Annotated in this window: 68 protein-coding genes; 26 read left to right on the forward strand and 42 right to left on the reverse strand. The window is 38.2% G+C overall.

Annotated features, from left to right (window positions below; genetic code table 11):
- Nucleotides 1-112 precede the first annotated feature (112 nt).
- Nucleotides 113-1,188 (reverse strand): IS3-like element ISAbe6 family transposase gene (locus AAV97_RS06620; protein WP_155769248.1). Its coding sequence is split into 2 segments (ribosomal slippage): nt 113-936 and nt 936-1,188, totalling 1,077 coding nucleotides; the frame shifts between segments, so codons are not numbered across the junction.
- Between the two features lie 334 nt (nt 1,189-1,522).
- On the opposite strand from AAV97_RS06620, the gene mutS reads away from it, so the two are divergent.
- The 4 genes from mutS (at nt 1,523) to AAV97_RS06645 (ending at nt 6,377) form a co-directional block, all read left to right on the forward strand.
- Nucleotides 1,523-4,177: a DNA mismatch repair protein MutS gene (mutS, locus tag AAV97_RS06630; protein ID WP_046760158.1), complete on the forward strand. Its 2,655-nt coding sequence runs from the start codon at nt 1,523-1,525 to the stop codon at nt 4,175-4,177.
- A gap of 141 nt (nt 4,178-4,318) precedes the next feature.
- On the forward strand, nt 4,319-4,855 hold the full coding sequence (locus AAV97_RS06635; protein WP_042066225.1) for a GNAT family N-acetyltransferase: 537 nt from the start codon (nt 4,319-4,321) through the stop codon (nt 4,853-4,855).
- A 338-nt stretch (nt 4,856-5,193) separates the two neighbouring features.
- Nucleotides 5,194-5,517 (forward strand): ferredoxin FdxA, encoded by a 324-nt coding sequence (gene fdxA, locus AAV97_RS06640; RefSeq protein WP_004831407.1) that lies wholly within the window; start codon nt 5,194-5,196, stop codon nt 5,515-5,517.
- A 140-nt stretch (nt 5,518-5,657) separates the two neighbouring features.
- On the forward strand, nt 5,658-6,377 hold the full coding sequence (locus AAV97_RS06645; RefSeq protein WP_004831408.1) for a D-Ala-D-Ala carboxypeptidase family metallohydrolase: 720 nt from the start codon (nt 5,658-5,660) through the stop codon (nt 6,375-6,377).
- Between the two features lie 418 nt (nt 6,378-6,795).
- Here the strand turns inward: AAV97_RS06645 and AAV97_RS06650 are convergent, their stop codons facing one another.
- Together AAV97_RS06650 and AAV97_RS06655 are read right to left on the reverse strand one after the other, a co-directional pair.
- Nucleotides 6,796-8,328, reverse strand: a complete 1,533-nt coding sequence (locus AAV97_RS06650; protein ID WP_004831410.1) for a pyridoxal phosphate-dependent decarboxylase family protein — start codon at nt 8,326-8,328, stop codon at nt 6,796-6,798.
- A 3-nt stretch (nt 8,329-8,331) separates the two neighbouring features.
- Nucleotides 8,332-9,705 (reverse strand): diaminobutyrate--2-oxoglutarate transaminase, encoded by a 1,374-nt coding sequence (locus AAV97_RS06655; protein WP_004831411.1) that lies wholly within the window; start codon nt 9,703-9,705, stop codon nt 8,332-8,334.
- Nucleotides 9,706-10,207: 502 nt separating this feature from the next.
- Between AAV97_RS06655 and AAV97_RS06660 the strand changes: the two genes are divergently transcribed.
- The 3 genes from AAV97_RS06660 (at nt 10,208) to AAV97_RS06670 (ending at nt 14,245) form a co-directional block, all read left to right on the forward strand.
- The gene (locus AAV97_RS06660) at nt 10,208-10,912 is read left to right on the forward strand and encodes an SIMPL domain-containing protein (protein ID WP_004831412.1); all 705 of its coding nucleotides are present in this window, start codon (nt 10,208-10,210) and stop codon (nt 10,910-10,912) included.
- A 218-nt stretch (nt 10,913-11,130) separates the two neighbouring features.
- Nucleotides 11,131-13,335, forward strand: a complete 2,205-nt coding sequence (locus AAV97_RS06665; RefSeq protein ID WP_046760160.1) for a TonB-dependent receptor family protein — start codon at nt 11,131-11,133, stop codon at nt 13,333-13,335.
- A 142-nt stretch (nt 13,336-13,477) separates the two neighbouring features.
- Nucleotides 13,478-14,245: a sulfite exporter TauE/SafE family protein gene (locus tag AAV97_RS06670; RefSeq protein ID WP_046760161.1), complete on the forward strand. Its 768-nt coding sequence runs from the start codon at nt 13,478-13,480 to the stop codon at nt 14,243-14,245.
- Nucleotides 14,246-14,271: 26 nt separating this feature from the next.
- Here the strand turns inward: AAV97_RS06670 and AAV97_RS06675 are convergent, their stop codons facing one another.
- From AAV97_RS06675 to AAV97_RS06690, 4 genes are all read right to left on the reverse strand, one after another.
- Nucleotides 14,272-14,700 carry a hypothetical protein gene (locus AAV97_RS06675; protein WP_005029923.1) on the reverse strand — a complete coding sequence of 143 codons (429 nt, stop codon included), beginning with the start codon at nt 14,698-14,700 and terminating at the stop codon, nt 14,272-14,274.
- A 36-nt stretch (nt 14,701-14,736) separates the two neighbouring features.
- Nucleotides 14,737-15,378: an SMI1/KNR4 family protein gene (locus tag AAV97_RS06680; protein ID WP_046760162.1), complete on the reverse strand. Its 642-nt coding sequence runs from the start codon at nt 15,376-15,378 to the stop codon at nt 14,737-14,739.
- A 97-nt stretch (nt 15,379-15,475) separates the two neighbouring features.
- Entirely contained in the window at nt 15,476-16,570 is a 1,095-nt protein-coding gene (locus AAV97_RS06685; protein ID WP_046760163.1) for a fatty acid desaturase family protein, read from the reverse strand.
- A 12-nt stretch (nt 16,571-16,582) separates the two neighbouring features.
- The gene (locus tag AAV97_RS06690; RefSeq protein WP_046760164.1) at nt 16,583-17,650 is read right to left on the reverse strand and encodes a ferredoxin reductase; all 1,068 of its coding nucleotides are present in this window, start codon (nt 17,648-17,650) and stop codon (nt 16,583-16,585) included.
- A gap of 140 nt (nt 17,651-17,790) precedes the next feature.
- On the opposite strand from AAV97_RS06690, the gene fabR reads away from it, so the two are divergent.
- From fabR to AAV97_RS06705, 3 genes are all read left to right on the forward strand, one after another.
- Nucleotides 17,791-18,486 carry an HTH-type transcriptional repressor FabR gene (fabR, locus tag AAV97_RS06695; RefSeq protein WP_005029927.1) on the forward strand — a complete coding sequence of 232 codons (696 nt, stop codon included), beginning with the start codon at nt 17,791-17,793 and terminating at the stop codon, nt 18,484-18,486.
- A 43-nt stretch (nt 18,487-18,529) separates the two neighbouring features.
- Nucleotides 18,530-19,354 (forward strand): 4-hydroxy-tetrahydrodipicolinate reductase, encoded by an 825-nt coding sequence (gene dapB, locus AAV97_RS06700; RefSeq protein ID WP_046760165.1) that lies wholly within the window; start codon nt 18,530-18,532, stop codon nt 19,352-19,354.
- Between the two features lie 261 nt (nt 19,355-19,615).
- Nucleotides 19,616-20,632 carry an AI-2E family transporter gene (locus AAV97_RS06705; protein WP_004831423.1) on the forward strand — a complete coding sequence of 339 codons (1,017 nt, stop codon included), beginning with the start codon at nt 19,616-19,618 and terminating at the stop codon, nt 20,630-20,632.
- Between the two features lie 87 nt (nt 20,633-20,719).
- On the opposite strand, the gene AAV97_RS06710 is transcribed toward AAV97_RS06705, so the two are convergent.
- From AAV97_RS06710 to AAV97_RS06720, 3 genes are all read right to left on the reverse strand, one after another.
- Entirely contained in the window at nt 20,720-22,414 is a 1,695-nt protein-coding gene (locus AAV97_RS06710; RefSeq protein ID WP_046760166.1) for an AMP-binding protein, read from the reverse strand.
- An 806-nt stretch (nt 22,415-23,220) separates the two neighbouring features.
- Nucleotides 23,221-26,058 (reverse strand): RNA polymerase-associated protein RapA, encoded by a 2,838-nt coding sequence (gene rapA / locus AAV97_RS06715; protein ID WP_046760167.1) that lies wholly within the window; start codon nt 26,056-26,058, stop codon nt 23,221-23,223.
- Nucleotides 26,059-26,197: 139 nt separating this feature from the next.
- On the reverse strand, nt 26,198-26,842 hold the full coding sequence (locus AAV97_RS06720) for an RluA family pseudouridine synthase (RefSeq protein WP_035300534.1): 645 nt from the start codon (nt 26,840-26,842) through the stop codon (nt 26,198-26,200).
- Nucleotides 26,843-27,149: 307 nt separating this feature from the next.
- On the opposite strand from AAV97_RS06720, the gene AAV97_RS06725 reads away from it, so the two are divergent.
- The 3 genes from AAV97_RS06725 (at nt 27,150) to AAV97_RS06735 (ending at nt 29,138) form a co-directional block, all read left to right on the forward strand.
- Nucleotides 27,150-27,851, forward strand: coding sequence for a hypothetical protein (locus tag AAV97_RS06725; protein WP_046760168.1), 702 nt, complete (start codon nt 27,150-27,152; stop codon nt 27,849-27,851).
- Nucleotides 27,852-28,135: 284 nt separating this feature from the next.
- A complete protein-coding gene (locus tag AAV97_RS06730; RefSeq protein WP_046760169.1) occupies nt 28,136-28,708 on the forward strand; it encodes an SRPBCC domain-containing protein in 573 nt (190 codons plus the stop codon).
- Between the two features lies 1 nt (nt 28,709).
- A complete protein-coding gene (locus AAV97_RS06735) occupies nt 28,710-29,138 on the forward strand; it encodes a MerR family transcriptional regulator (protein ID WP_046760170.1) in 429 nt (142 codons plus the stop codon).
- A 1,092-nt stretch (nt 29,139-30,230) separates the two neighbouring features.
- Here the strand turns inward: AAV97_RS06735 and AAV97_RS06740 are convergent.
- Nucleotides 30,231-30,800, reverse strand: a complete 570-nt coding sequence (locus AAV97_RS06740) for a TetR/AcrR family transcriptional regulator (protein ID WP_046760171.1) — start codon at nt 30,798-30,800, stop codon at nt 30,231-30,233.
- A gap of 259 nt (nt 30,801-31,059) precedes the next feature.
- Between AAV97_RS06740 and AAV97_RS06745 the strand changes: the two genes are divergently transcribed.
- Complete coding sequence (locus AAV97_RS06745; protein WP_046760194.1) at nt 31,060-31,908, forward strand: hypothetical protein; 849 nt, start codon at nt 31,060-31,062, stop codon at nt 31,906-31,908.
- Between the two features lie 347 nt (nt 31,909-32,255).
- Here the strand turns inward: AAV97_RS06745 and AAV97_RS06750 are convergent, their stop codons facing one another.
- On the reverse strand, nt 32,256-32,897 hold the full coding sequence (locus AAV97_RS06750) for a cation transporter (RefSeq protein WP_042090219.1): 642 nt from the start codon (nt 32,895-32,897) through the stop codon (nt 32,256-32,258).
- Between the two features lie 173 nt (nt 32,898-33,070).
- On the opposite strand from AAV97_RS06750, the gene AAV97_RS06755 reads away from it, so the two are divergent.
- Nucleotides 33,071-33,475 carry a MerR family DNA-binding protein gene (locus AAV97_RS06755; RefSeq protein ID WP_046760172.1) on the forward strand — a complete coding sequence of 135 codons (405 nt, stop codon included), beginning with the start codon at nt 33,071-33,073 and terminating at the stop codon, nt 33,473-33,475.
- 65 nt (nt 33,476-33,540) lie between these two features.
- On the opposite strand, the gene arsB is transcribed toward AAV97_RS06755, so the two are convergent.
- The gene (gene arsB / locus AAV97_RS06760) at nt 33,541-34,569 is read right to left on the reverse strand and encodes an ACR3 family arsenite efflux transporter (protein ID WP_171249356.1); all 1,029 of its coding nucleotides are present in this window, start codon (nt 34,567-34,569) and stop codon (nt 33,541-33,543) included.
- Nucleotides 34,570-34,602: 33 nt separating this feature from the next.
- Nucleotides 34,603-34,926 carry an ArsR/SmtB family transcription factor gene (locus AAV97_RS06765; protein WP_004831439.1) on the reverse strand — a complete coding sequence of 108 codons (324 nt, stop codon included), beginning with the start codon at nt 34,924-34,926 and terminating at the stop codon, nt 34,603-34,605.
- Nucleotides 34,927-35,028: 102 nt separating this feature from the next.
- On the opposite strand from AAV97_RS06765, the gene arsC reads away from it, so the two are divergent.
- The 3 genes from arsC (at nt 35,029) to AAV97_RS06780 (ending at nt 37,283) form a co-directional block, all read left to right on the forward strand.
- The gene (gene arsC / locus AAV97_RS06770; protein ID WP_046760174.1) at nt 35,029-35,457 is read left to right on the forward strand and encodes an arsenate reductase (glutaredoxin); all 429 of its coding nucleotides are present in this window, start codon (nt 35,029-35,031) and stop codon (nt 35,455-35,457) included.
- A 164-nt stretch (nt 35,458-35,621) separates the two neighbouring features.
- Nucleotides 35,622-37,022 (forward strand): tRNA 5-hydroxyuridine modification protein YegQ, encoded by a 1,401-nt coding sequence (gene yegQ, locus AAV97_RS06775; protein WP_004831441.1) that lies wholly within the window; start codon nt 35,622-35,624, stop codon nt 37,020-37,022.
- A gap of 9 nt (nt 37,023-37,031) precedes the next feature.
- Nucleotides 37,032-37,283: a YfhL family 4Fe-4S dicluster ferredoxin gene (locus AAV97_RS06780; protein ID WP_046760175.1), complete on the forward strand. Its 252-nt coding sequence runs from the start codon at nt 37,032-37,034 to the stop codon at nt 37,281-37,283.
- Between the two features lie 185 nt (nt 37,284-37,468).
- Here the strand turns inward: AAV97_RS06780 and AAV97_RS06785 are convergent, their stop codons facing one another.
- Nucleotides 37,469-38,353 carry a LysR substrate-binding domain-containing protein gene (locus tag AAV97_RS06785; RefSeq protein ID WP_046760176.1) on the reverse strand — a complete coding sequence of 295 codons (885 nt, stop codon included), beginning with the start codon at nt 38,351-38,353 and terminating at the stop codon, nt 37,469-37,471.
- Between the two features lie 114 nt (nt 38,354-38,467).
- Between AAV97_RS06785 and AAV97_RS06790 the strand changes: the two genes are divergently transcribed.
- Complete coding sequence (locus AAV97_RS06790) at nt 38,468-39,136, forward strand: FMN-dependent NADH-azoreductase (protein ID WP_004831446.1); 669 nt, start codon at nt 38,468-38,470, stop codon at nt 39,134-39,136.
- 142 nt (nt 39,137-39,278) lie between these two features.
- On the opposite strand, the gene ahpF is transcribed toward AAV97_RS06790, so the two are convergent.
- Nucleotides 39,279-40,844 (reverse strand): alkyl hydroperoxide reductase subunit F, encoded by a 1,566-nt coding sequence (ahpF, locus tag AAV97_RS06795; protein ID WP_046760177.1) that lies wholly within the window; start codon nt 40,842-40,844, stop codon nt 39,279-39,281.
- Between the two features lie 406 nt (nt 40,845-41,250).
- Here ahpF and AAV97_RS06800 point away from each other — a divergent pair, with 406 nt between their 5' ends.
- The gene (locus AAV97_RS06800) at nt 41,251-41,871 is read left to right on the forward strand and encodes a DsbA family oxidoreductase (RefSeq protein WP_004831448.1); all 621 of its coding nucleotides are present in this window, start codon (nt 41,251-41,253) and stop codon (nt 41,869-41,871) included.
- Between the two features lie 90 nt (nt 41,872-41,961).
- On the opposite strand, the gene AAV97_RS06805 is transcribed toward AAV97_RS06800, so the two are convergent.
- The 7 genes from AAV97_RS06805 to cxpE form a co-directional block, all read right to left on the reverse strand.
- Nucleotides 41,962-42,879, reverse strand: coding sequence for a hypothetical protein (locus tag AAV97_RS06805; protein WP_052945860.1), 918 nt, complete (start codon nt 42,877-42,879; stop codon nt 41,962-41,964).
- 48 nt (nt 42,880-42,927) lie between these two features.
- Complete coding sequence (locus tag AAV97_RS06810; protein ID WP_100886276.1) at nt 42,928-44,037, reverse strand: toxic anion resistance protein; 1,110 nt, start codon at nt 44,035-44,037, stop codon at nt 42,928-42,930.
- Between the two features lie 54 nt (nt 44,038-44,091).
- The gene (locus tag AAV97_RS06815; protein WP_046760178.1) at nt 44,092-44,874 is read right to left on the reverse strand and encodes a hypothetical protein; all 783 of its coding nucleotides are present in this window, start codon (nt 44,872-44,874) and stop codon (nt 44,092-44,094) included.
- A gap of 168 nt (nt 44,875-45,042) precedes the next feature.
- Complete coding sequence (locus tag AAV97_RS06820; protein WP_046760179.1) at nt 45,043-47,481, reverse strand: CSLREA domain-containing protein; 2,439 nt, start codon at nt 47,479-47,481, stop codon at nt 45,043-45,045.
- Between the two features lie 10 nt (nt 47,482-47,491).
- Nucleotides 47,492-49,300: a rhombotarget A gene (gene rbtA, locus AAV97_RS06825; RefSeq protein WP_009584874.1), complete on the reverse strand. Its 1,809-nt coding sequence runs from the start codon at nt 49,298-49,300 to the stop codon at nt 47,492-47,494.
- Nucleotides 49,301-49,476: 176 nt separating this feature from the next.
- The gene (gene hda, locus AAV97_RS06830) at nt 49,477-50,184 is read right to left on the reverse strand and encodes a DnaA regulatory inactivator Hda (protein WP_004831456.1); all 708 of its coding nucleotides are present in this window, start codon (nt 50,182-50,184) and stop codon (nt 49,477-49,479) included.
- A 15-nt stretch (nt 50,185-50,199) separates the two neighbouring features.
- Entirely contained in the window at nt 50,200-51,402 is a 1,203-nt protein-coding gene (cxpE, locus tag AAV97_RS06835; protein ID WP_046760180.1) for a chloramphenicol efflux transporter CxpE, read from the reverse strand.
- A gap of 135 nt (nt 51,403-51,537) precedes the next feature.
- Between cxpE and purM the strand changes: the two genes are divergently transcribed.
- Both purM and purN read left to right on the forward strand, forming a co-directional pair.
- A complete protein-coding gene (purM, locus tag AAV97_RS06840) occupies nt 51,538-52,608 on the forward strand; it encodes a phosphoribosylformylglycinamidine cyclo-ligase (protein ID WP_004831458.1) in 1,071 nt (356 codons plus the stop codon).
- An 8-nt stretch (nt 52,609-52,616) separates the two neighbouring features.
- Nucleotides 52,617-53,249, forward strand: coding sequence for a phosphoribosylglycinamide formyltransferase (gene purN / locus AAV97_RS06845; protein WP_005029963.1), 633 nt, complete (start codon nt 52,617-52,619; stop codon nt 53,247-53,249).
- Nucleotides 53,250-53,403: 154 nt separating this feature from the next.
- Here the strand turns inward: purN and AAV97_RS06850 are convergent, their stop codons facing one another.
- Both AAV97_RS06850 and sppA read right to left on the reverse strand, forming a co-directional pair.
- Nucleotides 53,404-54,201 carry an alpha/beta hydrolase gene (locus AAV97_RS06850; protein ID WP_042090280.1) on the reverse strand — a complete coding sequence of 266 codons (798 nt, stop codon included), beginning with the start codon at nt 54,199-54,201 and terminating at the stop codon, nt 53,404-53,406.
- 381 nt (nt 54,202-54,582) lie between these two features.
- Nucleotides 54,583-55,614: a signal peptide peptidase SppA gene (sppA, locus tag AAV97_RS06855; protein WP_004831461.1), complete on the reverse strand. Its 1,032-nt coding sequence runs from the start codon at nt 55,612-55,614 to the stop codon at nt 54,583-54,585.
- Between the two features lie 195 nt (nt 55,615-55,809).
- Here sppA and AAV97_RS06860 point away from each other — a divergent pair, with 195 nt between their 5' ends.
- Entirely contained in the window at nt 55,810-56,769 is a 960-nt protein-coding gene (locus AAV97_RS06860) for a lysophospholipid acyltransferase family protein (RefSeq protein WP_046760181.1), read from the forward strand.
- On the opposite strand, the gene AAV97_RS06865 is transcribed toward AAV97_RS06860, so the two are convergent.
- The 3 genes from AAV97_RS06865 to AAV97_RS06875 form a co-directional block, all read right to left on the reverse strand.
- Nucleotides 56,740-59,196 (reverse strand): DNA internalization-related competence protein ComEC/Rec2, encoded by a 2,457-nt coding sequence (locus AAV97_RS06865; RefSeq protein WP_046760182.1) that lies wholly within the window; start codon nt 59,194-59,196, stop codon nt 56,740-56,742. The genes AAV97_RS06860 and AAV97_RS06865 overlap by 30 nt on opposite strands.
- A gap of 117 nt (nt 59,197-59,313) precedes the next feature.
- On the reverse strand, nt 59,314-60,009 hold the full coding sequence (gene lolD / locus AAV97_RS06870; protein WP_004831464.1) for a lipoprotein-releasing ABC transporter ATP-binding protein LolD: 696 nt from the start codon (nt 60,007-60,009) through the stop codon (nt 59,314-59,316).
- Nucleotides 60,002-61,237 carry a lipoprotein-releasing ABC transporter permease subunit gene (locus AAV97_RS06875; protein WP_004831465.1) on the reverse strand — a complete coding sequence of 412 codons (1,236 nt, stop codon included), beginning with the start codon at nt 61,235-61,237 and terminating at the stop codon, nt 60,002-60,004. The genes lolD and AAV97_RS06875 overlap by 8 nt, the downstream gene beginning before the upstream one ends.
- Before the next feature lie 22 nt (nt 61,238-61,259).
- Between AAV97_RS06875 and AAV97_RS06880 the strand changes: the two genes are divergently transcribed.
- Together AAV97_RS06880 and AAV97_RS06885 are read left to right on the forward strand one after the other, a co-directional pair.
- Nucleotides 61,260-61,835 carry a PilZ domain-containing protein gene (locus AAV97_RS06880; RefSeq protein WP_005029975.1) on the forward strand — a complete coding sequence of 192 codons (576 nt, stop codon included), beginning with the start codon at nt 61,260-61,262 and terminating at the stop codon, nt 61,833-61,835.
- Between the two features lie 22 nt (nt 61,836-61,857).
- Entirely contained in the window at nt 61,858-62,481 is a 624-nt protein-coding gene (locus AAV97_RS06885) for a LysE family translocator (RefSeq protein ID WP_042090236.1), read from the forward strand.
- A gap of 369 nt (nt 62,482-62,850) precedes the next feature.
- Here AAV97_RS06885 and AAV97_RS06890 read toward each other — a convergent pair whose 3' ends face one another.
- On the reverse strand, nt 62,851-63,687 hold the full coding sequence (locus AAV97_RS06890; protein ID WP_046760183.1) for an SDR family oxidoreductase: 837 nt from the start codon (nt 63,685-63,687) through the stop codon (nt 62,851-62,853).
- Between the two features lie 80 nt (nt 63,688-63,767).
- Complete coding sequence (locus AAV97_RS06895; RefSeq protein WP_046760184.1) at nt 63,768-65,270, reverse strand: flavin-containing monooxygenase; 1,503 nt, start codon at nt 65,268-65,270, stop codon at nt 63,768-63,770.
- Between the two features lie 109 nt (nt 65,271-65,379).
- Between AAV97_RS06895 and AAV97_RS06900 the strand changes: the two genes are divergently transcribed.
- Complete coding sequence (locus AAV97_RS06900) at nt 65,380-66,015, forward strand: TetR/AcrR family transcriptional regulator (RefSeq protein ID WP_009584837.1); 636 nt, start codon at nt 65,380-65,382, stop codon at nt 66,013-66,015.
- Between the two features lie 111 nt (nt 66,016-66,126).
- On the opposite strand, the gene AAV97_RS06905 is transcribed toward AAV97_RS06900, so the two are convergent.
- The 12 genes from AAV97_RS06905 to AAV97_RS06960 all read right to left on the reverse strand — a co-directional run bounded on the left by AAV97_RS06905 (nt 66,127) and on the right by AAV97_RS06960 (nt 80,782).
- A complete protein-coding gene (locus AAV97_RS06905) occupies nt 66,127-66,642 on the reverse strand; it encodes a hypothetical protein (RefSeq protein WP_009584909.1) in 516 nt (171 codons plus the stop codon).
- Between the two features lie 120 nt (nt 66,643-66,762).
- Nucleotides 66,763-67,221: a lysozyme inhibitor LprI family protein gene (locus tag AAV97_RS06910; protein ID WP_046760185.1), complete on the reverse strand. Its 459-nt coding sequence runs from the start codon at nt 67,219-67,221 to the stop codon at nt 66,763-66,765.
- A 327-nt stretch (nt 67,222-67,548) separates the two neighbouring features.
- Nucleotides 67,549-68,820 carry a Glu/Leu/Phe/Val family dehydrogenase gene (locus AAV97_RS06915; RefSeq protein WP_046760186.1) on the reverse strand — a complete coding sequence of 424 codons (1,272 nt, stop codon included), beginning with the start codon at nt 68,818-68,820 and terminating at the stop codon, nt 67,549-67,551.
- A gap of 36 nt (nt 68,821-68,856) precedes the next feature.
- On the reverse strand, nt 68,857-69,777 hold the full coding sequence (gene hutG / locus AAV97_RS06920; protein WP_004831476.1) for a formimidoylglutamase: 921 nt from the start codon (nt 69,775-69,777) through the stop codon (nt 68,857-68,859).
- A 33-nt stretch (nt 69,778-69,810) separates the two neighbouring features.
- Entirely contained in the window at nt 69,811-71,016 is a 1,206-nt protein-coding gene (gene hutI, locus AAV97_RS06925; RefSeq protein WP_046760187.1) for an imidazolonepropionase, read from the reverse strand.
- A 51-nt stretch (nt 71,017-71,067) separates the two neighbouring features.
- The gene (locus tag AAV97_RS06930) at nt 71,068-72,480 is read right to left on the reverse strand and encodes an amino acid permease (RefSeq protein ID WP_042090248.1); all 1,413 of its coding nucleotides are present in this window, start codon (nt 72,478-72,480) and stop codon (nt 71,068-71,070) included.
- Nucleotides 72,481-72,544: 64 nt separating this feature from the next.
- Nucleotides 72,545-74,083 (reverse strand): histidine ammonia-lyase, encoded by a 1,539-nt coding sequence (gene hutH / locus AAV97_RS06935; protein ID WP_046760188.1) that lies wholly within the window; start codon nt 74,081-74,083, stop codon nt 72,545-72,547.
- Between the two features lie 89 nt (nt 74,084-74,172).
- Nucleotides 74,173-75,849, reverse strand: coding sequence for a urocanate hydratase (gene hutU / locus AAV97_RS06940; protein WP_005030003.1), 1,677 nt, complete (start codon nt 75,847-75,849; stop codon nt 74,173-74,175).
- Nucleotides 75,850-76,087: 238 nt separating this feature from the next.
- Complete coding sequence (locus AAV97_RS06945) at nt 76,088-76,669, reverse strand: HutD family protein (RefSeq protein WP_046760189.1); 582 nt, start codon at nt 76,667-76,669, stop codon at nt 76,088-76,090.
- Nucleotides 76,666-77,418, reverse strand: a complete 753-nt coding sequence (gene hutC / locus AAV97_RS06950) for a histidine utilization repressor (RefSeq protein ID WP_046760190.1) — start codon at nt 77,416-77,418, stop codon at nt 76,666-76,668. The genes AAV97_RS06945 and hutC overlap by 4 nt, the downstream gene beginning before the upstream one ends.
- A gap of 328 nt (nt 77,419-77,746) precedes the next feature.
- Entirely contained in the window at nt 77,747-79,432 is a 1,686-nt protein-coding gene (locus tag AAV97_RS06955; RefSeq protein WP_046760191.1) for a ShlB/FhaC/HecB family hemolysin secretion/activation protein, read from the reverse strand.
- A 3-nt stretch (nt 79,433-79,435) separates the two neighbouring features.
- The gene (locus AAV97_RS06960) at nt 79,436-80,782 is read right to left on the reverse strand and encodes a YDG domain-containing protein (RefSeq protein WP_228136522.1); all 1,347 of its coding nucleotides are present in this window, start codon (nt 80,780-80,782) and stop codon (nt 79,436-79,438) included.
- Nucleotides 80,783-80,860 lie beyond the last annotated feature (78 nt).

The raw sequence follows: 80,860 nt of genomic DNA on the forward strand, positions 1-80,860 counted from the left end.
CTAATAAATCATTATTCTTATCATATGCTGCATACAATAATTCAGAAATAATATTCGTCGGGTAATACTCCCATTTTTAATTGAGTTTATAAGTAGAAAGGCAAAGTCCTTATCATTGTTTAAATTTAGGTGGTTTACCATCAACTGACATATGTGGTCGTTCGTGATTATAAAAGTGTTGCCATATCGTTGTATAGTCTTCAACTTCTTCAAGCTCTCGAAATAAATATTGATTCAAACATTCATATCTAACCGTCCTGTTGAAGCGTTCAACATAAGCATTCTGTTGTGTAGGTCCTTGTTGGGTAAATACATTCTCAATTCCATGTTGAGTACACCACGCTTGCATTAAATCACTAACATACTCGGGTCCATTATCACTACGGATACGTTTTGGCTTACCTCGCCATGCAATTAATTGATCCAATCCCCTCAGCACTCGTTGAGCTGGCAAAGAAAAATCAATCAATATATCCAGTGACTCACGGTTATAATCATCAATAACATTGTGAATTCGGTAACTGCGACCATCACTCAGTTGGTCATGCATAAAGTCCATTGACCACGATTCATTTGGTGTTGATGGTACTGTAAGCGGTTCAGGCTTTATTCGCTGAATGCGTTTGTTGGGTTTAATTCGTAGGTTAAGCTCAAGCTCCTTATAAATTCGATAAACACGTTTGTGGTTCCATGAGTAGCCTTTGACATTACGTAGGTACAAGAAGCAAAGCTGAAAGCCCCAAGTCTTATTCTCGTTGGTGAGCTTCAGTAGCCAGTCTGCAATCATCTTATTTTGCTCATCTAATTGAGCTTTATAACGATAACAGGTTTGACTAAGTTGAAAGATGAAGTAAGCTTTACTCACTGAAATCTTAAATTGTTCAACGGCTCGCTGAGCAAGAGATTTACGTTGTACAGGCTTTATAACTTCTTTGACAGTGCATCCTGAAGAATATCTGCTTTAAGGCGTTCGTCAGCATACATACGTTTCAGACGAGCATTTTCAGTCTCTAATTCTTTAAGTCGTGTCATCATTGAAATATCCATACCTCCATATTTCGCTTTCCATTTATAAAATGTAGCGGAACTCATACCATGTTCACGGCATAAGTTAGGCACAGGTGTTCCTGATTCAGCTTGTTTTAAAATACTCATGATTAAGCTATCTGAATATTTAGATGTTTTCATAAAAAATCTCCTTGAACAGGATTATTCGATTTTCTACTTTTGAGTTCAATTATTTTGAGGGGGGATTACCGCGCCATCTTTCTTTTTGCTGTTTATTTCCTCACTCATCTCAGGATTATTTTTTATTAATCCTCCTCAATTTGCTAAGATGGAGCTTAGAGAAATTGAGCTAATCGTCTCCCCTTTGTTGATTTAATTTCAACAATCACAAGTACACTTCAAGGTATACTTCTGCTTTGATTAGTTCACATTCACTCAGAAAAATTGGATTCGGTTAGACGGCCAGGCTTTTTTAGATTTATATTTTTTGCTTAAATTCAGGGATTTCATGTACATGAATAACACAGAAATAACGGCTGACTTATCTTCTCACACGCCAATGATGCAGCAATATTTAAAAGTAAAAATGCAACATCCACATTCATTAATGTTCTATCGCATGGGCGACTTTTACGAACTGTTCTTTGATGATGCAAAAAAAGCTGCCAAACTGCTTGGAATCACGCTTACGCACCGTGGGAAAGCCAACGGCGAACCTATTCCAATGGCGGGTGTACCTTATCATGCAGCTGAAGGCTACTTGGCTCGTCTAGTCAAAAAAGGCGAAGCGGTGGTGATCTGTGAGCAAATTGGTGAAGTCACAGGAAAAGGACCTGTTGAACGCGGCGTAGTCAGAATCATTACACCAGGAACGTTAACTGATGATGCCTTATTGACGGCAACACAATCCTCCAATCTTGTTGCCTTATGCTTTCAGCAAAATCAAATCGGTATCGCCTTACTTGACCTAAGTGCAGGTATTTTTAAAGTACAGCAGCAAGATTTTAAATCTGAAAATTTAGCGATTGAACTGGCACGATTAATGCCAAGTGAAATTCTAGTCGATGAAGACATTGTCGACCCGAATATTATTGAGCAAATAAAAAAACAAATTGAGTGTCCAATCACCAAACGCCCTAATGTTGATTTTAATTTAAATAATGCACAAAAAACCTTATGTGATCAGTTTGCCGTTTCCACACTTTCTGGCTTTGGGATTGATCATTTACCGCTGGCTAAAGCAGCAGCCGCTGCCTTGCTTCATTATGCGAAAGAAACTCAAAAAACGGCATTACCGCATATTCGTTCAATTAAGTTAGAACAAAGTTCTGATTTCATTGCGCTCGATCCTGTCACACGTCGTAATTTAGAAATTATTGATCCACTCTTTGAACATGGAACATCATTATTTAGTTTGATCAATGATTGCCAAACTGCAATGGGCAGCCGATTGCTTGCACGTACGCTAATGCAACCCATACGCGATACACAAATACTCGATGAGCGTCTAGACGCTACAGATACATTGCTCAAAGGTTATCATGAAGCGCCTGTACGTTTAGTGCTTAAAGAAATTGGAGATATTGAGCGTGTTTTAAGTCGAGTCGCTCTTGGAAGTGCTCGTCCACGTGATTTGGTACAACTGCGTCAGGCATGCGCCCAAATCCCATTTTTAAGGCATGCTCTGCAACCCATTCTCAATACTCAACAATCTAAATTAATTGGACAATTAAATGAAGAATTGGGTGATTTTAATGGATTACACCAACGTTTAATGTCAGCCATTGTTGAACATCCACCCGTTTTATTGCGTGATGGCAATGTCATTGCAGAAGGCTTTGATACTGAATTAGATGAACTTCGTAAAATCCGTGATCATGCAGGGCAATTTTTAATTGATTTGGAAATTAAGGAACGTGAATCAACAGGAATCAACACCTTAAAAATTGGCTATAACCGTGTGAGTGGCTACTATATTGAACTCACCCGTGCTCAGGCAGAACAAGCACCTGAACATTATATACGTCGCCAAACCTTGAAAAATGCTGAGCGTTACATTACCCCAGAGTTAAAATCCTTTGAAGACAAAGTGCTTTCCAGTGAATCTCGAGCATTGGCTAGAGAAAAGCTACTCTTTGAAATGTTGTTAGATGAATTAAGAGCAGACATTGCCAATTTGCAAATGATGAGTGCATCCATTGCACATATTGACCTATTGGCTAACTTTGCGCATCAAGCACGTTTAAACAATTGGAATCGACCAGAATATAGCCCCGATATCGGCATTAAAATTACTGCTGGTCGTCATCCCGTGGTCGAATCATTAAGTAAAGCACCATTTACGCCAAATGATACCCAGCTTGATTTTAATCATCGTATGGCGATCATTACTGGACCGAATATGGGGGGTAAATCGACCTTTATGCGTCAAACCGCATTGATCAGTCTACTTGCTTACTGTGGCAGTTTCGTTCCTGCAAAAGCTGCAAAACTAGGTCCTATAGATCGTATCTTTACCCGTATTGGTTCTGCAGATGATTTGTCTACAGGTAAATCTACCTTCATGGTTGAAATGACTGAGACCTCTCAAATTTTGCACCATGCCACCAATCAGTCTTTAGTGCTGATGGATGAGGTTGGTCGGGGTACAAGTACTTATGATGGTTTGTCACTGGCTTGGGCATGTGTACTCGACTTAACTAAACGCATCAAATGCTTATGTTTATTCGCAACCCATTATTTTGAATTAACCGAATTATCAAAAGAAGTCGCAATTGATAATTATCACGTCACTGCTAAAGAATTGAATGGTAATTTGATTTTATTGCATAAAGTACAGCAAGGTCCTGCCAGTCAAAGCCATGGTTTACAAGTTGCAAAACTTGCAGGGATTCCTGCTGGGGTGATTAAAGAAGCACAAAAACGCTTAAAAATTTTAGAGAAGCAACAACAGCAACAATTGCAATCCGTTGTACAAAATGATCTATTTGCCAATGTTGACCAACCTGAACCTGAAACACAGGAGCAGATTATTGAAATTGAAAAAGTCATTGAAATTATTAAACCTTCTCCAGTGCTCGATACTTTGGCAAATATCGACCTAGATGATTTAACTCCTCGCCAAGCACTTGAACAATTGTATGCACTGAAAGCTGCTTTAAAGTCATAGACCAATATCCCAGGACCTGTTTATTGTTTAAGCGGGTTCTGGAAAAATCTATTACAAGTAAACCGATTATCTAAATTCAAAAACATAAAGGTTTGATGTATAAAAAGTCATTAAAACCGATTTGAGGGCTGTAAAATTAAGATTTCCTTTAGACCATTACAATACGCTGAGATTGATTTAATTTGGCAACAGATTGATCGAAAAGAGTTAATCACACATATATATCTACAACACAGCCAACAACTTCAGCGTATTGACTGCTTTTATGATGTTCAGTGTTGGGATCAGTATCATCTAGAAAATGACCCACCTTTAATCAAACATCTTTGCCAACAAGGTGCAATTTGCATAGGTGGCTTTACTCCGTCAAATCAACTCATCGCAGTTCAGGTCGTATCAAATCAAAAAATTACTGATTATCCTCAAGCGAAGCTACTGCAATATTTTTATGTAGATGCCCATCATCAAAGTCATGGCATTGGCAGTCAGTTAATGCAAACAGCCATCACATCAGCAAAAAAATTAGGTGCAAAACAACTCTATATTTCAGCAACCCCCACTCAACGCACAGTCGATTTTTATCTCAAGCAAGGCGCAAAGCTTTTAGAAAAGCCTGATCATCAACTCTGGTCTTTAGAACCTGAGGATATCCATTTAATCTACAATCTCAGCGAATAGTCCGTATAGAGAAATATAGTCAACGATCATTCAGTCTAAACAAACAGCAGGTTCGGTTTATTTTTCAAGCAATAAAATAATTTTTGTGTTTTTTCAATATTACAGTTATGCCCTATTTTTAATATGCTTAGCATTTTTTTAACTATACTTTCTCTATAATTATTACTCATACCCACATAAATGAGAAATACATCACAAAATAAACCTTCTTACTATAAAAAAATTGATTCAGCAGGTTCTTCTATATTAAATATCAATAAAAGCAATTGTTACTTTGTCGCGTTTTCCCTAAAATACACCATTATTAATTAGAACCATATTTTTAGGTAGCTGACGCCATGACCTTTGTTGTCACTGAAAATTGTATTAAGTGTAAATATCAAGACTGCGTAGAAGTATGTCCAGTAGACTGTTTTTATGAAGGTCCTAATTTCCTTGTGATTAGCCCAGACGAATGTATTGACTGTGCATTATGTGAACCTGAGTGCCCTGCAAATGCAATTTTCTCAGAAGATGAATTACCTGAAGGTCAAGAAGTGTTTATTGAATTAAACGCTGAACTTGCACAAAAATGGCCGAACATTACCCAAATTGGTGATCAACCCGAAGATCGTGAAGAATGGAATGGTAAGCCAGACAAATTACAGTATTTAGAAAAATAAGTATTGTTCTAAAAGATCAGCTTAGGCTGATCTTTTTTGCATTTAAATATGTAATTTATACATTTATTTGCAATTTATTCATAATACCCAACCTAAACTAGACTAGAATACTCCGTTACTTGCTTTAGCTAATATTGAGAATGAAATTTATTTTGAAAGGTCTACTTGCTGTCGGTGTTACTACAATGATTCTGGCCGGATGTACATCTTCCCCTCAAAAGAATCCAACAATTAGCACACCACATGGTCAACGTATTTATATTCCTGAAGAAAAAATTACGATTGAACGACCAATCCCACAAAAGACCATGCCCGCCTCTTATCGTCAATGGTTAATGTATGGTGACAACCAGTCTCGTGCGCGTGGTTATGAACGTTTTCTTGAACAAAACAATGCAGGAAATATTATTCCAAGTTTTGAATTATTTAAAACTGCACGGGATTGGGAAAAATGCGGTAAATCAGAATATATGATTCCAAGTCGAGAGCTATGGAATAATCAATTACCGACATTGAAAGTGTTCAAATATCTAGTTGCATCCAAAGTTTTAACAGACTTTACGGTTACTTCAGTTTATCGTGACCTACCATTGAATCAATGTGCGGGTGGCGCTGGCTCTTCACGTCATTTATTTAATTCAGCCATCGATTTTCGTATAGGTCCTGAAAACCCTCAACCTGAAGATTATGCTTATATTGAACACACCAAGTTTAAACTGTGTCAATTTTGGTCACAGTACGGTCAAAGCTTAAATATGGGCTTAGGTCTATACGCTTCAGGGCAAATCCATATTGATACTCAAGGTTATCGTACTTGGGGACCTGACTTGACCCGTAATAGCTCAATGTGTAATTTTTAAGTCAAGATTCAATTTAAAAAGAGATCGATAAGATCTCTTTTTTTATGACCAGGTATTTGATCATAAATGAAGCTTATGTTTCTGTATGAACTTTAAAAACTAGGTGATCAATTCGTTTTTTGTGCTTTTAGGTTCTAGATGGTTACCCTACCGTGGGGTGACATGGATGTCGCTGTTGGGTGGAGGTATTTAAACTTTGAATGCAAGCTGTGGCATTGCAAGCTTCTTTACAAGCAAATAATTTATTCTTACAGGGAATTGATTTAATTAAAAGAGATTATATTCTTGCGTCTGAGTTTTTGACAGGTTGACTATATTTTAGACCAAAACACCTTTAAATAAAAACGCCCAATGAAATTCATCGGGCGTTTTTTGAAATAAACAAAGTCTATTTCATTTCAATCAACATAGTTTAAACCTAGTCAATTGCAGGCGTATATGTACCATCAGCGATTGCTGCTTTGATACGATCTGCTTCTTCCAATACCAAAGCAAGAAGATTCTTCACGTTATCTAAAGTTGCAACTGGGCTTAAAGTGGTCATTTTCAAAGATTGAACCTGCCCCACTTTAGTCACACCAATATTGGCTTCACCACGTGCAAATAATTCATCTGCAACGTTTTGATTCAATGTATCCAGTAATTCCACAGGGTAATTCTCTGGAACGACACGGAACAACACCGATGCAAATTGTGGATCAACCAGCATTTCCAAACCAGCAGTAGCATTGATGTAATCTGCCACTTCGCGAGTAAGTTTAACGCCATGATCAATCATTGAACCATAAAGCTCTTCACCTAGGTTTTCGATGGTCATCCACAATTTTAACGCATCGAAACGACGCGTTGTTTGTAGAGACTTCGAAACAAGGTTTGGTACGCCATGTTCTTCATCATAAGCCGAATTTAAATATTCAGCTTCATAATGCATGAAACGATAGTTCGCTTCATCTTTCAACAAGAACGCACCACATGAAATACTTTGGAAATAGTGCTTATGGAAATCCAAGGTGATTGAATCAGACAATTCAATACCATCAAGCATTGATCGATAGTCATTTGATAAGATCAGTGCACCACCCCATGCTGCGTCGATATGCATCCACGCGCCATATTTATTGGTGATTTCACGGATTTTTTTCAATGGATCAATCGCACCAGCGTCGGTTGTCCCAGCAGTCGCAACAACACAAGCAACAATTTTGCCTTCAGCCTGTAAATGCGCCATGGTTTTTTCTAGCGCATCGACATCCATCTGTGCATTTTCATTGACAGGTACAGTCACAACTGACTGAAAGCCCATGCCCATCATCGCCATATTCTTTTGAACAGAGAAATGCGCATTTTCAGAGCAAATCACTTTGACATTACGCATCGCTTCGTTTGGAACACCGTCACGTTGAACAGACCAAGGACGACCATCCTCATCTTTCCAATTCTTGGCAATGCACCAGTCACGCGCCAACAGTACACCCATCAAATTAGACTGTGTACCGCCAGAAGTGAACACCCCTGCTTGACCTGCACCATAACCTACTTTTTGACGCAACCAATCGATTAATTGAACTTCCATCAATGAACCTGCTGGGCTTTGATCCCAAGAGTCCATTGACTGGTTTGTGGCATTAATCAACACTTCAGCAATTTGACTGGTCACCATTGTTGGGCAGTGCAAATGCGCTAAAGAATGTGGGTGATGTACTTTTAAACTTTTATTAAGGAAAAGCTCAACCATACGCTCAAGCGACTGGTGAAGCCCTAAACCTTGTTTAGACGGTGCAAAAGAAATCGCTTCACGAAGTTCTTTGATACTTCCGCCTGTGTACATTTTATCGTTTTGCAACCATGCTGCGACTGCTTTAGTCGCCTCAGCCATTGCTGACTCATAGTCAGCAATAGATTGAGCATCATTGCAGAGTAACGCTTTACGATGTTCTGCAAAATCTACCATGAATTAAGCGCCTCGAACTGCAACAAGAGCTTCTGCAACAGCTTTCTTAAAGCGTGCAATTGCATCTTCACACTCTTCTTGAGTAATGATCAACGGACAAAGTAGACGAATCACGGTACCACTGCGACCACCTTTTTCTAACAATAGCTTATTGTTAAAACATGCTGTTTGAATTGCAGCTGCCAATTGTGAATCAGCAGGAAGCGAACCCATATGATCTGCTTGCTTACGCTCATCCACAATTTCAACACCGATCATCAAACCGCGACCACGAACATTACCAATACATGGGAATTCTTGAGCTAATTTTTTCAATTCAGCTTGTAAGAAATCACCACGTTCTTGTGCATTTTTCGCCAGATTTTGCTCTTTGATTGTTTTAATCGTTGCAAGACCAGTACCCATAGCAAGTTGGTTACCACGGAAAGTCCCCGTGTGACCTGCTGGCTGCCAAGCATCAAACTTACGTTTAATCCCTAATACAGCCAATGGTAGGCTACCACCGACTGCTTTTGACATCACCACAACATCAGGTTCAATACCTGCATGTTCAAAGGCAAACATTTTACCTGAACGTGCAAAGCCTGCTTGAACTTCGTCTAAAATCAACACGATATTATGACGTTCAGTCACTTCACGGATTTTTTGCAACCATTTTGCAGGTGCAGACACAACACCACCTTCACCTTGAATCGCTTCAAGGATTACAGCAGCAGGTTTGGTCACACCACTTTCTACATCTTCAATGAAGTTTTCGAAATAATAGGTAAGGGCATCTACACCTGCTTCACCGCCAATCCCCAATGGGCAACGGTATTCATGCGGATATGGCATAAATTGTACGCCTGGCATTAAACCATTCACCGCATTTTTAGCAGATAAGTTACCTGTCATCGCTAGTGCACCATGTGTCATACCATGGTAACCACCAGAGAAACTGATCACAGTACTACGACCAGTATATGTTTTTGCCAACTTAATCGCTGCTTCTGTACCATCTGCACCAGATGGACCACAGAACTGTAGACAATACTCTTCTTTTCCACCTGGGAGTTGTTCAAGTAGTGCTTCAGTAAAAGCATCTTTTAAAGGCGTTGTTAAATCTAAAGTATGTAAAGGTAAACCACTTGCTAAAGTGTCTTGAATACTTTTAATCACCGCAGGATGGTTATGGCCTAAAGCCAATGTTCCTGCCCCAGCTAAACAATCGAGGTACTTTGTACCTTCAACATCGGTAACCCAACAACCATGTGCTTCCGCTATCGCTAACGGTAATTTACGTGGATAACTACGAACATTCGATTCCATCTGACTTTGGCGAGTCAAGTAGTATTCGTTTGTGGAAGTGGCAGCAGGATTTACAGAAGTAACGCTCATATCGAATTACCATCTCTGATATGGGTTGAAAGAAATAAGTCGGGTGACTTGTGGTCCTTTGACTCGGTGCTTTATAGAAATCTAGTTAGAGAGCTTTTAATATTCATAACTAGGAGCGCGATAATACAGTTTTTTACAAGAAAATAAATAACTTTTATGTACTTATCTACTCTCCATTTATCGAAAAAAACATTTAGCTCAATCCAGTTCAAGTATTATTATCATACTATGTGACAAAGCAAAGAAAAGTAGACAATTAAAATCACTTTACCTATAAGACACGATCTTATACAAATCCAATAGTCTATAAGTGCGTAAATAATTCATTTTAAAAAATTTTTAAATAAAACATTATTGCAATTTCTATGTAAATTATTACAAATGCACCACAAAATCCGCCATAGTTTTTCCACAAACTACCATTATCATCAAAAACAGATTCAATTTATACAATATATCTTTTGGTCATAAAATTTAATCAAACAATTTTTAAGGATGACTTATGCGTTACTTAGCCTTAACCACTTTACTTCTGGGAACTACACTGAGCACAATGACAATGGCAGCTGATAATGATCCGCTAAACTACAACATCGTAAATGTTCAAGCAGATGCGACACGTCAAGTGTCTAATGATGAAATGCATGCCGTACTGTTTATTGAAAAGACCAACAAACAGCCTGCCGAGCTTTCCGCACAAATCACTCAATTAATGAATCAAGCCATTGCGATCTCTAAAAAATATCCACAAGTTAAAGTCGAAACAGGTTCACAAACCACCTATCCTGTATATGACAATGACAATCAAAAGTTAAAAGATTGGCGTGGTCGTGCTGAAATCCAAATTGAAAGTAAAGACTTTAAAGCAGCAAGCCAACTAATCAATGAATTGCAAAACAGCTTCCAAACCCAGTCAATTAATTTCACAGTGTCTGATGAACAACGTAAAAAAGTTGAAAATGAATTAATGGTTGAAGCTTCGAAAAACTTCCAACAACGTGCGCAAATTTTAACGCAAGCATGGAACAAATCGTCTTATAACTTGGTGAATATCAACATCAATACCAGCAACTCTTATCCACAACCGATTTATGCCGCACGTGCATCTATGGCTAAGTTTGAAGCTGCCGATGCTGGTGGACAAAATATGGCTGCTGGTGAGTCGAAGATCACAGTAAATGCCAATGGTTCTATCCAGTTTAAATAATCTCGTTGATTTAACTTTAAATCAGATTCATAGAAAAATCAGATTTATAGAAACCGTGCTTAGGCACGGTTTTTTAAGTCTTTATGCCTAACAATTTGATTGTTTATTACAAATTCCACTTATTTTAACCAAACCATAGTTTTAAATGATAATCATCATGATTTAAAAATAACATTGAACAGATTAAGATACGCACAATTCCAAATTTTTAAGCGCATATGAATAATTCGATTCACAACACACGCTGTCACTCAGCGTTCAAACCAAGCCCTCTGAGTCTTGCGATTGCAGTTTCATTCAGTTTTATATCCGTAGCATCTTATGCAGAGGATATCCAAGAAGATACGCCTAAAGCCCTTAAAACAATTACCGTCCAAGCTGAAGGAAATTGGCTTGAAGAGGCCAATGCTGAAAAAGTACATAAACATGCTGGTGCACGTAGTATTGTTGATCGTAAAAAAATGGATGAATCTGCGGTGACCTCCATTCGTGATGCACTCAAGCAAGTTCCTGGTGTACAAGTTCAAGACAGTAATGGTACTGGTGGTAGTGATGTATCACTCAATTTAGGTGTACGCGGTCTCACCTCTCGTCTCTCGCCACGCTCTACAGTTTTGATGGATGGTGTTCCATTATCTTTTGCACCTTATGGACAACCACAATTATCTATGGCACCTGTGTCAATGGGTAATATTGAATCTATTGATGTCGTGCGTGGTGCAGGTACAGTTCGCTTCGGACCTCAAAATGTCGGAGGCATCATCAACTTCAATACGCGTGCAATTCCTGAAAAATTATCAGGTTCTGTTGGCTTAACAACTGAGTTTGCTACAGGGACTGACCAACTGAAGTACAGCCCAAACCTATTTGTTGGCGGAACAATGGAGAATGGTTTAGGGCTTGCCTTACTCTATTCTGGAACCAAAGGGAATGGTTATCGTGAAGCCAATAATGACATTGATATTGATGATGTGATGTTGAAATCTTCATATCAGTTTAATGACCAAGATGCTTTGGCGGTCAATCTGCATCATTATGAAGGTCGCGGTGAAATGCCTGAGGGTTTAACCACCGCTGACTATGCAAAAAATCCTTACCAATCCAATCAATTTCGAAATTATTTTGCAGGTCGACGTTCTGATGTTTCTGTGAAATATAGCCATAAAGACGAACTGAATAATTTTGAAGTGTTAGGCTATTACGTCGATTCTTTCCGTACCAGTGATCTAGAGTCTGCCATTGAAGGTACTGCAAATAGTCGAATTAGCAACTCTCCACGTGATTATAAATACTTTGGAATTGAGCCACGTTATTCACGTGCCTATAGCTTGGGTAATATGAATAATGAGGTGACTGTAGGCTATCGTTATTTACAAGAAGACAGTTCTGAATTTTCAGGTCGTACAACACCATATAACACGGCAACAGGTATACCAGGCGAACGTTTAGCCAATACAATCAGTGAAGGTGGAACCAAAGCCCATGCACTCTATATAGATAACCGTTTTGGATTAGGCGCATTCACCATTACCCCGGGTGTACGTTTTGAATCGATTAAAACACATAATGATTATAGCGCTTATCAAAGTGGAAAATTCATCAATACAGTACATCCAAATATCAAATCGGATGAATTTCTACCAAGCTTAGCATTGCAATACAATTTCAATGATCAATGGAATATCTTTGCCAATGCAGCTGTTTCCTTTGGTCCTCAACAATATAATCAGTTAGCAAAAGTTGATGCAGGACAAGCCGTTACGACACTAGATGGATTACACCCTGAAAAATCTAATAACTATGAAATTGGTACCAAATACCTTGGCAATGGTTTAAACGCAGAACTCACTGTATTCTACTTGGACTTTGACAAAGAACTGATATTAGAACGTCCTGATAATATTGGTACAGGAATCTGGACCAATCTAGGTGCAACCAGTCATAAAGGTATAGAGTTGGGCTTAAATTACGATTTTGGGCATCTCTATGACATGCTTGAAGGTCTGAAAGTCTATAGTAATTATACCTTTACCAAAGCTGTCTCAGAGGCTGGCAAATTTGAAGGCAAAGATCTCCCTTACTATTCACGTCATGTAGGGAATTTAGGTCTGGGCTATACATTTGAAAAATGGTCAGTCAATGCTGATATGTTTGCTCAATCTAAACAACATGCACCTGGCTCAGGTAATATTTATCAAACTGTAGAAAGTTCAGATGGTCGTATCGGGAACATACCTGGATATTCGACTTTTGCTGTGCGTACAGGCTATGATTTTGGTGAAGATTTTTATGGTTTAAAAATCGCAGCTGGTATTAAAAATGTATTTGATAAAGAATATTTTACTCGTTCCTCTGATTCAACAGGTGGAAAGTATGTAGGGCAACCACGCACTTTCTATTTGCAAACCTCAGTTAATTTCTAATCAGGTTGGCAAATCAGTTTAGAATTTCAAATTGTTTTTAATTTAAGCACAAATCTCAAAACATGAGATTTGTGCTTTTTTAATTACTTTTATTCGAATATCTTTTATGATTGTTTTCTTAAAATAAGTTAGAACTTCTGTAATGGAATACGAAACAATACTGCTGAGTTTGGGGTTCTTTGCGTTTTGCGCGGGTTTAATTGATGCTGCCGTGGGTGGTGGTGGATTAGTACTCCTACCTGCGTTAATGCATGCTTTTCCGACGCGAAGTTTAGCCACTGTTTTTGGAACCAATAAAATTATTGCTATGGCAGGTACAGTGTCATCTGCATTTGCTTACTTTAAGAAAGTGACTATCAACTGGAAACTTATCTTACCGACCATGTTGGCAGCATTTATATTTTCATTCTTCGGTGCGATGTCTGTTTCCTTAATTCCAAAAGAATTGATGCGCTATATCGTATTCTTTTTGCTTATCTTGATTGCAATCTACACTTTTGCCAAAAAAGATTTAGGTAAGATACACACAGTTTTACAAACTGGAAAAAAAGAAATTGCACTTGGTCTATTTTTTGGTGCATTGATTGGTTTTTATGATGGAATTTTTGGACCAGGTACAGGTAGCTTCTTGCTGTTTTTGTTTGTTAAAGTATTTGCTTTTGATTTTCTAAATGCCTCAGCTTCTGCAAAATTGGTCAATGTTGCCACCAATATTTCCGCAATGTTTTTCTTTATTCCCGCAGGGCATATTTTATGGGTGGCAGGAATTATTTTAGCCGTTTGTAATGTACTCGGCTCTCTCGCAGGAACCGCCCTCGCCTTTAAATATGGGAGTGGTTTTATTCGAATTTTCTTTCTGATTCTTTTGATCTTTCTAATTGGACGTATGGGATATGATTTATTTTTCTAATCCAAATCAACCCTTCATATCTGCGTTTAGATCGGTTCCCGATGTAAAATAATAGCGTTATAGCCATAATCTAAACTTGAACACTCGACATCAAGCCTATCCCCCCTTTGAGGGTTTTGTTCAAAGGCGACACTCCATAAAAAATTTGGATCTTGTTCAAAGATATAACAAAGTTCAATACAAGAGATATGATTAAATGCATGATATCGGATTGAGTTTAATTCACCATTGCTTAAATCCAAGGCAGAAAATTGCTGAATATACTGTTCTCCAAATTGCACCAAATCTGTAACCAAAGGTTCAGCAAGTTTTAAAAAGTCAAACTGTTGCTCAGGAAATATCTCGGCATATTCATTTGGAATCAATACATCAACCCATTGATTTTCAATGCTGGCAAACCAATGCTGGAATTCAGACACATACTGGAAATCTTGAAGTTTAGGAAATTTAATCATTCACCTCTCACACAGTGCTTACAACACAATTAAAACTTACTCAAAATCAGGGCGTGCCCATCGTTCACTCATATGCCAATTAATGATATCAATCGTTGGATCAGTTTCTAGAAATTCATTTTCATCTTCTAATGCCTCTTCATTCAACTGATATAAGTCAGCTTGTAAATCCTGACAAAACTGTTGGAGTAAGTCATCAATCGAATTGGCAACCAAAATCCCCACGTTATAATCATGATCAATAAAAATGACCTGCCCACTGACACCTAAAGCTGTCGGTGCTAAGTCCAAATATAAACCAGTTCTTCCACCGTCATGTGCAAACTGAATCCAATCTCGATGATAAGCATTACTTGGGTTAATTTGCGGATCGGCATGTTCTAACACAAAAAGCTCATCCACAAGATCTGCAAGCTCTAGTCGTCTATTTTCAATTGTGGCAAGAGATAAAAACGCCATACCATAAAACAAATTTCCAAGGTTCTCTTCTTCATTCATACCATTATGCCAACGGTAGAGTGCTTTAAAATCTTCTGGCAATGTTCTTGAAATCTGATGTTCAAAGCCTTCAATCTCGACACTGTTTGCCGCAGGATTCAATGACTGCTTGGCAATTTGTGGCGCATGCTGTTCTAACCAGCTTTGTATATCTTCTAATTGTTTGTGAATCATTTTCATTATTCGCGGAAATAACCTTTGACTAGAGTTTACTCAAAAAAATCAAACAATGACAATAAAAAAGCCACTCAAAAGTGGCTTCATATTAAAGCATTCATTATTTTTTAAATGGAAAAGCATATTTCACGATACGTCCGAGTACCTGACCATACTGCTTAAACAAACTGGCATTGTTGTAGTTCAAACCATATTTTTTACATACGGCTTCCACTTTAGGTGCCATTTTACGATAACGGCGCGCAGGTACTTCTGGAAATAAATGATGCTCAATCTGATGGCTCAAATGCCCTGTTAAAATATGGAATGCTTCAGACCCTGTGAGATTTGAAGAACCCCGAATCTGACGCATATACCAATGACCACGGCTTTCATCCTGTAAAACAGTCTTAGGAAAAACTTCAACATCTTTGGTAAAGTGACCACAAAAAATGATACTAAATGTCCAAATATTACGAATACCATTTGCCACTAAATTACCAGTAAATACTGGCAAAGCAGCTGGACCAGCAATCAAAGGAAAAAATAGGTAATCTTTAAAAAACTGCTTACCGATTTTTTTCTGTGTTGGTTTCCATTCTTCTTTAAATTGCGCCCATGTTTTTCGCTTATAGATTAGTCTTCCCATTTCAAGGTTTTGGATCGCAACCCCCCACTGAAACAATAAGCAGAAAGGAATTGCGTATAAAGGCTGAAGCAGAAAACCCGGCTTCCAACGTTGTTCTGGAAACAGGCGTAGCAAGCCATAACCAATGTCATCATCCATGCCTTTAATATTGGTATAGGTATGATGTTTATAGTTATGGGTTTGACGCCAATTGTCAGACGTCCCCACAATATCCCATTCGTAAGTTGTTCCTTTAAAACGTGGATCATTCATCCAATCATATTGCCCATGCATGACATTATGACCAAGTTCCATATTTTCCATGATCTTTGCAAAGCTGAGTAAACCTGTCCCTAATAACCACGCGGGTGGAAACCAACCTGCAAACAAACAGGCACGTCCTAAAATACTGCTATAGCGAATAGCGGCATATACTTTTTTAATGTATTTGGCATCTTTCTCGCCAATATCATCCAGGACTTCTTGCTTAATCGCATCCAACTCTCGTGCAAGTTCATCCAACTCAGTCTGACTCAGTTCACGATTTTTGGTATTTTTAAAATATTGAATTTTAACTGGCATATTCATGGTAAAACTCGCTTAAATATCAATCACTAAATCAGTCTGAGCTGTATTTACACAGATTCTCAGTAAATTATTTGGTTCCGCATTCTCTTGACCATTTACCAAGTTTTGCGTTGCGCCCTGCACTTTATTGCATGCACATTTATTGCAGATTCCCATTCGACAGCCATGCTCTGGTTTAACATTTTGCTGTTCTAGACCGACTAAAATTGCCTGCCCTTTTGGAATTGCTATCACTTTATTGGATTTGGTTAAAGTAACATTTACAAAGCCTGTATCATCTGATTTTACAGGGCTTAAACTAAATGCCTCACTTCTAAATTGTTTGGCATTTTCAAATAACTGTTCTGCTGTTGCGACAAAACCTGATGGTCCACAGGCATAGACTGTACTCAGTTCTAAGTTTTTAATCAGGTAGAGATACTCTGTATTCAAACGTGTATCCGCTGGTGCTTCTTGTGTATAAAATACATCGAATTTAAATTGCGGATATTGCTGTGACAATTGTTCAAAATATTGCTGAAACACCACATCACTTTGCTTTTTAACCCAATACAGTAGATGTACAGGCTGTTGATCCATTTGATGTTTGGATAATAAAGCCTGAATCAAACTGTACATCGGTGTGATGCCACTACCCGCTGCCAATAAAATCAGTGGATGTACCGTTTCAGGAAGCAGCATATCGCCATAAGGTTGACCAAACTCAATGATGTCACCGATTTGGATATGATCAATCAACCATTGACTAACAACACCTTTTTCAACTTTTTTTACAGTAAGCAAGACATGTTGTTGATCCAGTTGTGTCAGACTATATGTACGCTCATAGCGTCGACCATTGACTTCAACCACGACTGGATGATGTTGACCTGCCTGCCCCACTTTAAAATGACGATTCGTTTTAATTTTTAGACTTACAGTGTCTGCAGCTGATTGTTTCTTTTCAACAATTTCCCCTAAAGCTTGTTGAACAGACCACAAAGGATTAATTTTTTGTAGCCAAAAATTGGCAGTATCATTCCCCAATACCATATCAAATATAGACGTTACAGGAGATTTTTGCTTTTCAATAGCGTGCATGTTGAGCTCACCATCTGAGTGAATTTTAATTATTATACACATGTATATATATTTGTATATATAACTGTATTGTATCTAGACATTTCACTTATGTAATCGCAACCGCTATAATGAAAAATATTTTAAAGATTTGATAATTTATGAATCCAACGTCAGCATTACCTCAGAACGCCTCTTCTGTTCAAGATCAAATTCATGAGCTTGAAAAAGTTTCTGTACGTACCGTTGGACGCAAAGCAACCATTACCAAAGAAGAATTATTCCAAGCAGCATTAAATTTAATTGGTCCACAAAAAAGTATTTCTTCACTGAGCTTAAGAGAAGTTGCTCGTGAAGCCGGGATTGCGCCGAATAGCTTTTATCGACACTTTAAAGACATCGATGAATTGGCGATTGAATTAATTGATCGTTCAGGTGTGGTATTGCGTCAAATTTTGCATGAAGCACGCATCAAGGCCGTAAGACAAAGCAGTATTATTCGTAGTTCTGTAGAAGTTTTTATTGAACAATTAGATGCCGATGAAGGTAATCTAAGCTTATTACTGCGTGAAGGCTATACTGGATCAAAACAATATAAATTGGCTGTTGAAAAACAGTTAAATTACTTTCAACAAGAATTACAGGAAGACTTGATTCGAATTGAGCGAATTAATCACAGTAAACTGACTCATCCTGATTTAGTGGCTAAAGCCATTACACAGTTGGTCTTTAATATGGGTGCGAATGTGATTGATTTGCCAGCCGCTGAACGCAAGGAAGTTGCGGAGCAAACCATGATTATGATTCGGATGTTACTTGAAGGCTCTCGTCATCTGGATGAAGCACAAATTAAATAATCCCTTTACTTCAACGACCTCATACCATTATAAGCATCCAATAATGAGCAAAAATCAACAGAATATCCGCGTAGGTATACTTGGTGTGACAGGTAGAATGGGACAAATGCTTGTTCAAGCATCTATTCAAGCTGGATTACACATTACGGTTGCGACAGGCAGAGCCGGAAGTCCATGTATTGGTCAAGAACTCGGTACATATTTCAATCGAGATTCCTTAGATGTCATCATTTCTGAAGACTTAGCAGCAGTTATTCAAAATTGTGATGTGGTGATTGATTTCACCACAGCTGAAGCTTTGTCTCATCACCTTGAAACCTGTCAACAAGCAAACAAACCAATCATTATTGGTATTACAGGTCTATCTGAAGCATTGAATCAGCGTATTGTAGAAGCAGCTCAAACAATCACTGTTGTACATTCAGGTAATTATTCCATAGGCGTCAATTTATCAGTCGACTTGGTACGTGTAGCAGCACAATTACTCGGGCGTGATTTTGAAGCTGAGATAATTGAAGCCCACCACCGCCATAAAATAGATGCCCCATCAGGGACAGCCTTGATGTACGCTGATGCAATTTCCGAAGTAAGGCAGACATCTCTCTCTGATTTAGCCGTTTATCAACGCTCGGGCAATCAAGCTGAACGAGATCCACAAAGTATTGGATTACAAGCAATTCGGGGAGGAGATATCGTGGGTGAACACAGCACGATTTTTTTTGGTCATGGTGAGCAAGTTGAAATCAAACATATTGCAACCAATCGTATGAATTTTGCTACGGGCGCTGTTCGCGCAGCAGTGTGGAGCATGACTCAACCATCTGGTTTATATGATATGCAAGATATCATCAATTTTCATCCAGATTAGCATTTCAATGCCAACTCACTTTTAATTTCCATCTAGGGCTTCCCTCAAGAACTCAAGCCATTTAAATCTTTATGCCTGAATAACTTTAATTACTTAGCAATGATGAAAGAATATATTTCATTCAATATTGATGCAAAATATTTCACATAGAATTAAGATTCATATATAAAAATAGTTGTTGTCGTCCAAAGCTAGAGCGGTTTAAATTTAGTTGCGGTTTTTATGACCCATACATCAATTGTATAATTGAGCCAAATTCACATGAAAATGTTAAATGATCGTCAAAGCATTATTGCAAGTTATTTGCTTATGCTGATCTTTTTGTCTTTACTCATTCCACTACATTTACTCGCATCTTTTTTTGCAGGATTTGTTGTTTTTGAAATCATTAACAGTCTAGGCACGGTCACGGAAAAATATATTGATGGTCAACGAGCACGACTGACCATCAGTATTGTACTCGCGATCATTATTATTTCTCTGATTGTATTGAGCATCACCGGTCTTATCAGTTTTGTGCAACATGATTTGCAAGGTGCTGGAATCCATGCCATTAGCGATCAAGTAGATCAAACACTACAAAAACTACAACTTGAAGTTGCCCAGTATTTCCCAAGTTTTATTCCCTATTCTTTAACTGAATTAAAAGACCAAACCTTTGATCTAATTAAAGATAATTTATCAACTTTAAAAAATACTGGAACTGGTTTTTTACATAACTTAGCCACGATGCTCATCGGGATGATTGTCGGAATACTGGTTTCATTAAATCGCCTACATCCGCAACCAGACCAACCTGCATTTAAACGAGCCATGATCACTCGGATTGAAAATCTTTCCAGCTCTTTTAAGAATGTAGTTTTTGCTCAATTTAAAATCTCATTGATTAATACTTTCTTATTTTTGCTGTTCTCACACCTACTGCTCCCTGCTTTTGGTGTACAGTTGCCCTTTGCCAATACCTTAGTGATTCTGACATTTATTTTTGGGCTTATTCCAATCGTTGGGAACTTACTCTCCAATACGATTATTGTGATTGCAGGCTTGACCATTTCAGTATCTACAGCCGGTATTGCACTGCTCTATTTGATCTTTATTCATAAACTTGAATATTTTATCAATGCAAAAATTATTGGAACCAAAATCCATGCAGCATCGTGGGAAGTATTATTAGCAATGCTGGTTTTTGAATCTCTTTTCGGACTTGCAGGCTTAATTATTGCACCTGTTTTCTATGCTTATCTCAAACTTGAGCTTAAACAAGCTGAAATGATTTAAGTGGAATGCAAAGTAAAACCTCATTCATTCAAAAAAAGACGCTTTAAAGCGTCTTTTTTCAGGTTTGATTTGGTCGTTTTCAAGCAACTATTCCCAAACAATCTCTTGCTTTTGTTGCGCCCAATTATCCAGAAATGGTGCATAACGGCTTTCAATCTTATTACGTTTAATCTTCATTGTAGGTGTGAGCAAATCATTTTCCATAGTCCATGGCTCATTGACAATCACAAAGAAACTCAGCTTTTCATGTGGCTCAAGCTCTTCGTTGATTGTCGTCCTTAAAGTTTTGAGCGTATTTTCAATATCATCTTTTTGTCCATTCTGCTTTAAATGAAGCCTTATATCCTCTGCCAACATGATAAAAGCAACAGGCTGTGGTTGGCTCGAACCACCCACACATACAGACTCAATTAAAGCATTGTTCCCCAATTTCTGTTCTGTCGGAACAGGCATGACATATTTTCCTTTAGAGGTTTTAAAAATGTCTTTAATCCGTCCTGTGATTTTTAAACGCCCTTGTTGATCAATTTCGCCCAAATCTCCCGTACGTAAAAATCCATCTGCAGTGATATCTTCTGCTGTCTTTTCTGGATTTTTATAATACCCCAACATGGTTCCTGGGCTTTTTACTAAAATTTCGCCATTTTCATCGATTTTACATTCTACCTTCGGTTGCACATGCCCAACATAGCCCATAGCAAACTGTCTTACTCGTGTGACATGCGAATAGCCACAGTTTTCAGTCATTCCATAGACTTCGAGCAATTCCAAGCCTAAATTCCTGTACCACATTAAGATATCAATTGGTAAAGGTGCTGCTGCTGTAAAAGCATAACGCACATGATTTAATCCCAATTTAGTTAATAATTTCTTTTTGAGTAAATTGCCTACAAGCGGAATTTTGAACAAAACTTTTTGGACATGTAGAGGAATTTTTTCATTAATTCCTAAATAAAATTTTGTCCAAAGCCGTGGAACTGAAAAGAATAAGGTAGGTTTAGCACGATTTAAATCTTCTATAAACGTTTCTAGTGAATTTGCAAAATAAACAGTGAATCCACACACCATCAGCGAGGTTTCAATAAAAATACGTTCAGCCACATGAGCCAGTGGTAAATAAGATAATGCTCGGTCATTCTCATTAACTTGATAGATGGTTTTAAGTTCCCGTGCACCTGCCAAAATCGTTCCAAAGCTTTGCATTACCCCCTTGGGTGCACCAGTACTTCCCGAGGTATAGACGATGGTTGCCAATGTATTTTTATCTGGTAAAACTGGGTCTTGCAGCGGTTCAGTCGTCTGAACAATCTCATTCCATGAGGGTGCACTATACTCAGGTGATAAATTTAGAGTGATACATGGCAAATCTTGTGGAATGACGGGTTTGACTTCATTCCAACTGTCTGCTTTGCCGTCAAGCTTTCCAATAAACAATAATTTTGCTTCGCTGTGATTAAGTACATAGATCGCACCTTCAGCATTTAATGTCGGATAAAGCGGTACAGAGACATAGCCAGCCATCCAAATCGCTAAATCTGCCATGATCCAATTTGCGCTATTTTTTCCATAAATCGCAATCGCACTTTGTTCAGGTAATCCCAAGGATTGCAGGTAAGCAGCCATTCGTCGAACTTGTGATGCAACTTCAGACCATGTATAAGACACCACCTCCCCATTGGCAAGCGGCTGAACAAATGCCTGTTTTTGCGGTAGATGTTTTTCCCAGTGAAGTAAATAATGCACATGGGTATCATGAAACTCAACAAAATCCTTGTTTTCCATATCGTTTCTTCCATTTATTGTAAATTTTTATCTCTGGTAGAGGCTTTCAGCTTTAAATGTGATTGATGAATATGTGAAAAAAATATTGGATGAAAAAGTGACAATGTACAAACAAACTTCAATCCATATTCAATCCTTGAAACGGAAAGCACTTTATTTTAATAGCATAAAATGAATTGAGATGTATATATAAATTCGCTAATTATTTACGGTTGATACTGGCTCAATCATAGCCCCTTACTCAAACATGATATCTCACTGATAAAATATCAGGTGCTACAATTAAGCTAGCACATTGTGTTTTAATTTTTGGTCACAATCATACCAATCAATATGATTCACTTAATATAAATCAAATAAGCTTTGCTTTTTCTATCAGCCAATTTTACTTATCGTCGCTATCGCGGTTGGCGACATGGATGTCGCCGTCGGTCAAGGGCGATATGGATATCCCCTTTGACTGACGAAAGATTTTTGTTACTTTTCATCTCTGAAAAGTAAAGTATCGCCTACGCGAATCAATTTAAACTTTAGATGTAAAGCGTGGCATTGCAAACTTTATATCATCAAGCAATATATTGATTTTATCGGTCTAAAAATTATATTTACTGTATGATTTTTTAATAGACTCGCTATATTATGCAAGTTTTCTTTAATGGTATCACTCAAAAGAAAAACAGAATGTATTTACTTAAAACTTATTCGCCAGCAAACAATTCATCAATGCATTGATCCTATAAATCTCCATGAATAGATACAAAAAAGCTCCCGAAGGAGCTTTTTTAATACAACAATTAGAAATCGAATTAAGGTTTAACCACAACCAATACTTGAATGGCTTCTGGTGTTACGGACAAGCCATCCAATAAACCTAAACCTTCTTTCTGAAATTTCTGTAAACGTTGAATTTCATCAGTACGAATACTTGGATTAAATTGTTTTAAATAGCTCAAGCGATCAATTTCATATTGCCATTTACTACCGTAAATCTCTTTCGCTTGTTCTTTAAGTTGCGGTAATGCACCTTTTGCAATATCAAGCGCTTGAGCATAACGCTGCTCAATCACTTCACGACGAGCTTTAACCACTTGGCGACAGCTATTACTATCTAAATGATGCAAATACGGCTTAATGATTTCTGGATCAAGCTTCGCGGTAATGTCCTGACCTGTTTCAGTCAATAGAACACGAATCAATTGCGTCGGTAAACTTGATGGAAGATTCAAAGCTTTTGGTGCAATCACATCTACTTTAAACCAAACCTCTAACAAGATCGTCCCTTGTTTAAGCGCATTGGTTTTAAGAATTGCAACATTGGTACTGCCAAAAGATTGAGTACGAATGATTTCCATCACACTTTCAGTGAAAGGATGCTCAAGTGTTAAATATTGCGCATCTTCACGAATCTGTGCCTGATCACGATAGAATGTCGCAGTAATGCCTTCTTCATCAATATCCAAACCTTGCACTTGCATCTGGTCTGTCGGTTTAATGATGACAGTACCGTTACTTTGCTCATCGAAATCAATATTGGTCGATGCCATAAAACGCTTCATGAACATCGGCAATAAAGTGTTGTCATCATAGTCTTCTAATGCAGTGACAATCTCCTGCGCCACGATCGGACGGCATGAATTGTACTCTAACAGACGGTCACGACCATCTTGCAACTCTGCTTCAAGCGCTTGACGCTGTACATTGACCGCTTCAAGCAAGTCTTCGAAAGCCTGTCCTTTATCTGCCAATAAACATTCTTTTAAATCAACAATAAAGTTTTCTTGCAGCGTTTGCGCTGTTGGAGAAATATTACTGAAAATATTGAGTGCTTCATTATACCAACGGAACATACGCTCTTGTGCAGTACCAATCAGATAAGGCACATGAATCTGAATACGATTTTCTTGTCCAATACGATCCAAACGTCCAATACGCTGCTCTAATACATCAGGATTTGCAGGCAAGTCGAAAAGTACCAGATCCGAAGCAAACTGGAAATTACGTCCTTCCGAACCAATTTCAGAACACAGTAAAATCTGTGCACCATAAGAATCTTCAGCAAAGTAAGCCGCAGCTTGGTCACGTTCCAACAAGCTCATACCTTCATGGAACATTGCTGTACGAATCCCTGCATGGATACGTAACGCATTTTCAAGCGCTTCAACGACTGGACCACTACGTGCAATCAACAACACTTTTTTATGCTTTAAATCTGAACGCAAACGCTCCATGAGCCATGTCACACGTGGATCAGTTTCCATCCACGCGCCATCAAGCTGTCCTTCTTCCGGCCACATTTGCTCACGTAATTTACCATCTTTAGACCAGTTCTCTGGTGCAGGCAAAGCTGCTGGCTGGCAATCACGTCCAGGAAAACCTTGAATCGCTTCTCGTGTATTACGGAATAAAATACGACCTGTACCATGACGATCTAAAAGTTCATGAATGGCACGGAAACGGTGTTCAGGTTGATCTTCAATTGGATGACCCAATAGTTTTTCAACTGCTGCCAAATGTTCAGCTTCAAGAGGCAAATCAGACATCAATACTTCAGCGATTTTCGCAGTATGATGATATTGCTCTTCTTCATCCAAGAAGCGATCAAGTGAACTAAAACGTTGTGGATCAAGTAAACGTAAACGCGCAAAATGGCTTTCTACACCCAACTGCTCAGGTGTTGCAGTAAGAAGCAATACACCTTCTGTCTTTTCAGCAAGCTCTTCAACCAAATCGTAACGATCGTTGCCACCCTCTTCCTCACTCCACATCAAGTGATGAGCTTCATCGACAACCAGCAAATCAAAACCTGCTTCAATCGCTTGTTCACGCAAGTCATCATGGTCGATCATCAAGTCTACAGAAGCAATAATACATTGTTCAGTCAAGAATGGATTGAGTTCAGGATCGTGTTCTTTGATCGAAGCTGTACGAGTCAAATCAAACAGTGAGAAATTTAAATTGAAACGGCGACGCATCTCAATCATCCACTGATATTGCAGTGAATCTGGCACCAAAATCAAAATACGTTCAGAACGACCTGTTTTAAGCTGTTGATGAATGATCAATCCCGCTTCAATAGTTTTTCCTAGACCAACTTCATCAGCCAATAACACACGTGGGGCAAAGCGTTTACCCACTTCATGTGCAATATAGAGTTGGTGAGGAATCAATCCAACTCGTGCGCCAACCAAGCCACGTAAAGGAGAGGTTTGCATATTGGCTTGCATCTGCATTGCCTCAATACGCAAGTCATACCATTCCTTATAATCAATTTGGCTTGCGAGTAAGCGCTCTAAAGGTTTTGATAGTTGAATTTGCGCACCAATACGCGTTTCATTCAATGCCTTTTTCTCTTGCTCACCATTGTCTAAGGTACGAATCACGTTATAACGAATCACACCATTGCGATCATCAAAGGATTCGACAATCCATTTAATCCCTTCTTGATCTTGAACTTCATCATTAACATTGAAAACAATACGAGATAGAGGTGCATTATTACGTGCATAGACACGAGTTTCGTCACTTTTCGGAAAAAGAATACTGATTGAACGTTCATCGACATCAATCAATACACCTAAACCTAACTCAGTTTCTGTGTCCGATAACCAACGTTGACCTATAGCAAATTGTTGCAATTTTTCCACCTTTATCTCATGTTAGGGCTGAAACATGGTTGCTCAAATCAGGAGAATATTTGAACAAAGTTTACACCCATTACGCAATACTTTTTGACATAAAGCTCATTAAATTTTGAGCGACTTAATTTCAACTTAAAAATTTTGACTAAAACGGAACTGGACAATCAAATTGTACAAGCTCCTCTGTTTTAGGATGATGAAAACTGAGTTGTTGTGCATGTAGACATAATCTTGGCATAAGCTGCTGCTGTTCTACAGTTGCATATAAAGTATCACCAATAATGGGATGACCTAAATATTGCATATGTACACGTAACTGATGTGACCGTCCTGTAATCGGTGTTAATTGCACCCGAGTTACAGCCTGTTCTTGAATATGAAAATGCTCGATTACTTTCCAGTGTGTTAAAGCTGGCTTGTTATGTGCTGGATCTACAATATGTAAAGGAGGATGTTCGGGATCATACACCACAGGAACATCTACAGTACCCTCACCTGCTAAGGTTCCTGCAACAACGGCTTGATAAATTTTAGCGGTTTGGCGCTCTTGAAACTGCCGCGAAATGGTTTTCTGTCCCCATTTGCTTAACCCAAAAACTAAAATACCAGAAGTATCACGATCTAAACGATGAATGAGTAAAGTCTTGGCTTCGATTTCTAATAATCTATTGATCACACAATCTTGTAAATCTGCTGTTTTTCCAGGAACAGTGAGTATGCCTGCTGGCTTATCAATCACCATAAAATCATCATCACGATGTATCAGGTGTTCGGTTAGAAAATTACTCAAAGTTCAGTTCCAATGATCACGCAAACAAGCAGGCAATTCTAAGAATCTTGGACTAAAAATACAATCAAAATTATCTGATTTATTCGATTATTCTAAAGAAACAATAATAAATCGTACAATTATGCAAAAATCATCTGAAATTCTTTAAAGCAATCATGCATCAAGATACTTTTTGCCAATCTATTTGTCTCAAATACAGTAAAATCATTAAAAAAATAATTTTTAGCTTATTTTTTGGTAGCTTAAAATCTTAACACTGATTTTCTTAAATGCTATAAACAGAAGCATCGTTAGAAAAGAGTAAAGTATGAATAAATTCAATAATAAGTTTACATTGTCAATTTGCCTATTTTCTGCATTTGTAATGACAGGTTGTGCGACCTCTACCCTTCTAAAAAAAGATAATGGAGTTCGGACGCACAGTGTCAAACATGTTTTAACTTCGGACAATGTAGTCGCCTTTGGTAAACCCGCTTCTGGTCTTTCAGATCTCCCTGCTGACAGTATCGTCATTGCTGGGCAAAAAAATAATTATGTATTAACTCAAGGTGGTACACGATTTGCCAAAGTCATTACAGGGCTTGACCCAAAACTGACCCAAATTGATAGAGAACTTACCTTTTATTCAGCAAAGAATGATGGTGAGTTTGCAGGAACGCTTCCGTTGCGCTATATCAAACTTTCTGAAGATGTGACCAAGCAAGACCGTGAGTTTTTCATTGAAAATGGTGCGGAAGAATGTACAACCTCAAGTGACCAACGATTAAAAGCACAACGTTTCTGCTTTAATATTGCCTTGTCAGGTCGTATTTATCCACCTGCTTCAAACATTGCATCCCTAAAAGCATTAAGCAAACCCTATCAAGTCAGTATTTATACAACTGAACAGGTAACAGATTACTCAAAAGCAGGAAGTAAAACAGCAGATAAATTGGTGCTTTTCCCATTCGCAGTCGCTTTTGATGTCGTCACTTTACCGTTCCAAGCGATACATAAAATTTTTGATTGAACTTTATCATAAACCATAACTTTGATCGTGTTCTTGTAAGTGATAGGTCTGATAAAAAACTAAATTTTCGTTCTCAGTGAAAATTTAGTTTTTTGTGGCTGGCAAAATTCTATAAAAACCCCACTAAAATTTGAGCTTTACACATAGCAATCCAGATGCACTCCCCCCAATTTAATATATTTTTCAAAACGTGGCTGGCTCAAATAAACCAATTTAACACTTGAGCTTCGAGTCAACTCCAATCTTAGAATCAAATTTAACTCAATCAACAAAGAGGTTGTTTTATGCAGATTCTATATAGCAAAGGGTACATGCGATTAAGCATAAGTTTTATTTTATTGGCGCTGTTAATCACGACTTCCATCATGCCCACTAAACATGTTCGTATAGAAACCAAAATCGTGATCAATAAGCCCATTGAACAGGTGTGGGCACAATTTAAATGTGTTGATGCTTATTCAAAATGGAATACTTTATTCAATATAGAAAAATTCCCAACACAAATTGGACAACAGATCAAGGTTGATTTATATGATGAGAATGGAAAAGTAAAAATTCAAATGCAACCCGTTGTGCTCAGCTTAGAAAACTATCGTCTTGAATGGGAAGGAAAATTGTATATCAATGGATTGTTTAATGGTCGTCATCAATTCATTTTTCAGTCATTGGATGAGAATACAACTGTACTTATTCAAGCTGAAGATTTCAAAGGGCTACTTATTCCATTTTTAAATCGAGCGGTCATTCAACCAACATTACTCAATTTCAGAAAAATGAATGTATCATTTAAGACTTATGTTGAAACTTATAACTTAGATTCAAATCCATGTTCCGACACTTTTAACGAGAAAAAATAAAATGAATATTAGTCAATTTTCAAAAAAGCATGGCGTATCTCCAGATACGCTACGCTTCTACGAAGAATTAAAAATACTTGTCCCAGATCGTTTGAAAAATGGTTATAGAAACTATCAAGCGCATCATGAACAGCAGATCAAATCTATTATTGCGCTAAAAAGCATTGGTTTTAGCTTAATAGAAATCAAACATATCCTTGAGTTAAGTCAACAGCCTGCATCTGAAAACTGCAATATACTTTCCAACCAACTCATTGATGAAAAACAAGCTTTGATTCACCAACAAATACAATTGCTCGAATATGGAAAAAACACCTTGGATCATCTCAAACAATATATCAAGGAGAATAGCTTTACTGAAAATCAGCACAATATTGAAGAAATGATCGAAAACTTATATCAGTTGAGTAAACAGGCGAAAGCGCAATAATGTCATCATGTAAACACTTAACTTTTGCTAAAAACAAAGCATCAGTTAAAGATTGACTTTATTTATTGTCAAACCGCCTGATTATTCATACACATGATTTGATTTCAATCATACATAACCGATGTGCTTTATACTTTTATACAAATTATTAGAAGCTTTTAGAGATTCATTTATTTTTTACTTTTGAATAGTCGATGATCTTTCTATCATGAGATGAAATGGATGTTGTCATGTTAAGCGGGTGTATATGAGCAAAAACCAAGCACCGCTTTGGTTGCAGCGCAAGACTACCGTTAAACAAAAATTGCTTGAGCAAAGTAAAGCATCGCATCGTATCGCCTACGTAAAACGATTTAAACTTTAGATGCAAACGGTGGCAATGAAAGTTTTTATATGATTAAACAATAAATTCATCGCATTGATTCTATTGATTAAGAGAAATATATTTTACCCTATGAATTTCTTAACAGATTGAATATATGACTATCCATCTAGATTGAATGATGAAATCTACATAACAACCGCAACTCATCTCAGTTTTATTGAAAATTTGGATTCATGCTATTTGCAACAATTAATTACAACGCTTTGGATACTTTGCTTTGGCAAAAAATTAAATACGTTTCTATCCATTAAAGATAAATATTTGTTTCAATATGGATTAAAGTCAGTAAATAATTTTTGAAGAAGCATAAAATCAGAGACAAAACTGATTGAAATCGGATATATTTTCACCAAACCTGAGCCATTTGGTAAAAGTTTAAACAAATTCACAAAGTACCTGTTGTAAAAAACAACAGATTCTTTATAATTCACTCAAACAGACAAGTCTGTCTATTTAGCTGAAATAAAACCGAATGACATGTGCATTCAGAGGGTAAAAGAAATAAATATAAGAAGACGCTTAAGCATCTCATCATCTTAACGTTGATTGTGAATGCAATAAGCGTTAAGTACATAAGAAACTTATCAGCAAAGCGCGATAGCATAAAGTTATCGCGCTTTTTTATTTTAATATTCGACAGTGAAGCTTGAACATAAATTTATGCATAAGCTTCAATTCGACATAAACTGTCCTGCGAATATTCAATATTAAGAAGCGACTGCCAATTCCATTTGGATCAAAGTTTCTACTCTTTTCCAATAATCATCTAAACTCACTTGCTTGGGATCAATTTGCGCTTGAATTGTCATTCCATCAAGGATACTCGACAAAAAACTTGCCATTTGAACATCTTGTTTGATGCCTAAATGACGTAGAGCATGACTCAAATGCCCTTTTAACCATTCCTTATAATCAATCGCTGGTTGCAATGATGAAGGATATATTTTTGAAATTTCTTCAACCGCTTTTTGGAACATACAACCATTAAAATCTGCTGAATGAAACCAAGCGTTGTACCACACAAAAATAGCTTTGATATGAGATAAATAATCGTCAGGATCACACTCGGCTATAGCAGCACCTAGTGATTGTTGCAAATTATGATTTCTAGTCACTAAACACTCTTCAATCAATTTCGCTTTAGATGGGAAATACTTATAAAACGTCATTTTTGCAACGCCTGACTCACTAATAATCCGGTCTATACCAATAGAATTATAGCTATAAGAATTAAAGAGTTTCAGCGCTGTATTAATGATGTCCTCTTTTTTTGACATTTATTTTTACCCAACGTATAAAAATTTAAGATTAAAATTAAGGCATTAGCTTATAAGAGCAGCACATATATAGGCGTTACTTCACGATATGATAGGAATTATATCTTAAATTTGCAACAACATAGATTTTTTGCACAAAACAATCTTGAACAAAGGGCAAGTGTCTGAAATATAAAATATTAAAATTGAGTTAATACTAGCAAATTAATTTATTTTTGACTATGATAAAAACGGTAAAATTAAAATTTCAATGCAGCATATGAACATATTCTCTTTTACGCAATCAGAACATACTCGTCTTGAGTTGCTGCAGTTCATCCAAAATTCTTTAAAACCTGAAATATGGCAACAAAATACTCAAGCTGTAAATCATCTCAAGCGACTGACACAACAACATCCTCTATTTAAACATCCAATATTAGAGCAACTTCATCAATGCCAATTTAGTTTGGATCAATTAAAATTTATCCATATCAATTATTTTACTGCTATCGTTAAAAATTTTACTGATGCTTTAAGCATGGTAATCTACCAAGCGTACAAGTTGGAACAAAACTCAAATATCTTAGAAGAAAATAGAATCGCATCAAAAATTTATGCACGTTACTTGCTGTCGCTCAATTTAATTGATGAATTGGGTTTCAATACCCATCAACTTGAACAGAGTTCAGCTGCTAAATCTCATCTGGTGTATTTCTTAAAATTAATGCAGCAGTTAGACCTAGAACCATTGGATCAAAGTAAAACTCAAATCGAAGCATATGCACTCGCCGAGTATATACAAAAACATTTGTCCTCTTATGCTGACCTTCTGCTGATTTTGGCGTGCACAGAACTACAGGTGATCAAATTTAGTGAAGCATTGCGAAACAATATGGCGATTTATAATAGCATCTATATCGAGGGCTACTATGCATGTCATGGTCTGGCTGACCAGGAGGCTTCAACACTCGCCAATGATGACAATCATCAAGATGATATTTGGACATTGCTTGCACAATGCTACTCATCAGAAAATCAACAACATCTACAGCAAATTCAGTCTGAATATTTATCTCTGTGGAATAATTTTTGGAGCAAAATGAAAATTTGTACTGCAACAATTTAATGTTTTTTCATCAGCCAAATTTTATCTAACATGTTTAATTGGCATCATTTGCTGGCACTGCGATCATATTTTGCGGTATAGCGCCATGAATACCAACGATATTAAGGGTGAGCAGGATATTTCTTTAAAACGACAGCAGTAAAATCAAAGTGAAGCTTTATTAGCAAAACTTGCACTATTAGGATTGAGTAAAAATTGCTCAGTCGATATTCCCTCTGGATACGAACTCAACCAAAAACAAAAATCATCAATATTTTTCACTTCGATCCACGTTTCTCAATCAAGATGCGCTTTTCATACATATCCGAGTCGAAGGTCTTATATCCCCCATCCCCCTATACTTTAATTTAACGCGACTCTAAAGCTGGTTGTGAGGCAGTATGTTGTTTACGTTCTTGATTCGCTTTTTTAATCACCTGATATCCACCCGTTAACCCTAAAGTTGCCATAATCACTGCGACAATCAAATCAGGGAACATACTTCCCGTACCAAATACACCGATTGCAGCAAAAATTACCGCGACATTCCCAATCGCATCATTGCGGCTACACAACCAAACAGATTGCATGTTCGAGTCCCCATCCCTAAAGGCATAAAGTACAACAGCTGAAATCACATTGGCAATAAGTGCAAGGACACCAATAACGCCCATTGTGATTGCTTCGGGCGGAATCCCCTGTATATATGCATAAACAGTTTTTGCAATTACCACAAATCCAAAAATTGCCATGATTGCGCCTTTAAATAATGCAACCGTTGCCCGCCAATACAAACTTGCCCCTAAAACAGCTAAAGAAACTGCATAATTGACAGCATCACCAAAGAAGTCGAGTGAATCAGCCCATAGTGCTGAAGAGTGTGCATAAGCACCGCCTATAAGCTCGACAAAAAACATGGCAAGATTAATAAATAAAGCAATCCACAAAGCCGTTCTAAACTTACTATTCGGTTTTTGTGGTGCAGGTTCATGACTACATGTACATGCCATGACATATCTCCTGAGTGAAATATCAGTTGTTGATTTGTCTTTGCACAAGCAACCTCATGATCTTTTTTTTAATGCAATTGCAAGAGCGGTATAGACAATAATCAAATTAAGCTATACTGCTATTTAAAACTATGGAGTAAGTCCAAGGTCAAGCAAAAAATAGAGGAATAATCATGCAGCAGTATTTAATCAGTGATCTTGCAAAAAAAACTCAGCTTTCAACTGATACTGTACGTTTTTATGAAAAAAAACAGCTCATTCAGTCCAGCTATCGCGCAGAAAACAATTATAAATACTATGATGAAGATTGCTTAAAACGACTGATTTTTATCAAACGCTGTCGTTCATTGGACATGACCTTACATGAAATTACCCAACTTTTAGAACAAATTCAGCATCCTGAACAGGATTGTCAAGTGATCGATCAGTTGATCGAAGAACATATTCAACATGTCGAAACGCGTATTCATGAATTGCAAAATTTTAAATCTCAATTACAACAATTACGTCAGTCCTGTTCATTAAATACCACCATTGATCACTGTCAAATCATCAAAAAACTCGAAGCCTCTGAATAATTGATTTACTGCGATTATTCGCTCAGTCCTATGTTTCATTGAGTTCTGATTTATTGAGTTCTGGTTTATTGAATTTTTTGAAATACTGTTTTATGTAATTTCAACGATACCCCCACCAATAAAATCAGAACTGGAACTTCTACCAATGGACCAATGATCGTTGTAAAGGCAACAGGCGATGCCAAACCAAAGGTGGCAATCGCAACCGCTAGCGCTAATTCAAAATTATTGCCTGCAGCCGTAAATGAAATAGCCGTTGTTTTGGCATAATCATTTCCTATCCATTTACTCATAAAAAAGCTTAGGAAAAACATCAGTACAAAATACAGAACCAATGGAATCGCAATCCGCAATACATCTAAAGGAAGACTAATCACATCAGCCCCTTTTAAGCTGAACATTGCCACAATGGTAAACAATAATGCCAGTAAACTGATTGGGCTGATTTTAGGGATGAAAATATTTGTATACCAATCTACCCCCTTCATTTTGACCAGTATCACACGGCTCAAAAAACCCAAAAGAAATGGAATGCCCAAATAGACTAAAACAGCATGAGTAATGGTCCAAAAACCGACGTCAATGAATTTAGCTTCTACACCAAAATACGGAGGTAAAATACCTAGAAACAACCAAGCATAGCTACTAAAAAAGAGAATTTGAAAAATGCTATTGAAAGCAACCAAAGCCGCAACGTACTGATTGTCACCGCCAGCCAAATTATTCCATACCAACACCATGGCAATACAGCGCGCCAGTCCAATCAGGATCAAACCCGTCATATATTCAGGATACTGATGTAAAAAAATAATGGCTAAAACAAACATCAAACACGGTGCAATCAACCAATTTTGCAATAAAGATAAAAGCAGTGTTCGCTTGTCCTTAAATACCTGTGGTAGCGTTTTATAATCCACTTTGGCAAGTGGTGGGTACATCATTAAAATGAGACCCATCGCAATCGGAATATTGACTGAATCTAAACTTAAATGATTTAAATTTGTCGATACCTGCGGGAAAAATATGCCAATAGCAATTCCGAATGCCATAGCCATAAAAATCCATAATGTCAGATGTCGATCAAGAAAAGACATTTTCGAAGTCTGCTGGGAGAAACGCATCATGATTTACTCACAGCAATGACTAATATTCATCAGACCTGAATGTTTTTCTATCAGGTTGTGATTTGCCAAGGTAATAATATTTAATATTTCATTCGCCCAATCAGGAAGTTCAGGATTCAATCGGTAATACACCCATTGCCCTTTTCGTTGATCCAATACAATTGATAGATTTCTCAACAAAGCCAAGTGTCTTGAAATCTTAGGTTGACTTAAATTCAAGACCTCTGTGATTTCACATACACAAACACTGTCTTTTGCCACCAACATTTTTAAAATATCTAGACGTGTCGGGTCGGATAAGCATTTAAAGAAATCTGTTTGATGCATAACGATTGCTCAATTTATTCATTCACCATATTCTGTATTGCGAATATACGCATATCCATATATAAATACAAGATCACAAATCACTATGGCGCCATAAAATCTATGTCATCTCAAATTAAAATTTATCACAATCCTGACTGTGGGACTTCCCGCAATACTCTTGCACTGATTCGCAATGCGGGAATAGAGCCAGAAATCATTGAGTATTTAAATCATCCACCCAGCAAACAACAGTTAATTCAGCTCATCCAACAATCGGGTTTATCTATCAAAGATGTACTACGTAAAAATGTTGAAGTTTACACAGTTTTAAATTTAGAACGGCAACAATACAATGATGATCAGCTCATCGAACTCATGCTGCAACACCCTATTCTGATTAATCGTCCTTTCGTCGTCACTGAATTAGGTGTTCGTTTATGCCGTCCTTCTGAAATGGTTTTAGACATATTACCTGCCCCACAATTACATCCATTTTCTAAAGAAGATGGTGAAATTATTATCAATCAAGCATTAAAAAGAGTGAAATAATTCTTATCGACGTGCATAAAAGGAATATAAATTAAACATAAATGATTGAATTAATTTATTTTTAACTGTAAATCAACCTAATAATCCTGAGTGTTTTACTAGGTTGAATCTTATTTTTAAACCCTTACAATAAAACCATATTTTTAGTATGCCTTTAGATTTTTATGCGCATCTCTCACATTACAGAACTTCTCTCTCCAGCAGGTTCACTGAAAAATATGCGTTATGCATTTGCCTACGGTGCAGATGCTGTATATGCAGGTCAACCTCGCTATAGTTTAAGAGTTCGTAATAATGAATTTGATCATGCCAATTTAAAAATTGGAATTTCCGAAGCACATGCGTTGGGTAAAAAATTTTATGTTGTGGTCAATATCCAACCGCATAATGCTAAATTAAAAAACTTCATTCGCGACCTTACACCTGTCATTGAAATGCAACCAGACGCGCTCATCATGTCGGATCCAGGCTTGATTATGATGGTACGAGAGAACTTTCCACAGATGCCGATTCATCTATCTGTACAAGCAAATGCAGTCAATTGGGCAACAGTGAAGTTTTGGAAAAATATGGGACTCACTCGTGTGATTTTGTCACGTGAGTTATCTATCGAAGAAATTGAGGAAATTAAGCAGAATGTACCCGATATGGAAATTGAAGTTTTCGTACATGGTGCACTCTGTATGGCTTATTCCGGTCGTTGCTTACTTTCAGGCTATATGAATAAACGTGATGCAAATCAAGGCGCTTGCACCAATGCATGTCGCTGGGAGTACAATATTCACGAAGCAGCAGAAGATGCATCTGGGGATGTCATTCCAGTCCAATCACTGGAGACAGCATCAGTATGTTGCAACAATAAAGATGCCGACGAGCAACACGCCATACAACAACATCAATTTGGCGAGCCGGTTTTATTACAACGTCATGAAGAAGATATGTTTGCTGCTGAAGAAGATCAGCATGGCACCTACTTCATGAATTCTAAAGACTTACGTGCCGTTCAACATGTAGATCGCTTAACCAAGATGGGCATCCATTCTTTAAAAATTGAAGGACGCACCAAATCTTACTTTTATTGCGCAAGAACGGCGCAAATCTACCGTAAAGCGATTGATGATGCACAACTGGGTAAACCGTTTGACTGGGCTTTGATGACACAACTCGAAGGTTTAGCAAATCGTGGTTATACCGAAGGTTTTTTACGCAGACATGTGCATGCTGAATATCAAAATTATGAAACGGGCTCATCTCGTTTTGACCATCAACAATTTGTGGGCGAAGTGCTAGAAAGAAATGAGGATTACATCAAAATTGATGTAAAAAATCGCTTTGTAGTCGGAGACTCGCTGGAGCTGATGACAACATCGGGCAATATCACCTTTACGCTTAATCAGATATTGGACAAAAAGAGACAGCCTATTGTGGATGCAAAAGGATCTGGGCATATTGTCGAAATCCCAATCCCTGCGGATGTTGATATGCAATATGCTTTATTAATTAGAAACTTACCTAATTCAACTGCTGATATTTCAGCGTCATCATTGGCTTACCAAGCAGTATAGGATATCAAAATGGCTTTAATGATTACTGATAAATGCATCAATTGTGATATGTGTGTTGCAGAGTGTCCCAATCAAGCAATTTTTGAGGGTCAGGATATTTATGAAATCGATAGCGAACGTTGTACAGAATGCGTTGGATTTTATGATCGCCAAACTTGTGTAGATGTTTGTCCTATTGAATGCATCGTTCAAAATCCTGAGCAGATTGAAAGCCAAGCGCAATTGTTAAATCGTTTTCATTATCTAAGTTTCTTTGGATAGAAAGTTTTTTTAACAAGTGCTGATCTTGGAACGTATTTTGCTTTATCAATATATCAGCAAATAACAACAACAATAAACAACATGGAATTGGGCAGTGGCAGCGCAGCTCATTAACAGGGTAAAACAATAAAATTAAGGAGAAGCCAAAGTGTATTTGGGGAACACTTTGGCTTTTTCTTATTGAATTAGTCCAAATAATCTTGTGAAAATTTCTCTCTGCACCATCTTTTGACCTCTTCAACAACAAAATCTGCGTTAGGCAATGTCAATAAATAATAGTTCCATGCTGTTTCAATATGTTCAGAAACAATTTTCATACGTCCGAGTTTTAAGTCATTGGCAATTGCGGTACGGCTTAATAATGCTACGCCCTGCCCTGACAATACCGCCTGAATTGCATGGCTTTCCTGTGTATAAAACACTTGTGGTTGTCCTGCATGTATGTGCAGACCTTGTTTTTCAAACCATTTTTGCCAATTGACCAAATTAGGGCAGTATTCATCGCCCCAAGTAAAGTGAATCAATGGCACGCTCGCCCAATCCATTGATTCTATATCTAAAGAGGCATGTCCAACAGCAACATATTCATCCGTTGCAAGAAATTCAGCATTGACATGCTGATAGCCTCCAGAACCATAACGAATCGCTAAATCATATAGACCGGAAGCCATATTGACCAAATCATAACTTGCATGCACCCGAAACATAATATTGGGGAAACGCTGTTGCAATTCGGGCAAATGCGGAATGATCCATTCACTTGCAAATGATGGTGTCGTTGTGATAGTGAAAAGTCGTTGTTTATGCTGTTCAAGTTGATGTAAAGCAGATTGAATCTGTTCAAATCCAGTCCGCACATGCTTCAACAAATAATCCCCTTCAGGTGTCAGCGTAATTGATCTTGTGCGTCGTTCAAACAATTGTAAATTCAATTGCTGTTCTAGCTTTTTGATGCGATGGCTTAAAGCCGTTGGCGTTAAAAAGAGCTGATCTGCTGCTTTCTTAAAGCTCAGTTCTTCTGCGACATATTGAAAAGCCAACAATTGTTCGAGTGTATTATGTAAAGCCATGAAATCACATGCATGGATGAATTAAATTCATTTATAACATGTATTTTTATCGTTTGTCGTTTTTTTCAAATTAAATAAAAATCATAATGAATACATCAACAACAGCGTATTAATATGACGAATATACTTAAAATAGACACCAGTTTAAGAAGTGGTATTTCTGGAACACACCCACATGGTTCTTTAAGCAGACGTTTGACGGAATTATTTATTCAACAATGGCGTGAAAATGATTCATCTATTGATATTAAGTATCGTGATTTAGGACAAGATCCCATACCTTATATTGATGAAGAATGGATCATTTCAGAATTCGGCTATGCAGAATCCGAAGAAAAAGCACAACAACGCTTAAAACTCAGTGATGAACTGATTGAAGAAATACAATGGGCGGATGTAATTGTACTGGGCGTACCCATGTATAACTTTGGACCTCCTGCTCATCTAAAAGCCTATATTGATCATCTTGTGCGTATGAATAAAACCTATTCTTTTGATATCACCCAAGCACAGCCATATTCAGGTCTGATCGATGATCAAAAAAATCTGGTACTTCTTTCTGCTCGTGGTGGACATGATTTTGATTCAGCTGATGCGCCTTTTGCCAACCATGTAGAGCCTGCTATAAAAACTGCATTTAATTTTATCGGGATCAAAAAAATTCATGAAATCGCCATTGAACATCAGGAAACTGGCGGCACGTTGCTAGAAAACTCTATACTTGCTGCTGAAGAAAAAACCCGAACACTCGTTAGAAATCTACAGACAAAAACAACCCTATAAAGTCATTCAACATTTATGACAAAAAAGGAATTGAGCTGTTAGCAACTCAATTCCTATCAAGGGTAAAGCCATCAGTTTAACAGTGCTAAAGTCAGTATCATCGAGACTATGCTGACTTTACACTTCAACAGTGTTCAAGTCATTATTGACCTGAACGAATAATATAATCAAATGCAGATAAAGAAGCTTTTGCACCTTCACCAGCGGCAATGATGATTTGTTTATAAGGTACGGTTGTACAGTCACCTGCAGCAAAGACACCTTTCACATTGGTTTCATTGCGATCATTCACCACAATTTCATTTCGATTAGAAAGTTCTACAGCAGTTTCTTTTAGGAAATCTGTATTTGGTAATAAGCCAATTTGTACAAAGATTCCTGCAAGTTCAAGGGTATGAAGTTCATCAGTGGCACGATCTTTATATTTCAAGCCTGTCACGACAGAACCATCACCAATCACCTCCGTAGAAAGTGCATTCATGATCACTGTAGTATTTGGCAAGCTATTGAGCTTATCTTGAAGTACTTGGTCAGCACGTAGTTTAGTATCAAACTCGATCAAGGTAACATGCTCAACAATACCAGCAAGGTCAATCGCTGCTTCCACACCAGAGTTACCACCACCAATCACAGCAACTTTTTTACCTTTGAATAATGGACCATCACAATGTGGGCAGTATGCAACACCACGTGTTTTATACTCTTTCTCGCCAGGTACATTCATTTCTCTCCAACGTGCACCTGTTGACAAGATGACTGTTTTTGATTCAAGTTTTGCACCATTTTCCAGTTCAACTTTAACCAAACCATTGGTTGTTTGATCCGCACCTACAATGTTTTTTACTTTTTGTAAGTTCATAATGTCCACACCGTACTCACGTACATGTGCTTCCATATCAGAACCAAACTTTGGACCTTGAGTTTTCTGAACTGAAATAAAGTTTTCAATATCCATGGTATCCATAACCTGACCACCAAAGCGCTCAGAAACAATACCTGTACGAATCCCTTTACGTGCAGCATATACCGCAGATGTTGCACCAGCAGGTCCACCACCAATCACCAATACATCAAACGCGTCTTTAGCATTCAGCTTTTCAGCATCTTTAGCCGCAGCACCGCTGTCTAATTTCGCAACGATTTCTTCCAAAGTCATACGACCTTGACCAATATGTTCGCCATTTTGGAAAACCATCGGGACAGCTAAAATTTTGCGTTCTTCAACTTCATCTTGGAAGAATGCACCATCAATCATGGTTGCAGTCGTACCAGGGTTATTAATCGCAATTAAGTTCAATGCTTGAACAACATCTGGACAATTATGGCAACTTAAAGAAACAAACACATCAAAGTTTGCTGTAAGATTCAAGCCTTTCACTTGCGCCAAAACTTCATCAGAAACTTTTGGTGCATAACCAGAAACTTGTAACAAAGCCAAGATCAGTGAAGTGAACTCATGTCCCATTGGCAAACCAGCGAAGAATACACGTGGTTGCTCACCTACTTTTGCGATACCAAAGCTAGGTTTACGCTCATTTTGACCATCAAAACGTGCTGTGACTTGATCTGAAAGTGCCGCAATTTCTGTTACCAACTCTTTAATTTTATCTGATTTCTCAGAACCATTTAAAGAAGCAACAATTTCAATTGGGCTTTCAAGACGCTCTAACAAAGTTTTTAATTGAGCAGAAGTATTTGTATCTAACATGCTAACAATCTCCAAGGGAGTAAATTTCTTTCGTTGAATATATATTACGTCTATTTAAAAAATAGATAAAACAGTTTGTTTTCATTAAATCAATCGGTTTTTTAGTTTAACCTTTATCTGTTTAATATGCATCATTGCTTCCCCCCTTATCATACTTAAATTTTTAAATTCCTTTTCTATATCGGGGCATTGTCGATAAAATCAATCGAAATCATTGCAACCTCGAAACTTAAAATTAAATTAATTTTCAATAAAAATAATATTTCTTCGACCATCTTTCTACAAAAAAACGTGCGCGACGATTGCACAAAGTTTTAAGCTAAATTGATGTTGTCGTTTCTCCTATTAAGTACAACAACGTGTACTTAATCACAATTTCTAAATACATCAGTGATGAGGTAAAACAATGAAAATAGAGTTCGTATTCGATATCGTCTATCCAATGAGCTATGTTGCGTTTGAAAAACTTAAACAGCATTGGAATCAGCCTACGGCGAAAAAAATCGAATTATTACCTGTGCAAGTTTTACCAGAAATTCCGGAACAAGGCCTCGATATTTACCAATATTTGACTGAAAAATACGGAACTAAAGAGGCAAATCGTAAACTCGATATGGCAAAATTTGCTGCATATAGTCAAGACTTAACCGTTGATATTGAGCATATGAAACGTATGCCCAATAGTCGCTTGGCGCATCAGGCAATTTTAGCTTTGGATAATGTCTTTGATCAGTTTGCTTTAACCCAAGCTTTATTTCACGCTATTTTTGCGCATGGTAAAGACATTGCTAATCCTGAAGTGCTGAAACAAGTCATTGAAGGTATGGGGCTGGACGGCAATAAAGTACTACGTTCGATTCAGCATAAAGAAGTTGCGGATAAACAAGCTGAAATTACCCATTATGTACAGAGCTTTGGTAAGCACCCAACCCCTTACTATTTAGTTGATGGTGAAATTTGGGATAAAACTTTCGATACACTTGAACTCAAGGAACTCATTACCCAACGAGCAAAAGATGTAGCTTAGTTAATTCCAATCACACCATAAAAAGCACTTTTCATCAAAGTGAAAAGTGCCTTTTATTCACTTGAAATCCGGGCTATCACAGTTACAACATTAACTCATCCGATGACCGATCCGCTGTAAACGTTTGCTCATCCGATAAGCAATCAAATAGAAGAATAACCCTAACACTAAGCCAATTGCCCCAATTCCCCATAATATCTTTTCGACAATATTAGACCAAAAATTTGCACGATTCACTTGCGTTTCTACACCTTTGGCAAGTGGTGAAACCGCTTGATCAAATACTTGATGTTGAATCGTCCATAACTGTTCTGGCTTAAATCCATATTCTAAGAATTGAGGATCGCCTTGCTCTGCTTTGATGAGCTTTTCTGCATAGACTATTGCAACCACTTGATCTACAGGTTTGTGCATTAATGCGGTCTGTGCCAATAAATAATTTTGTACAGGCTCTGGCAATTCAGATTTATTGAGATATTGGTAAATATTACTGTGTTGAATATTTTGATCATAACGAACAAAAGCTTTGAGTTCTTTGTCACCCTCATCTTTTAGATCATATTGTACATAGGTCAAACCTGACCATATCACAATAAAAGCGATGAGCCATGCAACAAATTTGAGTATAAATGACTGAAAACGAACTAAGAAAAATCGTAACTTTTTAAGTAATTTAATGACAAAAAATGCCCCAATAAAAGAAACGATCAATTTTAAAATTAACCAACCCAACCATGAAAAAGCGTTCATCAAATAATCAGGTTGATAAATTGCGTCTCTTAATTGCTGATCAACCATATAAGGTAGATGCAATTGATGCACATGTTGAGCCACCCCAAACATGTTAAAGACCCATTCCTGCTGAAAAAATAAAGAAATCAAACTTGCTACACCAACAGCGGACAGTACCACTGCTGCTGCCGTAAGATTCCACTTACGGCGTTGCAACATTTTTAATCCATGTTCTATTTGCTGAATATCTACAGCATGTTGATTTTTTTCAGTCAAGTATTACACCTTTATTCAAGACATCAATGAGCACATTTAAGATTGATTTCAAGATTGCTGCGCAGTATTGTCCAAGACCAACTGCTGTAAGTTCGACTGCAAAGCTTTGATTCGGGTTGAAGCCTCTTCACGCTTTTGCATGCCCTCTTTTTGGATCTGAATCACATCATTCACTGTTTTAATGAGGGTATTTTGAACATGTTCAAGTGTTTCAATATCAATCACTGAACGTTGATTGGCTTTGGCTGTATCTACTGAATTCTGATGGAGCAAATCGGCATTGCGTTTTAACAGCTCATTGGTCGCGTCATCAATCGTATTGGCAAGTTGTACGCTGTTGCGTTGTTCATTTAAAGAAATCGCTAAACTAATTTGGTTTTTCCATGCTGGTAATGTGATGTTTTTAATGGCATAGAATTTATCAACCAACATCATATTATTTGACTGAATGATTCGAATCATTGGCAAAGTTTGCATTGCAGATTGTTGCAGAACTTGTAAATCACTGACTCTTTTTTCTAAATTATTGGCTAAATGATTGAGGTCATAAACACGTTGATTGGTTTTTTGATCTTGTTCTTGTGCAGATAAATAGGCAATCTCTTGTTGTACTTCCTCTTGCTTAATCCGCCCAGCTGCAATATAAATCCCCAATTGACGATATTCTTCCTGTACACCGTTAAACATACGGTCCAAGGTATCTACACGTGCTTTTAAACCCGTTTGCGAAGTTTCAATTTCTTTAACCAGTGAATCAATTTGTTCTTTGGTGGTATTAAAATGTTGGTCAAAACTTTGTTTTGCGCCTTTAAACTTATTTAAAAGACTGCCAATAAATCCTGAACTTTTTGATTGGTTCAAAATACTCGATGTGTTGAGCTGTTGTGCAACTTGTACCACTTCATTCAACTTTTGCCCAGTCACATCGAGGTCTTTATTTTTAACCAGATTCAATAATTCATCAGTATAAGAGGAGGTCTTGCTTGCAATATTTTTTCCATACTCAGCAACTGCTGCATGGTTAATATTTGCCAAGTCTTTATGGGCATTAACAACCTCATTAAAATCCTCTGTATTTAAACCAATTTCTTTGAGATTCAATTGTTCAAATTTTTGGATTTCTAGTGGAGAATTTGATTCTGTTGTTTTTGCTGTCATAGAATCTGCTTGTGTTGTTAATGGTTGCTGATTCGAATCGCTCATAGATCTACCCTATTTATTTTCTAATGATTTCTTTAAAGATTGAATTAATTTATCACGACTTTTATCAAGTTCTTCAGTCGTCACCAAAGAATTTTGTGCACTGCTCTGTTTCACATGATACTGCCATGCAGGAATTAAGACGTGTTGCGCTTCATTAAAACGATCCAATAATGTTAAGGAAAGTTGTTGCGTTAACTGCATCTGTGCCAATGCAATATCATTACTGGCTTGTAAAGTCTGCAAAGTGTTGATCTTTTTTGACAAACGCTCGGAAAAATTATCCAAAGGATGACGTTGTTGCACAAACACAGGATATTCATCTAAAAATTCCTGTGCTGCACGAATATATTTTGCCATTTGCTCTCTTAGACCATTGGCTTGTTGAAAACGAGATTCTGACTTTTGAATTTCAACTTGCAATCGTTGGCTTAATTGTTTGGCTTCATCAATTGAGCTCTCTAAATCTCTTAAATACTTTACTTGACCAACACTAAACTCTAAATCTAAGCCCAACCATTTTTGTATGGCGTTGAATTTTCTTTGGTTCAACTTTTTCTTTGATGCTGATAACTGCTCAATAATTTGCGCAATAATTTGACTTAACTTTTGTGTCAAATTCGGATCAATACTTTTTAACAGTACCGACTGTGCTTGGATTAATTGATCCGCATACAAATTGAGTCGGGTTTGATTATCTAACAATGGAACGAGGTCATTACGTTTAATGGAAAGCAATTCATCAGCATTACAAGAAATCTGTTCAAGTGGAGTCAGTACAGTAAATTGTTTCATATCAGTTCAAAATGAATAATTTTTCAATGATTTAAGGGCAATCATCAGACTCACCCTGTCTAATTAAAACTTATAATACAAATTCAGCTTAAAGCCTAACTAAATAGCAAAAAATATACAGATATAAAAAAACCAGCTTCGAAAAGCTGGTTTTATAAACCTCAATTGTTATTTCGCTTGTTTATACATCTGATAGCGACGATACCCGACCAATCCAAACAAACCAAATAAACTCACCCATCCAAACGCCCCACCACCACTGACACGTGGACTGCCTGGTGCTGTTCCTGAGTTTTGCAATTTCACTGTCGCTGAATTTGAAATTTTCCCATCAGCATCATACACATAGTAAGTAAAATTATAACTGAATGGATCAAGTGTACTTCTGAGTTGGATATGAACCTTACCGCTATAACAGGTATATTTACCGTCATCGCCAGGACATGGTCCACTACGGTCTGATGTAATCACTACAGGGTCAATGGTATTTGCAATTCGAATAGGCAGCTCAATCCCTTCTGGATTGACATAGAATTTTGGTTTATTCGGTTTTGCTGTTAAGGCTGCAACATTTCCATCACCGTCATCATTGGCATATTGCAGTAAATCAACATCCAATGGTTTGGTTGAACCATATTCAATATTCAATGTTGCGTCTTTAGCGATTGGTGCAATATTGGTAAAGCTTCCAATGATATATGCAGAAGATTTTATGCTTGGATCTGCAATTAATTGCAACTGATAACTACAGAATTCATTATCACCTGATGGTGTAACATTATCATTGATACGCCATAACATGATTCTCTTCAGATTTGGATTCCATTCACATTTAAAGTTTGGATCTTCTTTGCCTACAAATACCTTTTTATCATTCAATGTGCCCACACCAAGCGCTTTTACAGTTACTGTATAGTTATCCGTATTTAAATGTTTTACCAGACGTGTATCTTGACCATTTGCATCTTTTGTTACGATCTCGGCAGGCAGATTCGCGGCAAAAGGATCCACAAATATTGTCCGATATTTCTGCTCAGATTTGGTGTATTTGATTAAGTTACTGTACGTCTCAGACTGTATTTTATAAAAAGGAATATAATCTTTATTGGTCGCTGGATCTTCCAATAACTTATTATAATTATCCAGTACAGTTTGATAAGAGTTCAACATTTCTACGACAGAACTATTGGTTGCGCTAAGATTATTTGCCGTTAAGCGTAAAACTTCAGTTGAGCCAATATCACAAGAGTTGGCAACATCATTTTCACCATTCGAATTTTCTGCAATGACACGAGTTACACCACGCTGATCTTTACCACTACAGCCTGTATAACCGATATCCACCAGATCTTTGTCTGTCCCTAAGTTTTTAGGAAAATACATTGGCATAAAACCAGTAGATTCACTAGGTGGCTCAAGCTCATTTAAAAGTGTTGAGAAGTTAATATTGCTGACATCAAAGGTATTGTCTTTGTCGTCTTTCCTGACTTCTTCTGCAACTTCGCATTGATCATTTCCAGCGGACATTGTCAAAGCATTATAGTTCAATACAACACCTGATTTTTCAACCTTGCTGACATCACCATCTGCATAACGACAAGACTTGCCAGTATTGTAGGCCAATATATTATTACTTAATGCTTTTATTCCATTAAAACCATATAACAATGTTGACCATGCTGTATTTCTAACAATGGTATTGCTCACTAAACTTAATGCAGAATTATCACTCAAATTCACCTTTCCTTGCGGGGTCGTTTGCGTGAATTGAATAATGCTGCCTTGATTTGAATTTGCTATGTTGTTGCTAATGGTATTGGCGGTAAATGTAACCGAAGGTTGTCCACAAAAGCTAAACATACTTAGGCTATTTTCAGATCCATTTCTCAGAAAACTTGCATAGTTTATTCCAATGGTACGTGTCGTAAATCCCAAATTATCTGAGCACGTCATCCCAAGTACACTGCCTTGGTCCGCACTATTTCCATCAAAAACGCCATAATTTATATTGAGTGAACTGGTCACATCATTTAAATAAATCGCACCACCAACTTTTGCCTTGGAATTCAGGACAGTGACATTATTTAAAGTCAGTGCTCCACCTGCATAAATTGCCCCACCAACGCTGTAATTACTGTCACCTAAACTTGAACCATCTTTTAAAATTAAATCATTGAGCACTAAGCCTGGTTTATTTTCATAGATGGTATTAAAAATACGTGAATTGCCTTGACCAGAAATTGTGGTTTTGATTGGCGTTGCCGCAGGAAATTGGTTGGTGAGTACATCAGGGCGACTGTAGTCTCCTGGTTCTTTCCCAACGATAGAGACATCAGAATTTGGTCTTAACTCTTTGTTTAACTTATACTCACCTGCTTCTAACTGAATCACGTTCGGCACTGTTGAATATATTTGCCCAGCACTACAGCCACCATAAGCTTTGTGTATGGCAGCAGCGTGTAATGCTTCTCTCAAAGAACACTTGTCAGGATTTGTCCCATCTTCATCATCAAAAGTCGTGACATAAATCGTTTTATCTTCTGCCGCCATTAATGACATGGTCGACAATATAACAAGTGTCAGAAATCCTTTTTTATAGTTTTTCATCGTCAATCCCTTACTTATTTTTTAAACGTCTATAACCAGCTAATCCAATAAGACCTACGATAGAGAAAAACCCTAAACTTCCGCCAGATGTTTTGACTTTATAATCTTTAAAATCATCAGGTTTTCTTTGTACAACTCGTGCAGGTATCGTGATATAAGGGTTATCTGATTTATTAAAACTTGTTGTGGATGTCACTACACTAATTTTAAATTCATCTGAACCTTGCCAATTCCCATTCGGGGTATAAACCAGATCACCCGCTTGATCAATCACTAAGCTACCCTTAGACGGTGTATTGGTTTGCACTGTTTTAAGACAACCGATTTGCCATGGTTTACCATTGTCATCCACATCTCGATTGAAGATCTGTTTACATTTTTCAGGGCTCACCAACTCCCCATCTTGCAACTGATCAGCAATGGAAAATTTAGCTTTTTCACCATACAGAATGTCTTGTCCAACGAGAGAGATATTACTCGTGTCAATCACCAATTCAACTGAACCACGATCACACAATTCAGCATTTATGTCTCTATTCTTGCCACGCTGGTCAGTTGCTGAGCATGACAATATTTTATCTTGTGCTGCAGGTCCATGATTAATAATCAACGAGTCTTCTGCTGAATTATAGCTCGGTAAAATTCTTGGTAAAAAATATCCTAAGGCAATCGTAGGAGACTCTGCAAAAGGACATAAAATACCATTGCTACTATAGTCACATTTACCTTCAGTTGTTGCGCCTGCAATCAGTTGAGCATTCCCCATTGCAGTCGATTTAAACCCAGCACAGCCTGATGAGTAGAGGTTATTACTGATTTGCTCAGCTTCTCCACCAGCCACCACAGTACAATCTTGTGCACCATTTTGCGCAATAATACTATTGGCAACATAACCCTTCTTCTGCGGTGCATTCACAATCAAACCCATACTATTTAAAATCATGGTGATGTTATTAACTTGCATCGCATCATAAATTTTAATCACATAGCCTTTATTGTTAAAAATCGTGCTGTTTACGACTCCAAACAAAACAGAAGCACCTATCGCTTTTAATGCATCTTCTGAAAATTGATTTTGTGTTTCAAAATTTGAACTGCTACTGTTGCTTGTTTCATTGTCTCGAATCAATGATTGAGAAATAACAAATGATGGCAGCTCAGTATAAATGACGCCTCCCTCTGCTGCCTTATTGCCTTTAATTAAAGTTTTTGACAATACCACAGAACTGAGCGCGGTATTTGCGCTATATATACCCGCATTATAAATTGCGCCACCTTGTCGGGCAGAACCATCTAAAAGCTGACCGTTACTGATACCCAACGATTCTTTGTTATAAATCAAACCACCTTGATCCGCACAATTCGACTGCCCGCATCCTTTTAAAGTGATCTCATCAAAAGCAACACTAAGCATTGCAGGAGGAGTGGTTGCGTTTGGATCAATTGCTTTTTCAATTCGAAATAAACGGTCTTTACCTACCATTTTAATGATGGCATTTCTTCGTCCAACAATAGACTCAGTATCATTAACATTGGTTTGATAATCGGAGCCAAATGCCACATCTTTTAAAATATGTATTTGGCTATTCAGTGAATATTCTTTATTTGCCTGCAACATGATTTTTGCTGTTGCATCTTTACCACCACATCCGTTATAGCCAGCTTCAGGCATGCCCTGATTGACGTATTCAACTGCTTCCCTTAATGAACACTGATCGTCTGCTTTTACAATATCATCTGTTGTAGTGACAGTAATATTTGCACTGAATGCATGACCAGTAATACATAATAATCCTAAGCCTATGCCCCGTTTGAGCATTATAGTCTCCTTGATTTCTTTTAATTATTTCTTATTAGCCAGCATAATGCTTTGCTATCAGTCCTTTTTGCGTACTTTGTCACAGCTAATAAAAATTCTCAAGAATTTTTATTTATACGCTGTCGATCACATATCAGATTAAAGATAGATCAAAAATCACTATAAAATACAAATAATTATTGTCTATACTCATCAATCAATGCATAGAGTTGCCTTAGTGTCGCATGAGATAATTTAGTTTTCTCACCCTTCAATAATTTTTCTAGTTGATCAACAGATTGCAGTAGTGTACTCGTTTGATGTGGTCCATGTAATAGCAAATATTCCGTTATTTGCGGGTCAAAATGTACACCCCGACGTTCCAGAACAGAATGTAATAATGCATGACGATCTGCATAAGACTGCCCACTCGGTACTTTTACACTTACTGCTTGGGTTAAACGTGATTGTAAATCAGGAAGTTCGAGCTTTAATTCAATCGGCGCAAATCTCGATGAGAATACCAACTGCCCGCCATCTTCATTATTATTATTGATTAAATGGAAAACTGCTTTTTGCCAATGTGGCACACCACTGATCGCCTCAATATCATCTAAGGCAACCAGATCATAACTTTCAAGGGAAGTAATTGCTTCTATGGGAGCGTCCAACAACTCCAGTAAAGATACTTTTATTGCAGACTTACCAATTTCTAAATAAGAATCACAAATTGCAGAGAGTAAATGGCTTTTTCCAGTTCCAGCACCACCATAGATATAGAAACGATTCATCAAGCCCGCATGAAGCTGACGCACAGCATCAATTACAGGTCCCCAACCCGGTCCAGAAAAATCACTAATTCTGGCATCCAGTTGTGGTTCTATATCCAACTGTAATTGACGCATATATTCAAATCATTCCTAAAGTGGATTTTGATCAGTTTTAATCGATTCATCAGTATCTTGCGTGTTTTTTACTTCAATATCAAGATCAACTTGATCGCTTTCAACCGAAATTGTCTCAGAACTTCCAGTATTTTGTATGGTGACCAGTGTACTTTCTGACTTATAGAATTGACTGCTTTGATATAACTCTTTGAGATGTTTCAGTAAAACGACGATCACCGCAGCAACAGGAAGCGCAATCAACATCCCAACAAAGCCGCCTAATTGCGCACCAGCAAGTACCGCAAAAACCACAGCGACTGGTGATAAACCAATTTTATCCCCAAGAAGGAAAGGTTGCAGAATGTATCCTTCGATCAATTGCCCAACACCAAATACCGCTAAAACCATCAATAAATGTTTTACATCAAGACCAAATTGGAAGAAACAGGCAATAATGGCGGCAATAATACCTACACCAAAACCCAAATACGGAATAATGCTGCATAGACCTGCAATCATCCCAATAATCAATCCGACTTCCAATCCAACCAACTGTAAGCCAACGGCATATACGATGCCCAACAAGACCATGACTAAAAATTGACCTTTGACAAAAGCTCCCAAAACACTATGACATTCAGCAACGATGTTTAGAACGCTGTTTTCATATTGGCGCGGAATAAATCCCTTCATGCTTTCTAACATGCGGTTCCAATCGAGCAAGAAATAAAATGCGATAATTGGAATTAAAACAATCGTACCGCCAATCGAAATAAAACTTAATCCAGACTGCGCGATTTTTAACGCCATCGATTGAATACTGTCTGCACTATAGTTGGTTTGTACATAGTCCATGACCACTTTAGAAATCTGGTCTGTATCAAGCTCCATGTGCTCTACATTAAAATTATTGGATAACCACGGTAAAAAAGTCGCATTCACCCAATGAATTCCAGCAGGAATACTGTCGCGCGCATAGATTAATTGTTTCCAAACCAAAGGCACCACAAACCAAATTGCCCAAGTCAGCAATACACCTATTCCGATAAATACCACTGAAATAGACAGCCAGCGTGGTAAAAATTTAGTCAGCTTTTCAACTACTGGGCTAAACAGATAAGCGACCAGAAATGCAGCGACAAATGGAATCACGACTGGTTTCAGTAAGTACAAAATCCATAGAACAAAAGCGATTGCAGCAAGAATAAAAATTCGTTTTAAAGTCCGATCATGCATCGAATCACGCCTTTTTCAAATTTAATCATTATTGAGAGTAAAATATTTTAATAAAGATAACATTTTGGCGCATAAATAACATAAGAGTTTCGTATATTCAGGTATAATCCTCGCGCGAATGCGGAGACTTCAATTATGAGCAACTCAACTTCTACCCCAAACACTGGTTTAAGCTATAAAGACGCTGGTGTCGATATTGAAGCGGGCGACGCACTTGTCGATCGAATCAAATCAGTCGCTAAACGCACAACACGCCCTGAAGTAATGGGTGGTTTAGGCGGCTTCGGTGCACTTTGCAAAATTCCTAAAGGTTATGAAGAACCAGTTCTTGTATCAGGTACAGATGGTGTCGGTACAAAACTACGTTTAGCATTAAACTTAAACCGTCATGACACAATTGGTCAAGACTTGGTTGCAATGTGTGTAAACGACCTTTTAGTGTGTGGTGCAGAACCTTTATTCTTCCTTGATTATTATGCAACAGGTCATCTCAATGTTGATGTTGCTGCAAATGTAGTGACTGGTATTGGTCAAGGCTGTGAACTTGCAGGCTGTGCTTTAGTCGGCGGTGAAACTGCTGAAATGCCAGGAATGTATGAAGGCGAAGACTATGATCTTGCAGGTTTTTCTGTAGGTGTTGTTGAAGCAAGCAAAATTATTGATGGCTCTAAAGTTAAAGCGGGTGACGTTTTGATTGGTTTAGCATCTTCTGGTGCGCACTCAAATGGTTACTCTTTGCTTCGTAAAATTCTGGATGTGAAAAACGTTGATTTAACACAAATCATTGATGGTCGCCCACTTGCAGATGTTGCAATGGAACCAACGCGTATTTATGTTAAGCCAGTTCTTGAACTTTGCAAGCAAGTTGATGTACATGCCATGGCTCATATTACCGGTGGTGGCTTACCGGGTAACTTACCACGTGTACTTCCAAACGGTGCTCAGGCTGTAATCAATGAGTCTTCATGGGAATGGCCTGAACTGTTCAAACTTTTACAACGTGAAGGTGGTGTTGAACAATTTGAGATGTACCGCACTTTCAACTGTGGCGTGGGCATGGTGATTGCCGTTGATGCGAATGATGCAGATAAAACCATTGAAGTGTTGACCGCTCAAGGCGAAAAAGCTTGGAAAATTGGTCATATTCAGGAAAATCCAGCTTCTGTTGAAGGCGCTGACGAAAAAATTCGTGTCATTTTTGCCTAAGTTTTCGCATGATTAAAATTGCTGTACTTGTTTCAGGCAGTGGAAGTAATCTACAAGCCTTGATTGATGCCAATCTTTCAGGGCAAATTGTCGGGGTAATTTCCAATAAACCTGAAGCATATGCTTTAGAGCGCGCGACAAAAGCAGGTATTGCGACTCGTGTAATTGAACATAAAAATTATCCTAATCGTGAAACATTTGATGATGTTATGCATCAGCAATTAAAAGATTGGGATGTTGATTTGGTCATTCTCGCGGGTTTTATGCGCATTTTGAGTGCTCCATTTGTAAATGCTTGGCAAGGTAAAATGGTGAATATCCACCCTTCTCTCTTACCAAACTATAAAGGTATGCATACCCATGAACGTGTTTTAAAAACTGGGGATGTGTGGCATGGTTGTACTGTGCATTATGTCACCGCTGAATTGGATGCAGGTCAGGCGTTAACACAAGGCATTTTAAAAGTTGATTTGCATGACAATGTACAATCTCTTGCAGCACGTGTACATGTTCTTGAACATTTAATTTATCCTCAAGCCGTTGAGTGGATCTGTAATGGCACCCTTCAACATTTGGATAATGGTCAAGTGTTATATAAAGGGCAAATGCTTGAAAAACCAATTCAGTTCTGTCAGTTTTAAACAACTTTTAGGTTGAAATATGCTCCAAAAATGCATCTTAGGATGCATTTTTTATTGCTCAACATCATTCAATTCAAAATTATAAATTTCCAAAACAAATTCAATACGCATGTAATCGTCTGTCTACAGAAAAATCTATATCCCCTTAAAGCAATTATTTTTTTCGTATCAATTGCTTGACGAGTTCAACTGTTTCAACTGGATGCTCCAAAGGAAACATATGTCCCCCTGATGTGACTGTAAAAGGAATATTAAATTTCTTTTTCACGATTTGAGGAAATTTACGTTTTAAAAATGGACTCTCTGAACCAATCACCAAATCTACAGGTATTTGCGGTTGTGGATGCGGCAACCACCAATAAGATGGACCACTTCTAAAAATTGCAACTTCCACATCTTTAGGAATGGTTAAAGTGACTCCACCTCGCACATGATCTTCCGTTAAGGCATGATCAATATATGCTTGAAAACAATCTCCATCAAAATGCTGATAAAAACCTTTGGGTCTCAGTAGCTCTGCTGCTTGTTGACGTGATTCCCAATGATCTCGTCGACGTAAGCTTAAATGCGCTGGGGTAATTTGATCGACTTTTTTTGGAAAAAAAGTTTTTGCAAGATTAAAAAATAAAGAGGCTTTCCCCATAATTAAAGGGGGATCTAGCAAAATCGCTTGCTCAAATAAATCTGGGCGCTTAAACGAAGCTAAAAATGTCGCAACAGAGCCTAAAGAATGCCCTAGCCCAATGACTTTACGACCATTGGATTGTTGCACAATGCTATCAATCACTTGATCAGCAAAGTTAGACCAATTGTTATCGATCGGATAACGTTGATCAGTTCCCAGTAAAGAGACATAAATGACATCATATTGATCTTTTAACAAATCAAACAGTTTTGTATATACCTTTGAAGGTACACCGTTGGCATGAGCAAAGTGAATAACAGGTTTCATCTGAGATAAGCGAGTCATGTGTTCCTTTTACATTCAAAAATCTAGGCAATTGAAAACACTGTATAGGATAACTTGGCTTGCGTTAAACACTTTTTTTAGACTGTTTAGATTATTCTTTTGAATTCAGTTTAAATCTATTGATAATAAATGAAGATAGGAAAACTTTGATTTTGCTTAATTTTCTTTCATTAACTGGTGGTGTTGATCATCGAGGGACTATTCAGTATTTGTATATTTTTAACTATTGATCAAACATGGTTGGTTTTTCTCTGATCGCATTAAATTTGTATAAACATGAAAGATTGGCTTTTTATAGTATGGTTTTCACGCTGTAAAGCGTGATCAATCACAGATCACGCTTTACATATCAAGTATTTAAAACTATTGCATTTTAACATCTTGGTTGGTACCCAGTTTTTGGTTAATTGCCTCACCGAGACCATGCCCCATTTCTGAACCCATACGTCCGATAATTGAATCAAATGGACTCCGTTCAACTGTGTAATTCACTGTTTTTTTGACTTTTAACTCACGTTTTAAACTTTCAATATTGCCGGCTTTATCGGCGATACCGAGTTTGATTGCTTGCTCACCTGTCCAGAATAAGCCAGAAAAAATTGCAGGGTCTTGCGACTTCAACTTGGCACCACGACCTTGTTTTACAGCATCAATAAAATGATCATGGACATTGTCTAATAATGCTTGAATATGTGCACGTTGTTCAGGGTTAATTGGCTTGGTCATACTCAAAATGTCTTTATTATTACCAGACGTCATCGTACGATCTTCAACGCCTAACTTCTGGGCTAAACCACTGACCCCATAGTTAGGCATAATGACACCAATAGAGCCAACCAAACTTGATGGATTTACCCAAATCTCATCAGCAGCAGAAGCAATATAGTAAGCACCTGAAGCCCCCATATCACCAATCACCGCATAGACTTTTTTATCAGGATTCTGCTTTTTAAGATACTGAATTTCCTGCCAAATATCATCAGATTGAACAGGAGACCCACCAGGTGAGTTCACATTCAATACCACAGCTTTTGCTGATTTTGCTTCAAATGCTTTCTTTAACGATTTGATCGTATCAGTACTATTAACACCCTGACTACTTGAGTCAATTGTGCCCACAATATTGACCACGCCTAAATGATTTTCAGAGGTCATTGAAGCATCATCCGCACTGGATAAAGAACAACTTTTTACTAATGCAACCAAAACAAAGAGAATGTAAAGAAAAGTCAGAATTTTGAAGAAAATTCCCCAACGTCGACTACGGCGCTGTTCCTCTACAGAGGCAAGAACTGCTTTTTCTAAGATCTTCCATTCCTGCCCTGTAGGTTGCTGACCTACATTCGAGTTTAAATTTGTATTGTCATTTTGAGGTTTAGGTGGCCAATCGGACATTTATACCATCCAAATTAATTATTCATGCTTCATTATATACACGGAATCCGTATAATCTATTTAATCATTACGATTTAACTTATAATATTTCGCTAAATCTTAAAATTAGGGCTTATTGATATAGTGTAGTGGCTTGCAAAAGCCTGCTAAAACCAAGTTTACCCTATTCACCTCAGTAATAAATTCTTGATCCAGATGACTGATAAACATAAAACCATAACCACGCGATTGCTCAATTTCTTCAGCCAGCTTCCTATTCCTGTGGCTCGTTTTATTGCCCGAATTTTAGCTGGATTAGTGAATTTGTTACGTATCACCAAGACATCTGAAACTATTCGTCTCAATGTCGAAATATGCTTTCCGGAATTAGACAAAGCGCAACGCGAAAGAATTACAGAACACGCCATTCGCAATGAATTACAGTCTTATATGGAGTTTTTTACCGTTTGGGGTGGATCAAATCAAAAAAATATTGATCGTATTCATCATATACAAGGTGAACATTATTTTCATGATGCCATTGCAGCAGGTAAAGGCTTAGTACTAATCGTGCCGCATTTTGGAACTTGGGAAGTTATGAATGCTTGGTTTGCACAATACACTCAAATGACCATCATGTATGAACCGATCAAAGATGTCAGTGCCGATAATTTTGTACGTGCTGCACGAAGTCGTGAAAATGCTACCCTTGTACCCACGGATGAATCAGGTGTGCGTCAAATTTTTAGAGCCTTGAAACAAGGTGGAACAACCGTAATTCTGCCTGATCATACCCCTCATCAGGGAGGTGAACTGATTGAGTACTTTGGTATTCCTCTTTCTTCAAGCAATTTAAGTGCTAAATTGATTCAAAAAACCAAAGCCAAAGCACTGTTCTTATATGCCATCAGAAATGACAATCAAGGTTTTGACATGGTCATTCAACCTATTGATGAAGAAATCTATCAAGTCGATGCCAACCAAGGCACACGAATGATTTATCAATTATTGGAACAGCTTATTTGCCGATATCCCGAACATTATCATTGGAGTTATAAACGCTTTAAGGCCCATCCACTGCTTAAACAGATTTATAATGTTCCAAATAAAGAAGCAATGGAAATGGCAAAGCTCATCCGCAATGGCTCAACTTTCAGCCCTGCCCAGCCATTTTAGCCTGTCACGAAAACTGTTTATTTTCATTTCTCCATGGCGATCAAGATCAATTTGAATAGTGCCCTGTTGACTGGTAGATTTTAGTGGAATATTCAAATGAGCCAGACGTTTTAATACGATCGGATGAGGGTGACCATAACGATTGTTGTATCCTGCCGATACGATAGCAAGTTTAGGCTGTAGTTGTTTTAAAAAGGCATAAGAAGAACTGTTCTGACTACCATGATGTCCCAATACAAGCACATCTACGTTCAACTCAGGATATTGTTGTAATAAATTAAACTCAGTTTCCCAACCTGCATCACCCATCAGCAAAAAGTTTTGATAGGACTTTGATTGTGGTACTTGAATATAGACCACACAGGACTGTTCATTTTTATTATATGCCACCTGACTGAGTTTATTCTGGGCAGGCGATAATATCGAAATACGAATCTCACCATATTGCCAGACTTGTCCTTGCTGACAATATTCAAATGAGTACGGTTTAAAACCTTCATGCTGTTCATTGGAAAAAACTTTATCAATCTTGATCTGCTTTGCAATCTGTGTAAATGCCCCACTATGATCTTGATCTAGATGGGTTAAAATCACTTGATCAAGCTGGCTAACCCCTTGTCGCATCAGATAAGGTAACATCACCTGTTGCCCGATGCTCAATTGAGTTTCATCCCATGAACCGCCAGTATCAATCAGCATGTTATGTTGGGGTAATCTGATAAGCACGGCCTGTCCCTGTCCAACATCTAGAACATTCAACTGAAAAATTGAAGCGCTTTGTTGAGGTAAAAATAACGGGCTTAAGCATAACAAAGCCCAAAATTTAGGAACTGTTCCTTGAGGAAGAAACACAATAAATATGGCAAATGCGATACATAAAATCTCGAGTTGGCTCAATGCCCACCAGCTCAACTCTCCCCCTAAAGATTGATCGAATAGTTCTAATACTGTGACCAAAATCGAAAGAAGCAGATCAGAAAACTGAAATATCCATAATCCAAGAGACTCAGAAAAAAAACTCAAAGAGGCTGCGATTATTTCAACAGGTACAATCAACGCCATCATTGGAATTGCAATCAAATTACTCAGGGGTGCAAGCCAAGAGAATTGTTGAAAGACCCATAAAACCAATGGCATGAGTGCAATAAAAATTTTCCATTGAGATTCGATCAAGAGATAAATAAAACGTTTGCTTTGTGTTTTCCATGTATCAATCTGTTGTTGATCTTGTTGCTGAATCGTTTGATAAATTCGAATCAAAATAAAACATGTTCCAAAAGACAAGGCAAATGCTGCTGAAAGAATACTAAAAGGATCGAACAATAATAAAATGCTGGCAGCCAACAATAGATGTTTAAGCGGTTGAATTTTTTGTTTTAACAAAATGATCAAACTTAAAATGATGATCGTCAGCATGGTTCGAAGTGCTGGAATTTCAAAACCGACAAAAGCGGTATAAAACACCACACAGATTAAAAATGGGTAAACCAGTAAATACGGTCGTGGCACTTTTAAAAAGATAGCGGGGAAAATTTGCTTGATGACTACATTGAATAAAAAGCAAAAAAGTGTCGCAAAAATCAATACATGAGGACCCGAGATTGCCAATAGATGGGAAATTCCCATTTTTTTAAATAAATCTTGGATCGCACTGGGTAATAAACTTTCATCTCCTGTTAATAGTGCCAGTAATAATCCTTTATGCTGTAAAGACGAATGAGCAATTAAGTTCCTAAAATCGAATCTTAATTTTTCTATTTTCAATTGTGCTTGTTTCCACCATGTGTGTTGATGGTCAACAAATGCAGCATACCCCATCTGTTTAACCTCATCAGAATCAATGAGATCAATTGACTTGGGTTGCAATATACCCAAAATATTTTCTTGAATACTCCATTTTTCTTTATCGAATGTGCCGTCTACCGCATAGCCGTGGATGGGCTTAATTTGTCCAGTCACCCGATAGTACTGCCCTAGTTGTAAAAGCTCTGCTTGGGATGGATTGGCATATAGTATGAGTTGTGTGGTCTGTTTAGGTGCTAAAAGCTGAACTTTTTGTTGAATCGTAGCAGTATTTGAAAATTTTTCGCTAGATGTCGACGTTTTCTGTCTAACTTTATTGATGTGAGCAATATAGATAATTTGATCAATTTGATAGTGTGGTGTATCTCTTAACGTCAGTCGCTGCGACAATGCACTATCTGCATAATGCCAGCCGAGTAAACCACTGACTAAAGTGATTAAAGCTGTTTGAAGAAGCTTAAAATATACAGAGGTAATGATTTTATAGTTGAAATAATGACCTACAATCAGCAGAAGATTTGCTCCGATACCTAAACAAAGTAACAGATTAATATGTTGCGGCAACGGATATCCCATCAATGAAACACCCAATATCCATCCGATCAAGAGGCAATATAGAGACATATAATTGTTCGATTTTATTGTTTTCAGTATGTTGGTGTTGATTAAGCCCAATTTTTGAACTTAATCATGGATGATCAATATACACTTAAGATTCAATCATGAAAATGACTAAAAGCTTTATTCACCAACCCAAATACCATCTTGCATATGCAAAATACGATCTGCAGATTTTGCCAATTGCTCATCATGGGTCACGATTAACATTGCCATATTGAATTCCTCTCGTAAATCACGCAGTAACTCAAAAATAGATTTTGCTGTTTTTCGATCAAGATTACCTGTTGGCTCGTCCGCAAGCATCAACTTCGGCTGGGTCACCAAGGCACGCGCCAAAGCCACACGTTGACGTTCACCACCGGATAGCTCCCCAGGTTGATGCGTTAATCGGTGTGATAGCCCAACCCTTTCAAGCAAATACTCAGCGCGAGCTTTGACCTGTTTAAACTCGGCATCCTTTCTTAACATCAACGGCATCGCAACATTTTCAAGCGCAGTAAATTCTGGCAATAAATGATGAAATTGATAAACAAAACCTAAGTTTTCGTTGCGCAGAAAACCACGCTCGGCTTCACCTAAGTTGTCAAAACGTTTGCCATTGAGGTTGACCATGCCCTGAGTTGGACGATCTAAGCCCCCTAAAATATGCAATAAGGTACTTTTACCAGAACCACTTGAACCAACGATAGAAACAAATTCACCTTGATGGACCTGTAGGGACAAGTCTTTAATCACATCTACATGTGATTTCCCATCTGTAAACGATCTATAAATATTTTCCGCTTCGAGTACCACGGGTTGTACTGCACTATTCATAACGAAGCGCCTCCGCAGGTTGAATTTTGGCAGCACGCAATGCTGGATAAATAGTGGCAATAAAGCTTAGACCCAGTGATAGCGTCACAATAATCACAACATCTTGCCATCTTAAATATGATGGTAAATAGTTAATGAAGTAAGCATCAAAAAGATGTAAGCCAAATGCTGTATTAAGCCAACCGATAAAATTACTAATACCTAAAGCTGAGATTACCCCTAAAATTGCTCCAGTAACTGTACCAACAACACCAATCACTGTTCCCTGAACCATAAAAATTCGAGTAATAGTTGCTGGTGAAGCCCCCAGTGTTCTAAGAATCGCAATATCAGATTTCTTATCAGTCACCACCATCACCAATGAAGAAACGATATTGAATGCAGCCACCAAGACAATCAGAAAGAGCAATAAACTGACCATTGCCTTTTCCATTTGAATTGCACTAAACAAATTCCCATGTGTATACGTCCAGTCAGAAGCATAAAAACCACTTGGCAAATCACGCACAATTTCATTGGCAACTTGAGGTGCTTGGAAAATATCATCAAGCTTCATTCGAATCCCTTGCGCACCATCTGGAAGACGTAGCAAAGTCGAAGCATCATTTAATGCGATGTAACCCAAGCTAGAATCAACCTCTGCACCAATACTAAAAATTCCTACAATTTTAAAACGCTTAAAACGCGGAACAACGCCTGCTGGAGAGGGTGTTGCTTCAGGTAAAACCAAGGTGACATTGTCATTCAGACTTAAACCAAGTGCATCTGTCATTTGTTTACCTAAAACAATGCCATATTCACCTTTTTTCAGTTGATCTATGCTGCCTTCCACCATATGATTTTGAATAATTGAAACCTTTTTCTCATACTGAGGTTCAATCCCAGTCACCATGATGCCTGCAACTTGCCCCTGAGCAGTGAGCATGCCTTGTAATTGGGTAAATGGCGCAACACCAGTCACGTGTTGATGTTTTTCAATTTTTTTCGCAAGAACTGGCCAGTCTGTTAAAATTTGTGTTGAAGAAACAGTAGCTTGAGGTATCATACCTAAGACACGGTTCTTAAGCTCTCGGTCAAAACCATTCATAACAGATAAAACTGTAATCAGTACAGCAACCCCTAGGGTTAGACCGATCATGGAAACCAGAGCGATAAAAGAAATAAAGTGATTACTACGCCGCGCGCGAGTGTATCTCAACCCTATATACAGCGAGATTGGTTTAAACATACCATCTAGTCCGAGGTGTTTTATGGAAGCGTTACAGCAGCAAAATGAAATGATTGAACGTCGTGTCATGTCTCGAATTGATGCTGCATTGAGAATCAACTATCAAATCATTTCTGAAGAAGTTGCGCTGAACGATCCATATGATCCTAATTTTGTATTACCGCGCTATTTTCTACTACTTGCAGAATTAGATCAATTTGATCATGCACTTCACTACGAATTAGAACAATTAAATGAAAAAGATCAACAAATTGCTCGAATCTTATCCTTATTCAACCAAAAGTTAAACCTTATTACAGGGTCTCTTTACGATTCTATTGTACAAACCATGTTACCAACGCCACAAAACGTGAATTTTTCAGAAAGTGGCTTTAGTTTTATTAGTCAGCAATATCTTAAACAGGGCAGTTATATTCATGTGACCTTAAGTCACCCTGAAAATTTCTTTCATATTGCTGCCACAGCACAAATTGCATATTCGGAAACCGTTGAAAATGAACAGTATCGTGTAGGTGCTTATTTCATTACCTTACATCCGCAAGATAAAGTCAAACTTGCTGAATGTATTCAACAAAATACGATTTCATCCAGTGATTAATCTTTAAAATCGAGATTTGAATATGGATACCTCATTATTTGCGTTTTCACTCATTGCTTTGGGTATGGCACTCACGCCAGGTCCAAATATGATTTATCTTATTTCAAGATCATTGTGTCAGGGTCGTACAGCAGGTTTGGTTTCCTTAGCAGGTACTGCCCTTGGTTTTGTGTTCTATATGTTTTGTGCAGCGTTTGGAATTACTGCCCTGTTGATGACGATTCCACTTGCCTATGACGTATTAAAAATAGTAGGCGCAATTTATCTGGTCTATTTGGGTTGGAAAGCCATCAGCTCACCACAATCGCCCTTTGAAATGCACCATGTGCAGTCTTATTCCAATTCAAAACTGTTTTTAATGGGTTTTCTGACCAATATACTGAATCCTAAAATTGCCATGATGTATTTGGCTTTACTTCCTCAATTTATCCAACCGCATGAAGGTGCTGTACTTGTACAGACCTTGAAATTAGGTTTTGTACAGATTACTGTAAGCTTACTCACCAATGCCTTTTTTATTTTCTCAGCCAGTTCATTTACACAATTTCTAAATCGCCATGTACTTTGGTTAAAAGCACAGAAATGGTTTATGGGAACTGTGTTTTTTGGCTTAGCCACACAAATCATCCTGAGCTCAAAAAAGTAAAACTGTTAAAGAGTCACAAGATACTAGAGTCAAGGCTATTGAAAACTTATCAAGCTATTGAAAACTTATAAGGTAGAATATAATTTTTCTTGATCAAATAAATACAATGCGATGAAGCTATTGCTTAATGATATAAAGCTTTCATTGACACACTTTATACCTAAAGTTTAAATAGATTTGCGTAAGTAATACCTCACTTTGTACAAGCACTGTTTTATTTAAGCGCACTCTTACGCTACAAACAAATTAGTGTTTTGTTTTGGCTCATACACTCACGCTCAAGATGGCGACACCCATGTCAACTCAAAATACAAAGACCACCTATGATTCAAAACTGCAAAAATAAATGAATCACTTAAGTTAAAACACTTATTTGGCTAACTTATGAATTCGCTTGGCATAACTCGAATGTGCAGAATGGTCAAGTTTAGTCAGTATTCCATCATCACCTAAAACACGGCGTGCCCCTCTTTGTAGCCATTGGGGCAATAAACCATAAGCGCCATGCACAGTTTGTAAATAATCAGGAACTGCAATGAATAAACGTGGCTTTATTAAAGCACTTACGACAGCATTGGCAACTTGCTGTGGGCTCACGGCTGGAATCGTTTTTGCCGCATTTTCAGTTCCCAAGGTCAGTTCAGTCAGCACCTTACTGGGAAGAATTGCAGTAAATTGAATATTTGAATCACGAAACTCGCCTGCAACTGCTTCAGTCAAACCAATCACCGCAAATTTGGTTCCAGAATAAATAGCTGAACCCGGTAAGGCAAAACGCCCTGCAAGTGACGCAATATTAACAATATGTCCTTGTTGTTGTTTGATCAGTTCAGGGAGGGCCAATTGCATTCCAATGACTACACCACGAAAATTAATATCAATTTGCGCATCTGCCAGTGCTGGATCTTCATCAATAAATGCCCCCATTGGCATAATGCCTGCATTATTCACCAATGAATAAAGACTGCCGTAATGTTGAATCGTGTTGTCAATGAATTGGGCAAATGATGTGCGATCTCGTACATCAACTTGAAAAGCTTTAGCACCAATACGTTTTGCCTCTTTTTCAGCAAGTGCCAAATCAAGATCACCAATACTGACTTTTGCACCCAGTGCGATCAAAGCTTCTGCTGTAGCCAAACCTATACCACGTGCTGCACCTGTAATCGCAATCACTTTGCCTTTTAATTGTTGTTTTTTAAACATGGATTTGTCCTTTATCTTATCAGCAACTTAAGTTGCTTATTTTAGTGAATTAGCACGCTATATCTTGATCTTGTAAAAAATCATGATGCTGATTTTGTCTCTGGTTTATAATCAACACGATATTCTCGGAGATTAAAACGTTTCATTTTTTCACGCAGCTTAAATGTGGTCCATGGCCAGACTGTACTGTTACGACCATTTCGATCAATGAAATAGCTCTGACATCCACCTTTATTCCAGACTGTGGTTTGTAATGCAGCTTGAACTTCCTCATTGAACATTTTGGTCTTTTCTGGATGAGGCTCGATGGTTTGAATCCCCAAACGGATCGCCTGCTTTAAAGCATCTATGATATAGCCCAATTGCGCTTCAATAATGATAAAAGCAGAAGAACTCACCGCGATATTCGGTCCAAACATTAAAAAACCATTCGGGCAGTTTTCTACCATTGTTCCCATATAACCTTCCGGACTACCTTGCCAAACATCCGACATCCGTTGTCCAAAACGGTTATATACCCGTTTGGCAATCGGTGGTTCAGCAATTTCAAAGCCTGTTCCAAGAATGATTACATCTGCTTCACAACTTTCACCATTTGAAGCAATTAAAGTATTGCCTTTAATTTTAGTTAAACCACTGGCAATGACCTCTACATTGTCTTGTGCCAATGCTGGATACCAATTGTTGGATTGTAAAATACGCTTACAGCCAATGATAAAATCAGGCGTGAGCTTTTGGCGTAATTGCGGATTTTTAATATGATAGTTCAAATGCCATCGTGCTAGTTTTTGAAATTGCTTCATGGCTGCTGGACTTTGAATTCCACCATTAATGGTTTCAAAAATTCCATACACAGATCCACGCATGAGTTGTTGCGTCATCGGCAATATCTTAAACATAGCACGTACTGGAGCCAGTAAAGGCATATCAGATTTTGGCAATACCCATTGTGCTGTACGCTGAAACACCGTTAATTGTTGCACCATCGGCTGTATTTGCGGTACAAACTGTAGTGCAGATGCCCCTGTTCCAATTACAGCAACTCGTTTTCCTGTTAAATCAATATCGTGACGCCACTGTGAAGAATGGAAAATCTCGCCTTTAAAATGTTCAATCCCTTTGACATTTGGTAATACAGGTTCATGCATAGGACCACAAGCAAGAATAGCAAATTGTGATCTCAATTCACCTTGATTGGTTTGGATGATCCAACAATCTTCTGCATCCGACCATTGTGCTTCAAGTGCCTCACGATTTAAGTGTACATGAGGCATGATCTTGTATTTATCTACGACATCAAACAAATACTGTTTAATTTCCTTTTGTTGAGCAAAAACTCGAGACCAAGCAGGGTTTTGTTCAAACGAATAGGAATACAATGCCGAAGGAACATCACAAGCACAGCCTGGATAAGTGTTTTCTCGCCATACACCGCCCATTTCTGCCGCTTTTTCCAACAAGATAAAATCTTCAATGCCCGCTTCTTTCAATTTGATCGCTGCACCCAGACCCGCAAAACCACCACCGACGATAATCACTCGATAAAAGATTTGATCCTTTGCATTATTTTTCTTTTGTTCCATATTAAAAATCGCTTAGAATGTGATCGACTGGAATAAAATGTCAAAAACGGAATGGCTTGTCAATTTCTATTGTTTAACAATATTAAAGATTATTTGGTAGTTTTTGCCTATGCGTGAACAATTCAGTTTAAGCCGTGCTGAACGGCAACGATTACAGTTACAAGCAGAAATTTTAGAAGCTGCTTTTTTAGAATTTTCTGAACGCGGCTATCATCAAACAGCCATTTCAGACATTGCCAAACGGCTCGGTATTGGACATGGGACCTTTTATCGTCATTTTGAAAATAAGCGCGATATTCTCCAGCATGTCATTTCAGACACGATGCAAAAAATCATGGCGTTGTTGACTGGTGAGAATGCGCCTCAAGCTGTAAAAAATATTGAGGAATATCGGGAACAGTGTCAGCGTATTTCTGAACGTTTAAGGGCTTTTGCTCAAGAAAACCCACTCACCTTAAAACTAGTATTGCTCGAAGCAACATCGATTGATGCTGAAATGACACAGTTTATTCAAAATTTAATGCACATGGCTGGCATGCTTACAGCTGATTATCTTGAACATGGTGTGGAACAAGGCTTTTTTAGAGAAAATCTAGATTGTGAAAATACAGGACATAACATCATCGGTATGATCATGAATGGTGCCTTACGCTTTTTAGCCAATCCTGATGACTTAATTGGTTTAGAAAATTATGGAAATTCAATTATTGATTTAATTATCGGAGGCGTTGCTAAGGCTTCCTGAATAGCAATATTAAAAAACATGTCCAAATTAGACATTGCTTGATACGAGTCTGACAGCGCACCATCATTGAATGTTGCTGTCAGATCTCTGTCCTCTGTCAGTATTTGAAGCTCATAAACCATCTTTAGTCTGTTTACAGCCAATCACCATAATATTGGTAATGATGTCACCTGGACCAGTTAATGCCGTAATATTACATAGATATTGAGCACGCTCTTGTACAGCGTTTTGATAGTATCCAGTAGGTCGATATTGGTTTTCATAAATCGCACCCACAACACCTTGCCCTCCAGTTTGTCCAACAACCCGCTGACCTGCATATTCAGAGCCAGTTTGCACAAACTGTTGTACCACATGTTGAGAAACAATAGAATTTTCCCACATTGCTGAACCGCCTAATTTGCTGGCAGGAACTCGGTAAGTCGGTGAACCAAAAATATCAATCGCTTTGTTTACATGTTGCCCAACCAATTTATCAGCAGCTTGTTTTACTGGATTCGGTGTAGTTACACAACCACTGAGTGACAACCCCAATGTCAATGCAGCCAAAAGACCGATCAGATTGGGTTTCAATCGACTCAGTAACTGTTGAGGAACATGGTTTAGCGTTTGTTGTTTTATCCACATAAGAATTTCCTTTTATTCGCTTTTGACTTTACCTTATTGATCTGTATTCAAGATCATCCAATGACTTTTCACAAAATATTGCTTCGTTTTAGATAGAATTTAAAAGTCAGAAGCTCAATTTTATGGATCTAAATAATATTCAGCTCTCACCTTACCTTGCTCTAACTCAATCGCTCGTTCAGTCACTCGTTCAAGAAATTGCTGATCACAGTCTAATCCAGTCATTTTTTTACTAGATGTCGTTGGCGCATTTTCATCATCAAATGCAGTCTGATTACACTGATTATCTTTAAAGGTATGAATTGCTTGCCACTCTTTTTGTGCATCTAACAATCTTTTTTGTTCATTGGCTGTAAGTGTTACCGACAGTTTTTGCTCAGCATTTTTTAACCTTTGATTCTGACCTTGGTACTCTGCACTGATACATTTTTGCTTGTTGGTTGCTGTTTTAGCAGCATGCGTACATTCATCATATGTTTTTGAGTATTGTAATGTCGGTGTAGCCGATAGTGCAGTTGCAACACTAGATAAACTCACCAATCCCCAAATATATAGCCATTTTGAAAAGATATTGTTCATACAATTCACTCATTGATCTAAAAATTTTATTGAAGACATTTAAATGTATTGTTCATAGATTGGTTTATTTATACGCTAAATTTTAATTCATGTGAAATTGAAACTATAAATGAGGCTATCAGCATTCAACAAAATTTAAAAAATTGAATCTTAGCTCAATATTTTTTGCGATGATTTGGATAATTTGCAGCCTTAAAAATGCGATTGTGTCTAACCCATCAGTTCAATAATTTTAGGGGCATTAAGACTATTCCTGATGGCTTTATCTTCTTCAAAAAAAGAACTTCCATGTAAATACATAAAAGTTCTTTTTGATTGTGAACATGATTAGCCAGGGAAAATACCACGTTCCATACGTGCTTTTAAGATCCGTTCACAACCCAAAATAAATGCTGCCGTTCTTAAACTGCATATTTTTTCATTTGAGGTATGCCATACATCATTAATCGCCTGAACCATTAACTTATCCAAACGTTGGTTAATTTCTTCTTCAGACCAAAAATAGCTCGACATATCTTGTACCCATTCAAAATAACTGACGGTGACACCACCAGCATTACAAATCACATCAGGTACAACCGTCACACCACGCTGAATTAAAATATCATCTGCTTCTGGATAAGTTGGACCATTTGCACCTTCTAAAACTAATTTTGCTGTTAATTTCTGTGCTCGCTCAACTGTGATTTGTCCTTCCAATGCAGCAGGAATTAAAATGTCCATCTCGACATCCCAAAAGTCCTCATCTGCAATGAACTGGCTATCGGTAAAATCTGCGACCCCTTGGTGAGTTTCCAAATGTTTTTTTAAACTTTCTAAATCAATACCTTCTGGGTTAAAAATGGTTCCGGTATGATCTTGGATTGCCACGATAAGTGATTGTGATTCTGCAAAAAGATAAGCTGCTTCACTACCCACATTACCAAAGCCTTGTACTGCAACTTTTGCACCTTTGAGTGGCAGCTTAATTTTTTCAGCGACCTCTCGACCAGTGACAAAGACACCACGACCTGTAGCTTTAATACGACCTAAAGATCCGCCCAAATGAATCGGCTTACCTGTCACAACGCCTGTGACAGTATGTCCCTGTCCAGATGAATAGGTATCCATAATCCAGCCCATTACATTGGGGTTAGTACCCACATCAGGTGCAGGAATATCTTTTTGTGGACCAATAATATGACTGATCTCACTGGTATAACGTCGAGTTAAACGTTCTAACTCACGCGGAGAAAGTTGGCGTGGGTCGACTCGAACACCACCTTTAGCACCACCAAAAGGTAGATTTAACACCGCAGTTTTAATGGTCATCCATGCTGAAAGTGCCATAACTTCATTTAAATCGACATCTGGATGATAGCGAATCCCCCCTTTTCCCGGTCCACGTGACAAATTATGTTGTACACGGTACCCCTCAAAATGCTGAATCGTTCCATCATCCATCACGATTGGTACATCAACAATCAACGCGCGTTTGGGACGTTTTAATGTATCAATATAACCCTTGAGATGTTCTAAATAAGGCGTCACCCGTTCGATTTGTTCAAGATAAGTCGACCATGGACCATGATTTTGAGCAATATAAGATAAATTCGACATGTATTTTTTGTCCTTTTAATGCGTTGTGTTCAGGCATCAATCAAAAAGATAATTAAAAATAATATAAGCCGCTAATTTGGCAGTTCTGTTGTCCAAATCAAATTTTGGATTACACTCAGCCACATCAAAAACTTTAATTTTTCCAGAATTTTTAATGGCTTGAAATAAAGGATCAAATACTGATAAATCAATTCCTTTCACCGCAGGAGCACTCACACCTGGTGCGATACTGGCACTAAAGACATCTAAATCAACCGTGACATAAAGCACATCAACCTTTTCAATAAATTGATTTATTTTCAGTGTGATTGCATCCAAATTGCTTTCTCGTAATGCTTGATCATAAATATAGCGACAATTCAAACGATCTGCTGTTTCAAACAACACTTGAGTATTTGCATGTTTGGCAACACCAATACATAAATAATGAAATTCTTGCTGATATTGCGCTAATAAATGGGCAGCATTTAAAAAAGGTGTTCCCGAGCTTACATGTTCAGCTTCACGCAAATCAAAATGTGCATCAAAGTTGATAATGCCAATTGTTTGATTGGGTTGATGCTTCTGTATATATTGAAATAATCCAGAAAAACTACCAAAAGCCACTTCATGTCCACCACCTAAAACGATGGGTTGGCTTCCAGAGGAAAGACAAACTTCAACCTGATCAGCCAATTCCGCCTGTGCCTTTTCAAGATCACCATCTACACACATTAATGTGCCCAAATCCGCGATTGAAAGCGCTTGATGTACGGGTAAATTTGCCAATTGGGCACGTATTGCATCAGGCGCATCTGCCGCACCCAAGCGACCTTTATTGCGCTTCACACCTTCATCTGAACTAAAGCCAATCAAGGCATAAGATGCATGAGCTTGAGTATTGATCACTTGATGGATACGCAAATGTGCTTCACCCTCACCATCGTTGCGTCCTTGCCATATAAATGAATGCTTCATAATAAATACAACTTTGTGAAAGTGAGCTTAGGGCTAAAATGAAACTTCTGTGCCATGTCGAATAATCCGCTTAGATAAATCACCACCCAGCCAGTAAACAATTTCAGAGGGATGCTCAATATCCCAAGCTATAAAATCGGCGAACTTACCTTTCTCTAAACTGCCGTGTGTGTCTTGCAAGCCGAGTGCAAAAGCGGCATTGATGGTAACTGCCGCCAAAGCTTGTTCAGGTGTCAATCGAAATAAAGTACTGCCCATATTCAGCATTAAACGTAGGGACAGTGTTGGAGAAGTTCCTGGGTTTAAATCACTCGATAGTGCAATACGCACACCATGTTTATGCAAGCTATCTAATGGTGGATACTGGGTTTCTCTCAGAAAATAAAATGCGCCAGGCAAGAGCACTGCAACAGTTCCCGAAGCGGCCATCGCTTTGGCATCATCTTCGGTCATAAACTCCAAATGATCAGCTGAAAGTGCGTGGTAACGTGCAGCAAGGCTTGAACCACCCAAAGATGAAAGCTGTTCAGCATGTAATTTCACAGGAAGATTTAAGTGCTGTGCAGTTTTAAAAACACGCTCAACTTGAGCAGGTGAAAATGCCAAATGCTCACAAAAGGCATCGACGGCATCAACCAAACCTTCCTGCGCTAATTTCGGCAACATCTCATTGCAAATGTACTCAATATAAGCATCACTTCGCCCCTGATACTCTGGAGCTAAGGCATGCGCAGCCAAACAAGTACTACGTACTGTCATTGGCAAAGCATCCGCGATTTGACGAATAACGCGAAGCATTTTTCGTTCATTTTCATAGTCCAGACCATAACCTGATTTAATTTCAATCGTGGTTACGCCATCTTTGAGCAAACACTGAACTCGTTTCAAGGCTGTATTTAAAAGCTGTGCTTCACTTGCTTCCCGCGTGGCACGAACCGTACTGGCTATTCCACCACCGCTGGCGGCTATTTCTGCATAACTTAGCCCTTGTAAACGTTTTTCAAACTCAACGCTGCGATTCCCCCCAAATACACTATGTGTATGGCAGTCAATCAGACCAGGGGTTACCCATGCAGCATTGAGATCAATTGTCTCAGCATAATCATCTACAGGAACATTCTTTTGAGGACCCATCCAGTGAATATGTGGTCCTAAAGTCACGATTGCAGCATTTTCAATTATGGAATAATGCCCATTTTGCATGGTAGCGATATGACAGTTTGTCCAAAGTTTTTTCATTCACATTTCCTCATACTACCTATGCAATGCCATGTATAAGCAGTTTCAGTATTAGCTTTCCATTTCAATGTTTTGTGCTAAGTTTGGTTTTTCTTTGGCGCCATTTTGCTTTGGTTTTACCCAGATTGTGTATGCAATCCAAAGAATCAACAGCCAACTTGCACCGACATAGATTGCGGGTCTCGAATCTGGAAAATATCCCATCATCAGTAAAATGAAGACCATGAATACAATCGCAAATGCAGGTGCATACGGCCAACCAATCACTGGAAAATCTAGAGCTTTAATTTCTGCTTTAGATAACTTGCGACGCATTGCAACTTGAGAAAGTAAGATCATCAACCATACCCAAACCGTCGCAAAGGTTGCAATCGACGCGATGATGATGAAGACATTTTCTGGAATCATATAGTTCAGTACCACACCGACAAGTAATACCCCTGCCATCACCACAACCGTCATCCAAGGCACACCATTTTTGGAAATTTTTTGAAAAACCTGAGGTGCTTGACCACGATTTGACATGCCAAACAGCATACGACCTGCACCAAACACATCACTGTTGATTGCAGAAATCGCAGCAGTAATCACCACTATATTTAAAATCGTTGCTGCTGATTGAATCCCTAGATTTTCAAAGATTTGGACAAATGGGCTGCCTTTGCTGCCAATTTGATTCCATGGGAAAATTGACATCAATACAAAAATAGTTAAAACATAAAATAATAAGATACGTACTGGGACAGCATTGATTGCACGTGGAATCGACTTTTTAGGATCTTCAGATTCACCTGCTGTGATTCCAATGATTTCAATACCACCAAATGCAAACACCACTACAGATAAACAAGCAATTAATCCTGCGATGCCATTGGGCATAAACCCCTCATGAACCCATAGATTTTGGATACCTGTGGTAAAACCGCTATGTTCAGCATGAAAACCATAGAACATCAGACCAAAACCACCAAGAATCATCGCAACAATTGCACTGACTTTAACGATGGATAACCAAAACTCAAGCTCACCAAAAACTTTGACATGAATCAGATTAATTGCACCTAAAAACATGATCAGTGACAGAATCCAGATCCAACGTGGTACATCGGGATACCAAAATCCCATATAGATGCCAAATGCAGTGACGTCTGCCAAAGCAACAATAATCATCTCAAAGACATAGGTCCAACCTGTGGTAAACCCTGCAAGCGGACCAATATAATTAGATGCATATTCACTAAATGAACCAGATACTGGATTATGTACTGCCATCTCACCCAATGCTCGCATCACGATATAGATCGCAATCCCGGCAACCATATATGCAAGCAGTACTGATGGACCAGCCATTTTAATGGCTGTTGCAGACCCATAGAACAATCCAGTTCCAATGGCTGAACCTAATGCTAAAAAACGGATATGACGGGTGTTTAACCCCCGCTGTAATGTGGAGTGCTGTGACATTATAATCTCCAATCCTTGAGGAAATTTAGATAGATGCGGCCACTCCATGTGGCCGTTTTATTGATCACACTTTAGACAAACTCGGTAATAGCTTTGGAATGATTAATTGGTTTAAGCAACCACTGGCAAGCAATTCACTCGCTTGTTCGATATCTGGAGCAAAGAAACGATCTTCACTGTAATAAGGCACTTGATCACGTAGCACTTTGCGTGCTTGCTCAAGTTTTGGTGAACTTTTTAATCCTTCACGGAAATCAAGTCCTTGACATGCACCTAACCATTCAACTGCTAAGATACCGCGAACATTGTCCGCCATATACCACAAGCGTTTACCAGCATTTGGTGCCATAGATACATGGTCTTCCTGATTGGCAGAGGTCGGTAAGCTATCAACACTTGCAGGATGTGCAAGTGCTTTGTTGTCACTTGCCAATGCAGCAGCAGTCACTTGTGCAATCATAAAGCCAGAGTTAACACCACCATTGGCAACTAAAAATGGTGGCAGTTGAGACATATGACGATCCATCATCATTGAAATGCGGCGTTCAGACAATGAACCAATTTCAGCTATTGCAAGGGCTAAATTATCAGCCGCCATTGCAACGGGTTCAGCGTGGAAATTGCCTCCCGAAATCACATCACCTTCTGCGGCAAATACCAAAGGATTATCGGATACAGCATTTGCTTCGATTTCGAGAACTTCTGCGGCTTGACGTATTTGAGTTAAACAAGCCCCCATTACTTGCGGTTGGCAACGTAATGAATACGGGTCTTGAACCTTGCTACAATCTTCATGTGAATGGGCAATTTCACTCGAATCAGTTAATAAGTCACGATAAGCTGCGGCAACATCAATTTGACCACGTTGACCACGGACTTCATGGATACGCGCATCAAATGGCGCACGTGAACCCAACATTGCTTCGACACTTAAACCACCACATACAATCGCTGCTGCAAATAGATCTTCTGCTTCAAATAAGCCTCTTAATGCATAAGCAGTCGAAACTTGTGTGCCATTTAACAACGCCAAACCTTCTTTGGCTGCTAAAGAAATCGGTTCTAAGCCTGCTTTTTTCAGTGCTTCAACCGCAGGTAACCACTCTCCTTTGTAACGTGCCTTACTTTCACCAAGTAAAACCAAAGACATGTGTGCCAATGGTGCCAAGTCACCTGAAGCGCCAACCGAACCTTTTAACGGAATATGTGGATATACTTCAGCATTGATCAAAGCCAGAATTGCATCGATCACCTTAGGACGAATACCTGAAAAACCACGTGCCAAGCTATTGGCTTTTAACAGCATGATTAAACGCACCATCGCATCATCTAAAGCTTCCCCCACACCCGCAGCATGAGAAAGTACTAAAGAACGCTGTAATTGTTCTAAGTCTTCAGGCGCAATTTTTGTTGAAGCAAGTAAGCCAAAACCTGTATTGATACCGTAAGCTGTACGCCCTTCATTGACAATTTTTTCGACACAAGCAACGCTCGCATTGATGCCTTCATAAGCACTGTCATCGAGTTTAACTTTGATTGGATTTAAATAAGCTTGACGGAGATCTGCAAGCGTAAGTTTGCCAGGTTGAATTAAAAGTTCCATTATTGACGTCCTGTTTTGCACTATATTGTTCGCTTACAATGCCTTTTGCTCAATTGCAAAAAGCATCGTAATCGGTATCCTTGTATTTTTTATTGCGTAATCATTGGCAAGTTCAAACCTTGCTCTTTCGCACAATCAATAGCAATCTCATAACCGGCATCTGCATGGCGCATCACTCCTGTTGCAGGGTCATTGGTCAGTACACGAGCAATACGTGCTGCTGCTTCATCCGTACCGTCACACACAATCACCACACCTGAATGTTGAGAGAATCCCATACCCACACCACCACCATGATGCAATGACACCCAAGTTGCGCCACCCGCAGTGTTTAACAATGCGTTGAGTAATGGCCAATCAGATACCGCATCTGAACCATCTTTCATGGCTTCAGTTTCACGGTTAGGACTAGACACTGAACCTGAGTCTAAGTGATCACGACCAATCACGATCGGTGCAGAAAGTTCTCCACTGCGAACCATTTCGTTAAATGCTAAACCCAATTTTGCACGTAAGCCCAAACCTACCCAACAGATACGTGCAGGCAAACCTTGGAAGCTAATACGTTCACGAGCCATATCTAACCAACGATGTAAATGCTCATCATCTGGAATCAATTCTTTGACTTTGGCATCTGTTTTATAGATATCTTCTGGATCACCTGAAAGTGCAGCCCAGCGGAAAGGACCAATACCACGACAGAATAGCGGACGGATATATGCTGGAACAAACCCAGGGAAATCGAAGGCATTTTCTACACCTTCATCTTGCGCCATTTGACGAATATTGTTGCCATAATCAAATGTAGGAACGCCCATTTTTTGGAAATCCAACATTGCTTGCACATGCTTCGCCATCGATTGTTTTGCCGCTTTTACGACAAACTCTGGTTCAGTCTGAGCACGTTGACGATACTCTTCCCATGTCCAACCAATCGGTAAATAACCATTTAATGGATCATGAGCGCTGGTTTGATCTGTCACCATGTCAGGATGCACACCACGACGAACCAATTCAGGTAAAATTTCAGCAGCATTACCATGTAATGCAATTGAAATTGCTTTACCTTCTTGCGTGTATTTTTGGATACGAGCTAAAGCGTCGTCCAAGTCGGTCGCTTGCTCATCAACATAACGTGTGCGCAAACGAAAATCGATGCTGGCTTGTTGACATTCGATATTCAGTGAACACGCTCCTGCCAATGTTGCAGCTAAAGGTTGTGCGCCGCCCATACCGCCTAAACCTGCAGTCAGTACCCAACGCCCTTTCAAATCGCCGTTGTAATGTTGGCGTCCAGCTTCAACAAAAGTCTCATATGTACCTTGTACAATGCCTTGACTACCAATATAAATCCAAGAACCAGCCGTCATTTGCCCATACATTGCTAAGCCTTTGGCATCCATTTCATTGAAATGCTTCCAATTTGCCCAATGAGGAACTAGGTTTGAGTTTGCAATCAATACACGTGGTGCATCTTGATGAGTTTTAAATACACCAACGGGTTTACCTGACTGTACCAATAGTGTTTCATCAATTTCTAAATTTTTAAGTGTTTCAACAATCTTGTCAAAACATTCCCAGTTGCGCGCGGCACGACCAATACCACCATACACAACCAATTCTTTCGGGTTCTCTGCGACATCAGGATCAAGATTGTTCATCAACATTCGAAGTGGAGCTTCAGTCAACCAGCTTTTTGTATTGAGCTTTGTACCACGAGGTGCGCGAATCTCTACATCACGAAATTTTGTTGTCGTTGTTGTCACAATAGGACTCCTTCCTTTGAGTTTAAAACAGTGAATGAAATCACTTTCACTGTATAGCAATGTATCAACTTGTATATACATCTATATACTACACAAATCTCTAAACTTGAAAAGATGATTTTTAAAATATTTTGCAAAAAAAGATTTAATTGACTGAATTTATTAAAAATTATTTTTTAATAAAAATAAAAACGCATACAACTTCAAGTTGAATGCGTTAAAACAACATCAATAAAATTTAAATTTTTGTGAGTTGTATTAGACAAGTTTGAGGCGAAAACTGTGGATTCAAAATCATTATTTTTGCTAAATTTTCATTTTGTATTTTTAGACAATTCTGATGCTGTAAATAAAAAATCTTTTCATCAATCGTGACTTCTAATGGTTTGATTGACTGATTAAAAACAAATATAAAATCTGAAAAAATGGGAATTTCCAATCGTTCTTGAGTAAAAATCCATTGATATTGTGCCGATATTTTTTGGGGATCGTAGATCAAATTAAAATCTCGAATTTGACCCGCCAATAATTCACAATACACCTCACTTTCACCATTAAACGAAACACTTTGAAGCGTATGCAAATATTTGAGTTCACTATCAATATTCAGTGAAATTCCTTGACCTTCCAATACTGTTAAAAACCGCTGCATTCCATTGAATTTAGAGAAGCTTCCAGCGCTTTTGATATCTGCCATCGAAATGCGCCACTCAAACTCATCCAAGCTTTCTCCTAAACTACGGGCAATTTCAAGCGTATAACCTTGACCGTTTTTCCAACGCATTTTTTTATAGTGCGGTATTTCTAACAGCTCGATCATTGAGTAAATTTACCCTCAAGATAATAACGGCTTCCCGGATAGATTAAACGGGCACTTGAAATCAACTGTTTATTTGACCATGTTCTACGACGAATCAGTAAACATGGTTCTGTTTTATTGATTTTCAACCACTTACATTCTTGTGCAGATGCCAAAATCGCAGTTACCACATGCTCACCTTCTGTAACAGGTGCTTTTGACATTAAATACGCATTCGGGGTAATCGCTTTGAAGTCTTGTGCAAGATAATCAGGAATCAGAATAGGATCAACCAAACGATCTTCAATTTGCACAGGTATGTCATTTTCATAATGTACAATGATAGAGTGGAATAACTTTTGCCCTTCTCGAATCTGCATCAAGCGACTTTGTTCTACATTGGCGTGTATTTGTTCGAGTACCAAGACTTCCGCATGGTGTTTATGATTTCTTGCAATAATTTCTTCGGCGATATTATTGACATGAAATAAAGCAGTACGCCCCTGACCTTCAGCAACAAAAGATCCAACACCTTGTATACGTACCAATAAACCTTCGCTGGTGAGTTCACGCAAGGCACGGTTCACAGTCATACGGCTACAACCGAGTAAATTGACCAATTCACTTTCAGAAGGAATTTTTTTATTGACTGTCCATGTTCCTTCATAAATTTTTTGTGAAATCATTTGTTTCACACGCAAATACAATGGAACAGGACTATCTTCTTCTAGTGATAAGTCTAAATCCTTGTGCTTTGACACTCTTGACATTGACTAAAACTCATACAAAATATATTAAATCATTGTATATGGTCACAACCTTGTTTGTATATACAAGCCTATACAAATAATTATGATAAAAATATCTATGTCTAAATGAAGATTATGATTTTTACATGTCATTGCTATCGCGTGGCAACATGGATGTCGTCCAATGAGGGGCTACAGAGGTACATGAGCAAAAAACAAAGCATTGCTTTGTTTGCAATGCCAGAGTGAGGCATCTTCTATGAAAAGAGGTCCAAACTTTAAATGTATCGTGTGGTATTCAAGCTTTATCGGCAAAGGAGGCTTTTGCCTCCTTATTTATCCAGTCAAATTAAAAAGTCTTTCTGAAACTCAACCAATATTGTTGATTATCTCGATCCTTGAGTTGTTCAGGTGTGCTTCCTATTGGAAATGCAACTTCGGCATTGGCTTGGATATTCCATAAACTGCTCCAGTTTAAGCCTAATCCAGCACTGCTGATTTGTACTTGATTGTCGCCTGTGACTCCTGCCCAACGTTGCGCATTTAAAGTTACTTCTGCTGTATCTACAAAAACTTTACCGGTAAGTTGATGTTTGGCATTTGCAAATAAGCTTTGTCGCAGTTCTGCTGTGGCTAAATATCCAGTCGAACCTGCGAATTGGCTAGATTCATAACCGCGAACATTAAATGGACCGCCTCCTAAATATTGTTCTGCACTATCTAGATTATAAGGGCTATATTGACCATAAATCCCCAAATAACCTTGTGTACCCTTGCCACCCAGATTTTGTAGACGTGAAAGATTGAGTGTTGCAGTGTAGTAATCTCCTGCTGTTTTTGCTGTTTGGCTATCTAAGGCAGCAGCATCATCATTTTTAAATTTCACACGACCATAACTCGTTGAAGCACCATATTGGGTTAAGCCTCCCCCCATGAATTGATCAAACTGAGAGCCATCCAATCGGGCAGTCACCACATCAATATTGCGATGTTTATCGTATTGGTTCAGTTGAATATCATCTTTCAGTTGTTTATGGTCATATTGTAAGCTCAGTAATACTTCTGCTGTATTGGTCAGTAAAGCAGGTTGGCTAATAAATACACTGCTTTGTGCTGCACTTCCTTCTGCCCCAATACTTTTTAAATCTTTACCCAGTTCGTAATCAAGATAGGAATAGCTTGCGCCTGCACGTGTCCCCATTCCTGTAAAGGTAAAGGCGTATCCGACACGCCCGTAGTTCATCCGTTTACCAGCAGTCATCAGATCTAAGCTCAGTTCATCCCCTAAACCAGCTAAATTATTGACGGAGATGCCGGCGGTACCTCGTACTCGACTGGTGTATTTATTTCCAAAGTTATCTGCACCGATATAACCATTGAGTAGGGGTGCATTTTGTACTTCTACATTGAGTTGGCTACTACCCACTGAGGTTCCTGGACTTAGGACATTGCGGGTGTTCACTCCTTTTAATCGATTGAGCAATTTAAGCTGTTGCTGCATTTGATCACTGTTGATTCGCTCGCCTTGTTTCAAGGGCGCGACTGTTTGTTCTATAAGCCAGTTTTGAGTTCGGCTTTGATTGTCAATTTGAGTTTTATCGTAATACGCTTCAAGTACATTGATTCGTACAATACCTTGACTTAAGTTTTGTTGTGGAAGATAAGCACGACTATAACCATAACCATGTTGTTGATAGTAAGTGCTAATCTTTTGTGCAACCTGCCAAAGTTGATTTAGTGTCAGTTGCTGACCTTCGGCATCAACAACCAGTTGATGAAGTTGTTGGGTGCTAAAACGGCTATTCCCGATAATTTCAATTTTTCGTACAGGAATTTGTACATCTGTTGCCGTAGGAGCGATTGGATTTGCGGTATTTTCAATCTGCACTGCAGGTTGTGGCTCAAGAGTTTGCCCTTGTTGCTGTTGTTGTAACAGCTGCCCAGCATTCGGGGCAGGTGCTGCATGGTTTGTGTTGCTGAAGAGCATGAAACAAGCACCTACAGATGCTGCTAATATATGTTGTTGTGATTTCATTATTTAGTGCTCCCCTGCCAAGATTTGAATGCCTGTGGTGTTCACACCACCTTGGCGTACGTCAAGATTGACGGTATTTAATGCATTTTGTGTTTCAGGCAAATAATGCGGTCGTTTGAATTGAATGGCCTGTAAGTAAGCCGCCGGTGTCAACATATAGATATCTGCTGTAGTTTTCGCGGTCGTATCCATCAATGTGTAATTTTGGGCATCTAAACCACCAAGACTTAAACCTGTAATCAATACATTTTTGCCTTGCCCTGTGGTCGCATTGTCAAATTGACCTGTTGCTGTTGCTACATTCAGATTATCCCCTGCATAGATGCCACTGAACTCGGCATGACTAAGATCTAAATCAGCAATTGTTAATCCATTATAGGTGCGGTTATTTGCGCGAATGCCTGTAATATATTGAATCTTAGCTTGACTAATATCAGCTGTAGTTTGTGCAGTGTTATTCACTAACTCGTAGTTATGTGCATCTGCACCACTTAGGCTAATTCCATGAATGCTTACTTGTTTGGCATTACCCACATTTTTATCACTGAATTGTCCTGTTGCTGATACAACTTTCAGTTCATCACCTGCGATCTGACCTGTAAATTGTGCTGCTGCTGTATTCAACGTTGCTTGTGTACTGGCATCATAAACACGATTATTTGCTGTGATTCCTGTGACTTGGTTAATTTTGGCTTTAGCAATATCCAATGCACCATCAACAAAGCTCAGATCATAGTTTTTATCGACACCATTGGCTTTGTTCGTATAACGACCTGCGTCTTTAGCCGTTACAGATGCCGTCACACCTGTCAATACTGAACTATCTTCACCATTGACCAAACCTGTTGCACTAAAGCCTGATGCTGTTTGGTTTTTGCCGTTATAGGTGGTATTTAAGCTATCCGCTGTCACCGTCGCTTTGGCTTTGGCAATATCTAAAGCCCCATCGACAAAGGTCAAATCGTAGTTTTTATCAACGCCATTGGCTTTATTCGTATAACGACCTGCATCTTTAGCCGTTACAGAGGCTGTGACACCTGTCAATACTGAACTATCTTCGCCATTGACCAAACCTGTTGCACTAAAACCTGACGCTGTTTGGTTTTTGCCGTTATAGGTGGTATTTAAACTATTCGCCGTTACAGTCACTTTGGCTTTGGCAATATCTAAAGCCCCATCGATAAAGTTCAAATCGTAGTTTTTATCAACACCATTGGCTTTGTTTGTATAACTGCCTGCGTCTTTAGCCGTTACAGAGGCTGTGACACCTGTAAATACAGAACTATCTTCGCCATTCACCAAACCAGTAGCACTAAAACATGATGCAGTTTGATTTTGTCCGTTATAAATAGTTTATACGCTATTCGCTGTCACCGTCGCTCTGGCTTTGGCAATATCCAAAGCGCCATCGACAAAGGTCAGATCGTA

The organism is Acinetobacter sp. Ag2, from assembly GCF_001005515.1.
GTDB classification, from domain to species: Bacteria; Pseudomonadota; Gammaproteobacteria; order Pseudomonadales; family Moraxellaceae; genus Acinetobacter; species Acinetobacter bereziniae.

Coding starts and splice junctions, on each gene's coding strand:
- mutS (WP_046760158.1), top strand. CDS start 1,523: ATGAATAACACAGAAATAACGGCTGACTTATCTTCTCACACGCCAATG.
- fdxA (WP_004831407.1), top strand. CDS start 5,194: ATGACCTTTGTTGTCACTGAAAATTGTATTAAGTGTAAATATCAAGAC.
- AAV97_RS06645 (WP_004831408.1), top strand. CDS start 5,658: ATGAAATTTATTTTGAAAGGTCTACTTGCTGTCGGTGTTACTACAATG.
- AAV97_RS06650 (WP_004831410.1), bottom strand. CDS start 8,328: ATGGTAGATTTTGCAGAACATCGTAAAGCGTTACTCTGCAATGATGCT.
- AAV97_RS06655 (WP_004831411.1), bottom strand. CDS start 9,705: ATGAGCGTTACTTCTGTAAATCCTGCTGCCACTTCCACAAACGAATAC.
- AAV97_RS06660 (WP_004831412.1), top strand. CDS start 10,208: ATGCGTTACTTAGCCTTAACCACTTTACTTCTGGGAACTACACTGAGC.
- AAV97_RS06665 (WP_046760160.1), top strand. CDS start 11,131: ATGAATAATTCGATTCACAACACACGCTGTCACTCAGCGTTCAAACCA.
- AAV97_RS06670 (WP_046760161.1), top strand. CDS start 13,478: ATGGAATACGAAACAATACTGCTGAGTTTGGGGTTCTTTGCGTTTTGC.
- AAV97_RS06675 (WP_005029923.1), bottom strand. CDS start 14,700: ATGATTAAATTTCCTAAACTTCAAGATTTCCAGTATGTGTCTGAATTC.
- AAV97_RS06680 (WP_046760162.1), bottom strand. CDS start 15,378: ATGAAAATGATTCACAAACAATTAGAAGATATACAAAGCTGGTTAGAA.
- AAV97_RS06685 (WP_046760163.1), bottom strand. CDS start 16,570: ATGAATATGCCAGTTAAAATTCAATATTTTAAAAATACCAAAAATCGT.
- AAV97_RS06690 (WP_046760164.1), bottom strand. CDS start 17,650: ATGCACGCTATTGAAAAGCAAAAATCTCCTGTAACGTCTATATTTGAT.
- fabR (WP_005029927.1), top strand. CDS start 17,791: ATGAATCCAACGTCAGCATTACCTCAGAACGCCTCTTCTGTTCAAGAT.
- dapB (WP_046760165.1), top strand. CDS start 18,530: ATGAGCAAAAATCAACAGAATATCCGCGTAGGTATACTTGGTGTGACA.
- AAV97_RS06705 (WP_004831423.1), top strand. CDS start 19,616: ATGAAAATGTTAAATGATCGTCAAAGCATTATTGCAAGTTATTTGCTT.
- AAV97_RS06710 (WP_046760166.1), bottom strand. CDS start 22,414: ATGGAAAACAAGGATTTTGTTGAGTTTCATGATACCCATGTGCATTAT.
- AAV97_RS06725 (WP_046760168.1), top strand. CDS start 27,150: ATGAATAAATTCAATAATAAGTTTACATTGTCAATTTGCCTATTTTCT.
- AAV97_RS06730 (WP_046760169.1), top strand. CDS start 28,136: ATGCAGATTCTATATAGCAAAGGGTACATGCGATTAAGCATAAGTTTT.
- AAV97_RS06735 (WP_046760170.1), top strand. CDS start 28,710: ATGAATATTAGTCAATTTTCAAAAAAGCATGGCGTATCTCCAGATACG.
- AAV97_RS06740 (WP_046760171.1), bottom strand. CDS start 30,800: ATGTCAAAAAAAGAGGACATCATTAATACAGCGCTGAAACTCTTTAAT.
- AAV97_RS06745 (WP_046760194.1), top strand. CDS start 31,060: ATGAACATATTCTCTTTTACGCAATCAGAACATACTCGTCTTGAGTTG.
- AAV97_RS06750 (WP_042090219.1), bottom strand. CDS start 32,897: ATGGCATGTACATGTAGTCATGAACCTGCACCACAAAAACCGAATAGT.
- AAV97_RS06755 (WP_046760172.1), top strand. CDS start 33,071: ATGCAGCAGTATTTAATCAGTGATCTTGCAAAAAAAACTCAGCTTTCA.
- arsB (WP_171249356.1), bottom strand. CDS start 34,569: ATGTCTTTTCTTGATCGACATCTGACATTATGGATTTTTATGGCTATG.
- AAV97_RS06765 (WP_004831439.1), bottom strand. CDS start 34,926: ATGCATCAAACAGATTTCTTTAAATGCTTATCCGACCCGACACGTCTA.
- arsC (WP_046760174.1), top strand. CDS start 35,029: ATGTCATCTCAAATTAAAATTTATCACAATCCTGACTGTGGGACTTCC.
- yegQ (WP_004831441.1), top strand. CDS start 35,622: ATGCGCATCTCTCACATTACAGAACTTCTCTCTCCAGCAGGTTCACTG.
- AAV97_RS06780 (WP_046760175.1), top strand. CDS start 37,032: ATGGCTTTAATGATTACTGATAAATGCATCAATTGTGATATGTGTGTT.
- AAV97_RS06785 (WP_046760176.1), bottom strand. CDS start 38,353: ATGGCTTTACATAATACACTCGAACAATTGTTGGCTTTTCAATATGTC.
- AAV97_RS06790 (WP_004831446.1), top strand. CDS start 38,468: ATGACGAATATACTTAAAATAGACACCAGTTTAAGAAGTGGTATTTCT.
- ahpF (WP_046760177.1), bottom strand. CDS start 40,844: ATGTTAGATACAAATACTTCTGCTCAATTAAAAACTTTGTTAGAGCGT.
- AAV97_RS06800 (WP_004831448.1), top strand. CDS start 41,251: ATGAAAATAGAGTTCGTATTCGATATCGTCTATCCAATGAGCTATGTT.
- AAV97_RS06810 (WP_100886276.1), bottom strand. CDS start 44,037: ATGACAGCAAAAACAACAGAATCAAATTCTCCACTAGAAATCCAAAAA.
- AAV97_RS06815 (WP_046760178.1), bottom strand. CDS start 44,874: ATGAAACAATTTACTGTACTGACTCCACTTGAACAGATTTCTTGTAAT.
- AAV97_RS06820 (WP_046760179.1), bottom strand. CDS start 47,481: ATGAAAAACTATAAAAAAGGATTTCTGACACTTGTTATATTGTCGACC.
- rbtA (WP_009584874.1), bottom strand. CDS start 49,300: ATGCTCAAACGGGGCATAGGCTTAGGATTATTATGTATTACTGGTCAT.
- hda (WP_004831456.1), bottom strand. CDS start 50,184: ATGCGTCAATTACAGTTGGATATAGAACCACAACTGGATGCCAGAATT.
- cxpE (WP_046760180.1), bottom strand. CDS start 51,402: ATGCATGATCGGACTTTAAAACGAATTTTTATTCTTGCTGCAATCGCT.
- purM (WP_004831458.1), top strand. CDS start 51,538: ATGAGCAACTCAACTTCTACCCCAAACACTGGTTTAAGCTATAAAGAC.
- purN (WP_005029963.1), top strand. CDS start 52,617: ATGATTAAAATTGCTGTACTTGTTTCAGGCAGTGGAAGTAATCTACAA.
- AAV97_RS06850 (WP_042090280.1), bottom strand. CDS start 54,201: ATGAAACCTGTTATTCACTTTGCTCATGCCAACGGTGTACCTTCAAAG.
- sppA (WP_004831461.1), bottom strand. CDS start 55,614: ATGTCCGATTGGCCACCTAAACCTCAAAATGACAATACAAATTTAAAC.
- AAV97_RS06860 (WP_046760181.1), top strand. CDS start 55,810: ATGACTGATAAACATAAAACCATAACCACGCGATTGCTCAATTTCTTC.
- AAV97_RS06865 (WP_046760182.1), bottom strand. CDS start 59,196: ATGTCTCTATATTGCCTCTTGATCGGATGGATATTGGGTGTTTCATTG.
- lolD (WP_004831464.1), bottom strand. CDS start 60,009: ATGAATAGTGCAGTACAACCCGTGGTACTCGAAGCGGAAAATATTTAT.
- AAV97_RS06875 (WP_004831465.1), bottom strand. CDS start 61,237: ATGTTTAAACCAATCTCGCTGTATATAGGGTTGAGATACACTCGCGCG.
- AAV97_RS06880 (WP_005029975.1), top strand. CDS start 61,260: ATGGAAGCGTTACAGCAGCAAAATGAAATGATTGAACGTCGTGTCATG.
- AAV97_RS06885 (WP_042090236.1), top strand. CDS start 61,858: ATGGATACCTCATTATTTGCGTTTTCACTCATTGCTTTGGGTATGGCA.
- AAV97_RS06890 (WP_046760183.1), bottom strand. CDS start 63,687: ATGTTTAAAAAACAACAATTAAAAGGCAAAGTGATTGCGATTACAGGT.
- AAV97_RS06895 (WP_046760184.1), bottom strand. CDS start 65,270: ATGGAACAAAAGAAAAATAATGCAAAGGATCAAATCTTTTATCGAGTG.
- AAV97_RS06900 (WP_009584837.1), top strand. CDS start 65,380: ATGCGTGAACAATTCAGTTTAAGCCGTGCTGAACGGCAACGATTACAG.
- AAV97_RS06905 (WP_009584909.1), bottom strand. CDS start 66,642: ATGTGGATAAAACAACAAACGCTAAACCATGTTCCTCAACAGTTACTG.
- AAV97_RS06910 (WP_046760185.1), bottom strand. CDS start 67,221: ATGAACAATATCTTTTCAAAATGGCTATATATTTGGGGATTGGTGAGT.
- AAV97_RS06915 (WP_046760186.1), bottom strand. CDS start 68,820: ATGTCGAATTTATCTTATATTGCTCAAAATCATGGTCCATGGTCGACT.
- hutG (WP_004831476.1), bottom strand. CDS start 69,777: ATGAAGCATTCATTTATATGGCAAGGACGCAACGATGGTGAGGGTGAA.
- hutI (WP_046760187.1), bottom strand. CDS start 71,016: ATGAAAAAACTTTGGACAAACTGTCATATCGCTACCATGCAAAATGGG.
- AAV97_RS06930 (WP_042090248.1), bottom strand. CDS start 72,480: ATGTCACAGCACTCCACATTACAGCGGGGGTTAAACACCCGTCATATC.
- hutH (WP_046760188.1), bottom strand. CDS start 74,083: ATGGAACTTTTAATTCAACCTGGCAAACTTACGCTTGCAGATCTCCGT.
- AAV97_RS06945 (WP_046760189.1), bottom strand. CDS start 76,669: ATGATCGAGCTGTTAGAAATACCGCACTATAAAAAAATGCGTTGGAAA.
- hutC (WP_046760190.1), bottom strand. CDS start 77,418: ATGTCAAGAGTGTCAAAGCACAAGGATTTAGACTTATCACTAGAAGAA.
- AAV97_RS06955 (WP_046760191.1), bottom strand. CDS start 79,432: ATGAAATCACAACAACATATATTAGCAGCATCTGTAGGTGCTTGTTTC.